The organism is Tritonibacter aquimaris (assembly GCF_009617595.1).
GTDB classification, from domain to species: domain Bacteria; phylum Pseudomonadota; class Alphaproteobacteria; order Rhodobacterales; family Rhodobacteraceae; genus Epibacterium; species Epibacterium aquimaris.
Genome location: NZ_WIXK01000006.1, coordinates 109,535 through 194,142, shown reverse-complemented (window position 1 = coordinate 194,142; position 84,608 = coordinate 109,535). Strand labels below are relative to the sequence as shown.

Genomic DNA, 84,608 nt, shown 5'->3' with positions numbered 1-84,608 from the left:
GCCGTCCGCTTTCACACGAACCTTAACGTTGTAATCAATCACGCGCTTTACAGGTACCAAGACCTTCATGGGCGTATCCTTTGGTTATGATCACCGACTGGGGATCGGGGTTTCGCCGCGATAGTCATAAAACCCGCGGCCCGTTTTGCGGCCGTGCCACCCTGCTTCGACATATTTCACCAACAGCGGACAGGGGCGGTATTTGGTGTCCGCCAGCCCATCGTGGAGCACCTGCATGATCGCCAGACAGGTATCCAGACCGATGAAATCCCCCAGCTCAAGCGGCCCCATGGGATGGTTGGCGCCCAGTTTCATCGCCTTGTCGATGCTGGCCACATCCCCCACCCCTTCATAAAGCGCATAAGCCGCTTCATTGATCATCGGAATGAGCACGCGGTTGACGATAAAGGCGGGGTAATCTTCAGAGGTGGCGGCCTCTTTGCCGATGCTGTCAATCAGAGAAAGCATCTGCTGGTAGGTTTCATCTGCGGTATTGATTCCACGGATAAGTTCCACCAGCTTCATCACCGGCACCGGGTTCATGAAATGCAGCCCAATGAAACGTTCGGGCCGATCGGTGGCCGCCGCCAGACGGGTGATGGAAATCGAAGAGGTATTGGTGGCCAGAATGGCATCTTCACCAAGATGCGGCAGCAGCGCGGCAAAGATCTGTTTTTTCAGCTCTTCGCGTTCGGTGGCGGCCTCGATCACCAGATCGCACTCTCCCAGCGCGGCCAATTCGGTGGTGGCGCTGATCCGCGAAAGTGTGGCGTCGCGGGCATCATCGGTGAGCTTGCCACGCTCCACCTGCCGCGAGAGGCCGCGATTGATGCGCGCCAGAGCCTGCTCCAGCGCGCTGTCGGAGATGTCGTTCAGCCATACGTCATAGCCACAGGCCGCAAAGACCTGGGCGATGCCGTTTCCCATCTGCCCTGCGCCAATGACGCCCACGGTTTTGATGGATGCTGTTGAGGCCTGGTCTGTCATGACATCTCCGTATTAAAAAGCTCAGCCTGCAAAGCTGTAGCTGGTTTTGAGGGCGGTGTAGAATTCCGCCGCATAACGGCCCTGTTCGCGTGAGCCATGCGAGGAGCCTTTGCGACCGCCAAAGGGCACGTGATAATCGACACCTGCGGTGGGCAGGTTGACCATGACCATGCCTGCCTCGCTTTGGCGTTTGAATTCGCGGGCATATTTCAGGCTGCTGGTGCAGATGCCGGAGGACAGGCCAAATTCGGTGTCATTGGCCACGGCCAGCGCCTCATCAAAGCCTGCGACTTTGATGATGGAGGCACAGGGGCCAAAGATTTCCTGACGGCTGCTTTGCATATCATTTGTTGCATTGAGGAAGGCGGCGGGAGCCTGGAAGTAGCCAACGCTTTCGTGGCTGAGACGTTCGCCGCCGATGACCTCTGCGCCCTCAGCACCTGCGAGTTTCACATACTCAAGGTTGTTGCTGAGCTGTTTTTCCGACACCACCGGACCGATTTGAGTGGCGCTGTCCAGCGGGTTGCCCACTTTGAGCGCGCCCATGTCGCGCAACAGCCGTTCCACAAATGCATCATGGATGCCCGCATCCACGATAATGCGGCTGGAAGCGGTGCAGCGCTGACCGGTGGAAAAGAACGCACCATTGAGAACGGTGGGCACCGCAATATCAAGATCGGCGTCATCCATCACCACCATGGGGTTTTTGCCACCCATTTCGAGCTGGATCTTTTTCATGCCGCGCGCGGCGGTCACGGCAAGATCACGCCCCACAGGCACAGAGCCGGTAAAGGAGATCGCGTCGACCTCGGGATGGGTGGAAATTGCATCCCCAACAACGGAGCCACGCCCCATAACAAGGTTGAACACACCCGCCGGGCAGCCTGCTGCGTGGATGATTTCCGCCAAAATATGCGCCGAAGCAGGCGTAAGATCTGCGGGTTTAAACACCACCGTGTTGCCATAGGCCAGCGCCGGGGCGATTTTCCAGGCGGGGATGGCAATCGGGAAATTCCACGGCGTGATCAGGCCAACCACACCAACAGGTTCGCGTTGCACCTCAACATCCACGTTGGGGCGCACGGATGCAACCGCATCACCGCCCACACGCAGGGCTTCACCGGCAAAAAAGCGAAAGACCTGCGCCGCGCGGGCGGTTTCGCCGATGGCTTCGGCCAGGGTTTTGCCCTCTTCGCGGGCCAAGAGGGTGCCGATTTCGTCTTTGCGGGCAAACAGCGCCTGCGCCACCGCTTCTAGCAGGTCCGCGCGCAATTGCGGCGACGCCGAAGACCACGCGGGCAGAGCAGCACGCGCGGCCTGTGCGGCGTCATTCACCTGTTCAACTGATGCACGGGCATAAACGCCAATACAGTCAGAGATATCGGCCGGGTTGAGGTTTTCCGCAGCTTCTGCGCCATCCAGCCATTGGCCGGCAATAAGGTTCTGTTTCATGAGCTCGCTCATCGGCATTTAAAGATCAAAAAGGGGGACGCCAACTGGGGATCATGTTGGCGTCCCGGATCGACCAGCGGGAAAATGGATGGTGCCCGCAGTGGTCGGAAGGTCATGGGCCTGTGGTCATCTTGGGCCAGGGATCCCCCCTGGCCTGCAACCACCCCAGGGCTGCGATTACTCGGCGGCCTGTGCCAGCGCGTTGATCGCACCTTCAATGGAGGCATCCAGGATATCCAGCGCCTCATCCACCTGTTCCATCGGTGTGGTCAGCGGCGGCAGCAGGCGCACAGCATTGGCGCGGGTGCCACAGGGCAGGATGATCAGACCCTTGGATTCGGCCTGCGCCACAATCGCCTGTGTCAGTGCAGGATCCGGCGCGTTGGTGGCACGATCTGTCACCAGCTCAAACGCGACCATGGCACCAAGGCCACGCACATCACCGATGGCTTCATTGCCGGGGCGCGCCGCGATATCATTCAGGCGCGCTTTGATGCGGTCACCGATTTCAGTGGCGCGTTTGCACAGGCCTTCCTCTTCGATCACGTCGAGCACTGCATTGGCCGCGGCAACTGCAAGCGGGTTACCTGCGTAGGTGCCGCCGATGCCGCCTGCAGGCGCTGCATCAACCACTTCGGCGCGGCCCGTCACAGCAGACAGCGGGAAGCCACCAGCAAGACCTTTGGCCATGGTCACCAGATCCGCCGCCACGCCTGAATGTTCAAAGGCAAACAATGTGCCGGTACGGGCCATGCCGGCCTGAACCTCGTCAGCGATCAACAAGATGCCGTGGGTGTCGCAGATCTTGCGCAGGGCTTGCAGGAACTCAGGCGGGGCCACGTTGAAACCACCTTCGCCCTGTACCGGCTCAAGAATAATGGCCGCGACGCGCTCGGGGTCGATTGAGGAGCGCAGCAGCAGTTCCAGCGCATCCAGGCTGTCTTGAACGCTGACACCGTGGAAGGCATTGGGGAACGGAGCGTGCACCACTTCGGGGGGCATTGCGCCAAAGGCTTTTTTGTACGGGTTCACCTTACCACACAGCGCCATGCCCATCAGGGTGCGGCCGTGGAAAGCGCCAGAGAAGGCAATCACACCGGAGCGGCCGGTATAGGCACGCGCCATTTTGACCGCGTTTTCAACCGCTTCGGCGCCGGTGGTCACCAGCATGGTTTTCTTGACGAAATCACCGGGGGTGAGCGCGTTCAGGCGTTCGGCCAGATCCACATAGCCTTCATAGGGGGCAACGTGGAAACAGGTGTGGGTGAAGGCTTCGCTTTGTGCGGCAACGGCGGCCATCACTTTGGGGTGGCGGTGGCCGGTGTTGTTCACCGCGATACCCGCAGCAAAGTCGATGAAGCGGTTGCCATCCACATCCCAGAGTTCGGCATTTTCGGCGCGCGCCGCATAGATTCCGCGGGTGGCCACCCCATTTGCAATGGCGGCTTCGCGGCGGGTTTTCAGGGTTTGAGTGAGGCTCATGTCAGATTCTCCTCCTAATCTTGCTCTAATTTGCCGTGCACCATTGCTCATTATTTTGAGTTTTTCTAGTAATAAATTGCGCAAGAGCATCAGATTCCTATACTCAAGGCAGCGAAACAAAGAGATTGACCATGGATACCGAAGAATTTGATGTAGGCGGACGTCTAAAAGCGCTCAGAACCCAATTCGGCATGTCTCAACGGCAACTTGCGGAGGCGGCTGGCGTGCCCAATGGGCAGATTTCGATGATCGAAACCAACCGCAGCAGCCCATCCGTGGCATCCTTGCGCAAGATACTTGGTGGATTCGGCATTACTATGTCGGAGTTTTTTGAACCCGAAATCGTACAGAATCAGCAGCCCTTCTTTACACCATCTGAAATGCGCGACCTGACATCTTTGCTGTATCAAGGCGACGAAGCAGCCCAGCAGAAGATCACCATCAAACAGGTGGGCGATGCCAAGGCGCATGGGCTACAGGTGCTGCATGAACGCTATGAAGCGGGCGCGGACACCGGCGCAACGATGCTGGAGCATGAAGCCAATGAAGGTGGCATTGTTATCGCGGGCGAGCTTGAGATCACCGTGGGCAATGAGGCGCGCATCCTCAAGGCGGGGGACGCCTATCTGTTTAACTCACGCGAGCCGCATCGTTTCCGCAATGTATCAGACCGCCCGGCCGAGGTAGTTTCGGCCTGCACCCCACCCTACCTGTAAATACTGCAGGCCCACCCTGCCCCTAAGAAGGAATAGCACATGTCATCCCCCCTTGAAGGTCTGAAGGTTGTTGAACTGGCCCGCATTCTGGCAGGCCCCTGGATCGGCCAATCACTGGCGGACCTTGGCGCCGAAGTGATCAAGGTCGAATCTGAAAAAGGCGACGACACCCGCACCTGGGGCCCTCCGTTTATTGAGCGCGATGACGACAGAAGTGCAGCCTATTACTACAGCGCAAACCGCGGCAAAGACGCGATTGTCGCTGACTTCCGCACCCCAGAAGGCCAGGAGAAAGTGCGCGCGCTGGTGGCGGATGCGGATATTCTGATTGAGAATTTCAAAGTTGGCGGGCTGAAAAAATACGGGCTGGACTATGACAGCCTGAAAGAGCTGAACCCGCGCCTGATCTATTGTTCTATCACCGGGTTTGGCCAGGATGGGCCATATGCGAAACGCGCAGGTTATGATTTCCTGATTCAGGGGATGTCGGGGCTGATGTCGATCACCGGTGAACCCGACCGCCAGCCGCAGAAGGTTGGTGTCGCTGTGACCGATGTGGTGACCGGGCTTTATGGCACCATTGGGGTGCTGGCGGCAGTTGAACAACGTCACCGCACCGGCAAAGGTCAGCATATTGATATGTCACTGCTGGATTGCGCCACCGCGATGCTGGCCAATCAGGCGATGAACTACCTGAGTTCGGGCAAAAGCCCGATGCGCAAAGGCAATGACCACCCCAATATTTCCCCCTATCAGGTGCTGCCAACTCAGAACGGCCATATCATTCTGGCGGTGGGCAATGACGGCCAGTTCCAGCGCCTGTGTGGTGTGATCAATCGCGAAGACCTGGCAACAGATGCGCGTTTTCTGACCAATGACACCCGCCTCACCAACCGTGAGCTGCTGACACTCGAGCTTGAACGCGCTTTTGCCAGCTGGAGCTCTGCCGCGCTTTTGGCTGCGCTGGAAGAGGCCACGGTGCCCGCCGGGCCGATCAACTCGATTGAGGAAGCTTTTGAAGATCCGCAGATCAAGGCGCGCGGCATGGTGATTGAGCCTGAAGGCGTCAAAGGTGTGCGGGGACCGTGGGTGTTTTCCGATGCAGAGCTTGCGCTGGAGAAATCCGCACCAAAGCTGCCAAAAGCCTAAACCATACTAGGCGCACACAAAAAAACCGCCGGGGCGACCCGGCGGTTTTTTAGTTTAAAACAGCAGCCCCGGCAGCCAGAGCGCGATCTGCGGGAAGGCCACCACCAGCCCCAGCCCCATGATCTGCAACAGCACAAAGGGGATCGCGGCCTTGTAGATGTCACCAATGGTGATTTCCGGCGGCGCCACTGAGCGCATGTAAAACAGATTATAGCCGAAGGGCGGCGTCAGATAGGCAGACTGCATCGACAGGATGAACAGCACCGCAAACCACGTGGTGTCATAGCCAAGATCGCGCACAATCGGCACAAACAGCGGCACGGTGATAAAGACAATGGCAAAATCATCCAGAAACATGCCGAGCACAAAATAGGTGGCCAGCATCGCAATGATCACAAACATCGGCGAGAGCTCAAAATCTTCGATCAGCTCACCCACGATCATGCCTGCACCAAGGCCCACATAGACTTTGGAGAAAAACACTGCCGCAATGGTGATCCACATCAGCATGCCCATCAGCTTGGCTGTGGTGGCCATCACATAACGCAGCATGTCCCAGTTCACCCGCCCATGCAGCGCAGCAATGATCAAAGACCCAAACGCCCCAATCGCCGAAGCCTCAGACGGTGATGTGACACCCCCAATGATGCAACCGAGCACCGAAGCAATCAGCACGCCCGGACCAATCAGATGGCGCAGGGACTTCAGCTTTTCGATACCACTAAAGCGCTCTTCTGCGGGTGCGGGCGGCCCCAGATCCGGGTTCAGACGGCAGCGCAGCAGCACATAGCCCATATAAATGCCCGCAAGCATCAGGCCCGGCATCAGACCCGCAGCAAAGAGTTTGCCCACAGAGTCGCGGCTGAGAAACGCATAGATGATCATCAAAACAGACGGCGGGATCAGAAAGCCAAGCGCGCCCCCTGCCATAATGGTGCCGGTAACAAGTTTTTTGTCATAGCCGCGTTTCAGCATCGCAGGCAGCGCGATGATGCCCAAAGACACCGTTGCCGCGCCCGACACCCCAGCCATAGCCGCAATCAGCGCACAGATGATGACGGTACCAACACCAAGCCCACCGGGCACGCCACCCATGAGTTTGTGTATCATTTCAAAGAGATCATCGGTGATCCCTGAGCGCTGCAACACCAAGCCCATAAAGATAAACATCGGCAGCGCCACCAGCAGGAAATTATCCATGGCGCTATAGGTGGAGCTGACCAGCAGATCGAGCCCCCCCGGCCCCCACAGCATATAACCGCTGCCCACACCGGTAATTGTCAACGCCCAGGCCAGCGGCGAACCCAGCGCCATCAAACCCAGCATCGACAGGAACATGATCGCGGTCACAGCCAACGGATCGAGTTCAATCATTTTTAGTCCTTCCCGGACGGCCCCCCGCCCTATTCCAGATCGCTCTGGATCACTCTGGGGCGCTATCCATCAGCGCCGGGTCGATCTCAGCATCCGGTTCACGCGGATCCTCATAATCCACGCCCAAGAGCGTCAGAACAGCACGCACAAGCTCTGCAATGCTTTGCAAAATCACCAATCCCACCGAAACGGGGATCACGGTTTTGATCGGGTAGATCACCGGTTGCCAGATGCTTTTGTTGGAATATTCGCGCACAGCCCAGCTTTCGGCAGCAAACTCCACCGCGAGCTTGAAGAAAACCGCCAGCACAATCAGCGTCAGCACATAGATAATGGTGTCGCAGAAGGCTTTGCCGCGCGGCCCCATCATGCCGTAGATCACCTCAGAGCGCACATGGCCCTGATGGCGCATCGTATACGCCCCAGCGAGCATACAAAACGCACCATAAAGCATGGTGCTGGTTTCATGCGCCCAGATGGTTGGTGAGTTCAGAAAATAGCGCGCGATGATTTCGAGCATCAGCACGGCAATCATCATGAGTGCCAGCCAAGAAATGGCCCGCCCGACAAACTCGGACAGACCATCCTGGATGACAAGATACCGTGTCACCAGGGTCATGATTACAGACGCCCGTGTGCCTTGGCGTTGGCAATCAGCGCATCAACCAGCGCTTTGTTGCGCTCGGAGCGTTCGGCTTCTTCAGCCCAGACCGCTTGTGATGCGCGGGTCAGAGCAATCGAATCCGCTTCTGGCAGAGTGGTGTATTCGAAGGTGCCTTCGGCCACGCCAGAGTTGCCCTCGGCCAGCCACTGGTGAATGTCATCGGCAAATTGCGCGATGGCTTCATCAAGGATCGCCTTATGCTCATCCGAGAGCTTTTCCCAAGATGCTGGGTTTGCAAGGAAGGTTTCGGTCCAGCCCGGCATCAGCATGTTGAGGAAGGTGTAGTTTTTGGCGGTTTCGTGCAGTTTCAGCTGTTCGTATTCAACCGGACCACCATAGATCGCACCATCAATCACACCGGTGGACATGCCGATGTAAAGCTCTTGCGCGGGCAGGTAAACGGTTGGGATATCAAAGGCAGACAGCACTTTGGCCACGTTGGAGGTTGCGCGGATCTTACGGGTTTTCAGATCCTCCAGGGAGTTCACCGGCTCGGACGTCAGAAGATCGTAGTTGTGACCATAGCCTTTGCCCAGAAACACAGTGCCCGCTTCGGCATAGGCTTCGCTCAGCAAATTGTGCACTTCTTCGCTTCCGAACAGCGCTTTTGCCTCATCAACGCTGGCCCATGCACCAGGCAGACCCGCCTCGATGTTGCCCACGTCAATTTTGCCGGACCAATAGCCACCCGCACCGTGCACGATATCTACAGTGCCTTTTGCCACAGCATCGGCAAATTGGTCAGACGCCACCAGTTCACCACCGCGGAAATACTGGATCCGCAGCGAGCCGCCGGATTTTTCCTTTACGGTATCGCGGAATTTCTTCGCGATCGGATCGATTTCGGTGCCGTAGAATGTGTGGAAACGCAGGCGAACGGTTTCTGCCGCTGCGGTGGATGCCACCCCAGCAAGGGCCGCAACAGAGGTCAGCGCAGCCAGGGCTGCGCGGCGCGTGAAGGTCATTTTCATAATATTCTCCTCCGAGGGGAAACCCCTCCCTATCAACTCGGCACAAGCGCAGGATCATTAAAATCACGAAACGCTACATGCCCAAATACGGATATAAACCAAAACGCAAATATTGCGCAATAAATTCCCTAACGTGACACACCACACTGCACTAAAATTGAACATCAGTTCATTTTAAACATTTAAAACAATATATTACACATCTCAAAAATCAGCAAAAATTTCGACCCACAGAAGAACAACGCACATTATATCATTAGTTTGCGCGCAAACATCTGATTCAACAAACATCAAGCAAGGGTTTTTAACCCGTGAGTCGGGTCGGAAAAATCGGCACCACCCCAGTGATGCCCGCAATCATCATCGACAGTATCGCGTAAAAAGGCCGGGGTTACGCCAGCCAGATTACCTGCTGCAGCTCCGCAAGGCGGGCAAGGCGCGTAAGCTCTGCTGCAAGTTTCTGCCTGCGCTTTGCGGTATCCAGACGCGCGCTTTCAAACCAGAGCTTACTGAGCGTGAGCGTACCAGCACGGCGATCCCCCTTGATCTCAGCCCGGCCAACAAAACGGCCCCCCTCCAGCAGCGGATAAATATAATAGCCCCATTTGCGTTTGGCGGCGGGCACAAACATTTCAACCGTATAGTCAAACCCAAACAAGCGGCTGAGCCGGCTGCGATCGCGGATCGCCGGATCAAACGGGTTGAGAATACGCAGACGGCTGGTGGGATCGCGCAGCGCGGCAATCCGTGCCTCAATATCCGGACAGGCAAAGGCGTTGCTCCAGCTGCCATCAGCCCCTTGTAGCTCCACCTCAACCAGAGGCGCGTTTTCACGCTCAAGCCAGGTTTTGACCTCAGGCGCGTCGCAGGCATCCCAGAACTTGCGGATCTCGCCAGCGGTGCCAAAGCCAAGACGGTCAAGCGCCGCTGTGCACAGCCCATTGATCTGCGCGTCATCGCTGAGCTGGGGCAGATCCTGCGGAAAAACCCGCTCTGCCAGGTCGTAAACTTTGGTAAAGCCAACACGGTGCGAGGTCGCCAAGACGCCAGAATACCAGAGATAATCCAGAACCATTTTATGAGGTGGCCGCTTCCACATGGTTTTGGCCCCCTCGACCTGGGTGTTGAAATCCTGCGTCGACAGCGGCCCCTCTTCGCGCACCCGTCGCGTGACCTGCGCAATGAGATCGGGATCAAGATGTTTGCCATACCAGCTGGAGCGCGCAACCCGTTGCTGCATGCGTTGAAACTGGCGCTGCCACAGCGGCAAAAACGCCATCGGCAGTACAGATGCATCATGGGTGAAATGTTCAAACACCTGCCGCGTGTTGCGCAGCAATGGATCTAGCTGGGGCTCGCGGTAGTTCTGATTGCGGCTCCACAGAATATGGTGATGGGCGCGTGACACCACCTGAATGGTGTCGAGCTGAACAAAACCCAGATGCTGGATCAGCTCCAACGTATCCAATGGACCGGTTGGGGTCTGCGCAAGCCCATGCGACGACAACCACAGGGCGCGCGCAGTGGGGTTGTCTATTTTCAGCTGAGCCATCGAACCACCTCCATATTCTCGTTTTGTTCCACACAAACCAGCAATACGGAAGGGGTTTATTGACCAAGAGCTGCAATCGGGCTGCAAGACAATCTGGGTGCACCCCATACCCGCCACAAAAAAGAGCGCTGCAAACAGCAGCGCCCCAACGGATCCGGAAATACAACGAGTGGCTTACGCCATGTCACGCTCTGCCAGAACGCGTTTGGCAATGCGGAAACATTCAACCCCCTGCGGCACACCGCAATAGATCGCAATGACATGAATCGCCGCGCGAATTTCATCTTTGGTGACGCCATTGTTGATGGCCCCATTCAGATGCAGTTCCCATTCGTGCATTTTGCCCAATGCACCAATCATGCTGAGATTCATCAGCGAGCGCGTTTTCACGTCAATCGCATCATCTCCCCAGCCAAAGCCCCAGCACCAGGCGGTCATCGCCTCTTGGAACGGGCGGGTAAAGTCATCTGCGGCCGCCAGATTGTTTTCGACGTATTCAGCACCAAGGGTGGCCTTGCGCTGCGCGAGGCCAGTTTCAAACAAGTCTTCCATGTTTCATCCAGTTTGGTTTGAGTTAGACCAGAGCTTCGATCAGGGCGATGTCAGCCGTGCAGGCCCCTTTGCGCCGCGCGCGGGCGGCGCGGTATTCATCGGAATCGTAACAGGCCCGCGCCTGCTCCATACTGTCAAATTCGATAATCACCCGGCGCTGCCAGTCTGTGCCCTCAAGCGACTGCGCCGCCCCACGCGCCAGAAACCGGGCGCCAAACTTGGCAAAGGCCTCAGGTGCAAGCTCTTGATAGCCCGTATAGGCATCTGGATCGGTGACAGTGACATTGGCAATCCAATAGGCTTTGGGCTGATCAGTCATTTTCGGCATCCTTTGAAAGCAGCTTGCTGGCAACTGCTGCCGTGTCTTCCAGGTGTTCTTCGACCGCATGACGCGCGGCGGCGGCATCACCTGAAACAATGGCCGCGCAGATGTGCTCCATATGAACGATGCCGGGGCGTTTGCGCTCTTGGGTGGAAAGGGTCATCATCCGCAACCGGCTGATCCGCCCATTGAGACGCTGCACGATTTCCCAGGCGATGTGATGTCCCGCCCCTTCAAAGATGACCGAATAGAAATCAGCGGTTGCTTTGAACAACTCCCCCGGTGCCTTTGTGCTGCCCACCTGCTTCAGGCGGTCAAAGGCCGTTTGCAACGCTTCAGCGCGCTCCGGCACGATCTTATCGGCGCAGGTTTCTGCCGCTGAGGTCTCAAGCATCCGGCGGATATCAAAGATCTGGCGCGCATCTTCCTGGCTGATCGTGGCCACGATGGGGCCGCGACCGGGCAGGATTTCAACCAGCCCTTCGGCTTCAAGATACCGCATCGTTTCACGGATTACCGTGCGGCTCACCCCGAGCTGGTCGCAAAGAGGTCTTTCCACAAGCCTTTGTCCAGGCTCAAAAAAACCCTCAATAATCGCCTCACGCAATCGCTCCTGAACCATGTCTCTAAGCGTTGCAGGAGGCTGTTCAATTTTCGCCATTGGTGTCGTGTCCATGACCAAATCGCTAGCAGTGTTGCGAGATCTTATCAAGGTGTGATTGACATAATGTATGATGGTATACCATGTTACAGCCAGAGAATCACAGAGGAGAGCCTCAATGCCCGCAGAAATCCGCAAAACGCTGCTTCACGTGGAAAACACCCTGATCGAAGGGGGCAAGGTCGCTGAGACCCCACTCAAAATGATCGCAGCGCTTGCCGTGATCAAAAACCCCTGGGCCGGGATGGGGTTTGTCGAAGACCTGAAACCCGCCATTCACGACTGCGCGCCGGGCCTGGGCAAGCTGTTGACGGATATGGTGCTTGAAGCTGCAGGCGGTGGCGACAAAGTCGAAGCTTACGGCAAAGGCGCTATTGTTGGTGTAAACGGTGAAGTCGAGCACGGCTCTGCGCTGATCCACACGCTGCGGTTCGGGAACTTCTACCGCGAGGCGGTGGGCGCAAAATCCTACCTGGCCTTCACCAACACCCGCGGCCCGGCAAACGCCTCATTGCAGGTGCCTTTGATGGATAAAAACGATGGCGGTCGTCGCAGCCACTATCTGACCATTCAGCTGCAGGTCGCGGACGCGCCCGGCCCTGACGAGATTGTAATTGCGCTTGGTGCCTCTATTGGTGGCCGCCCGCATCACCGTATTGGCGATCGTTATCAAGACCTTAAGGAATTGGGACATGACGTTGAAAACCCTGCAGCTGTCTAGTCCATTTGGCAAAACGACCTATCGTGAGGTCGGGCTTTCCCACAAAGGGAAAGCCGCGCCACTGGTCTTGATCCACGGTGTTGGCATGCAATCCGCATCCTGGCAGCCGCAGCTGGAGGCCTTTGGTGAGACCCACCATGTGATTGCGTTGGATATGCCGGGGCATGGCGGCAGCGATGTCATCCCCAGCGGCTCTGCGTTGAGCGTTTTTGTGGATTGGTTGCTGGCGACATTGGATGCGCTCAAACTGGATCGCGTCAATCTGGCTGGCCATTCCATGGGTGCGCTGATCTCTGGCGGGTTTGCAACGACCCACCCGGAACGATTGGAACGTGTGGCGCTTTTGAACGGTGTATTTTGCCGCGACGAAGCTGCCAGCGCCGCCGTAAAAGCGCGCGCTGAGAAAATCTCTGAAGGATCATTTGATCTCGAGACCCCTTTGACACGTTGGTTTGGCGACACGGACGTTGAACAAAACGCCCGTGCACAAGTGTCTGACTGGCTTTCAACCGTGCGGATCGAAGGCTATGCAACCGCCTACTCCGCCTTTGCCCACGGCGACGCCGTTTATGCAGATGGGTTTGCCCACATCCGCTGCCCGCTGCTTGCATTGACCGGTGATGGTGACCTCAACTCATCGGCTGAGATGTCGCAGGCCATGGCAGAGGCCGCCCCCCTCGGGCGTGCCGTTATCATCAAAAACCACCGTCATATGGTAAATCTAACGGCCCCAGACGCCGTGAATGCAGCGCTGGAGGAGTGGCTGCAAACCCCGCTTGAGGAGAAAAACGTCGCATGAGCCAATTTGACCCGCAAATGCTGAACAACCCGCGCGCACTGCGCAATGCGTTTGGCACCTTTATGACCGGCGTAACCGTTGTGACCAGCTATGACGACAGCGGCAACCCGCTGGGTTTCACCGCCAATTCATTCACATCGGTCTCAATCGATCCCCCGATGGTTCTGGTGTGCCTGGCCAATACCTCAAGCAACTATGACAGCTTTGCCAAGGCAGAAACCTTCGGGGTCAATATCCTTGCTGAGGATCAGATCGAGGTGTCCAACACATTTGCCCGCCCGATCAAAGACCGGTTTGCCGCTGTGGAGTGGCAAAATGGCCCGCATGGCTCCCCTATTTTGGAGGGGGTGTCGGCATGGTTTGACTGCGCGATGCACAAAACCGTCGATGCAGGCGACCATCTGATTTTGATCGGTGAGGTGAAAGCCTTTGACCACAATGTAACCCCCGGTCTCGGCTACGCCCGTGGTGCCTATGTTGCCCCCACTGCAGAGGCAAAAGCGCTGAGCGAGCGCACCGATCTGGTGGTGTCCGCACTTATTGAGCGCGACGGCAAGGTACTGCTTTTGGGCAATGATCAGGGCAAGCTGACCCTGCCCACAAGCGAAGATGTGTCAGATGGTGCAACCAATGCGTTGAAACAGCTGATTGCGGACACCGGGATTGAGGCTGAACCTGGCTTCATCTACTCGATCTACGAAGACAAGGCACGCAAACACCAGCATATTTCCTTCCTCTGCAAGGCAGAAGGCGGCACCCCGACCAAAGGTGTGTTTACGGAAATCACCACCAGCACTTTGGCTGACATGGCGGACCCGGCCATGTGCACCATGCTGGAGCGCTTTGCACAAGAAAGCCAATTTGGAAACTTTGGCGTTTACCTCGGAAATGAAGTCAGCGGCGAAGTGAAATCCGTTGCAAATGGGAGCAAGTAATATGAAGTTTTCGCTCTTTGCTCATATGGAGCGCATTGACCCGGATCAGGATCAAAAGCAGCTCTATGATGAATTCATCCAACTGTGCAAAATCGCAGATGATGGCGGTATGCATGCGGTGTGGACCGGTGAACACCATGGGATGAATTTCACCATTGCACCAAACCCGTTCCTGAATCTGGTGGATCTGGCGCGCCACACCAAAAACGTGCGCCTTGGCACCGGTACCGTGATTGCGCCGTTCTGGCATCCGATCCGCCTTGCAGGCGAAGCGGCGATGACCGACCTGATCACCGAAGGACGTCTGGACCTGGGGATTGCCCGCGGTGCCTATAGTTTTGAATATGAGCGCATGATGCCCGGCATGGATGCCTGGGAAGCCGGTCAGCGCATGCGTGAACTGGTGCCTGCAGTGAAAAAACTGTGGGAAGGCGATTATGCTCAGGAGGGTGAGTTCCACTCATTCGCCAAAACCACTTCTGCGCCGCAGCCAGTGCAAAAAGACGGCCCGCCAATCTGGGTGGCCGCGCGCGATCCCAACAGCCATGAATTTGCAGTTCAAAACGGCTGCAACGTTCAGGTGACACCGCTGTGGAATGGCGATGACGAAGTTGAAAGCCTGATGGGCAAATTCAACGATGCCTGCGCCAAATTCCCGGATATTGCACGCCCCAAGATCATGCTGCTGCGCCATACCTATGTGGCCGAAGATACAGCAGACGCCAAACAAGCGGCGGTCGAGCTGAACCGGTTCTTCAACTACTTTGGTGCCTGGTTCAAAAACGAGCGCGACATCAGCCAGGGCCTGATTGCGCCCTTGAGCGATGAGGACATTGCAAACCATCCGTTTTACACGCCGGAAAACATGGAGCGCAGCCTGGTCATTGGCACCGCAGATGTGGTGACCGAGCGGATCCGCAAGTCTGAAGCGCTGGGATATGATGAATATTCTTTCTGGATCGACAGCTCGATGAGCTTTGAGCGCAAGAAAGCATCGCTTGAGCGTTTCATCAAAGATGTAATGCCAGCGTTTCAATAAGGAGGCCAAGTAAAATGCAGCAGTTTCAACAGTATATCGATGGTGCCTTTTCGGATGGCACGTCTTGGTTTGACAGTCTTGATCCCGCCACGGGCGCGGTCTGGGCCCAGATGCCTGAGGCGGGCGAAGACGGCGTAAACCAGGCTGTTGACGCTGCTGAACGTGCCTTTTTCTCGCCGGAATGGGCGGGCATGACAGCAACGGCCAGAGGCAAGCTTTTGCTGCGTCTGGCCGATCTTATCGCCGAAAACGCGCCCCGCCTTGCTGAGCTGGAAACCCGCGACACCGGTAAGATCATCCGTGAAACCTCTGCCCAGATTGCCTATGTGGCAGAGTATTATCGCTATTATGCGGGGCTCGCCGACAAGATCGAAGGCGCACATCTGCCGGTGGACAAACCGGATATGGAGGTCTGGCTGCGCCGCGAACCGATCGGCGTGGTGGCGGCCGTTGTGCCGTGGAATTCGCAGCTGTTCCTGTCAGCGGTCAAAATCGGCCCCGCTTTGGCGGCTGGCTGCACCGTGGTTTTGAAAGCCTCAGAGGAAGGCCCAGCACCGATGCTGGAGTTTGCCCGGATTTTTGATCAGGCAGGCTTTCCCAAGGGTGTTTTGAACGTGATCACCGGTGGCCCGGTTGCAGGTGCCACCCTGACCAGCCATCCAAAAGTTGTGCATGTGGCCTTTACCGGTGGGCCGGAAACTGCGCGCCATATCGTGCGCAATTCGGCTGAAAACCTTGCCTCAACCTCGTTGGAGCTGGGCGGGAAATCCCCGTTTATCGTATTTGAAGACGCCGACATCGAAAGCGCGGTCAACGCGCAGATCTCCGGCATTTTTGCTGCCACCGGGCAAAGTTGCGTTTCGGGTTCTCGTCTGGTGGTGCAGGCGTCGATCAAAGATGCCTTTCTCAAACGCCTGAAAGAAAAAGCCGAAGCCATCGTGATTGGCGCGCCGGATGATATGGCCACAGAAGTTGGCCCGCTGTGTACTGAGCGCCAGCGCCAAACCGCCCAGCATCTGATCAAACGTTCGCTGCAACAGGGTGCAAAACTGATCACAGGGGGCGAGGCGCTTGAGCGGGAAGGCTTCTATTTCCCGCCCACGATCCTTGATTGTTCTGACGCACGGGATGCGGAGTGTTTGAGCAATGAATTCTTTGGCCCCGTACTGTCTGTCACCTCGTTTGATACAGAAGACGAAGCCATCGCCATCGCCAATGATACGGCCTTTGGCCTTGCATCCGGGCTGTTTACCCAAAACCTGACCCGCGCCCACCGCATGATCCGTGCAATCCGCGCTGGGATCGTCTGGGTGAACACCTACCGCGCCGTCAGCCCGATTGCGCCATTTGGCGGGCATGGGCTGTCCGGCCATGGCCGCGAAGGCGGGCTCCAGGCGGCACTGGATTACACCAAAATCAAAACGGTTTGGCTGCGCACAAGCGATGATCCGATCCCGGATCCGTTTGTGATGCGCTGAGCCGCATCCAATTCGGCATCACATGGGAAGTGATGCTTTGACCTGCGTTATGGGAGGAAACTAGATGACACACAAACCAAACCCGGAGGGCGGGGGCAACCTGGTCTCCGACAAAGGGCTCTTCAAAGGCCTGCACAACGGAATGAGCATTGCATCAAAAGCAATGGTTGCCGCCTTTGTGGTCTTTACCATTCTCAATGTTGAGTTTGCTGGCCAAATCTACGGCGGCATCCGTTCCTGGGTCGAAGGCGCGTTGAGCTGGTATTACATCAGCTCGGTTATCGTGATCTTTTTTGCCTGCGTCTATCTGATGTTCAGCCGCTTTGGATCGATCCGTCTTGGGGATGATGATACAAAGCCCGAATTTTCCAGCTTTGCCTGGTTTGCGATGCTGTTTTCGGCGTCTGTATCGATTGGCATCATGTTCTTTGGCGTGGCAGAGCCGCTGTTCTACTTCGACAATTCCGCAGGCTGGGGTTATCCGAACAACCCGTTTGCCGATATGGCCGGCCATGAAGAAATGGATCTGGCACGCGCCGTGGATGCGGTTCGGGTGACCAACTTCCATTGGGGCCTGCACGGTTGGGCGATTTACACGCTGACAGGCCTGGCCCTTGGCTATTTTGCCTTCCGCAAAAAGCTGCCACTCACGTTCCGCTCTGCTCTTTATCCGATCCTGGGGGAGCGCATCTATGGCCCGGCGGGTCACGCGGTTGATCTTTTGGCGGTTTTTGGCACCGTGTTTGGTATCGCAACCTCAATGGGATTGGGCGCGACCCAGATGGCACAGGGTATGAATGTGCTCTTTGGGGTGGATTCCGGCACCACAACACAGGTTATCCTGGTGGTGGGCATTTCAATCATTGCAACACTGTCGGCAGTGTCAGGCATTGGTCGCGGCATCAAGATCCTGTCGGAATGGAATATCGTTCTGACCATCGTGCTGATCCTGTTCTTCTTTATTGCAGGCCCGTCGCAGTGGCTCGCAGGCTTTTTGCTGAACTCTGTTGGGGATTACGCAACACAATTCCTGTCCATGGGCTTTTGGACCGCCTCTGACGCGGGTGATGTCAAATGGCAGGGCGGCTGGACCATCTTCTATTGGGGCTGGTGGCTGAGCTGGGCACCGTTTGTGGGCATGTTCATCGCCCGCATCTCCAAAGGTCGCACCATTCGTGAATTCATGTTCGGCGCGATGCTTGTACCCACCACTATGGCCTTCATCTGGATCTCGATCTTTGGCGGCAACGCCCTGTTCATCGAATTGAACGCCGAAGGTGGTGCAGGCACCGCTGGCCTGATCGACATGGTCAACAACTGGAACCTGGGCGGCACGCTTTTTGGCACCATTGAGCTGCTGACAGATGGCGGAACACTGACCTGGATCATTTCAGCGCTGACCACTTTCTTGCTGGCGACATGGTTCATCACCAGCTCTGACAGTGGCACCCTGGTTGTGACCACCATCTTGTCGATGGGCAATGCACACCCGCCTAAGAAACACCGCATTATCTGGGGTCTGGCCCAGGGTCTGGTGGCAGCTGTGCTGTTGCTTGCGGGCGGCCTATCCGCACTTCAGACCGCTGCGATTGCAGCTGCGCTGCCGATCTCGGTGCTGGTTGTACTGATGGCATGGGGGGTGATCAAATCCCTGATGGAAGATCCATCTGCGGTCTCAGACGGTGCTGACACTGCGCCAGATGGCACAGCATTGGGCGGCGATCTGCGCGCCTAAGCCCTTAGGAAATCAAGACACATCGGGCGGACTGGTTTCGCCCGATGTTACTATGTAGGAGCCACAAATGATAACTCTCAAGCGTTCTGATCTGCTGGTCGATGCGGCCTATATTAACGGGGAGTGGATCAAGACCCAAAACCGCTTCGATGTGTTCAACCCATCCACCGGTGATGTGTTGGCCTCTGTGGCGAATTGCGCTGTCTCTGATGCGGACACGGCAATTGAGGCCGCAGCTCATGCCCAAAAGGATTGGGCTGCGCGCACCGGCAAGGAACGTGCTGCAATTCTGCGCAAGTGGTTCGACCTGATGGTGGAACACGCCGATGATCTGGCTGCGATCCTGACCGCAGAAATGGGTAAACCGCTGGCGGAAGCCAAGGGTGAAATCCTCTATGGTGCCAGCTTTGTCGAATGGTTCGCAGAAGAAGCCAAACGGATCTACGGCGACACTATCCCCGGCCATCAGCGCGACAAACGCATCCTGGTGATGAAACAGCCTATCGGTGTTGTGGGCGCGATCACGCCGTGGAACTTTCCCAATGCCATGATCACCCGCAAGGCAGCCCCTGCCCTGGCGGCGGGCTGCACCATGGTGGTGAAACCCGCAACTGAGACCCCGCTGTCTGCACTGGCAATGGCCAAGCTCGGCGAAGAGGCTGGATTGCCTGCAGGCGTCTTTTCTGTGGTGCCGTCAAATGACAGCCCCGCGATGGGCAAAGCCTTCTGTGACCATCCAAAGATGCGCAAAATCAGCTTTACCGGCTCCACCCGCGTAGGCAAGATTCTGATGCAACAGGGCGCGGCGCAAGTCAAAAAACTGTCGCTGGAGCTGGGCGGCAATGCGCCGTTTATCGTCTGCAATGATGCTGACCTCGACAAGGCAGTCGAAGGTGCGATGATTTCCAAGTTCCGCAATGCTGGCCAGACCTGCGTCTGCACCAACCGGCTTTATGTGCAAGACGGGGTCTATGACGCCTTTGTTGACAAACTCACCGCTGCGGTATCGGCCTTGCAGGTTGGCGATGGTTTTGAAGCAGGCACAGCCATCGGCCCGCTGATCAGCGAAGGCGCCATGGAAAAGGTGCGTGAGCATATCGCGGATGCAACCGCCAAAGGCGGAACCATTGCCACCGGCGGCGACAGCCACGAATTGGGGCGCACATTCTTCCAACCGACCGTCATTGCCGGAGCAACAGCCGATATGGCCGTCGCGCGCGAAGAGACCTTTGGCCCGCTGGCGCCTGTGTTCCGCTTTTCGGATACCGATGAGGCAATTGCCGCCGCCAATGACACCGAGTTTGGCCTCGCTTCCTATGTGTATACCCAAGACCTCAGCCAGACCTGGAAATTCATGGAAGAGCTGGAATACGGCATGGTCGGGGTAAACACCGGTCTTATTTCCACCGAGGTTGCCCCCTTTGGCGGCATCAAGGAAAGCGGCACCGGGCGCGAAGGCTCCAAATACGGGATCGAGGATTACCTGGAGCTCAAATACTGCTGTATTGGCCTCTGATCCCAGCGATTTAAATATCGTGACGAACACTGTTTTGACCCTCTTCGCCGAGGGTCATTTCATTTGACACGCATCGCAATAACCTGCTGCCTTTGTGATGTATCTGCAGGTTTCGACTTTGATTTGAAAGCGTTGCAACCGTCGAACGCACATGACCCTCCCCCCTTCACGTTGGTGCAGAACCCGCGCCGTATAGAATGTGAACACGCGATCCAAAGCATAACCAAAGCTCACAGGGCTATGTTTCCGCGCGTAAACTATTTATGGTGATAAAATCGAAGCTCACAAATCCAGCGGAGGAGTGAAATCCGACAAAGGAGGCCCCATGTCAGGCAAAGAAACCTCAGGCACAAAAATCAAAAACATGGAAGAATTTGCCTCCGTGAGTGGTATTTCACGGCCGACGCTTTCAAAATTCTTTAACGATCCGGACAGTGTACGCGCTTCGACACGTAAACGGATCGAAGCCGCACTGGAGCAATACGACTATCAGCCCAATCTCTATGCGGTGAACCAAAATCGACGACTGACCAAGAACATCGGCGTTGTTGTCCCCTATCTGGCAGATCCGTTTTTTGCGAAAATTGCCCGCACGATTGAAGAGCATGTCATTGAAACCGGCTTTCGCCCGGTTTTGCTTGGATCGCATGGCAGCCCGGCCATGGAGATCGCCAATTTGGAAAACCTGCGCAGTATTAAACCTGCTGGCGTTCTTTTGGCACCGTTGGGGCGCGCATCCGATCATGCAAAAATCAAAGCCTTCTGCCAAGATGTGCCCACAGTTCTGTTTGATGCCAACATCGATGAGATCGGCGAAGCTTTTGTCGGCTCAAACAACGAGCAAAGCATTGGTCTGGTTGTGGATTACCTATGCCGAACAGGCGAAGCGCCCAGTTTTTTTGAGATGAAATCGCCAACCAACCCAAACGCATTCAAGCGCCGGCACGCCTATATCGCAGCTATGGAAAAGCTTGGACATCAGCCACAGCTTATCCAAGCAGAGGGCGAAGGTTGGGAATTTGAGGAAATCGGATTTCGCGCCGGCACGCGGGTCGTGCGGGATCGCAATCTGCCGTCAAACACCATTCTGTGCAGCAATGATCGCCTGGCCATTGGCCTGCTTTCTGCGGCATTTGAAGCAGGGCTGCGTGTGGGAATTGGTGATGGCTGTGATTTACGCATTGCGGGTCACGATGATCACCCGTTTTCGCGTTACACCTGCCCGACACTGACAACTGTTTCGCAAGATTATGAGGCTATTGCCAAGAAAAGTGCCGCCGTCCTGCTGGAGCGGATTGAAACCAAAGAGATCTCCGATTCGCGACGCGAAACGCTTTATGATGGGCGGCTGATCATGAGATCGTCAGCATAAAGGCCTGAGTTTCCTCCCTAAATTACAAAATTTACGCGCGTAAAGTTTAAATTGACGCAAGTTGCCATTAGGCGCTAGATTTGTATCAAGCATCTAATTTAGGGAGGATGAGGATGTTGAAGAAAGGCGCGCTTTGTACAGCCACCGCCATTTCACTTTTGGCTGCGGGTGGTGTTTCTGCCGAAACACTGACAATTGCGATCGTGAACAACGGTCATATGATCAACATGCAGAAGGTTGCAGAGGCTTATACTGCAAAAACCGGTGTTGAGCTGAAATGGGTCTCGCTGGAAGAAGGGGTCCTACGCGAACAAGTCACATCCGACACCGCAACCGGCGGCGGCCAGTATGACATTATCAATATCGGCATGCAGGAAGCACCGATCTGGGGTGCAGCTGGCTGGATTGAGCCACTGAATTTCTCGGCCGGATATGACGTTGATGACATTCTACCCGCCATGCGCAATGGCCTATCCCATGACGGCCAGCTTTATGCCGCGCCTTTCTATGGTGATTCGTCGATGGTCATGTATCGCAAGGATCTGACCGATGCGGCCGGTGTTTCTATCGCTGACAATGACAGCTGGACCAACGTAAAGGCCGCAGCGGCCGCGATCCATGATCCGGATAACGGCGTTTACGGTGCCTGCCTGCGCGGCAAACCGGGCTGGGGCGACAATATGGCCTTCATCACCACGGTGGTGAATTCATTTGGTGGCGCATGGTTTGACGCCGAAGGCCGCCCCCAATTGGACAGCGCAGAATGGAACGCCGCGATCAATTTCTACGTGGATCTTCTGGGTACCTATGGCCCTCCCGGATCTGAAGGCAATTCCTTCAATGAAATCCTTGCGCTCTACAACGAGGGCAAATGCGGGATGTGGATTGACGCAACCATCGCAGCATCCTTCCTCGAAGTGGACGGTGTCGCATATGCACAGTCTCCGAACGCCGGTAACCCGGTGGGCGCAAATTGGCTCTGGGCCTGGGCAATGGCCATCCCGGCAGGTTCGCCAAATGCTGAAGCAGCTGCCAGCTTTATCGAGTGGGCGACATCCAAGGACTATGTAAATGCTGTTGGCAATCACCCCGAATTTGGCTGGGGTTCAGTTCCAACCGGTCAACGCGCCTCGACCTATGCCATCCCTGAATTTCAGGCTGCAGCCGGATTTGCGGCCGCAGAATTGGCTGCAATCGACAGTGCCGCACCAGAGGCCACGGATCTGAAACCCTATGTGGGTGTGCAGTTCGCCGCGATCCCTGAATTCCCAGAGGTTGGCTCGGCAGTAGCGCAGGAAATGGCTGCGGCCCTGTCTGGCGCAAAATCTGTCGAAGAGGCGCTGGCTGCTTCGCAAAAAGCCGCAGATGCGATCATGAAAGAAGCAGGATACTACGACTAAAACACACAAGGGCCCGGTAGCTGGTTCAAACACGCCGGGCCCCACCCATGACGTACCACAGGGTTTGCTAGATCGCCTTGGTACCGCCTAACATCCAAGCAATTGCAACCCAAATACAAGATGCAAAACGATAAAACCGTTTTGCTGAGAGGATAGGACCATGTCTGAAAGAAAGCTTCCTCGGCTTCTTCAAACACCTGCGGTACTCCTACTGTTAGTGTGGATGCTCATTCCACTTGGGATGACCCTCTATTTTTCCTTTATTCGCTACGTGTTGAACAGCCTGCGCCGTCCTGAGTGGACCACACCAAGCCTGAGCAATTGGCGCGGTTTCGGGAATTATGAATTTGTTCTGAAATCAAAAGACTTCCTGTTTGCCATCCAAAACAGCCTGTTCATCGTTTGCAGTATCCTGATTTTGACCGTCATTCTGGGCGTGTTGATTGCGGTGCTGATCAATAAGACCTTTCCGGGCCAGGGCATTGTTCGGGTGCTGTTGATTTCCCCCTTCTTTGTGATGCCTGCCGTGAATGCCGTTCTTTGGATCAATATGATCCTGGATCCGGTATTGGGCCTGCAAGGCATTGCAGTTGGCGGCATCAACGAGCTGGTCGAAACCCTGCGCAACGCGCCTTTGGTTGGGTGGTTTTTCTCATTCTGGCCAGAGCTGGAGCCGATCTCCTTCCGAGCCACACAAACCTCTGCCTATGCTGTGATCATCATGGTGACCTGGCAATGGACCCCCTTTGCCGTGCTGATCTTCATGACATCGCTGCAATCCGAGGACCAACAGCAAAAAGAAGCAGCTGTGCTTGATGGTGCAAGCACGTGGTCGCAGTTTCGCTTTCTGACCCTGCCACATCTGGCGCGACCAATTGCGATTGTGGTCATGATCCAGGCCATCTTCCACCTGTCGCTTTATGCGGAAATCGAAATCGTCAGTCGCGGAAACGGCAACAAGAACCTGCCGTACCTGATCGGCGAATTTGCCAACAATAACATCGGGGCTGCTAGTGCCACAGGCATCTTTGCAGTCATCCTCGCCAACATCGTCGCCTTCTTCCTGCTGCGCATGATTGGCAAGACACTGATGGAATAAGGGAAAAGACCAATGGCAATTGTTGCAAAACCCTCAAGATTTTCGAAATACGGTCGGCCAACTTTGGCATGGATCGTTGGGCTACTGTTCTTCTTCCCGATCTTCTGGATGGTGCTGACCAGCTTTAAAACCGATGCCGATGCGGTGAAACCTGAACACCTTATCTGGTTCACCCCGACGCTTGAAAACTACCTGAACATGACCGAAAACTACGACTATTGGCGCTTTTCCAAAAACTCGGTCATCACCGCAGTTTTTGCGACCGCATTCACCCTGGTTGTTGGCATTCCTTGCGCATATGCGATGGCGTTCAACCCAAGCCGCGCAACCAAAGATGTGTTGATGTGGATGCTCTCGACCAAGATGCTCCCAGCAGCAGCGGTGCTGTATCCCATGACCTTCCTGACCAAATCGGCAGGCCTGTTTGATACGCATTTTCTGATCATCCTGGTGCTGAGCCTGATCAACCTTCCGATCGTTGTCTGGATGCTGTTCACCTATTTCAAGGAAATCCCCAAAGACATCATCGAAGCCGGTCAGATGGACGGGGTGAACACTTGGGGTGAGATCAAGGAAATTCTCATCCCGCTCGCCTGGGGTGGGATCGCCTCAACCGCTTTGCTTTGCTTCATCTTTTGCTGGAACGAAGCCTATTGGACCGTGCGCCTGACCACCACGGATGCGGCGACGCTCTCCAAACTCATCGAAGGCAACCGTGCGCCTGAAGGATTGTTTTTCGGACGCCTCTCCGCGGTCTCTGCAGCCGCCGTTGGACCCATCATCGTGCTTGGATGGTTCTGCCAGAAACAACTTGTCAAAGGCCTGACCTTCGGCGCTGTGAAATAAGGAACGACAATGGGACGTATTCAACTCAAAAACGTGACCAAAAGCTTTGGTGACGTTCAGGTCATCCCACCTTTGGATCTGACCATCGAAGACGGGGAATTCACCGTGTTTGTCGGCCCCTCTGGCTGCGGTAAATCCACTTTGCTGCGCATGATTGCCGGGCTGGAAGATCTGACCTCGGGAGAGGTGGAAATCGACGGCAAAGTAGCGACCGAAATGCCACCTGCCCAGCGCGGCTTGGCCATGGTGTTTCAATCTTATGCGCTTTACCCTCATATGACCGTGCGCAAAAACATTGGCTTTCCGCTGCGCATGGCAAAAATGGCCCAATCCGAGATCGACCAGCGCGTCGAAACGGCGGCCAGATCCCTGAACCTCATGGATTATCTGGATCGCAAACCTGCGGACCTGTCTGGCGGTCAACGTCAGCGCGTTGCCATTGGGCGCGCGATTGTGCGCGAACCGGCGGCCTTCTTGTTTGACGAGCCACTCTCCAACCTTGACGCCGCTTTGCGCGTTGGGATGCGCCTGGAAATTGGCGAGCTGCACGAACGCCTGCAAACCACCATGATCTACGTGACCCATGATCAGGTCGAGGCCATGACAATGGCCAATAAAATCGTGGTGCTGCGCGCTGGTGTGATCGAACAGGTCGGCACGCCACTGGAGTTGTATCACAAGCCACGCAACGAATTTGTAGCTGGCTTCATCGGCTCGCCAAAGATGAACTTTGTGACCGGACCAGAAGCCCAGAAACATGGCGCGTCGACCATTGGCATCCGTCCAGAACACACTGAGGTCAGCATGACGGATGGCACCTGGAAAGGCCGCGTTGGGGTTGCGGAACATCTGGGTTCAGACACTTTCATCCACGTACATGACACGGGTCTGGCAGACATGTTCACTGTGCGTGTCAGCGGTGACATCTCTGTCAAACATGGCGATACGATCTACCTGACGCCGCAGGCTGATCAGATCCACAAATTTGATGCCCAAGGTCTAAGAATGTGATGGCTTGCGCGAAGTTAAATCCCCCCGGAGTAGCGCTTGCAGATGTCAATCTGCCCCGGCTTCCAGCAGCGGTGGCCCGCCCTGTCTATGATCGCTCTGAACTGCGTGCAGGTATTGTGCATATTGGCCTTGGCAATTTCCACCGTGGCCATCAAGCTTGGTATATTCACCAGCTGATGCAACAGGGGCTGGCGCAGGATTGGGCCATCATTGGTGCCGGGGTTCGCCCGCAGGATCAGGCCATGCGCGATCGTTTGATTGCGCAGGATCACCTGACCACGCTGATTGAGCTATCCCCCGAAGGCAAATCCGCCGAAGTCATAGGTTCGATGATCGACTACCTGCCGATTGAAAGCGGCAACGCGGCATTGATACGCCAAATGGCCGAAGCCAATATTCGGATCGTATCGCTTACAATCACCGAAGGCGGCTACTTTATCTCGGCGACCGACGGTGGGTTGGATGTTGCACACCCGGATATTCAGCACGACATTCACCACCCTGAGACCCCGCGCACGGTTTTTGGAGCGATTGTGGCCGCTCTCAAACTGCGACACACCACGGGTGCGGGGCCTTTCACGGTGCTTAGCTGCGATAATCTGCGCGGCAATGGCACCATTGCGCAGCAGGCAATCCTGTCATTGGCGCAACATATCGACCCTGCGCTTGCAAAATGGATCGGGGATAGCTGCAGCTTCCCCAACTCCATGGTGGATTGCATCGTTCCAGCAACCGGTCCAAACGAAATTGAATTGGTGCAAAGTTTCGGCATCGACGATGCAGCCCCGGTAACACATGAGAACTATCGACAATGGGTGATCGAAGTGGATTTCTGCGCCGGGCGGCCCGCGCTTGAAGAGGTGGGGGTGATCTTAACACCTGAGGTCCACGCCTATGAGGCAATGAAAATTCGTATCCTCAATGCGGGCCATCAGGTTTTGGCCAATGTCGGAGAGCTGGCGTCGGTTGAAACCATCGCGGAATGCATGGCGCACCCGCTGATTTCGCAGTTTTTCCACAAGGTCGAACACGAAGAAATTGTGCCCTATGTGTCAGCGGTGCCGGGCATGGCACCAACTGCCTATGTTGAACTGATAGCACAACGGTTTTCAAACCCGGAAATTCGCGACACTACCCGCCGCGTCTCCTTTGACGGATCATCGCGCCATCCGGAATTTATCTTACCCATCATACGCGATGCTTTGGCGCGCGGTGGATCCATCGAAGGTTTGGCACTGGTCGAAGCGCTCTGGGCGCGCATGTGCGCAGGTGTGCGTGATGGCGGGGCCGTCATTCAAGAAAACGACCCGGATTGGCAGCGCCTCTCAAAGACCGCACGCGAAAGCGCCAAACGGCCTGCAGCCTGGCTGGAACAATCGCAGATCTACGACAGCCTTGCTCAAGACAAGGTGTTTGCCCCAGCGTTTTGCCGCTGGTTGCAGATGATATGGGCTGACGGCAGTATGTTCGCGCTGCAAACCTATCTGAAGCAGGTGCAACACTCGGAATGAGAGACAACAATATGATCCTATGCTGTGGTGAAGCCCTGATCGATATGATCCCAGAACCAACCCTGACCGGAGCCGAAGGTTTTGTGCCACATTGTGGTGGCGCGGTGCTGAATACGGCGGTTGCACTGGGTCGGCTGGGCGTGGCCAGCGGTTTGTTTACAGCCCTGTCTGAAGACATGTTCGGCCAGCAGCTGGCAGCGCATCTTCGCGCTTCAAATGTCGACCTGTCCTTTGTCGCACATTCAAGCCGCCCTTCCACATTGGCATTTGTGACGCTTGTGCGCGGTCAGGCCAACTACAGCTTCATGGATGAAAACTCAGCTGGTCGCATGTTGGACCTCAGCGACCTGCCAACGGTCCCAAATGATGTCAGCACGCTTTTCTTTGGTGGCATCAGCCTCGCCGTGGAGCCGGGAGCAGAAACATATGCCACCCTATTGGAGCGCGAACATCATGGGCGCGTGGTCATGTTGGACCCAAACATTCGCGAAAAATTCATTCCTGATCAAAACCGATACCGAGCACGTCTTAAGGGAATGCTGGCAAAAACCGATATCCTCAAGGTTTCTGACGAAGATCTGGATTGGATGCTTCCTGACGCCAGACCCTATTCAGAGAAAATCGCCCAGTTGATGGAGCAAGGTCCAGGCGTCGTTGTCATGACACGCGGCGCTGATGGGGTGATTGGGGTCCTGTCAGATGGTTCCGAAATTCATGTTGCCGCCGAAGTTGTAGAGGTCGCAGACACGGTTGGTGCAGGTGATACTTTCAATGCGGGTTTTTTAACTACACTCAATGAAAATGGCTATCTGGATGCACAGACCTTTTCAAAACTTGGCCCTGATGCGTTAAGACAAGCACTGGAATTTGCATCAAAGGTTGCTGCCATTACGGTCTCGCGCAAAGGCGCCAACCCACCCTGGGCACAAGACGTGATGAATTGATTTCCCCGGCGGCGCGCGCGTCAATATGGCAAACGTGTCGGTCCACCCGTGATCAATTGCCGTGCGTGCAACGCATTTGGCCTAAGGGCCGGGATAGCAACGCCACCATGCGTGTGGAGGATCAACAGGCGGGGAAACGTTAGTTTGTAACGCAGGTAGTGTATTTCGCGCGGAGTGGCGTTAGGGTGCTCGCTTTGGAACCCTTACGAGGATCGCACCTTGTCGAACACCGTTGCTTCAGAGCTTGTTCTTGCCATTGAGTCTCATGCCAATAGACTTGCGTTGTCTGACGCCCACCGGCAACTCAGCTATGCTCAGCTCGGCCAGTTTGTCATGGCACTGGATGCGCCCATGCGCGCGCATGAGGTTGTGGGAATCTTTGGCGCTCCGGGGCTTGCAATGGGTGCAAGCGCCATTGCTTGCGTAATTCACGGCCGCCCCTTTGTGCACCTTGATCCGGCGATGCCGCAAATGGTTCTGCATAACATTCTGTCAGAGCTACGGGTTGGCCTGGTGATCCTGTGTGAACCCGCGGAGCCTGGAAAACTGTCTGGCGAATGCGCCACCCTCGAGGCCGAGGCGTTTCTGGCGGAGGCCCTGAACAGCACGGACACCGCGCCACAGGAACTACGCGCCCCCCCTGTTGCCCCCACCGATCCAATTTATCTAGTGGCGACGTCTGGCACCACCGGTCGCCCCAAATGCATCCCGGTCACACAGGATGCCGCGTTTCTGTCGTATCAATGGCGCGACGCTTATACGCCCTACACGCCCGATACCCGTGTTGGCATTTACGTCTTTGCCATCTGGGAAATGTTCAGACCGCTGCGAAACGGTGCAAGCCTCTGGTTCCCGGATGCGGGCACATTGTTCGCACCAACCCGGCTGGCGCATTTCCTGTCCGAAAATCACATCGACGAGATGCTGTTTACCCCATCGTTCTATGACACCTTCCTGAACGCGCTAGACACTGAACGCGCCGCTGCGCTGCATTTGTCACGGGTGATCCTGAACGGCGAGGTGGTCAGCGATGACCTGATCAGCGCCTCCAAGGCAAAGCTCCCAAAGACGACGCTTCTGAACCTGTATAGTATCTGCGAAACCCACGACATCTGCATATCTGAACTGACCCAACCCGCAGGCGGCGCGCCTGCGCCTGTTGGTATTCCTATGTCTCATTTGCGCGCGGTAATTCTTGACGAAGCAGAACAGCCCTGCCCGCCCGGCACATCGGGCCAGCTGTTCTTTGAAGGGTCGCGCATGTTAGGGCCCGGCTATGTGAACCGCCCCGAAGAAACCCGCCTGCGCTTTCGTGAAATGGTCATCAATGGACGCAAGATGCGGCTTTATGATACCGGCGATCAGGCGCGGGAAACCGCTGATGGAACGCTTTATATCGAGGGGCGGATTGCGCATATGCTTAAGCTGCGCGGCTTCTCTATCCAGACCAACGAGCTGATTGAAACCATGCGTGACCGGATCGGCTTTTTCCAGGCTGCGCCTTGGGTCTCTGAGGTGAAAGGCCGCGGGCAATGTCTGATCTTTTACTTTGCAGCGGATTGTGATCAGGCCACGCGCAATGCAAAGACATGGGGGCTGGAACCCGGCATAAACCGCACCCCGGCAGCGCTGGCCGCGGAACTGCGCGAGCTGGTGCCACATTACTGCGTGCCCGCCTTCCTTGTGCAGATGGAGGCATTGCCGCTGCATCCGGTCTCAGGCAAGGCGGATGTGAATGCGCTGCCCAACATCGAGGATTCCACTACCACAGAGCCCCAGAATTCCAATGATCTGGTGCTCAGCGCGGCAGCGCGCGCTATGTCCTGTTCAGCCACGGATCTTGATCCGGCGCTCAGCTTTCATGATCTGGGCGGCGACTCACTCATGTGTGTGAACCTCATCCTTGAGCTGGAACGGATCTATAATCTGCCAGTGGATTTCGATCTGGCGATGAATGTGCCATTGCACCGTTTGGATCAGCTTTTGACCCAAGAAGCAGACGCCCCCGCCGTCGCAGAACCCTTTGAGCAGCCGGGGATTTTACTGACCGGTGCAACTGGTTTTCTGGGCGGGCATGTGCTGGCCCATGCAGCCCGCACCTTGCCTGAGGGTGAGGTTGTTTACTGCCTTGTGCGCAACAAGAACCGCGGCGCGCGCGATCGGCTGGATGCGGTTGCCAAGGCGCATGGAATTGCGCCCGAACGCTATGTCATCGTGAACGGTACGCTGGATGCGCCCCAGTTCTCGCTGGGCCAGGAGCAATATGGCGCACTGGCGCGGGTTGTCACGCGGGTGATCCATTGCGCGGCGATGGTGAACCTCGCCATTGGCCGACAAGAGATGCTTGACTGGTCGGCGCGGGGCATCACGACCGTGCTTGAATTCTGTGGTGACGCGTCGGCGGATCTGCGTTTTACATCCTCGACCTCGGTGTTTCCGGATCGCGGTGGCCCCTGGCCTGAGGGGCTTACCCCCGTTTGGGAGGGCTGCACCGGCTATGGCGCGGCCAAGATCGCCGCTGAGACGACGATCCGCAACTCTGGCATCCCCGCCGCCATCGTCCGGCTGCCCTCGCTTTATGATTTAGACGCGCCAAATCCGCGTGATCTGTACGAAGCAATCCTAAAGGCGTCAGTGCGCGCCGCATGTGTGCCACAAGGGCTGGCCTTTCCGATGATCGACGTGACAGCCGCCGCCGCCTATTTGCTGGGTGACATCACCACGCCCGTTGCGGCGATCTATAATCTGATCCCAGAACAGCGTGTCTCGCCTGCGCAGATGCCGTCTGTTGCGGTCAACGACTGGCTGGAAAAGGTGACGCTTGAACCGGGCATCGCGCGGATCATTGCTGAATTCCCTGAAACGTTGCGCGCAGATGCAACATTCGAGACCGCCGCCACCCGTGACGCTTGGCTGCGGGTCAGTGACGCGCGGTTTGAGACGCTCTGCGACGCTGACATGTTACTGGCGCGACGATCCCAAGCAGATCAGGGCAACACAGCATCTGCCGCGCCATTGGACATGGATAACCACCGCGCCGCGTCACTTGCCAAATAGGTAACGGATTCGACGCCCTCTTTGCGTCGGATCCACTGGCTGGGCGGGTTGGACATGCGAATTCAGCCCGCACCTTTGCGCGGTTGCCCTGTGTCGGCGATTTTAGCGTTGATGCACCTATCAGTACGTCCACGTCGCTCCCTGGGGTCATGTGCACGCAGGTGATACAGCCACAGCTGCAACCCACCCGGCCTAGCGGCACAAAGCGCCGCGCTATCCGCAATGCTGGTCTGCGCCGCGATTGAGGTAATGCGGCCAGTCCTTCGGCAGTCCACAGACTTCATATGCGCCACCACGACGGCGAACATCCACAAGGCGGCATTTAGATTGATGTCGATTTGCCCCTGCCAAACATCAACAACACCGTGGTGATCCACGATCATCTGTTGTTCTACGTGAAGATTTGCATTCAGGAGGAAATGGCTGGGATGGTAGGATTCGAACCTACGGTACACTGTACCAAAAACAGTTGCCTTACCACTTGGCTACATCCCAGCGTTTGTGAGGGGCGTTCTAAAGCCTGTGCGACTGGGGCGCAAGTGGTTTTTTACAAAAAAGCGCTCTTGAACGAAAATAATACAAAATCGGGAAATTCCGTTACCTTTCATTTAGTTACTCCCCTCCTACCAAAGAGATACGCCACCTCGAGAGGAGGTGGCGCACAGGTTAGTCATACACAAGCCGGGGATCTGGCTTAGAAGTCTTGCCACATTTTCCCCGAGCCACCCGCAGCCATTGCAACCGGCTGCTCAGCCGTATCAGGTATTGCCTCCTGCTCGGCCGCGCCCTGTTCCCAATCGCAATGTGCGCTGGGAGCCCCCTGCCCCGGTGCAGAAACGGGTGCCTGCGCCGCAGAAGAGGTCCGGAAATAGCTCACCAATTCCGCCAACTTACCCGCATCTGTATTCAGCAGATGCCCAGCCGCAGTGGCCTCTTCCACCATTGCCGCATTTTGCTGGGTCACCTGATCCAATTGGGTCATGCCCGTATTGATTTCAGCAAGCCCCGTGGATTGATCCGCTGCGCCTTCGGCGATGCCAGAAATCAGCGTGGAAATATGGCTGACCCGTTCAACAATCTGCTCCAGCGCTTCGCCTGCTTTGCCAACCAGATCAACACCGCGCTCCACCTGCTGTGAGCTGTCAGAGATCAGTTTCTTGATCTCCATCGCAGCATCTGACGACCGCTGCGCCAATGCGCGCACCTCTGATGCCACGACAGCAAAGCCACGACCAGCCTCCCCTGCACGCGCTGCTTCAACACCCGCATTCAGCGCCAGCAGATTGGTCTGAAACGCAATATCATCAATCACACTAATGATCTGCGCAATATGGTTAGAGCTCTCTTCAATCTCGGTCATGGCCGAGACAGCGTTGCGCACAACTTCACCGCTGACTTCGGCCTGCTCACGCGCTTCTGACATGGTGGCCTCAACGCTGCGCGCGCCATCCGCAGCCGAGCGCACGCTGGTGGTCAGCTCATCCAGAGCGGCGGCAGTCTCTTCCAGAGTGGCTGCCTGGCTTTCGGTACGATGCGACAGATCATCAGAGGCCTGGCTGATTTCGACCGCGCCGTTGCGGATGGAACCAGAGGCATCGATCACCTCGGAGATGGTTGTTTGCAGCGTATCCAGCGTCTTGTTGAAGTCACCGCGCAGCTGTTCATATTCGTTGGGGAACTGCTCCTTGATTTTGATATCAAGATCGCCGTTCGACATCTTTGCCAGATGGCTGCTGAGCACATCTACAACATGGCTCACCACCTTTTGCTGCTCTTGCTGTTCGTGCTCAAGCTCCTTCTGGCGCTGCAAACCAGAGCGGAAAACATTCAATGAGCGCGCCATATCGCCCAGCTCGCTTTTGTATTCCGTGTACAGGATCGGAGATTGAATATCCCCTTTGGTCATGGAGAGCATCCGCTCCTTCATGCTGGACAAAGGATTGGTAACACTGCGCGTCGCCCAATAGGCCACGGCAGACACCGCAATCAGGCCAATCAGGAAGATGATACCTTGCCGATTGCGCATTTCGACCAGAACAGCCTCCACATCATGCACATAGCTGCCAGTACCAACAATCCAGCCCCAGGGCTCATAGAATTGGACATAGCTCAGCTTTGGCTCAGGGATATCCGTGTCTGGCTTGTTGAACCAATAGGTGAGCGGCCCTTCACCCTGTTCTGATACGATCCGGTTCATTTCGATGAAAATTGGCAGACCATTCACATCTTTTACGTCGGATTTGTCGGTGCCAATCCACTGCGGGCGAAACGGGTGAACAATCATTTTGTTTTCCCGATCAAAGACAAAGAAATAGCCCGCGCCCTCAAAACGCAGCCCGGTCAGGATCTTTTGCGCTTCGCTGCGCGCCTGATCATCTGTCAGCTGCCCTTCATCCACCTGTCGCTGCAAATCAGCCAGCACACTTGTTGCGGTATCTGTCAGGCGTTTGAGTTCATTTTCACGCATGGAGAACGTTGTATCGCGAGCATTGCTGTTAAACAGAAGGCTCATGCTGATGGCCAAGAGCAGAGCCATCGCGACTCCAACGTAAATACGCAGAGACAGCTTGTGCAAGAATGCGGGCATTATATAGGCGTCCTATACTGGTCAGGTGATGTGGGAATTACCGATACCTAGACAGCTAGGAAGACATCCTTAAGGGAACCTTGCCCGCATGCAGAAGCTACACTGGGTCGCAAGTTCCGATAAGGGAACATTAATACACAAGTGAAATAGATTCGCCCTTCAAGCGTTATAATCAACTGTTTTTACTACATTAAAGTCAACGCAAAACGGCCCACCTTCGAATGAAGGCGGGCCGTTAAAACTAGATCAGATTTGAACTAACTTTGAAGTTAGCCAATGATCGCGTTCAGCGATGCGCTTGGGCGCATAACTTCTGCTTTCTTTTCGACCGATGGGCGATAGTAGCCACCGATATCAGCCGCCTTACCTTGCGCAGCGGCAAACTCTGCTAGAATCGCGTCTTCTTTACCAATCAACGCCTCAGCGATTGGCGCAAAATGTGCTGCCAGATCAGCGTCATCTGATTGCGCTGCCAGGGCTTCAGCCCAGTAGCGTGCGAACCAGTAGTGGCTGTCACGGTTGTCAGGCTGACCAACTTTACGCTCGGGCGATTTGTTGTTGTCGAGAATACCCTGTGTCGCAACTTCTGCTGCCGCACCCAGCACGCCAGCTTTGGCGTTGCCTTTGACGTCGGCGAGGAAGTTCAGGCTTTCACCCAGGGCGCAGAATTCACCCATGGAGTCCCAACGCAGGTGGTTTTCTTCGACCAGCTGCTGAACGTGTTTGGGGGCAGAGCCACCCGCACCGGTTTCAAACAAGCCACCGCCCTGCATCAGCTTCACGATGGACAGCATCTTGGCCGATGTGCCCAACTCCAGGATCGGGAACAGGTCGGTCAGATAATCACGCAGCACGTTGCCGGTGATGGCGATGCTGTCGTTACCTGCGGTGATGGTTTTGAGCGACTGCGCGGTTGCTTCGCGTGGGGCGAGGATCTGGAACAGATCCGCTTTACCTGCAGCTTCGAGCACCGGGGTCACATATTTGATCAACTCAGCATCGTGGGCGCGGTTTGCGTCCAGCCAGAAGATCGCTTCGGAGCCGGTCAGACGCTGACGATCAAGCGCCAGTTCAATCCAGTTCTCGATCGGTGCCTTTTTCACGGTGCAGGAGCGCCAGATGTCGCCTGCCTCTACTGCGTGGCTGTGCAGTGTTTCACCATTGGCAAGAACGATGCGGATTTCACCATCGGCGGGCGCTTCGAACGTGGTTGGGTGAGAGCCGTATTCCTCGGCCTTTTGGGCCATCAGACCAACGTTTGCAACAGAGCCCGCTTTGGTCACGTCCAGCGCACCATTGGCTTTGAAGAAGTTGATGCTCTCGTCATAGACAGATGCGTAGCAACGATCCGGGATCACACAGTTGGTGTCGCCTTTGTTGCCAGCCTCATCCCAGCCTTTACCGCCCGCGCGGATCACAGCAGGCATGGACGCGTCGATGATCACATCAGACGGTACGTGCAGGTTGGTGATGCCTTTGTCGCTGTCGACCATATACATGGACGGACGATCTGCGGCGATGGCTTCAATCGCGGCAACGATGTCAGCATTGTCTTTTACGCGCTCCAGCAGGTCACCCAGACCGGAGTTTGCATTTACGCCCAGCGCGTCCAGCTCAGCGCCGAACTTTTCGAACACGGGTGCAAGCCATGCTTTTACGGCGTAGCCAAAGATGATCGGGTCCGAGACCTTCATCATGGTGGCTTTCATGTGCAGCGAGAACATGGTGCCGTCGGCTTTGGTGTCCTCAATAGCTTCCACCAGGAAGGAAGACAGCGCTTTGACCGACATAAAGGTCGCATCTGCAACGGTGCCTTCTGCCAGCGGATAGGCGTCTTTCAGCACGGTCACGGCGCCATCTTTGGCGACAAACTCGATTTTTGCGTCGCCAGCCTGAGCGGCGGTGATGGTTGCGGATTTCTCATTGGCGTAGAAATCATTGCCGGACATGGAAGACACTTTGGTCTTGCTGTCAGACGCCCAAGTCCCCATCGAATGCGGGTTGTTTTGCGCGTAGTTTTTGACCGCTTTTGCAGAACGACGGTCAGAGTTACCTTCGCGCAGAACCGGGTTTACCGCAGAGCCTTTGATGGCGTCATAGCGTGCACGCACTTCTTTTTCGGCGTCGGTGGCTGGCTCTTCCGGGTAGTTCGGAATGTCATAACCCTGAGCCTGCAGTTCGGTGATCGCAGCAACCAGCTGCGGTACAGATGCAGAGATGTTTGGAAGCTTGATAACGTTTGCATCTGCGGTTTTCACCAGCTCACCCAGTGCGGCGAGGTCATCTTCCTGACGCTGTGCGTCGGTCAGATTCTCTGGAAAGGTCGCAATGATTCGGCCTGCAAGAGAGATATCTTTGGTACCAACGGACACACCCGCGGCGGACGCGAAGGTGCGGATGATCGGCAAGAAGGATGCCGAGGCCAATTCCGGCGCTTCGTCTACAATGGTATACAAAATATCAGGTTTTGAGCTGTCTGCCATGTTCCATAACCTTTCAGCGATAACGGAGGTGGTTGGACGGGGCGCAGGAAAACCCCGCGCTGTGGACGAAATCTACAGCCTGCAAAATAGCCATTTACACGACCTGAGCTGCTGCACATCTGGCCTCCATTTAAAACACACGGGCCTTACACGCAATTCTTAGCTGCATCTTTCTGCACGCCACAGTGTCACAGTTGCCAACAAACTGCGCAAATGACGCAGGTTTCTGCCGCACACAATCAACAGATCAAACATGTCAAAGCATCGCCTACCGTCACTTCGCCCCGGCATATCCGCCCATCGCAAGGTTCCATATGCCACGATCACAAGTTACCCATGGGTAACACTCTTCTGGTCTGATAGTTTTTCATCTAATACGAGTGTGGTGGTAAAATGACGGCTTAGACGTCATCCAAAGGGTGTGGAGTTACAAATGGCAGACAGCAGCGATCCAAAAGAGCTGGTGGCATCACCGCAGCGATTGCTGATTTATGCACCTGTCCCGCTTTATCGTTTTGATGGTGAGCTGTTTGTAGAGCGACAAGCGATCAATGGCTTGCGCCTCTGGGCCAGCCATTTCAGCGAAGTCATCTCGATGATGCCGGTTCAGGATGCACCACCTCCTGTAGGATGGTTGCCATTGCAGGAAAACCAGAGCGCGCTGGACCGTGTTCGCATTGAGCCCTTGCCAATGGCCTACCGCCCGGATCAATTCATGCGTGTGCTTTCATCCACCAAACGCAAGATCGCCGAACTGATCACCCAGGCAGACTATCTGAGTTTTGCCATTGGGGGCCTGTTTGGTGATTGGGGCGCGGTGTCGGCCTTTGAAGCGCAGCGACAGAAGCGGCGTTTTGCGGTCTGGACCGACCGGGTTGAATCCGAAGTCCTGCGTCAGGATCTAAAGGATCCAAATTGGCGCAACCGGTGGCGCGCCAGGCTGACCTATCGTCCGATGGCGATGCTGGAACGCAAGGTGGTGCGGATGTCCGCTCTTGGCCTGTTTCATGGCAAAGATACTTTTGACACATATAGCCCCCACTGCAGCAACCCACACCTTGTGCATGACATCCACATTCGCGCCGAAGATCATATCCCGGCTGAGCGGCTCACAAACAAGATCGAAACTGTAGGCGACGGGCCTTTGCAAATTGTCTACGCCGGGCGCGCAGACAGCATGAAGGGACCATTAGATTGGGTCGAAGTGCTTGAACGGCTGCATGTTCTTGGTGTTGATTTTCGCGCAACTTGGCTCGGCGCGGGCGAGGCCCTGGAGCAGATGCGGACGCGGGTTGCGCAGGCTGGTCTGTCAGACAAAGTGCTTTTGCCGGGTTTTGTCAGCGCACATGATCAGGTGCTGGAAACCCTGCGCGCGGCGCATGTCTTTATGTTTTGTCACAAAACCCCCGAAAGCCCGCGATGTTTGATTGAAACGCTCTGCAATGGCACCCCTATTGTGGGCTACGATGGCGCCTATGCGCAGGATCTGATTTCCGGGCACGGCGGCGGTGTTCTGGTGCCAATGAACGATATAGAGGCGCTGACCAATGCAATGGCATCCCTGGCCGCAGATCGCCCACGGATGGGCCAGCTGATCGCGCAGGCCCGCGCAGATGGTCTGCCGTTCACCGATGAGAACGTGTTTGAACACCGGTCTGAGTTGATCAAAGACCAGCTAGCGCCAGTTTTGTCGGATCCGAAGCGGGAACATGCGCGTTACGGGGAAACCCGCGCGACCTAAGGTGCAGCCTGTCCCGTGCTTGTTCGTTTCTAACGTATTGGGCCCGACGGCCCGTTGGCCTGTGCCGGCAAGCATATGCTTGCATTGCTGTTTCACGTGGCACGCACCATGAAGCGGAACACCAGATCGGCCTGAAACTCGGCCTGAAACAATCGCGAACTTTTAGATTAAGGGCGCCGTGTTTCCGCGACGCCCTTAATACATTCATAGTTTGAAGCAGATCAGCTCGCGGCTTCTGTTGCAGCCAGTTTGCGCAGAGCAACAAAGGTCACCACTGCCCCCGACAGAAGATAGATCGCCGCGGCCCACAGCCCCACACCAACTGTCAGCCCAAGCCCAATAAGCGGCGCAAAGGCTGCGCCCAGGATCCAGCTGAGATTGGTTGCCATTGCCGCACCTGAGTAGCGGTATTTTGGCGCAAAGCGACGTGGGACAATTGCGCTGGCCTGGCCATAGGTCAGCCCCAGAACCACAAAGCCAAACAGGATGTAGGCGGCGGGATTGGTGACCAATGATCCGATCATCAGGCACAACACCAGAATCAGCATGGTGCTGACGCCAAGCACATAGCGACGCCCAAACCGATCCGCGAGGATCCCGGTCGCGATCACCGCAAAGACAGCAAGCGTTCCACCAATGATCTGCAGCAGCAAAATGTCAGAGATTGCACGCTCTGTGAAAAGATTGGTGATGCCCAGTGGGAACACTGTCACCATGTGAAACAGGGCATAGCTTGCCAGCGGCAAAAAGGCTGACAGCAGAATCGGACGCCATTGGGTTTCCATCATTTCCCGCAGTGGCGCGGATGTCACCAGTTCTTCATCAACACCAAGATCCGCGTTCAACAGGCGCAGACGGGCAAAAAGCGACACAACGTTCACCGCAAGCACCGCAAAGAACGTAAAGCGCCAGCCAAAGGTGAAAAACTCCTCTTCGGTGAGAAAGCCCGTCAACACGTAAAACAGCGATGCAGCAACGACGAATCCTATCGGGCCACCAAGCTGAGGCACCATTGCATAAAAACCTTTGCGATTTTCAGGGGCGCTGTGCTGCAATTGCAACGTTAGACCGTCCCAGGCTCCTCCCAGGCCCAGACCCTGACAAATACGCAAAACTGCCAATAGAATAGGCGCCCACCAGCCGATTTTTTCAAAGCCGGGTAGCAATCCAATAGCCATGGTAGAGGCCCCAAGGATCAGCAATGCCAAGGTGATTTTGCCTGCCCGTCCGATCTTTCGCTGAATGACACGCCCCGACATCGAAGCCACGGGCCGGGCCAAAAAGGCGAGTGAAAAGATCAAAAACGAGAGTAGCGTACCCGTAACCGGTTCAAATGTAGGAAAAAAAAGCCTTGGAAACACCAAGGCCGATGCAATTGCATAGACAAAAAAGCCAAAGAAATCCGTCACCCTTGCCATCACCACGGTGATAACAACCTCATCAATCGTGGCCTCGTGCATATGCGAGTGCTGCGCTGCGTTCATGAAATACCTCCTCTATTCCATAATGTTATCATGCAACGCTAACATCGAAGCGGCAAGGAAAAGGCAATTCGCAGAGTCATCATTTGTCGCATTGCAAACAGTATGAACTTCGATCAAAAGAGCGCCGCTGTCCGCCCGAGACTGACGGACAAGCCTCCTCCTAGTCAAAAAAAGTCTCACATTGTGAGAAAGATCCAATGAAACGCGCACTTATTGCATCGACACTCTTGTCGACACTCCTCCTCTCTGGGTGCAATCTGGTTGTTATGAATCCTTCGGGTGATGTTGCTGTCCAACAGGCGAACCTGATTGTTTATTCCACAATCCTCATGTTGATCGTCATTGTACCAGTGATAGCTCTGACGGTGTTCTTTGCTTATCGCTATCGCGCCTCCAACAAAGAGGCGACCTATGAGCCCGATTGGCACCACTCCACCACCCTTGAAATTATTATTTGGTCGGTTCCGCTGGCCATTATCATCTGTCTTGCCGGTCTGACCTACGTCGCGACCCACAGACTGGACCCCTATAAGCCACTTGATCGCATCTCGGCCGACCAGCCGATCGACGAATCCGTTGAGCCGATGGTAATCCAAGTTGCTGCCATGGACTGGAAATGGCTGTTTATCTATCCAGAACTGGGCATCGCTTCTGTCAATGAAGTTGCTGCCATCGTGGACCGCCCGATTGAATTTCAGCTGACCTCCACCACAGTGATGAATTCGTTCTACGTGCCTGCGCTTGCTGGCCAGATCTATGCCATGTCCGGCATGCAAACTGAGCTGAACGCCGTCATCAACGAACCTGGCATCTACAAAGGCTTCTCTGCGAACTATTCGGGTGAGGGCTTCTCGCAGATGCGATTCAAGTTCCACGGCCTTAACGAAGCTGACTTTGACTCTTGGGTCGAAAAAGTCCGCGGCGATAGCAAGGTTCTGGACACTGCAACTTTGGAAGCACTGAACCAAAAGAGCATCTCGCATCCGGTCACCTATTACGGCAGCCTGGACAATTCCCTTTGGGAGCGCATCGTCAACACCTGCGTCAACGGCGAAGATCTGTGCCGTCATGACATGATGATGGTGGACGCTCTGGGTGGCGGCGGCCTTGAAGGTCTGTGGAACCGTGAAATGTTCCGCGGCATCTGCTCGGTCGACGATCCTGGCGCACTAATGGCTCTGATCCGCCCTGAACTGCGTATCAACAAGGATGATCTGGTCACAGCAATGACGCTGACCGCTCCTGTTCACGCAAACTGAAACGAATAACAGTTAGAGACCCTTATGGCTTCTTCGGCTCATCACGGCACCAGTGCCTCGGCACTCGATGTGCACCCCTTTTGGGGAAAGCTGTCCTGGGACGCGTTCCCATTTCACGAACCTATTGTTCTGGTCACCTTCATTGGCGTTATTCTTGGGGGAGCCGCGCTGGTAGGCGCGCTCACCTACTTCCGCCTTTGGGGTTATCTCTGGAAGAATTGGCTCACCTCCATTGACCACAAAAAGATCGGGATCATGTACATGATCCTTGGTCTTATTATGCTTTTGCGCGGCTTTGCCGACGCTCTTCTTATGCGAGGCCACCAAGCCATCGCAGCCTCCGGTGGTGAGGGCTATCTAAACGCCCACCACTATGATCAGATCTTTACCGCCCACGGTGTGATCATGATCTTCTTTGTGGCGATGCCATTTGTAACAGGCTTCATGAACTTCGTGATGCCGCTGCAGATCGGCGCGCGCGACGTGGCCTTCCCCTTCCTGAACAACTTCAGCCTCTGGCTGACCGTATCCGGCGCAATCCTGATCATGGTCTCGCTGTTTGTAGGTGAATTCTCTACCGCAGGCTGGCTGGCCTATGCTCCGTTCTCGGGACTGGAATACAGCCCATCCGTAGGTATGGACTATTACCTCTGGTCGTTGAACATTGCAGGTATCGGCACAACGCTCTCAGGCATCAACCTGGTTGTGACCATTGTCAAGATGCGCGCACCGGGCATGGACTACATGAAGATGCCGGTCTTCGTCTGGACGACACTCTGTACCAACATTCTGATTGTTGTGACCTTCCCGGTTCTGACTGCAACTCTGGGTCTGTTGACCGCTGACCGCTATCTGGGCACCCACTTCTTCACCAATGATCTGGGCGGTAGCCCGATGATGTATGTGAACCTGATCTGGATCTGGGGTCACCCTGAAGTGTATATTCTGGTGTTGCCGGTCTTTGGTATCTTCTCCGAGATCGTGCCGACTTTCACCGGGAAACGCCTGTTTGGCTATACCTCGATGGTTTACGCAACCTGCGTAATCATGGTTCTCAGCTACATCGTTTGGCTGCACCACTTCTTCACCATGGGGGCGGGTGCCAATGTGAACGCCTTCTTTGGTATCACCACGATGATCATCTCAATTCCAACTGGGGCCAAGATGTTCAACTGGCTGTTCACCATGTACAAAGGCCGCGTGCGCTTCGACGTGCCGATGTTGTGGGTTATGGGCTTTATGATCACCTTTGTGATCGGTGGCATGACCGGTGTTCTTCTGGCGGTTCCGCCTGCGGACTACGTGCTGCACAACTCGCTGTTCCTGATTGCGCACTTCCACAATGTGATCATTGGTGGTGTGGTCTTCGGCGTTTTTGCGGGTATCGTATATTGGTGGCCCAAGGCATTTGGTTTCAAACTGGAGCCGTTCTGGGGCAAAGTAAGCTTCTGGTGCTGGTTGATCGGTTTCTGGCTGGCCTTCACCCCGCTGTATATCCTCGGTTTGATGGGTATGACGCGTCGTGTCAGCCAGTTTGAAGATACCTTCTACTCCGTCTACTTCATTGTCGCCCTCTTTGGCGCCCTATTTGTAGCTGCTGGTATTGGTGCCTTTGTGATCCAAATCGTTGTATCTATCCTGCGCCGCGAGGAGCTTGCAGATACCACAGGTGATCCTTGGGGCGGTCGTACGCTGGAGTGGTCTACATCTTCTCCTCCACCGTTCTACAACTTTGCCTTCACACCGCGCGTGCATGAAATCGATACGTTCACCCATATGAAACGCGTTGGCTACACACGCCCGACATCCGGTTTTGTTCCTGTGCATATGCCGCATTACACAGCAACCGGTGTGGTTATTGCGGGCCTGCTGACCGTGCTTGGTTTCGCAATGATCTGGCACATCTGGTGGCTGGCAGCTGCAACCTTGGCGATGTCTGTGATCTATGGCATCGGGCACACCTTCAACTACAACCGCGACTACTATGTCTCGGCCGCTGAAGTTGAGGAAATCGAAAACCAGCATACTCAGCAGCTGGCAAAGGCAGCGGAATAATGACTGACACAAGCGTTAAAGACCCCGTTGAGTTCTACGTCATGGAAGATCCCCATCATCACGATGGGGACGACCATGAGGAACACCACCACGAAACCGGCACTATGCTTGGTTTCTGGATTTACCTGATGAGCGACTGCCTGATCTTTGGCATTCTCTTTGCAACCTACGCCGTATTGGGTGGAAACTACGCAGCTGGTCCTTCGCCATCTGATCTGTTCGAAATCGACAAGATCCTGATCGCAACCTTCATGCTGCTGTTTTCGTCCATCACCTACGGTTTTGCCGTGTTGCGTATGGAAAAGAACGACCTAAACGGCACCTTGCTGTGGCTGGTCATCACTGGCCTGTTCGGCGCGGTATTCCTGTATATGGAATATGAAGAATTTGCCCACCTGTGGCATCTGGGGGCAACCCCGATGGCAAGTGCATTCCTGTCATCTTTCTTCTTCCTGGTCGGCACCCACGGTCTGCACGTTCTTTGTGGCAGCATCTGGCTGGTGGTCCTGCTGATCCAGCTGAAACAACGTGGCCTGACCCATGAAAACAAACGCCGTGTAATGTGCCTGAGCATGTTCTGGCACTTCCTCGATCTGATCTGGATCGCGGTGTTCTCGCTGGTTTATCTGACAGGAGTAGTACTGTGAGCGCGCATCAAGAAGGCGGCCACGGGTCGTTTAAAACCTACGTCATCGGCTTTGTTCTATCCGTCGTTTTGACCATCATCCCCTTTTGGCTGGTGATGGGTGAACCGATTGAATCAAAAGCTTGGATCGTTGCCATCATCTTTATCTTTGGTGGTATTCAGATGATTGTTCACATCCATTACTTCCTGCATGTGAACATCAAAGCTGAAGAAGGTTGGCAGGCGATGTCCGCTGGTCTTACCATCTTGTTGCTGATGATTGTCCTGAGTGGCTCAATCTGGGTTATGTTCAACCTTCAAGAGAACATGATGCCAGCACATGAACAGATCGAACGGGTTCGCAACCTGCCATGACGCAAGACAGTCGCGATCGTCGCCCCGGTTGGGGCACTGCCCTGCTTGCAGTCATCTCTGTGGTGATGGTCGTGACTTTCGTTCTTCTGGGCAATTGGCAAGTACGCCGCCTGTTCTGGAAGCTCGATCTGATTGAAACTGTTGAAGCGCGCGCCTTTGGTGAGGCCCAGCCTCTGCCAGCGCGCTTTGACCCCGAACACCACTCGTATCTGCGGGTTGGGTTCACCGGGTCCCCGCTGGACCACCATATCATTGTAAAAGCGGTCACCGAACTTGGCCCGGGCTATTGGGTCATGCAGCCCTATCAGAGCGATGTCGGCCTGATCTGGGTCAACCGCGGCTTTGTACCAAATGACAAGAAAACACCCGAGGCCTGGGGTGATGCGCCGCAACACATCACCGGATTGCTGCGCGCAACAGAGCCCGAAGGCACCTTGCTGGAACGCAATGAACCAGACATCAACCGCTGGGTTTCACGCGACACGCGCCAAATGGCTGAAACACTCGGTCTTGGCGAAACAACGGCCTATTTTGTTGATGCAGACCATCTGGCCGAGGCTGGGCAATCGCCGCGTGGCGGGCTGACCATTATCAAATTCACCAACAACCACCTGTCATATGCGCTGACATGGTATGCAATGGCTGCGCTGTTTCTTGCTGCGCTGATCTGGGTTGCGCTGCGCTATCGCAAGCTACTGGATGATTAATCCACACCTGTGACAATCGCTCCGCTTTGGTTGTGCCTGCAGAATTGATACCCTCTGGTCGAATGCGTTTATTCAACCTCATGCTGATCGCCGCTTCATCGTGCTTTCTGGCGCGGTTCAGGCCCCAGATCCAAACACGCGTTTTGCACATGTAGGGAGGGACCCCATGTTACCATCCACCACAATCGACACTATCTATATCGGCAGTGTTCAGGCGCTTTGGCCCGGAAAGCCCGAATCTGCAATTGCAAAACAAGCTACATCCGCCCGCCTCACCCTATCGCACACCGGGTTTGTACGAGACCGTCAGGCGGATCTAAAAGTTCACGGCGGTGCCGACAAAGCGTTGCACCACTACCCGGCAGAACACTATAAAAACTGGCAAGAAGAGCTGGGCCGCCCCGATCTTGTGCCCGGTTCTTTTGGGGAAAACCTCTCAACCAAAGGGCTGGTAGAAAGCACCGTTTTTATCGGGGATATTTTCCGCCTTGGCGAGACGCTGGTACAGATCAGCCAAGGACGTCAGCCATGTTGGAAACTTAATGCACACACGGGCGAAGGCCGCATGGCCTATCATTTCCAACAAACAGGCCGCACCGGCTGGTATTACCGCGTCCTTGAAACCGGTGAAGTGCAGGTTGGTGACGAAATGCATCTGGTAGAACGCCCCTGCCCCGATTGGAGCGTCGCCAAGGTGACAAGCGCACGTCTTACACGCAAAGTCAGCACAGAAGACGCCACCGCGCTGGCGGGTCTCGAACAACTGGCCGAGGGTTGGCGCAAAGCCTTTGCAAAAATGGCTGGGGGGAAGTTGGACGAAGATACTTCTGCCCGGTTGGAAGGCAGCGCATCTTAGCGTCAATAAAAAGCGCTCCCCCCAGCTGGGAGGAGCGCAGATCGTTTAGCCCATACGCTCTGAGGCGAAGCTGCCGGGGCTTGCGGGGAAGACCACGGATTTATTGCCATTGAGGAACGCGCGGTGGTTCGCATGCGCGTGGATTGCGCGTGCCAGAACCTGGCTTTCCACATCGCGGCCCAGCGATACATAATCGGCTGATGACTGTGCGTGGGTGATGCGAACGATGTCTTGCTCAATAATTGGCCCTTCATCGAGATCCGCAGTCACATAGTGCGAGGTAGCACCGATCAGCTTCACGCCCTTCTGGAACGCCTGCTTATAGGGGTTTGCACCCTTAAACGACGGCAGGAAGGAGTGGTGAATGTTGATGATACGACCAGACATCTTGGTGCACATCTCATCCGAGAGAACCTGCATGTAACGTGCAAGAACCACCAGCTCTGCGCCGGTTTCTTCGATCACACGCATCTGCGCGGCTTCGGCTTCGGGCTTATTCTCTTTGGTGACCTTAATGTAGTGGAACGGGATATCTGCGTTCACCACGACTTTCTGATAGTCCATGTGGTTGGAGATCACACCAACGATCTCAACAGGCAGCGCACCAATGCGAGAGCGATAAAGCAGATCGTTCAAACAGTGACCAAAGCGGCTGACCATGATCAGCACTTTCATTTTTGAACCCTGCTCGTGGAAGCCAAATTTCATGTCAAATGGCTCTGCAACCGGTGCAAAGTCTTCGTTGAACTGTTCCAGGCTTTCGCTTTCCGGGGCTTCAAACGCCAGTCGCGCAAAGAAGCTACCGGTTTCCGCATCATCAAACTGTGCGGCATCGGTGATATTGCAACCATGTTCCATCAGGAAAGTGGAAACCGCAGCCACCAGGCCACGTTGCGACTTACATTGAACGGTTAGCACAAACTTGGACATTGTCTCATCTTTCCATTGGCCGACAGGGGGGAACCTTGTGCGGACGCAAAGGGCCTTATCCTGACGAATGCTCATCTAATCTGTGTTTTGATACCACGCGCGCGATGGATGTCTCGTATCGATAGCGTCAATTTGAGGCGTACAAACGTCACCCAGCCCCAGTTGGCGACCACTGATAGCAACAACTGTTGCCGAAGCAGGCCAAAGTTTCCTGGTCTGGAAATGATCACTTGATCCTGCCCGCCCCGAACAGAATCGCATCAAAGCCCCGGAGCGGTTGGACGGGGTTGGGCACCTTGGACATATAAGCGCCCTCAATCTGGCTATATCCAGATCCCCCCGCTTCGCGCAGGGATAGAGATAACAGACCCATTTCACAGGCCCGAGAGGTGACATGATGCAGGATATGTCGACACGCAACGATCTCAACCATGTGGTAGAGGCAGATAAAGCCCATATTTGGCACCACTTGCTGCAGCATAAGCCGCTTGAAACATCTGATCCCCGTATCATTGTCGAAGGCAAGGGCATGCGCGTGTGGGACCAGAACGGCAAAGAATTTCTCGACGCGGTGTCGGGCGGTGTCTGGACAGTGAACGTGGGCTATGGCCGCGAAAGCATTGCCAAAGCGGTCTACGATCAGATGATGAAGATCTGCTATTTTGCCAATTCAGCGGGCTCGGTGCCCGGTGCGCTTTATGCCGAAAAACTGATCAGCAAAATGCCGGGGATGAGCCGGGTTTATTACACAAACTCTGGCTCGGAGGCGAATGAGAAAGTCTTCAAGATGGTGCGCCAGATCGCCCATAAAAAATACGGCGGCAAGAAGACCAAGATCCTTTATCGCGATCGGGATTACCACGGCTCAACGCTTGCTGCACTGTCAGCAGGTGGTCAGGATGAGCGCAACGTCCAATATGGCCCCTTTGCCCCGGATTTCGTGCGCGTGCCCCATTGCATGGAATACCGCAAGCATGAGCTGGGTCTTGACCATCTTTCTGGTGCAGAATTTGGTCGCGCCGCGGCGGACCTTATTGAAGAGGTGATCCTGCGCGAAGGCCCGGACACAGTTGGCGCGCTTTGCCTTGAGCCGGTGACAGCGGGCGGTGGCGTGATTGAGCCCCCCGCAGGATACTGGCCGCGCGTGCAGGAGATCTGCGCAAAATACGATATTTTGCTGCACATTGACGAAGTTGTCTGTGGCATCGGTCGCACCGGCACCCACTGGTTTGGCTACCAGCATTACGACATCAAACCCGATTTTGTCACAATGGCCAAAGGCGTCGCCTCGGGTTACGCCGCCATTGCCTGCACCGTGACCTCTGAGCGGGTGTTTGAAATGTTCAAAGACAACGCAGATGATCCGCTGAATTATTTCCGCGATATCTCAACCTTTGGCGGCTGCACCGCTGGGCCCACTGCGGCGCTCGAAAACATGCGTATCATCGAGGATGAGAACCTTTTGGAAAACTGCGCTGAAATGGGTGAAAAGCTCAAATCGGCTTTGCAGGGGCTCGCCGAGAAACACCCGGTGATTGGTGATGTGCGTGGCAAAGGCCTGTTCCTTGGTGCCGAGCTGGTGTCAGATCGCACCGCAAAAACACCGGTGAGTGAAAAACAGGCGCAGCAGGTTGTGGCCGAAATGGCAGCGCAGGGCGTGCTGATCGGGGTCACCAACCGCTCCGTGCCCGGCAAGAACAATACACTGTGCCTCAGCCCCGCTTTGATCATCACCGAGGAAGAGATCGACATCATTATCTCTACCTTGGATGCGGCGCTGACCAAAGTGTTTAGCTGACGTATAATTGGTCTGGTAAAACATTCAAAAAGTGGCCCTTTTATTGGGGCCGCTTTTCTTTCATCTCGTGTTCTATCATCAAAAAAGAGAACACAAGATGTGGCTTACTCCTGTTGAACTCAAACACCCAACTGTCACGCTCACCCCGCTGAGTGAAGTGCATGCCCAAGATCTGGCAGACGCTGCTGCCGATGGGGCACTGCACCGGCTTTGGTATACAACCATCCCCCACCCTGAAGATGTTGCTGCGGAAATCACCCGACGGCTGGATCTTCAGCGCCAGGGCAGCATGGTGCCCTTTGCCGTGCTTGATGGAAACGGATCTGCGGTGGGGATGACCACCTATATGAATATTGACGCCTCTAACCAGCGGGTTGAGATCGGCTCAACCTGGTATCGCAAATCGGTGCAACGGTCCGGGCTTAACACCATCTGCAAGCTTTTGCTGTTGCAACACGCCTTTGAAGACCGCGATGCAATTGCCGTTGAATTTCGAACCCATTTCATGAACCGGCAGAGCCGTTGCGCCATTGAACGACTGGGTGCCAAACTTGATGGCGTATTGCGTGCCCATATGGTGATGGCCAATGGCACCCTGCGCGACACTGCGGTCTATTCCATCACCGCAGCAGAATGGCCTGCGGTGCGGGCCAATCTCATGCATATGAGTGCGCGCTAGAAGTGGATATGCAAGGCCGGGGTCACCCCCGGCCAAAACCCGTCTAAACCATCTGAAACAGCAGCCCGGCAAGGATCGCGCCAGAAATGCCCAAGCCGAGATAAGCCGCAAACACCTGTGGTTTCACCAGTGACCATACGGCCGCCATCGCCGGGATTGAGCTCACCGCGCCCGCGACCATAAAGGCCATCGCGCTGCCCGCGCTCATCCCCTGTGTCATCAACCCCGCCAGCATCGGCGGCGCAACATAGGAATTCAGATAGGCGGGCATCCCCACAAAGGCCGCAATCACCACCGGGATAACACCATCACCACCAACAACAGAAGCAATAGTTTCAGCCGAAACATAAGTGACCAGCAGCGCTTCGAGCACATAGGCAAAAGCCAGCCATTTCACCAGAAACAGACCGTTTTGAACTGCCTCACGCTTGAAGGTCTCAATACGCGGAGCATCTTTCCAGAAGGACCAAAGGGGCTTTTCTTCTGCTTTTGGAGCACCACAGCCACAGCAGCTACTACTTTGACGTTGTTTCAACGGTGTCGCAAAAAGCCCAAATCCGCGCAGCAGCTTGATGGCAAATCCTCCCATCAGGCCAAGGCTTACCGCTGCCACGGCTTTGCCCAATGCAAAGGGCCAACCCAAGGCCGCCGCAGTGATCAACAGCGTCGGCGGGTCAATCAAGGGTGACGACAGCCAAAAGGCCATGACCGCCGACAAGGGCGCGCCAAGTGCCAGAAGACCTGCAATAAATGGGATCACCTCGCAGGAACAAAACGGAGCCAGCCCGCCAAACATGGCCGCCAGAAAAATCATCCGCGTTTCACGCCCTTCAAAGGCGCGCGCCACCATTACCTCTGCCCCGGTGGCCTTGAGATAAGCCAGCAATAGCACCGCAAAGGCCACATAGGGCAAGGTTCCCAACAGCGCATTCAGGGCAAAAAGCGCCACCTCCGGAAACTGTGCTGCATCCAGAACTGCGACAGCAAATAGAAACGCCGCACCGATCACCCAAGGGGACAGAAGCTGTTTGAAAGATGGGCGAAAGCCACCGGTATTCTGTGTCAGATCACTCATGTCATCTCTCCACGTCTTGAACTGCGTCTTGTTCCGCGCAGCACTCGCTCAGCACAAAACCTGCCAGATTTTCCAAGGTCTCAAAGCAGGCACGATTGACCGTGCTGCGGCCCTGTTTTTCCTGCGTGACCAACCCGGCCCCGGCGAGAAATTTCATGTGATGCGCCAAAGTTGACGGCGCAATACCCGTGCGTTCCTGCAGCGCCCCGATGGTCATCCCATCCGCACCCACACGAATGAGCGCGCGCAGCACCTGCAGCCGCGCTTCAGATCCCATCGCTGCAAACCCCTGTGCAGCTTGTTCCCATTCCATAACCGCAACCTTCTTTGATTCGATATAACTAGTTTTATAGTTATAAATGCCAACGTCAAGCATTTCGCATCAGTCCAGATTGCCCCCATCGTAAGGCCAGACTAATCTGCCCGCATGGAAATCGCTGTTGATACGTTCTTTTTGAAACCGGACGCGCAGGGCACCTTGCAGGCGCAGATTCAGGAGATGGTTGCAGAAGGCATCCTCTCCGGTCGGTTTCGCATTGGCGAAAAGCTGCCCTCGTCGCGCAGACTGGCGGTGCATCTGGGGGTCAGCCGGATCACGGTAACGCTTGCCCTGACGGAACTTGTGGCCAGCGATTATCTCATTTCAAAAGGACGGTCGGGTTATTTCGTTTCTGAAACCGCACCGGTGCCGCCCAGCTATGTGCCGCCCCGACCTTCTCATGACACGATGGATTGGGAGAGCGCCATTGCCCGAAAATTCACCGGAGGCGACACACCCCACCGCCCCCAGAATTGGTATGAATACCGCTACCCGTTCATTTACGGCCAGGCCGATGGCGCATTGTTTGATCACACCAATTGGCGCCAATGCGCACTGCGCGCGCTTGGCCATCGTGAATTTTCCAAGCTGGCGAATGACCAGTTCGACCAAGATGACCCGATGCTGGTAGAATATATCGCGCGCCACTCCCTACCACGGCGTGGAATTTCCGCCCGCCCCGAAGAAATCCTGATCACCGTTGGCGCGCAAAATGCACTGTGGCTTGCGGCGCAGGTGCTGCTGTCGCCTGATCGGCGCGCAGCCTTTGAAGACCCGACCTATTACGCGCTGCGCGACCAGCTGGTGAACACGGGCTGCGCGCTGAGCCCTATTTGCATCGATAAAGATGGCCTGCCGCCAGACCTGATCCCCGCCAGCAGTGATGTGATCTTTGTCACCCCCAGCCATCAAAGCCCAACAACAATCAATATGCCCAAAGAACGCCGCAAGGCGCTGCTCGAGCGTGCCCGTGACATCAACGCGGTTATTGTGGAAGACGACTACGAATTTGAAATGTCTTTCCTAAAACCCCCTGCTCCCGCGCTGAAATCGCTCGATGACAGTGGGCGCGTGGTCTATGTGGGTTCATTCTCCAAATCGCTCTTTCCTGGCCTGCGTCTGGGGTATCTGGTTGGCCCAGAACCCTTTATTCGTCAGGCACGCGCGCTCAGGGCCAATGTTTTGCGCCACCCTCCCGGCCATGTTCAGCGCACTGTCGCCTATTTTCTCTCCTTGGGGCACTATGATGCGCAGATCCGGCGCATGGCAAAAGTGCTACATGCGCGCCGTATCGCGCTGGAAGACGGTATTGCGCAAAATGGGCTCAAGATTGCTGGCGGTGGGTTATATGGCGGCTCGGCGCTGTGGATGCAGGCCCCAGACGGCACCCATATGGGTGAGGTTGCTCAGGCCCTGCGCCAAGATAGCGTGTTGATTGAACCCGGCGCGCCTTTTTTCGCGCATCATAACAGGAGGCAGGAGTTTTACCGGCTTGGCTACTCTTCGCTAGAGGCCAATCTCATCGCGCCGGGGCTTGCCCACCTCGCACGCGCGATTGAGAAATTCTCGCCGCGGTGAGAAAAATACAAAAATAATTCCCAAAGCCTGTCACAAACGCGGGGTCTGTCTCGTCTTTCTTTTGGAGCAAAAGAAAGGATCTCCCCATGAGCCAACGTTTGGATCAATTTGCCGTCGCCCCGGACCTTTTGCAGCCTATGTTGCAGCAGGAAGAGCTGTTGAAAAGCAGCGGTCTGGAATACAGCCTGATTGAACTGGTAAAACTGCGCGCCTCGCAAATGAACGGCTGCGCTTTTTGCATTCACATGCACACCCATGACGCACGCGCCCATGGCGAAAGCGAGGACCGTATGCATCTGCTCAACGCCTGGCGCGAAGCGGATGTGTACACAGCCAAGGAACGTGCCGCGCTGGCCTGGACCGAAGCCTTGACCGAGGTCGCCCACACCCGTGCACCCGATGCGGATTACGCAAAAATTGCAGAGCATTTCTCACCTCGCGAACAAGTAGCGTTGACTCTGCTGATCAGCGCCATCAACAGTTGGAACCGGATCGCCATTGGCTTCCGCATGCCGCATCCCCCAGTTGAGGAGAGCAAGTAAGCTTGCCCCAGGATATCGACGCCAGTCTGGTAGACCCATATCTAAAAGCGCGGCCGCGTCTTTTTGCGGTCGCCTATCGTATGGTGGGCAGCGCCAGCGACGCCGAAGATATCCTGCAAGACTGTTTTCTGCGCTGGCAACAGGTCCAGCGCAGGGACGTGCGCGACGCAGCCGCGTTTTTGCAACGCGTTGTGGTGCGGCTGTGTCTGGATTTTCAAAAATCCGCTCGGGTACAACGCGAAACCTATCCCGGAGAATGGCTGCCAGAGCCTATTGTTTTGGACACACCGCCACTGGCGCAGGATGTTTCTTATGCGATGCTGCGCATGTTGGAGCGGCTCACCCCGCCCGAACGCGCGGCCTATCTGCTGCACGACATCTTTGAAAATGGTTACGGTGAGCTTGCCGAAACGCTGGAGCGATCAGAGGCAAGCTGCCGCCAATTGGTCGCCCGCGCCCGCCAGCATGTGCAGCACGACCGCACCCGTACCGCAAGCAATTCAGCAGCAGAAGAAGCCATCACGCTTGCTTTTTTTAAGGCTGCCAAAACCGGTGACACCAAAACCCTATCTGAACTACTGACCCGCGAGGCGCGGCTTTATTCTGATGGCGGGGGCAAAGCCGCAGCCGCGATCAACCCCATTTCCGGCGCTGAACGTATCTGTCGCCTGTTTGAAGGGCTTGCGCGCAAATCAAACCACACGCTGCCGGATAGATGGAAACTATGTCGTCTGAATGGTTTGCCTGCAGTGCTCAGCCAAGAACCCGATGGAATTTTGCAGGCGACGCTGCTTGTGTTTCAAGACGGCGTGGTGCACCGCCTTTATGTGGTGCGCAACCCAGATAAAACCGCGCATCTTTCTGATTTAATGCAATAAAAAAACCGGCACACCAAAAGGCATACCGGTTTCAATATAGCGGTTCTGAGACGATCAGATCAGGCCAGCATGACCCATAGCCGCATCAATCGCAGCTTTGGTGCTGTCTTCCAGACCGGTCAGCGGGGAACGGACCTCTTCGGTGCAGATCCCCAGTTTGGACAGCGCATATTTTGCCCCAACGAGGCCCGGCTCAATAAAGATGGCCTCATGCAGCGGCATCAGACGATCTTGGTATTCAAGCGCGGTTTTGTAATCACCGGCCAGGGTCGCAGCCTGGAACTGCGCACACAGCTTGGGTGCAACATTTGCGGTCACTGAGATACAGCCAACGCCACCATGAGCGTTAAAGCCAAGCGCGGTGGCATCTTCACCGGACAGCTGAACAAAATCAGCACCACAGGTTGCACGTTGCTGGCTGACACGGGCCAGATCACCGGTGGCGTCTTTGACCCCAACAATACGCGGAAGCTTTGCCAGCTCCCCCATGGTTTCGGGCGTCATGTCGACAACGGAACGACCGGGGATGTTATAAATGATGATCGGCACATCAGCGCAATCATGCAGCGCGGTGAAATGGGCAACCATGCCACGCTGGGTCGGCTTGTTATAATAAGGTGTCACAACCAATGCCGCATCGGCACCAATCTTTGCAACGAACTCAACAAACCGGATCGCTTCAACTGTATTGTTAGAACCCGCACCCGCAATAACCGGCACACGGCCAGCTGCGGCTTTTACCACTTCGGCAATCACAGTTTCGTGCTCTTCATGGCTGAGCGTCGGGCTTTCGCCGGTGGTGCCTACCGGAACCAGACCGGTGGATCCTTCGCCAATCTGCCATTCAACAAGGTGTTTGAGCGTGTCCAGATCCAGTTCACCGTTGCGAAACGGGGTGACGAGGGCTGGCATAGAGCCTTTGAACATGGTGCACGCTCCCTTACTTGCGAGTCTTGAATTTTTGAGCTTCGGCGATAAATCGCTTCCAACCCAAGTGAACACTGTGGACTGCCGAGGATTTGAATTGATACCTGCAGGCCACAAACTATCGTCACAGGCTCTAGCCCCGAGTCACTGGAAAATGCAAGTGAAGACACAGCTCCTGCGCCATATCGCGTTTATTTTTGCCATTCTCATTGCGCAAATAACCCCTGAGGCCGCCTCAGCCCGGGGGCTTGCAGCAGCGATGGAGGCTGCGCGTGCCGAGAATTGGCAGGCCGCCACCGCGGCTGCGGGGCGGCGCGATGCGCTTGCGCGCGACCTTGTCGAATGGCACCGCCTGCGTGCGGGCGGTGGCAGTGCAGCTGAAGTTATTGCCTTTCTCAATCGGCGCGGCGACTGGCCCGGCCTGGCCTTGCTGCGCAAACGAAGCGAAGCACAGATCGCACGTGCCGATCGGCGCACGGTTTTGCAATTTTTCAGCGCCCATGCGCCACAAACCGGGCGTGGAGCGTTGGCCTATGGGCAGGCGCTGATCGCTTCGGGGCAGAAAACAGCGGGCGAGGCTGTGATCGTTGAGGCCTGGAAAACCATGGCAATGGCCACGGCGGATCATGACGCATTTCTCGCACAACACGGCCGCCTTCTGCGTAACCACCACGCCGCCCGCACAGACCATCTGCTCTGGGATGGGCATCTGGTCAGCTCGGCGCGGATGTTGCCGCTTTTGTCTGCTGGCAATCGCGCCCTGGCCGAAGCCCGGATTGCGCTGCAGGATCAAAAACCGGGTGTTGATACCAAGATCGAAGCGGTGCCTGCAAATCTGCGCAAAAGCCCCGGCCTTGCCTATGATCGCTTTGCCTGGCGCGATGCAAAACGCAGGCAGGCTGACGCGATTGACCTGATGCTCAGCCAGAGCACCAGTGCCAAAGGGCTGGGCCAGCCGGACAAATGGTTGCGCCGCCGCCGCGACTTTGCCCGCCAGGAAATGCGCGACGGTAATTTTGAACGCGCCTACCAGCTGGCAGCCTTCCATTTCAGCACACCAAACGATGGCTATGGCTACGCCGACAGCGAATGGATCGCAGGCTACGTCGCGCTCAGGCACCTGAAAGACCCCGAGCTTGCAGTGTATCATTTCAACCGCTTTATCACTGCAGTGGAAACACCGATTTCCATCGGGCGCGGCGGTTACTGGCTTGGCCGCGCATATAGCACCTTGGGAGACGCAGAAAAGGCCCATGCAGCCTATTCAGCGGCAGCGCATTACCAGTCATCCTTTTATGGGCTGCTCGCAGCCGAGGCGATAGGTCGCCCATTTGATACATCCCTTGCCAGCCCCGCGTCAGCAGGTGACTGGCGCAATACGGCATTTATGAACGGTTCGGTTGCCCAGGCCGGGCTTGCACTCCTGCAAGCAGGTGAGCTGACACTGGCGGAGCGTTTTTTCACCCATCTTTCCGAAGATCTCGCAGCGGAACAGCTGCCGCTTTTGGGGCAAATGACTTTGGATCTAAAGGAGCCGCATCTGGCCGTGATGATCTCCAAACGAGTGGCGCGGCGTGGGATTGAGTTGAAAAACGCCTATTTCCCGCTGCATCCACTGGTGCAAAACAGACTGCCGATGGCACAGGAAATGACCTTGGCGATTTCGCGGCGCGAGAGCGAATTTGACCCCTCGGTTGTCAGCCATGCGGGCGCGCGTGGACTGATGCAATTGATGCCAGCAACCGCCAAACTGGTTGCGGGTGAGCTGGGGATTGAAGGCGATCACCGCACCGCCCGTTTGACGCAGGACTGGAAATACAACGCCCGCCTGGGCGCGCGCTACCTGTCAGGACTTGCAGAGACCTTTGATGGCAATGTGATCTTGATGGCCGCGGGCTATAACGCGGGTCCGCATCGGCCGCTGGCGTGGATGGAACGCTATGGCGATCCGCGCAGAAAACAGGTCGATGTGATCGACTGGATTGAGCACATCCCCTTTAACGAAACCCGCAACTACGTGATGCGTGTCACCGAAAGCCTGCCTGTCTATCGCGCGCGGCTCGGCAAATCAGCCCTGCCGATGCCATTTTCAAGCGAGCTTGCAGGATCAACTCTTAACGCGTTCACGCCATAGGGTGAACAGCCCCGCCCCCACAACGATAGCTGCGCCGATCGCCACATTGGCGCGGATCTCTTCGTGAAAGACAAAAAAGCCAATGAGCGACACCCAGGGCAGCTGCAGATAGGCAAAGGGCTGCACCGCGCTGGCCTCGGCGGCCTCGTAACATTTGATCAGGCACCAATGCGCCAAAGCTCCGATCACGGCCAAGGTCGCCATCCAGCCATAGTCTGGCAGGCTCATAAGCTCCCAATTCCACAGACCAATAGGCGTGATGCAGATCGCCCCCATCACACCAAGATAGAAAAACGAAGTATCCGCCGTATCATAGCGTGAGACATAGCGCGTCAGCAGGCCGTACACCGCAAACATCAGCGCACCAATCACTGCGACCAGAACCGCAGGTTGGAATACTCCGGCACCGGGCTGCAGGATCACCAACACGCCACAAAACCCAACGGCAATTGCCGCCCACCGCCGCCAGCCGACAGATTCGCTCAGTATCGGGCCTGACAGCGCCGCGATCAGCAGTGGATAGGCGACAAACACTGCGTGCGTTTCAACAAGGCCAAGTAGGGTGAATGACACGACCAACACGCAGATCTCAGCCGCCAGCAGAAATCCGCGAAACGCCTGAATATAGACCCGCTGGCTTTGCGCGACCCGTCGAATGCCACCGGATTTACGTGCCGCAAGCGCAAACACGAACAGCACGAGGAACCAATAGCGCAGCATCACCACCAGAAACACGTTGTATTCGCTGGCAAGATGGCGCGAGATCCCATCCTGAACCGCAAAGATAACCGTTGCGAGGGTCATCAACATGATGCCTAGGCGATTGTTTTGGCTCATGGTTCGCCCCGTGCCGCGCGTGTCATATGTCGTTTGTGGCCAAAGCCCGTGCAACGTTCGACCTGCAGGCCCGCCGCTTCGAGCCCGCGGCGCACAAACCCCGCCGCAGTATAAGTTGCCACTGTTCCGCCGGGCTTGGTGTGATCTGCCACCGCCTGCATCAGCGCCTCTTCCCACAGTTCCGGGTTTTTCGCGGGTGAAAACCCATCCAGAAACCATGCATCTGCCTGCCCGCGCCACTGGGGCAGTGTTTTGCGTGCATCACCCAAAACCAGATTTAGCCTCAGCGTGTCAAACTCAACCAGCGTCGCCCCGTTCCACTGCGAAAGCAGACGTGATGACCAGGGCTCCAGCTCAGGAAACGCAGCCAAAGCGCGCGCCATTTCTTGCTGCTCCATCGGAAAGGCTTCAAAACTGGTGAAGGTCAGCGGCGTTTTATGGCCTGCCTCTTCCCAGGCGCGCCAAGCCGCCAAAAGGTTCAGCCCGGTGCCAAAGCCAAGTTCCGCAATATGAAACCCCACCTCAAAACGCGCGGGCAGATCATTGCCTGCAAGAAACACATGTTCCGTTTCCGCCAGCCCGTTGTGGAGCGAAAAGTAAGGATCATCAAACATATCGGATACCGGAACGGCATCGTCCCGCCAGCTCACGCGAGCCTTCTGGTCTGTCATTGGGTTTTCCACTAATGCAATGGGAATGGAACGGCGCGACACTGGCGAAAGGAACGCAAAATGGCAATGGCTGATGTGACCATCCGCGGCGCAGGCATCTTTGGCCTCTCGATTGCCTGGGCCTGTGTCAAACAGGGCGCAAAGGTGCAGATCATTGATCCCAACGGTCCGGGCGCGGGTTCAAGCGGCGGCTTGGTGGGGGCGCTTGCGCCGCATGTTCCAGAAAACTGGAACCCGAAAAAAGCCTTCCAGCTCGAAAGCCTGTTGATGGCCGAAGGGTTCTGGGCCGAGGTTGAAGCCACGGGCGGCATGTCAGCAGGCTACGGGCGCACGGGCCGTCTGCAGCCTTTGAAAGACGCGCGTGCCTTGGAGCTCGCCCGCGCGCGTGAAGCCTCCGCCAAAGAGCTTTGGGGCGATCATGCAACCTGGCAAGTGGTCCCCGCTGAAACATTTGGCACCTGGGCCCCGCCCAGCGCCACAGGCTTTGTGGTGCACGACACCCTCAGCGCGCGGATGTTTCCCCGTCAGGCCGCAGCCGCATTGGTGGCAGCGCTGGCAGCACATGGGGTTTTAGTGCAGCCAGAAGGAACACATAGCGGAAAAATCCTGCACGCAACCGGCTATCAGGGGCTGGTTGAGCTTTCCGCACGTCTTGGAAAACCCGTCGGCAACGGCGTAAAGGGGCAATCGCTTCTGCTCGAGTTTGACATGCGCGACAAGCCGCAGCTTTTTGCCGACAGCCTGCACATTATCCCACACGCCAATGGCACAACCGCAATCGGTTCCACCAGTGAACGGGAGTTTGACGACCCCTCCTCGACCGATGCGCAACTCGATGAAATCCACGCCCGCGCTTGTGCCGCGGTGCCTGCGCTGGAAGGGGCCAAAATACTTGAACTGTGGGCAGGTGTGCGCCCACGCGCAAAATCCCGCGCCCCGATGCTTGGCCCTGTTCCGGGGCGCGAAGGGGAATTCATCGCCAATGGTGGCTTTAAAATTGGCTTTGGCATGGCCCCCAAAGTGGCTGATGTCATGACCGAACTGCTGCTCGAGGGCAAAGACCAGATCCCATTGGGATTTCGGGTGGAAGACAGCCTCTAGGCGCGCACCGCGTCAGCGGTGCCGGGCCCAAGGCTGTTCAGACAGCCCTTTGGGCTGGCTGCAGGCGCGGGAGCCCCTGCCCTAACGGGAAGCCACTTCAGCCTTCAACATGGCCATCAGCGCGGCAAGGCTTTCGCTGTAACGGTCACTTTTCAACTGACCACCGTCTTCAAACTCTTGAAAAGACGTGGCCAGATGAACCGCGGGTCCGGCAATCACACAGGGTTGAAACGGCTGCAAAAACCCACGCAATATGTGTTGCGCCAACTCCCCGCCTGCGCGCCCAGCTGCCGCAGAAAGCACGGCAACAGGTTTATCCTGCCACGGGTTGCCCTCGGTGCGGCTGACCCAATCCAATGCGTTTTTCAGAACACCTGAGGGCGCGCGGTTGTATTCTGGTGTGGAAATCACCACCGCATCCGCGGCCTGGATCTGATCCGCCAAGGTCTGAACAGCCGCGGGAACACCATCCGCCGCTTCCAGATCGCCATCATAAAGCGGCAGGTTCAGATCCGCTTCTTGCGCCTGCTGCGCATCAAAGTGGCGTGCAGCCTCACGCAGCAGCAATCTGTTGGTGGAGCCTTTGCGCAACGCACCTGAAATCAGCAAAAGGTTATACTGTGCCATCGTTAAATCCTCATCTCGCGGTTTTGTTGACACCAATGTAGCTGGAATGAATTTGCACAAAAGCCCTCAAAATGCGCAGCCGATGTGCATCAAAGAACAAAGAGGGTAAAATACAAAAAAGCCGCGCAGACACTGCACGGCTCATTTTTTGTGAGATGAAACGCCTTAGGCTGCGTTCGGGATCACCACGATTTCGACCCGACGGTTGGCCTGTTTACCTTCGGGGGTCAGGTTGCTCGCCACTGGCTGGTTTTCACCACGGCCCTGGGTGAAGATCCGGTTAAACGGCACGCCACCTGCCTGAATGAGATCTGCAACAGAATTGGCGCGACGTTCCGAGAGGCCCTGATTGTAGCCCGCGTCGCCATCGCTGTCGGTATGACCAATCACCTGAACGGAGCTGCTTGGATAACGTACCAGACTGTCCGCAACCTTCAAAAGATCTGCACGCACCGCCGAAGACACCTGCGCGCTATCGGTTGCAAAGGTCAGATCATTGGGCAGCGAGACAATCAGGCGATCGCCCGTGTTAACGATGGATATGTCGTTTGAAAGCGTCTGACGCAGTTCTGCTGCCTGTTGGTCAAGTTCATGACCAATCGTGCCACCCACCAATGCGCCAGCCGCACCCGCAAGTGCTGCGGTTTCGAACTTGTTATCATCGGCAGCCAGAGCACCAACAGTTGCCCCCACCAGGCCGCCAATGATGGCGCCTTTTTGGGTCTGGTTCGCTTGGCCGTTTTCATCCTGAAAACGCACGGGATCGGTACAGGCCGACAGTCCAACGGCCCCCAGAAGCGCAACTGCCACGGTCAATTTCGAGCGGTTCATGTAAATGTCCTTTGCTGCTCAAACGCCCCCGATACCGGGGGTCATATCGTCATTGTTTCCTCTCTTATATCAGAACAGCAGGGCGAAGGCTCAAGGCTGGGGCGCTAAACTTCGGCAAAATCTTGCCTGCAGCGTTACAGGTTCACCGTTTCAGCGCTGTCCTCACGCACAGCTTCATAGGCCAGCATCGCGCGTTTGACAGGCATTCCCCAGTGATACCCCCCCAAGGCGCCCGATTTGCGCAAGGCACGGTGGCAGGGAATAAGCCAGCTGATCGGATTTCGCCCCACGGCAGTGCCGACCGCGCGCACGGCCTTGGGGGCTCCTGCAGCTATGGCCAGCTCGGAATACGTTGTGACATGGCCCGATGGGATCTGAAGCAGTGCTTCCCACACTTTGATCTGTAACGGTGCACCAATCAGATAGAGCTGGGTTTCACCTTTCAGTGCAAAGGCCGCCTTCACCCAGTTGCGCAATTGATCCGGGTGCTCGATGAACTCTGCCTCGGGCCAACGTGCACGCATATCATCCATCGCAGCTGCGCGCCCGGTTTCAGCAGAAAACGCCATGCCACAAAGCCCACGAGCCGTGCCCATGGCAAGTGTTGGCCCAAAGGGGCTTTCAAACCAGCCCCAAAAGATCGTGAGCCCGGATCCTTTGCGCGCATATTCTCCGGGGCTCATCGCCTCCCAGCGCAAAAACAGATCGTGGAGCCGCCCGGTGCCAGTGAGGCCAACATTTTGCGCCGTATCCAGAGTGGTGAAACGGTGCTGCAGCAACGATTTCGCGTGGCTCAGTTGCAGATATTGCTGGTAGCGTTTGGGCGACACACCCACCCAGGCCGAAAACAGCCGTTGAAAATGGGCGGAGCTCATCCCCATCCGTTCAGCCAGCGCATCAAGGGTCAAACGCCCCTCGCTTGCATCGATTTCGTCTATGGCGCGACGGATCACACCATAGTGATAGTCTTGGTCTGAAACAGGCTCGGTCATCGTATCCACCACACTACTGTTCATTGCAGCTCCCTTTTGAAACCGATCTTACCCGCCCGGCAAGCGTGAATACGACCCGGATCCTGCGGGATTTATCAAAGAGCCCCCTCAAAGAGGCTCTGCCCCCACGCTTTGCCGTTGCCAGAACGCAGCCAAAAGGCCATTAAAGATCCCGATGGCGCAGCAACTCGATTATCATACGATACGTGAAATTTTCACCCGGTTTCAGGAGGCAGATCCCGAACCTAAAGGTGAACTTGATCATGTGAATGTCTACACCTTGGTGGTGGCCGTCGCATTGTCAGCGCAGGCGACCGATGCGGGTGTGAACCGCGCCACCAAAGAGCTGTTTAAGATCGCGGATACGCCGCAAAAGATGCTGGATCTTGGCGAAGAAAAGCTGATCGAGCACATCAAAACCATTGGCCTGTATCGCAACAAGGCCAAGAACGTGATGAAGCTCTCAAAGATCCTGGTCGAAGATTACGGCGGCGAGGTTCCAAATTCACGGGCCGCGCTGCAATCACTGCCCGGTGTTGGCCGCAAAACCGCAAATGTGGTGCTGAACATGTGGTGGCGCCAGCCCGCGCAGGCGGTGGACACGCATATTTTTCGTGTTGGCAACCGATCGGGCATTGCCCCCGGCAAAAACGTGGATGCGGTGGAACGCGCAATCGAAGATCACATCCCGGCCGATTTTCAGCTTCATGCACACCATTGGTTAATTCTACATGGGCGATACCACTGCAAAGCACGTAAACCCCAGTGTCCCACCTGTATCATCCGAGATCTCTGTGAATTTGAGGAAAAGACCCTATGAAGACTTATCAGCTTGTTGGCATCGGCAACGCCGTTGTGGACGTTATCAGCCAAAGCGATGACAGCTTCCTTGAGCATATGGGCATTGAAAAAGGCATCATGCAGCTCATTGAGCGTGATCGCGGTGAGGTGCTTTATGCGGCGATGAATGAGCGTGTGCAAACGCCCGGCGGCTCTGTTGCCAATACAATTGCGGGTGCTGGCGCGCTTGGCCTTGAGGCTGCGTTTATCGGCCGCGTGCATGATGATGCGCTGGGGCATTTCTATGCCAAAGCAATGCAAGATGATGGCGTGGATTTTGTGAACTCGCCAGTTGCCGGTGGCGAACTGCCGACCTCACGCTCCATGATCTTTGTCTCTCCCGACGGGGAGCGCTCCATGAACACCTATCTGGGGATTTCCTCAGAGGTGAGCTCAGACGATGTGCCAGCCGAGGTTGCTGGTAGCGCGCAGATCATGTTCCTTGAGGGTTATCTTTTCGATAAGGACAAGGGCAAAACCGCATTTATGGAAGCCGCACAAGATTGCCGCAAAGGCGGCGGCAAGCCGGGTATTTCGCTGTCTGATCCTTTCTGTGTTGAGCGTCACCGCGCCGATTTCCTGCGTCTGATCGAAAACGAGCTGGAGTTTGTGATCGGCAACGAAGACGAGGTGAAATCCCTGTTTGAGACCGACAATCTGGATGAGGCGCTTGAAAAGCTGTCGGCGATCTGTCCGTTGGTGGTCTGCACCCGCTCTGGCGATGGTGTCAGCGTTGTCACCCAGGACGGCCGCATCAACGTGCCCGTTGAAACCGTGGTGCCAGTGGATGCGACGGGTGCGGGTGATCAATTTGCTGCGGGCTTCCTGTTTGGTCTGGCAAAAGGGCTAGATGTGGAAACCTGTGCCAAGATCGGGTGCGCCTGCGCAACAGAAGTCATCAGCCATATCGGCCCGCGCCCACAGACCGACATGCGCGCGCTGCTGACCACCGCTGGCCTGCTGTAAGATCCTAAAGCCTCCCTCGGGAGGCTTTACTTTTTGCCGCTATGTTCGCGCTCAAACAGATCTTTGAGCGCGAGACACTCTCCACCGCTATGACAGCTTAGCACTGCCCGCTCAGCTTCTTCGGTCAACGGGTGCAGATCACCTGCACAGGCATCGATCTCTACACTCAGCTGTTCCCCGACCTGTTTGGCAAAAACGATCACATCCTGATCGCTGGTGGCGCCGGGGCACCACGGCCCCAGACATCGCAGCTGCAGCCTAAGTTTCACATTGGCCGGGATGGTAAAGCCAGCTGCGCCCAGCGCCTGCCCCTGCAGGCGGGCCGCAACCACAATCGAGCCGCCTCTTTGATCGTTGCGCAGTTTTTGCAAACGGCGATCCAGTGACACCTGATCAAAACGAAGCCGCCCTTTGATCACATTATATGAGCTGTCTGAATTCGCCGCCTTAAGATAGCTATCGGTAATACCCGACGGCAGGCAGCTGAGCGCCAGAACGGGCTGCATGCCCAACATTATCACCGCAATCGCGGCCATGCCTTTGACTGCCCAGCGTCGGATCATTTCAGATGAGCCTCAAATTCAGCGATCACCCGCACGTAAACCTCACGTTTGAATGGCACGATATTGTCGACCAGCTGATCCACTGGCAGCCACTGCCAGGCGGAAAACTCGGGATGCGCGGTCTCAATCTGCACCTGTTCGTCACGACCAACAAAACGCATCAGATACCATTTTTGTTCCTGACCACGGTATTTACCGCCCCAGAACTTAGGCACTACATCATGGGGCAGGTCATAAGGGAGCCAGCCGTCACTTTCGGCGATGATCTCTACCAGGTCCTGTGTGACGCCGGTTTCCTCTTCCAGTTCGCGCAGCGCGGCGACCTTGGCATCCTCGCCGTCATCAATGCCGCCCTGTGGCATCTGCCAGGCGTCTTTGTGGCGATCCATACGCTGGCCAACAAAAACGGCACCCTCGGCGTTGATCATCATCACCCCCACGTTCGGGCGATAGGGCAGTTTGGCGATTTCTTCTGGGCTCATTATGGATCTCTTTGGGCAGATGGAATGGGGGACAACTGCACTGCGCGCACCACATCGCCCCCTGCGTGATTATTGAAAACAATGCTTCGGTAACCATAGGCCAAATCAGCGCTGGATGCGACTGCGGTGCCCAAGTTATTGTTTCAAAATCTATGACATATACCGCTAAGTGATTGTTTCTTCGTTTCCAGTCTGAAAACGGTCGAGTCAAAACCCCTTTATTATCCCACCCCTGCCGCGAAGTTGCCGCAATCTGCGCGCAAAACTGAACCAGTAACGGGAACAGTGGAGGCAAGATTATGGACCGGCTCACCGAAATGGAAGCCTTTGCCAATGTGGTCGATCAAGGTGGTTTCACCGATGCCGCAAAAAAGATGGGCATCTCTAAATCAGCTGTTTCGAAACATGTCTCCAGCCTTGAGGCACGTCTTGGCGCGCGCCTGCTGAACCGCACCACCCGCCGGGTGTCACCAACCGAAATTGGCCTCGCCTATTATGATCGCGCCCGCCGTGTTCTTAATGACGCAGGCGAAGCGGATGCGCTGGTCACTTCAATGCAGTCAGCCCCCTCTGGCCTGCTGCGGATCTCAGTCGCCACCGACTTTGGCGTGAACCACCTGTCGCCCGTGTTGTCGGAATTCTTGCAGGACTTCCCAGACATCACCGTGAATATGGTGCTCAACAACCGTTACGTTGAACTGATTTCAGAAGGGTTTGATATGGCTGTGCGCATCGGTGAGCTGGAAGACAGCTCCCTGCGCGCCCGTAAACTGGCGGAAACCACCAAACGGATGATCGCCTCGCCCGAATATCTGGAAAAACACGGCCGCCCTACAAAGATCGACGATCTGAACAACCACAAGCTGCTGCATTATTCCAACCAATCCAGCGGCAGCGTCTGGCGCATCACCGCCCCATCGGGCGAAAAACGTCAGGTTCGCACCAGCGGCTGGCTTTCGGTCAATGACGGGCAATCACTGCTCACTGCCGCGATCTCGGGCCTCGGCATCGCCTATCTGCCCAGCTACCTTTATTCGCAAGCGATGGATGAGGGGCTGGTGGAAGATGTAATGCCAAACCTGCCGATGGAGACACAGGGGATTTATGCGGTCTACCCGCCCGGTAAATTCACCCAGCCCAAGGTACGCGCCTTCATCGATTTCCTGGCGCAAGCCTATGCGGATAAGGATCCCGCTATCTGGTAAACCTCACCCAGATGGCAGCAAAACAACCTCGACGCGGCGGTTGGTCTCACGACCAGCCGCTGTTTCATTTGTGGCCATAGGCGCAAGGAAACCCGCGCCCGCAGCGTCCATGCGCCGTGCAGGAATACCAAATTGATCCTTGAGCTGGGCCTCTACCGCGCGGGCGCGCGCAAGGGACAGATTGGTGTTAGCGGACAAGGAACCAACATTATCGGTGTGCCCAACCAGCAAAACCCGCTGATCCGGATGATCGAGCATATATTCCGCCAGCTGTTTAAGACTGTCATACCGGCCCGCATTCAAATCCGGCGCGCCGGAGCGAAATTGCAACCCCCACAGCACCACAGATCCCTTGGCCTGCAATTGCGCCGCAATATCACCGGACGGGGCCTCAACCGGGGCTGTAGCTGGAGCCTCTTGGCGCGGCTGCAATGCGGCAGATGCGCTATTGCCCGGTGGCAGCACTTCCACCACCTGCAAAAACGCGGCCCGGCCAGATCGGGAGGCCAGGATTGTCAGATACCGCCCCCCTGCCCCTTTGGCCGCCATAAACACATAATCGCCAATGTCCACAGCCATATCAGGGGCTGGCACCACATCGATAGCAAAACGAAAATCAAAACCGCCGCATTCGCGGTCATGACATTGAAACAACACCTCAAAATCGGGATCCTCCAACACTTGTGCCCGGAGAGGCTCCAATATCTGTAGCGGCGTTTGCGCGCCGCCTATGCGCCATGTGCGGCGCAGAACCCGGCCTTCGACCTGCTCCATCGGCACGCGGCCCTCAGCAAAAACACCTGTGGGCACGTCGTAGTGCGCCAGCGGCATATCACGCACCGCAAGCCGCTGTGCCCCGGTTGGCAATGCAAGCTCTAGCGCAGCAGCCGGAATTGCCGCGACCATTATCAGGGCTGCCCAGACATAGGTTCTCATCGTTCGTTCACTTTGTGCTGGTCTGGCCGCGCTATTGCGGCACATCTTCGTGCAATACGCGGTAGTGATAGGCACCAACCACATCAAGCCCAAGCTTCTGATAAAGCAGATTTGCGCCTTGATTTGCCTGCGTGACCAGCACCATCAATTGCTGTGCATTCTGTTTTTGCGCCCAGATTGCGGCCTGATGCATCATATAACGCGCCAAACCTTTGCGTCTGTGCTGTGCGTCCACTTCTAGCGCGTGAACCATCGCCACCTCTTCGGATACGGCCACGAAACCAACTCCGGCGGGCTGATCATCGATCCGGCCGAGCAATGCCGTTTTTGCAACATCTGCGCGCTGCATCACCGCCAGTCGGGCTGGCCCAATGCCAGCCTTGGCCCAGATGTCGCGTTGGATTGCCAAGGGCGGCCAGATTTCAAACGCGGTCACGGGCGGAACCTTTGTTGCCGCCAGTCTTTCAACCGAACCGGCGCGCAAAAACACCGGATCTTTCACCACAAAGCCTAAGCTTTCCAGCGCGGTATCAAGCTCGCTCTCTCCGTCGCGGACCATGAACAAGGGCTGCTGGCCCATTTCGCGCATGGTCGCTGCGGCCATTTGCAGATCGTTGGTGCAAAATGCGCCATCTACAGTTGCACAGGACACACGACTGCCCCCGCCCTGCCCTTCGCGCAAGGTGATATTGCCCAAGGTCGTCGCGGTGGCACAGGGCCAGGTTCGCTCGATTAACTCGTAATATTGAGGCTCAGTCTCACTCACAGTTCTAACCTGCTTGCCAGATCGCTCATTGCCGCCTCGATCTGGCGGCCATCCGTTGAGCGCACAACCACATTGGCGCCAAATGCACCGTTGTGCTGGAATGGATAGCAACCTATCGACACCTCTGGATGGGCTTTGGCCACAGCTGACAACCCGTCCGCAATCTCGCCCTCGCCGCGATTGATCCGCAAGGTCTGCGACAGAAGCGGCGCGCCGCCCGCAATGGTTGCCAGAACGCTGGCGACCATGGCCTGAAACACCGTTGGCACGCCCGCCATCACATGCACATTGCGCAAGGTAAAGCCCGGCGCAGATGAGACCGGGTTTTCAATCAGGCTGGCACCCTCAGGAATACGCGCCATCCGCAGGCGCGCGGCGTTCAGTTCCCGACCGTTCTGGCGGTAGTGCTCTTCCAGAATGGCGCGCGCGTCGTCCCGCACGTCGATCGGCGCATCAAAGGCCCGCGCGATGCAATCAGCCGTAATGTCATCATGGGTCGGGCCAATGCCGCCGCTGGTGAAAATGTGATCATAACCGCCCGACAATGCGGTAACAGCGGTCACAATCGCCTGCGCATCATCGCTGACCACCCGCACCTCTTTCAGGTCGATGCCATGGTTGGCCAGCTCACCGGCGAGATAGAACATGTTCGCATCGCGGGTGCGGCCGGACAGGATCTCATCACCAATGACCAGCATTGCAGCAGTGGGATTCGCCATTCTTATTCTCCTGTTATCTGGGCCAAAGATAGAGGCCTGCCGCGCCATGGCAAGCGCTGTTCACTTGACAGCCTCTTTGCAGACGATAGGGGTTTCACATGCAGTTCCCAACCCCTCTGATCCCCGCAACATTAATCAAACGCTACAAACGCTTTCTGGCGGATTGTCGTCTGGAAGATGGGCGCGAAGTCACCGCCCATTGTGCAAACCCCGGCTCCATGATGGGGCTGGCAGAACCGGGGATGAAAATTTGGCTAGAACCAAATGATGATCCCAAGAAAAAGCTGAAATATGGCTGGCGTCTGGTGGAGCATGAGGGCGGCCATTTCACCGGTGTTGACACCTCAGTGCCCAACAAAGCCCTGCGTGCAGCGCTTGAAGCCGGTGAAATCCCCGAACTGTCCACCTATTCGACAGTACGCCCCGAGGTGAAATACGGCGAAAACAGCCGGATCGATTTCCTGCTCAGCGCGCAGGGTCTGCCGGATTGTTATGTCGAAGTCAAAAGCGTCACCCTTTCGCGCCAGCCCGCTCTGGCTGAGTTTCCAGATAGTGTCACCAAACGCGGCACCAAACATCTGGGGGAGCTCTCTGCCATGGTTCGGGCCGGGCATCGCGCGGTGATGTTTTATCTGGTGCAGCGGACAGATTGCGCCCGATTTACGCTCGCGTCCGATATCGATCCTGACTATGCCCATGCCTTTGAACTGGCGCATGCAGCAGGGGTGGAACGGCTGATTTATGATACAGTGATCACCCCCTCTTCGATTGAGCTGGGCAAGCCGCTATCTGCGGTGGAATAACACGATTGTCGCCACTGGTCCTTTGACGACAAACCGCTTAGATATTGCGTAACAGGCAATGATTGGAGCCATTGATGAGATCAAAAGACGGCCGCACCACCAAAGACGGCATCCGCATCTATCAGGAAGCGGATTTTGCAGGCATGCATGCTGCCGGGAAACTGGCGGCGCAAATTCTTGATGACATTGCTCCGCATGTCTTCCCTGGGCAGACCACCGGCGAAATCGATCGTTTGATCACCGAAATGGTGGAAGCCTCTGACGCGACTTCGGCCACCATCGGCTACAAAGGTTACCAGCACGCCAGCTGTATCAGCGTGAACCATGTTGTCTGCCACGGCATCCCCGGCGACAAGAAACTGAAAGACGGCGACATCATGAATATCGATGTGACCGTTATTCTGGATGGCTGGTTTGGTGACACAAGCCGCATGTATGTCGCGGGCAAGCTGTCGCGCAAGGCAGAACGGCTCATCCAGATCACCCATGATGCCCTGATGCGGGGGATCGAGGTGGTGAAACCCGGCAATACCTTTGGTGATATTGGCCACGCCATTCAGGTGTTTGCCGAAAGCCAGCGGATGAGCGTTGTACGTGATTTCTGTGGCCATGGTCTGGGCCGCGTTTTCCACGCACCGCCGAATGTTTTGCACTATGGCCGCTCAGGCACCGGTCCGGTTCTCGAAGAGGGTATGTTTTTCACCATCGAGCCCATGATCAACTGGGGCCGTCCAGAGACCAAGGTTCTGGCTGATGAATGGACCGCCGTGACCCGCGACAAATCCCTGTCTGCGCAGTTTGAGCATTCCATCGGCGTCACCGCAGACGGGTTTGAAATCTTCACCCTGTCGCCCGGCGGCAAGTTCCACCCAACCTACGGTTAAAACAAAAATGCAGGGGTAATCCCCTGCATTCAATGTGGCGCTGTGGCAACCTTACAGGTCGCAGCGCTTTTTTGCTGCCAGATTGACCAGAACCTCATGGCGTTCATTGGCGGCTTCCAACGCTTGTTTTGCGTTCTGATAATTGCCGATAATGGCAGGCCAGAACAGGATGGCAGCGGCTACGTTTTTACCAGAAGCGGTTTTGCCTTTTTCCGCTTCGGCGCGGATCTCTTCAAGCTGCTGCATCTGAGTTGCGATCTGTTCGCAGGTAAGGCTGTTATCGCCAACGCTGGTCTTGGTCACAACTTCGGGCGATACACAGGCCGAAAGAGACAGTGCGGCCACAAACAACATGCCGGGAATTTTGATTGTCTTCCAAAAAAAATGGCCTCAAAAGGCCAATCGTCCAAATGCAATATTGCTCTGGCTGAATAAAACTTAGGTCACGTTCTGGATAGTAAGCGGTGAAATTTCGTAAAATCATCACGAAAGAGTTGCGATGAAATCACAGCCATTGGTGTATCCGCGCGCAAATGTGCGAATTATCTCAGGCCGATTAAGATTAACTCAGGCCGATCAAGCCAGGCACTTTGTTCATATCATTGAATATTTCAGCATTGTGGCGCGCAAGACGCGCGCCCGTGCCGTGCGGAACAAATCCTAGACAACGCATGCCCGCGCGCGCAGCAGCCAGCGCGCCATTTTCGCTATCTTCGATCACAAGGCAGTCGCGCGCTTGCACGTCAAAATGGCTGGCTGCGGCCAGAAACAGACCCGGCTCGGGCTTGGACACCCCCAATGAGTGCGCCGAAAACATCGCATGCGGATGAAACTCATCCCATAGCCCGTTTTGCCCCAGAGTGATTTTCATCTTCCCTTCGCTGCCGTTCGAGGCGACACAAAACGGGATCTTCTCCTGGCGCAACCGATCCAACAGAGCAGGGATCCCTGGCACCAGCTCCACGCCATTTTTAAGGCAGGCGTAGGTCTCGTCGTAGACTTCTTCGATCCAATTATCCGCAAGATCAGCCCCAAGCCCACGTGCCTTGGCCATCACACCAACCATTGTACCGCCCACAAACAAATCCATGCATTGCTGCAAAGTCAGCTCAAGCCCGTGACGTGCAAGATTGTCGGCAAGCACCTGATTGGACGCTGTCTCACTGTCGACCAAGACACCGTCGCAGTCAAAAATCACCAGCTTTGGGCGGGGATAGGTTGTGGGCATCTGTTTCTCTTCACATATGTTGTAAGCGGTTCAGACTTTCTAATCCGGCAATGTGTCATCTGTGTTGCCATACCAAAGCAGCGTTATATGGGTGTCGCCATATTTGCGTGCGCTTTCCAGCTCGAACCCTTCTGGTGGTTGCATTGCGGCATTTTCTTCCCAGACAATCAGTGCATTCGCAGCGATCCACCCCTTCTGCTGAAGGTTCAGCAACGCCTTTTCGCCCAGCCCCTTCCCATAGGGAGGATCCAGAAAGATCAAATCAAAAGGGGCATCCGGATTGTCGCCCAGTTTCAGCGCGTCACGCCGCGTGAGACGACAGCGATCTTCAGCGCGGCAAATACCGATGTTTTTCTTTATCAGCCCAGATGACACCCGCCCATCATCAACAAAGGTCACACTGTCCGCACCGCGCGACAGGGCCTCAAGCCCAAGCGCGCCGGTTCCGGCAAACAGATCCAGCACCCGTGCGCCCGGAATGGCACCGGTATGCATCAACACGCTAAACAGGCTCTCACGCACCCGATCCGTTGTGGGGCGCAGATGCGCGCCAGCATCACCTTTGCCCACCGCAGCCAAAGCGCGGCCGCGGAAATCACCTGCAATAATTCTCATGCTTTCAGCAATGCCTTCACATCAGACGCAGGATCCGCCACCAGGGATTTATCGGCGGTTTTTCCGCCATCAATCAGACGTTTCGCCACCATATAGGCACGTGGATCATTCATCGCATCCACCGCCAGCAGCTGATCGCCACCAAAATACCAAAACGACGCCTGCTGCCCCTCACCGCGGCGCACAACAACCTGGTCATAGCCGCTGTTCAAACCTGCAATCTGCAGTTTGACATCATATTGATCAGACCAGAACCAAGGCTGCGCCACATAGGTTTTTTCGGCACCCAGCATGTTTTGCGCCACGATTTCCGCCTGATCGATCGCGTTTGGCACGCTTTCCAGTCGGATACGCCCGCCTTTATGGGGAAACGACGCGCAATCCCCTGCAGCCCAGATCGATGGATCCGAACTGCGCCCCTGCGCATCTGTCTTGATCCCGTTGTCAATTCCAAGCCCTGCCACTTCTGCCAGATCACTTGCCGGGGCGATACCAACACCAACCACAACAAAATCAACATCCAGCTTGCTGCCATCGCTCAGCTCGGCACCGGTCACCTGCCCGTTTTCACCGATCAGACGGGTGAGACCAGTGTTTTCGCGGATCTCAACCCCGTGGGAGTGATGCAGCGCGCGGAAATAATCAGCGGTTTCTGCCGCCGCGACCCGTTGCAGGATACGTTCTGCCATTTCGACCAGAACAACCGACACGCCGCGTTTGGCGCAAACCGCGGCCGCCTCTAGCCCGATATATCCGCCCCCTACAATCAGCGCGCGCTTGCCCTGGCTGACCTCAGGCGCCATGCCATCCACATCTTTGAGATCACGCACCACATGCACACCGGCGAGATCCCCGCCGATCGCAGCAGGCAGGCGGCGAGGAGATGATCCGGTTGTCAGCGCCAACTGATCATACGTGATCACCTCGTCCCCAAGCGCGACAGTCTTTGCAACAGGATCGATACCCGTGACCACAGACCCAAGTTTCAACGTGATATTGTTTTCCGCGTAGAAACTCTCTGGGCGCAGATACAGCCGCTCTTTCTCCATCTCGCCCAGAAGATAGGCTTTGGACAGTGGCGGGCGCTGGTAGGGCAATGCCTCTTCCGCACCAATCAGCGTGATATCTCCATCAAAGCCATCTTTGCGCAGCTTCGCTACAAGCGCGGCACCAGCCTGTCCGGCCCCAATTACAACAATATGGCTCATTCCACGCTTGCCTCCTAGCTTTGTTGTGGTCACGGTCTTAGGGGAACCTATATTCCGAGTGCCCCCAAACGCAAATGCAAGAAGAGGAACACGTTATGATTTCTGTTGGTGACAAGCTGCCCGAGGCCACATTGACCCGCCTGGGTGCAGAAGGCCCAGAGCAGGTCCAGATCAGCGATTTGACCACAGGCCGCACCGTGGTGATCTTTGCGGTGCCTGGTGCCTATACCCCGACCTGCCATTCGGCGCATGTGCCAAGCTTTATCCGCACCAAAGATCAGTTTGCGGCCAAAGGTGTTGATGAAATCATCTGCGTCTCTGCCAATGACCCGTTTGTCATGCAGGCCTGGGGCGAAAGCACCGGTGCAGCGGCTGCTGGCATCAGCATGCTGGGTGACGCCGAAAGCACATTCACCGAAGCCCTTGGCATGCGGTTCGATGCGCCTCCGGCTGGCTTGCTTGGTCGCTCAAAACGGTATGCAATGCTGGTGACTGATGGCGAAGTGAAGCTTTTGCACCTCGAAGAAAGCCCCGGCCAATGCGAAGTTTCCGCCGGTGAATCGCTTTTGGGCGCAATGTCTTAACCCTCGGTCGGGCGCCGCTGTGCGCCCACCACACCAACCTGCGTGCCCGTCACGCCAGCATGTCCATCTTGCGCGCAAGCTTTGCATCCAGCGCGCTAATCCCATTCACATCATGGGTGGTCAAAATCACATCTACCTTATTGTAGACATTGCGCCACTCGGGGTGATGGTTCCATTTTTCGGCCCAGATGGCCACCGTGGTCATCCAGCCAAACGCCTCCACAAAAGAGGCAAATGTGAAGCGTTTGGAAATCGCATCACGCCCCTCAACCGGTGACCATCCCGCAGCAAACAAAGGCTCAAGCAGCGCGCCGCGGGCCGCTTCCGACAGTTTTTCACTCATTCCTGTTCCTCCACATGGGCCTTGCGGAAGGGACCATAGTCGGTGAGCACCTCAATCTCTTCTTCAACGGCCGCCCGTTCAGCGACCAAAAAGCGCTCCACCGCCTGTGAAAATCCCGGATCGCGCAGCCAATGCAGGCTGTGCGTCATGGTTGGCAGATAGCCGCGCGCCAGTTTGTGATCCCCTTGCGCGCCCGCCTCTACCCGTTTCATCCCTTCGGCAATGGCCAGATCCATCGCCTGATAATAGCACAATTCGAAATGCAAGCAGGGATGATGTTCGCTACAGCCCCAATAGCGGCCATATAGCGTCTCGCGCCCGATGAAATTCAGCGCGCCCGCCACATAGCGCCCATCGCGCTGAGCCAGCACCAGCGCCATGTCATCAGCCATGGTTTCATGGGCAAGATCAAAGAATGCGCGGCTCAGGTAAGGGGATCCCCATTTGCGCGCGCCTGTATCTTGATAAAACTGCCAGAACGCATCCCAATGTTCGGGCCTGAGATCTGCACCGCGGTAGCAGTGAATTTCACCGCCAAACCCCTGCGCCTGTTTGCGCTCTTTGCGAATGTTTTTGCGCTTGCGTGACGACAGCGACGCAAGGAAGGCATCAAAATCAGCGTAGCCGTCGTTCAGCCAATGATACTGCTGTCCGCTGCGGGCCAATAGCTGCATCTCTTCGCCAATGGCGCTCTCGACGTCAGTACAAAACGTAATGTGAACCGACGAAAGCTGATTGCCCTCGGCCAGCTGCACCGCACCTTGCAGCAAGGCTGAATGACCAATGCCTTCAAACCCCGGTTTCACCAGAAAACGTCTCCCGGTGGCGGGGGTAAAGGGCACGGCGATCTGTAGTTTGGGGTAATAGCGCCCGCCCGCATTTTCATAGGCGTGGGCCCAGTTGTGATCAAAGACATACTCACCCTGGCTGTGGCCTTTGGCATATAGCGGCGCACAGGCGATCAGGCTGCCATCTTGATAAGCGGTCAGGTAATGTGGCTCCCAGCCGGTGCCCGGCCCAACCGAGCCGCTTTGCTCGAGCGCGGATAGAAACCGATGGGTGGTGAACGGGTCCAGCGGGCGACCGCCATCCGCCACCTCGGGGCACGCACAGGCATCCCATTCATCAGCGGGGATCTGGCCCAGGCTGTTCAACACCTGAATTTCGATTGCTGAGCCATCCATTGGTCTGTCCTGCCTACGGTTTAAGAATGATCTGAACACAGTATCTGGTCCATCTCGGTGGCAGTTCAACCAGACTTCGCTGCGTTTGCATCAGACCCGGTCACATTCGCGACAGGTTTATACTTATGCAACGATTTTGAGCCGGGCGAACCCGGCTCAACCATGGTTATTTGATCTGGAACACGCCGTCGATTTCCACCGCAACGCCCAAAGGCAGCGACGGAGAAGACACAGCAGCGCGCGCATGACGGCCCGCTTCACCCAAGAGTGCTACCAGAATGTCGGATGCGCCGTTGACCACCTGCGGCTGCTCGGTGAATTCAGCGGTAGAATTCACAAATGCGCCCAGTTTGACCACGCGCACAAGACGGCTGAGATCACCACCACAGGCGGCTTTGAGCTGTGCCAGCAGCGAAAGTGCACAACGCTCAGCGGCTTTTTGGCCCGCTGCAACATCCAACTCGGCCCCCAGTTTGCCGGTGATCAGGCCGTTTTCATCAGCCGAGATCTGACCAGAGACATAAACCATATCCCCAGATACGACATAAGGCACATAGTTCGCAGCTGGTGCGGGTGCCTCGGGCAGAGTGAGGCCGCGCTCGGCCAGTTTATCTTCGATGCTCATCGGAGTGTTCCTCGTCTAAATAGTTTTGGCACGCTAAGCGCGTTCTGGCGCGGCGAAAAGAAAAATCGCCACGCTGAAACATATTCAGCTCTCGCGGAAGGCTTTTACAAAGTAATCTGCAAGCGGCTTGACGAGATAGGCCAAGGGGGAACGGTCTTCGGTGCGAATGTAACTTTCAACCGGCATCCCTGGAATCAGGGCTACATTCTCCGGCAATCGTGCCTGTTCACCTTCATCCAGGCGAATTTCGGCGCGGTAATAGGACGCGCGCGTGTTTTCGTCTTCAAACGCATCCGCTGACACCTGCACAACTGTCCCAAACAGCTCAGGCGTTTGGCGCTGATCCAATGCTGAGAACCGCAATGTCACCGTTTGTCCGACATAGATTTGATCCACATCGGTAAGCGCCACCTGCGCAGCAATCACCAGTGGGCGGTCCTGTGGCACCAGATACAGCACCGGTTCCGCCGGGCGAATGACCGAACGCGGCGTATGCACTTCCATACCATAGACAATACCGGACACCGGCGCGGTAATATCAAGCCGCGCCAGCCGCTCCAGCAGTGAGCGGCGGTTTTCAGCAAGCTCTACCTCTTGGAACCGCAGATCGCGCAGGCGGGTGATTGCCTCTTCGCGTTGCTGGGTGCCCAGTTTGAGCATTTCAATATCAAGCTCTGTGATGCGACCGCGCGCCTGCGCTTCAGATGCAACGAGTTCGCCCAAACGCCCCTCAAGATCCGCCTGCGTCCGCTGCAGGTTCAACACGGTGCCCGCCTGTGCAAGCCCACGATCCAACAGGGATTTCTGATTGACCAGCTCTTGCCCAATCAGATCAAGCTGCACCCGCATGGATTTTTGTTGCGCTTGCACGCCGATGATCTGCTCATCAATCTGGCCGCGTCGTTTTTCAAGCTGGTCGATTTCGCGCGCAACACTGTCTTTGCGCGCGCTGAACAGCCGTTGCTGACCGGCGATAAAGTCTTCGACGTCAGGTTTTTTGGTGACCACGTCCAAAAGCAGCGGATCAAATGTGATGTCCTCAGCCGTGTCGCGCTCTGCTTCGAGACGCCCACGACGTGCCATCACTTCAAACAGCTGGCCTTCAACAATCGCGAGCTGCGACCGCAGCTCAGCCGCGTCCAGACGGAGCAAGGTTGCCCCCTGCACCACTGTATCGCCTTCATCCACCAGGATTTCAGATACAATGCCGCCATCCAGATGCTGTACGATCTGTCGGTTGCGGTCCACTTCGATCCGCCCGGTTGCGATCACCGCACCAGAGATCGAAGACAGAACCGACCAGGAGCCAAAGCCACCAACCAGAATCAACAAAGTCAGAAAGCCGATGATCAGCGGACGACGGGCGGACCAATTCTGTTCAGTGCTCATGCGACACCCCCAGTTTTTGCCGGGCCTTGGGCTGATTGTTTGGCAGCGGCCTGGATGTTTTTGTGGTTGGCAACCATCTCACTCAGCACTTTGTCTTTAGGACCAAAGGCGGCCTGGGTGCCGCCTTCGATCACCAGCAACATATCACATTCCTGAATAGCCGCAGGCCGATGCGCCATGATCAGCACCGAACGTCCCTCGGATTTCAGCTGTTTGATCGCCTGGTTGAGCGCAACAGACCCCTCATTGTCGAGGTTTGAGTTCGGCTCGTCCAGAATCACAATTGCCGGATCGCCATACAGCGCACGGGCAAGGCCAACACGTTGCATCTGGCCGCCTGACAAACGTCCCCCACCCGGGGAAACAGGTGAATCATAGCCGCCCGGCAGTTTCAGGATCATATCATGGGCCGCTGCTTTTTTGGCCGAGGCAACAACCTGCTCAGGATCCGGGTTCTGCGACAGGCGCGCGATGTTTTGACCAACGGTGCCTTCAAACAACTGCACCCGTTGCGGCAGATAGCCAATATGCTGGCCCAAAACATCCGGATCAAACTGATCCAGTGATGCCCCGTCCAAGCGCACAGACCCGGCCGCAGGCCGCCATGCACCGGTCAGCGCACGTGCCAAGGTGGATTTACCTGAGCCCGATGGCCCGATCACCCCAATCGCCTGCCCCGGCTCAACCCGGAAACTCACATTGCGCAGCTGCGGTTTGTTATCGCCCGGCGCAACTACGGCCAATCCTTTGACCTCAAGCTTGGCTTTGGGTTTGGGCAGCGCAGTACGCTCACGCTCTTCTGGTACACCGCCCAAAAGCTCTGCGAGGTTGCTCCAGCCTTTTACCGCGCGCTGCACAACAGCCCATTGGCCCAGTGCCAGCTCAATCGGTGCCAAAGCGCGCCCCATCAGGATCGAGCCTGCGATCATTGCGCCACCGGTCACATCGCCCTGCAGCACAAGATAGGCCCCAAGACCCAGCATCGCCGATTGCAGGAACAGACGCAGGGTCTTGGTCAGCACCGTAAAGCCGCCGCTGGTATCGCTGGCTGCCACGGTGTCGCCCAATGCGCCGTCACGCGCCACTTTCCAACGGCTAAAGGCAGCGCCGCGCATCCCCATAGACTGGATCATTTCAGCCTCTTTGCGAATTTCTTCGGACAAGAGGCTGGCTTTGTGGGTTGAACCATTGGCCTGCATCTGCGGCTTTTTGGAGAAAACCTGATTGAGGATCGCAATACAGACAAGCACCGCACCACCCGCAAGCGCCAAAAGGCCAAGCCAGGGGTGGAACAGCGCGATCCCTGCCAGAAACAGCGGCGTCCATGGCAAATCGAACGCGGCCCCCAGTACGGGCGACGACATCAGGCGCTGAATTGCTTCAAGATCCTGTAGGCCGGTTTGTGCCACCGGATCGTTATCAACGGCGGATTTCCGCACCATTGCATCAAAAACACGCTTATCGAGCGTGGATTGGAAGCGCGCACCGATCCGTGCAAGCACCCGACCCCGAGCATAATCAAGCAGCCCCATCATCCCATATAGGAAAACCACAAGGATTGAGAGCGCCAGAAGCGTTGCTTCAGACCGGCTACCAAGAACCCGATCATAGACCTGCATCATATAGAGCGGCCCGGTAAGCATAAGCAAATTCACAAAAAAACTGAAGATCCCGACGAACCAATACAATTGTCGGCTTTGACGCCGCGCCGCGCGCAGCTCGTTATTTCCGTCTTGAATAGTATTTTTTTTCATGTTCGGACTGCTGAAACCTATTTTCGACCATATATGCGCCCTGAGCGCTGCTGGGTACAGGATTACTTTTGTTCTGTTCCAATTCCGTCACAAAATGATAAACAGCCTCATTGAGGCCTGGGAGACCAGGAAAATAACTGTATGTGAAGCAAATGGATTACATGCGTCCGGTATCTTCCGGGCAAAAGTGAGAAACCGGTAACATGAATATGAACACGCGCGCGATTATCCCAGCTTTGGCATTGGTGGCGGTCACTTTGCTTTCAGCATGTGCAAAGCCTTCCTCTGACCAGCTTGCAAACGGCAGCATTGCGGACCCAAATGAAGCGCGCAACCGCGCGGTCCATGAATTCAACCGCGGCGTTGACCGGTTTGCTTTCCGACCTGCTTCCAAAGGTTATGTCGCGGTTGTCCCCCCCGACATGGTGACAAGCTTTGGCCTGTTTGCCGAAAACCTGTCGATGCCGGGCCAGGCGGTCAACTCTGTGCTGCAGGGTGACTTCAAACAGGCAGGCACCGCGGTGTCGCGCTTTTTGATCAATACCGTTCTCGGCATTGGCGGGCTTGGTGATCCGGCCAGTGACTTTGGTGTTGCACGCGTTGACACTGATTTTGGCGAAACCCTGCATGTATGGGGCGTCGGCGAAGGCCGTTACGTAGAACTGCCGTTCTTTGGCCCGTCTAACGCACGTGACGCATCCGGGCTTGTGGTTGATTTCTTCACCAACCCGATTGGCTACGCCAAGAACAATCCCGCCGAAAACATCGAGGCCTACGCAGAAATCGTGCGTCGCCTTGGAGATCGTGGCACTTATTCGGATACGGTCGACTCGATTCTCTATGAGAGCGCCGACAGCTATGCGCAGGCCCGTTTGATTTACCTGCAAAACCGCCGGTTCAAACTGGGTCAAACCACAGAAAGCTCGGAAATCGATCCGTTTGAACTGGACACGGAAGGATTTTGATTATGCATCGTAGAAATTTCTTGTTCGCCCTTGGCGCGTCACTAAGCCTTGCCCCAGCAGCTGGCTGGGCACTGGACAATCAAAGCGCCAGCAAGCTGATCGACGCGCTGGTCGGTGACATCAACAAAGCCATCGCTTCTGGTAAGGGCGAAAAGGCAATGTTCCGCGAGTTTGAGCGGATCTTCTCAAAATACAGCGACACCTCTTATATCGCGGCTTACGCGATGGGTGTTGAAGGGCGTCGCGCAACTGGTGCGCAAAAGAAAGCCTTCTCCAACGCGTTCCAAGGCTACATTTCACGCAAATACGGTCGCCGCTTCCGCGAATTTATCGGTGGTCGCCTTGAGGTGACCGGCGTGCGCAAGGTGAAGAAATGGTATGAGGTCGACACCGTTGCCTACCTGAAAGGCCAGTCCCCGTTCAAAGTAACCTTCCAGGTGTCTGATCGCGGCGGCAAGGAGCGCTTCTTCAACATGTATATTGAAGGTGTGAACCTGCTTTTGACCGAACGCACCGAAGTGGGCGCGATCATCGACCGCAACAAAGGTGATATCAACAAGGCAATCGCCGAGCTGAAAACCCTCGGCTAAGCCCGCGACACCGGAATTTAAAAAGCCCCGCTGAAAACGGCGGGGCTTTTTTGTAGGTATGGCCGTTTAGTTGCCAAAGATCCCACGCAGCACGCCATCAATCGCAGAGCCAAGCCCCTGCCCCTGTTGTGGCTGCGGCTGTCGGGCCTGGGGCACAACAATTGGTGCAGGCTCCTGCATCGGCAGCGGTTTGGGCGGCAGACCTTCGTGCACCCGCAGCATGGTTTCGCGCCAGATTTCCGCCGGGAGCCCGCCACCGGTCACCCCGGTCAATGGCGTGTTGTCGTCATAGCCCATCCAAACGCCAGCTACATAATCAGCAGTAAAGCCGATGAACCACGCATCCCGCGCCGCCTGAGTGGTGCCGGATTTCCCAGCCGCCTGCCAGCCCGGCAATTGCGCGCGGGTGCCGGTGCCATTGGCGATCACCTTCTCCATCATCCAGGTCAGCTGCTGCGCCGCTGAGGTTCGGATCACCCGCTCACCAATTCCGCTTTCGTTTTCGATCAGGGGATCCGTGTCTTGCGCCAATTGCAATGACACCAGCCCATAGGGCGCCACAGAAGAACCGCCGTTCAAGATCCCCGCATAGGCGCCGGTCATCTCAAGCAGGCTGCTTTCAGAGGCGCCAAGCGCAAGCGCAGGCCCGTCGGCCAGATTGCTATGGATGCCAAAATCATCCGCAACCCGGCGCACCAGATCACGGCCAACGGATTCTGACACTTTCACCGCCGGAATATTAAGCGAGTCTTTCAACGCCTGCGTCAGCGTCACTTCGCCGTAGAAACGATGCGTATAGTTTTTCGGACACCATTGGCCCGAGCCCGGAATATTCAGGCAATATTCTGCATCAAGCACCACATCAAAGGGTGAATACCCCAGCTCCAGCGCCGTGGCATATACAAAGGGTTTGAACGCCGAACCAGTCTGTCGCTTGGCCTGGGTTGCACGATTAAACACACCCGACACCCGCGATTGACGTCCCCCCACCATTGCGCGCACTGCGCCATCCGCGCCCATGACCACAATGGCGGCCTGCGCTTTGGAGCCAGCGCGGACTTTGGTTTCAAAAATATGGGTCAGCGCGTCTTCGGCGGCTTTTTGCAGGCGCTGATCCAATGTGGTCTTGATCACCACATCCTCTGTTGTGTCATAGCCAAGGAAATCCGGCGTGGTCTCCATCACCCAATCGGCAAAATAGCCCCCAGCCCGCGCCTGTGCCGCTTTGGACAGCACCGCCGGGTTATCCTGACCATCACGCGCCTGCGCTGCGGTCAAATAGCCCTGCTCCTGCATCAGGCGCAGCACGGTTGCGGCGCGATTTTGCGACCGTTTCAGATTATTTGTCGGCGCAAGGGTTGTCGGCGCAGTCAAAAGACCGGCAAGCATCGCGCTTTCAGCCGGGTTCACCTGGCTCGCCGATTTGCCGAAATAACGCTGCGCTGCGGCCTCTGCGCCATATGCGCCGCCACCAAGATAGGCGCGGTTCATATAGATCGAGAGGATTTCATCCTTGCTGTATTTGACTTCCATCGCCAGGGCAAAGATCGCCTCTTTGGCTTTGCGCCCCAATGAGCCGCGGCGGCAATCCGCTTCATAGGCGGCTTCGCTTTTCCAATCTTTGGGGTCATATTCCACGCCAAGACACAACAGTTTTGCAGTCTGCTGGGTGATGGTAGAGCCACCGTGACCCGACAAAGGCCCACGTCCTTCGCGCATATTGATGCGCACAGCAGAGGCGACACCACGCGGGCTAAGACCAAAATGGCGATAAAACCGCTTATCCTCGGTGGCAACAAAAGCATGTTTCAGGTGCGGCGACACGGTCTGGGTGGTGACAACACCGCCAAATTGATCGCCACGCCAGGCAAAGACCTCATTGTTGCGATCCAGCAGCGTCACAGATCCCTGCGCGCGCCCATCCACCAATGCACGAAAATCAGGCAGGGTGAGATAGACATTGGCAACAGCCACCCCCAACAGAACCGCCGCTGCAAGACCAAGCTTCCAACACAGTCCCCAGATCAGGCCAAAGATCCGTCCAACCACCCACGCAAGCCAGCCCAAAGGTCCGCGGCGACGTGGCGCGCGGCTTTTCTTTGTCCGTTTTGATCCAAAGAGACTGCGCAACAAACCACGACGCCCAGACGTGCGACTGGGTTTCTTTGCGCGCTTTGGTGCAGGCTTTTTAGGCGCTGCACCGCTATATCGCCGATCAGCGACCAAAGGCTTACGCCCGGTTTTTCGTACCATGCCTATATCCTGCCCGGTTTGCCCGTTTTGGCAACTTTACCAAGCTCTGTCCATTTTGTTGAGGGGCGTATTGCAGGGTTTTTCCCTTCTCCAAGCGCTGTGTTTTTGAGCAATGCAAGGTTTTTGAGCTTCATTTTTCAGCGCACAGCTTCCAATCCGCCTAAAAAATAGGGCGCTTCATTTCATCGACTCGCCCCTCAAGGTTTTCTGCAAATGCAAACCAATGGGCGCAATGCCCGAAAGAGGGTGTTGAGATGAAAATGATCATAGCAGCCATCAAACCCTTCAAGCTGGAGGAGGTCCGCGAAGCGCTGACCCAGATCGGCGTTTCAGGACTGATGGTAACAGAAATCAAAGGCTTTGGCGCACAGGCCGGCCACACCGAAATCTACCGCGGTGCGGAATACGAAGTGAACTTCGTGCCCAAAATCAAACTGGAAATCGTGGTCCCCGAAAATCTGGCGGATCAGGTGGTGGACACCATCACCCAGACCGCACGCACCGGCAAAATCGGCGACGGCAAGATCTTCGTGCTGGATGTGGCACATGCGGTGCGGGTGCGCACCGGTGAAACCAACCACGACGCGCTTTAAGGCGCACCTAGGGAAGGAAATGAACATGAAAAAACTCACTCTCCCGCTGGCAGCAGCCGCCCTTGTGGCGATGCCTGCGCTGGCAACTGCGCAGGAGGCCGAAGCTGGTCTGACTGCCCCCCACACACAATATATCCTCACCTCGCTGCTGTTTCTCGTTGGTGGTTTCCTGGTGTTCTGGATGGCCGCAGGCTTTGCCATGCTCGAAGCAGGTCTGGTGCGCTCCAAAAACGTAACCATGCAGCTGACCAAAAACATCGCGCTGTTTTCGCTGGCTGCGATCATGTACTGGCTGGTTGGCTTTAACCTGATGTATCCGGGCGACGCCTGGACCATTCCGGGTTTCCTGGGCGCGTTTAGCCCGACCTCGCTTGAACCGGTTGGGCTTGAAGGTACTGCAACTGCGCTGGATTATGCCTCGGTTGGCTCTGACTTCTTCTTTCAGCTGATGTTCTGTGCAACCACCGCATCTATTGTATCCGGTACTCTGGCTGAGCGCGTCAAACTGTGGCCGTTCCTGATCTTTGTGGTTGTTCTGACCGGTATCATCTACCCGATCGAAGCCTCCTGGCAGTGGGGCGGCGGCTGGTTGTCTGAGATGGGCTTCTCTGACTTTGCTGGCTCCACTCTGGTGCACGCGGCGGGTGGCTTTGCAGCGCTGGCAGGTGCCATTGTTCTGGGCCCACGTATCGGCAAATACAAAGACGGCAAAACCATCCCGATGCCGGGTTCCAACCTTGCACTGGCGACACTGGGTACATTCATCCTGTGGCTTGGCTGGTTTGGCTTTAACGGCGGTTCGCAGCTGGCAATGGGCACCATTGGTGACATGGCCGACATCAGCCGCATCTTTGCCAACACAAATATGGCAGCCGCAGCTGGCGCAGTCGCCGCATTGGTGCTGACCCAGGTAATGTACAAAAAGCCGGATCTTACCATGATCCTGAACGGCGCGCTGGCAGGTCTGGTGTCGATCACCGCTGAACCGCTTGCCCCTTCCCTGTTCCAGTCGCTGATCATCGGTTCTGTGGGTGGTGGTATCGTGGTCTTTGCGGTTCCTTTCCTCGATAAGCTGAAAATTGACGACGTTGTCGGCGCGATCCCGGTTCACCTGATTGCTGGTTTCTGGGGCACCATCATCGTTGCCTGGACCAACAGCGACGCCAATGTTGTTACCCAGTTCATCGGCTTTGCGGCCATCGGCATCTTTGTATTCGTTGTCAGCCTGATCGGTTTCCTTGTGCTGAGATCCTTCATCGGCATCCGCGTTGACGAAGAAGACGAAGTACACGGCCTCGACATGGCGGAGCTGGGCATGGAAGCCTACCCGGAATTCCAAGCGAGCTAACAACACGCCCGTCAAATGAACCAGACCCATCACAAGGGTCTGGTCTTCAAAACAAAAAACCCCGCCACACTGACTGTGGCGGGGTTTTCTTTACTCAGGAAACAGAGACGTTAAACGCCTGCATCCACGATGGCTTTGGCCAGTACCGGCACGGTCTGTGTGTTCAGACCCGCAATGTTCATGCGGCTGTCGCCCACCATATAGATCCCATTGTCGACGCGCATCTTTTCAACCAGATCCGCGCTGGTGCCCAAAAGCGAGAACATGCCACGGTGCTGCGCAAGGAAGCCAAAGCGATCAGAGCCGGTAAGGTTCTGCAGCTCATCCGC

The 84,608-nt window shown here is 56.1% G+C and carries 80 protein-coding genes and 1 tRNA gene (1 of these 81 cut by a window edge); 41 read left to right on the top strand and 40 right to left on the bottom strand.

What is annotated here, in order from left to right; all coding sequences use genetic code 11:
• Positions 1-90: 90 nt before the first annotated feature.
• The 3 genes from GG681_RS13385 to gabT all read right to left on the bottom strand — a co-directional run bounded on the left by GG681_RS13385 (position 91) and on the right by gabT (position 3,921).
• Complete coding sequence (locus GG681_RS13385) at positions 91-987, bottom strand: 3-hydroxybutyryl-CoA dehydrogenase (protein ID WP_153548521.1); 897 nt, start codon at positions 985-987, stop codon at positions 91-93.
• A 21-nt stretch (positions 988-1,008) separates the two neighbouring features.
• Positions 1,009-2,439 (bottom strand): aldehyde dehydrogenase family protein, encoded by a 1,431-nt coding sequence (locus tag GG681_RS13380; RefSeq protein ID WP_235899945.1) that lies wholly within the window; start codon positions 2,437-2,439, stop codon positions 1,009-1,011.
• A 177-nt stretch (positions 2,440-2,616) separates the two neighbouring features.
• Entirely contained in the window at positions 2,617-3,921 is a 1,305-nt protein-coding gene (gene gabT / locus GG681_RS13375) for a 4-aminobutyrate--2-oxoglutarate transaminase (protein WP_153548520.1), read from the bottom strand.
• A 131-nt stretch (positions 3,922-4,052) separates the two neighbouring features.
• Between gabT and GG681_RS13370 the strand changes: the two genes are divergently transcribed.
• Both GG681_RS13370 and GG681_RS13365 read left to right on the top strand, forming a co-directional pair.
• A complete protein-coding gene (locus GG681_RS13370) occupies positions 4,053-4,637 on the top strand; it encodes a cupin domain-containing protein (protein ID WP_153548519.1) in 585 nt (194 codons plus the stop codon).
• A 39-nt stretch (positions 4,638-4,676) separates the two neighbouring features.
• Positions 4,677-5,786: a CaiB/BaiF CoA transferase family protein gene (locus GG681_RS13365; protein WP_153548518.1), complete on the top strand. Its 1,110-nt coding sequence runs from the start codon at positions 4,677-4,679 to the stop codon at positions 5,784-5,786.
• Positions 5,787-5,840: 54 nt separating this feature from the next.
• Here the strand turns inward: GG681_RS13365 and GG681_RS13360 are convergent, their stop codons facing one another.
• The 7 genes from GG681_RS13360 to GG681_RS13330 all read right to left on the bottom strand — a co-directional run bounded on the left by GG681_RS13360 (position 5,841) and on the right by GG681_RS13330 (position 11,843).
• Positions 5,841-7,160: a TRAP transporter large permease gene (locus GG681_RS13360; protein WP_153548517.1), complete on the bottom strand. Its 1,320-nt coding sequence runs from the start codon at positions 7,158-7,160 to the stop codon at positions 5,841-5,843.
• A gap of 49 nt (positions 7,161-7,209) precedes the next feature.
• Entirely contained in the window at positions 7,210-7,779 is a 570-nt protein-coding gene (locus tag GG681_RS13355; RefSeq protein WP_153548516.1) for a TRAP transporter small permease subunit, read from the bottom strand.
• 2 nt (positions 7,780-7,781) lie between these two features.
• Positions 7,782-8,795 carry a TRAP transporter substrate-binding protein DctP gene (dctP, locus tag GG681_RS13350; protein ID WP_153548515.1) on the bottom strand — a complete coding sequence of 338 codons (1,014 nt, stop codon included), beginning with the start codon at positions 8,793-8,795 and terminating at the stop codon, positions 7,782-7,784.
• A 391-nt stretch (positions 8,796-9,186) separates the two neighbouring features.
• Positions 9,187-10,347 carry a winged helix-turn-helix domain-containing protein gene (locus tag GG681_RS13345; RefSeq protein WP_153548514.1) on the bottom strand — a complete coding sequence of 387 codons (1,161 nt, stop codon included), beginning with the start codon at positions 10,345-10,347 and terminating at the stop codon, positions 9,187-9,189.
• 174 nt (positions 10,348-10,521) lie between these two features.
• The gene (locus GG681_RS13340) at positions 10,522-10,899 is read right to left on the bottom strand and encodes a carboxymuconolactone decarboxylase family protein (RefSeq protein WP_153548513.1); all 378 of its coding nucleotides are present in this window, start codon (positions 10,897-10,899) and stop codon (positions 10,522-10,524) included.
• A 22-nt stretch (positions 10,900-10,921) separates the two neighbouring features.
• Positions 10,922-11,218 carry a DUF1330 domain-containing protein gene (locus GG681_RS13335; protein WP_153548512.1) on the bottom strand — a complete coding sequence of 99 codons (297 nt, stop codon included), beginning with the start codon at positions 11,216-11,218 and terminating at the stop codon, positions 10,922-10,924.
• The gene (locus tag GG681_RS13330) at positions 11,211-11,843 is read right to left on the bottom strand and encodes a GntR family transcriptional regulator (protein WP_328593386.1); all 633 of its coding nucleotides are present in this window, start codon (positions 11,841-11,843) and stop codon (positions 11,211-11,213) included. Before GG681_RS13330 ends, GG681_RS13335 begins: the two co-directional genes overlap by 8 nt.
• 157 nt (positions 11,844-12,000) lie before the next feature.
• Between GG681_RS13330 and GG681_RS13325 the strand changes: the two genes are divergently transcribed.
• From GG681_RS13325 to GG681_RS13255, 15 genes are all read left to right on the top strand, one after another.
• Positions 12,001-12,603 (top strand): amino acid synthesis family protein, encoded by a 603-nt coding sequence (locus tag GG681_RS13325; RefSeq protein ID WP_153548510.1) that lies wholly within the window; start codon positions 12,001-12,003, stop codon positions 12,601-12,603.
• Positions 12,575-13,402: an alpha/beta fold hydrolase gene (locus GG681_RS13320; protein WP_153548509.1), complete on the top strand. Its 828-nt coding sequence runs from the start codon at positions 12,575-12,577 to the stop codon at positions 13,400-13,402. The genes GG681_RS13325 and GG681_RS13320 overlap by 29 nt, the downstream gene beginning before the upstream one ends.
• Positions 13,399-14,337, top strand: a complete 939-nt coding sequence (locus GG681_RS13315) for a flavin reductase (RefSeq protein WP_235899944.1) — start codon at positions 13,399-13,401, stop codon at positions 14,335-14,337. Before GG681_RS13320 ends, GG681_RS13315 begins: the two co-directional genes overlap by 4 nt.
• Before the next feature lies 1 nt (position 14,338).
• A complete protein-coding gene (locus tag GG681_RS13310; protein WP_153548508.1) occupies positions 14,339-15,376 on the top strand; it encodes an LLM class flavin-dependent oxidoreductase in 1,038 nt (345 codons plus the stop codon).
• Positions 15,377-15,390: 14 nt separating this feature from the next.
• Complete coding sequence (locus tag GG681_RS13305) at positions 15,391-16,854, top strand: aldehyde dehydrogenase (RefSeq protein ID WP_153548507.1); 1,464 nt, start codon at positions 15,391-15,393, stop codon at positions 16,852-16,854.
• 64 nt (positions 16,855-16,918) lie between these two features.
• Entirely contained in the window at positions 16,919-18,589 is a 1,671-nt protein-coding gene (locus tag GG681_RS13300) for a BCCT family transporter (RefSeq protein ID WP_153548506.1), read from the top strand.
• A 67-nt stretch (positions 18,590-18,656) separates the two neighbouring features.
• Entirely contained in the window at positions 18,657-20,105 is a 1,449-nt protein-coding gene (locus GG681_RS13295) for an NAD-dependent succinate-semialdehyde dehydrogenase (protein WP_153548505.1), read from the top strand.
• 325 nt (positions 20,106-20,430) lie between these two features.
• On the top strand, positions 20,431-21,477 hold the full coding sequence (locus tag GG681_RS13290; protein WP_235899942.1) for a LacI family DNA-binding transcriptional regulator: 1,047 nt from the start codon (positions 20,431-20,433) through the stop codon (positions 21,475-21,477).
• A 113-nt stretch (positions 21,478-21,590) separates the two neighbouring features.
• Entirely contained in the window at positions 21,591-22,877 is a 1,287-nt protein-coding gene (locus tag GG681_RS13285; protein ID WP_153548504.1) for an ABC transporter substrate-binding protein, read from the top strand.
• Positions 22,878-23,100: 223 nt separating this feature from the next.
• Complete coding sequence (locus tag GG681_RS13280; protein ID WP_408057670.1) at positions 23,101-23,976, top strand: carbohydrate ABC transporter permease; 876 nt, start codon at positions 23,101-23,103, stop codon at positions 23,974-23,976.
• Between the two features lie 12 nt (positions 23,977-23,988).
• Entirely contained in the window at positions 23,989-24,822 is an 834-nt protein-coding gene (locus GG681_RS13275; protein ID WP_153548502.1) for a carbohydrate ABC transporter permease, read from the top strand.
• A gap of 9 nt (positions 24,823-24,831) precedes the next feature.
• Positions 24,832-25,833: an ABC transporter ATP-binding protein gene (locus GG681_RS13270; RefSeq protein ID WP_153548501.1), complete on the top strand. Its 1,002-nt coding sequence runs from the start codon at positions 24,832-24,834 to the stop codon at positions 25,831-25,833.
• A complete protein-coding gene (locus GG681_RS13265) occupies positions 25,833-27,344 on the top strand; it encodes a mannitol dehydrogenase family protein (protein ID WP_153548500.1) in 1,512 nt (503 codons plus the stop codon). Before GG681_RS13270 ends, GG681_RS13265 begins: the two co-directional genes overlap by 1 nt.
• Before the next feature lie 11 nt (positions 27,345-27,355).
• Positions 27,356-28,288 (top strand): carbohydrate kinase family protein, encoded by a 933-nt coding sequence (locus GG681_RS13260; RefSeq protein WP_153548532.1) that lies wholly within the window; start codon positions 27,356-27,358, stop codon positions 28,286-28,288.
• 219 nt (positions 28,289-28,507) lie between these two features.
• A complete protein-coding gene (locus GG681_RS13255) occupies positions 28,508-31,345 on the top strand; it encodes an AMP-binding protein (protein WP_153548499.1) in 2,838 nt (945 codons plus the stop codon).
• A gap of 62 nt (positions 31,346-31,407) precedes the next feature.
• Here the strand turns inward: GG681_RS13255 and GG681_RS13250 are convergent, their stop codons facing one another.
• The 4 genes from GG681_RS13250 to GG681_RS13235 all read right to left on the bottom strand — a co-directional run bounded on the left by GG681_RS13250 (position 31,408) and on the right by GG681_RS13235 (position 36,415).
• Entirely contained in the window at positions 31,408-31,728 is a 321-nt protein-coding gene (locus tag GG681_RS13250) for a hypothetical protein (protein WP_153548498.1), read from the bottom strand.
• A gap of 37 nt (positions 31,729-31,765) precedes the next feature.
• A tRNA-Gln gene (locus tag GG681_RS13245) sits at positions 31,766-31,840 on the bottom strand.
• 199 nt (positions 31,841-32,039) lie between these two features.
• Positions 32,040-33,932: a methyl-accepting chemotaxis protein gene (locus tag GG681_RS13240; RefSeq protein ID WP_153548497.1), complete on the bottom strand. Its 1,893-nt coding sequence runs from the start codon at positions 33,930-33,932 to the stop codon at positions 32,040-32,042.
• 269 nt (positions 33,933-34,201) lie between these two features.
• Entirely contained in the window at positions 34,202-36,415 is a 2,214-nt protein-coding gene (locus tag GG681_RS13235; RefSeq protein ID WP_153548496.1) for an NADP-dependent isocitrate dehydrogenase, read from the bottom strand.
• A 433-nt stretch (positions 36,416-36,848) separates the two neighbouring features.
• Between GG681_RS13235 and GG681_RS13230 the strand changes: the two genes are divergently transcribed.
• On the top strand, positions 36,849-38,156 hold the full coding sequence (locus GG681_RS13230; RefSeq protein ID WP_153548495.1) for a glycosyltransferase: 1,308 nt from the start codon (positions 36,849-36,851) through the stop codon (positions 38,154-38,156).
• A gap of 221 nt (positions 38,157-38,377) precedes the next feature.
• On the opposite strand, the gene GG681_RS13225 is transcribed toward GG681_RS13230, so the two are convergent.
• Positions 38,378-39,640, bottom strand: coding sequence for an MFS transporter (locus GG681_RS13225; protein WP_153548494.1), 1,263 nt, complete (start codon positions 39,638-39,640; stop codon positions 38,378-38,380).
• Between the two features lie 197 nt (positions 39,641-39,837).
• Here GG681_RS13225 and cyoA point away from each other — a divergent pair, with 197 nt between their 5' ends.
• The 6 genes from cyoA (at position 39,838) to GG681_RS13195 (ending at position 45,517) form a co-directional block, all read left to right on the top strand.
• Positions 39,838-40,899, top strand: coding sequence for a ubiquinol oxidase subunit II (cyoA, locus tag GG681_RS13220; RefSeq protein ID WP_153548493.1), 1,062 nt, complete (start codon positions 39,838-39,840; stop codon positions 40,897-40,899).
• Positions 40,900-40,923: 24 nt separating this feature from the next.
• Positions 40,924-42,954, top strand: a complete 2,031-nt coding sequence (gene cyoB / locus GG681_RS13215; RefSeq protein ID WP_153548492.1) for a cytochrome o ubiquinol oxidase subunit I — start codon at positions 40,924-40,926, stop codon at positions 42,952-42,954.
• The gene (cyoC, locus tag GG681_RS13210) at positions 42,954-43,601 is read left to right on the top strand and encodes a cytochrome o ubiquinol oxidase subunit III (protein ID WP_153548491.1); all 648 of its coding nucleotides are present in this window, start codon (positions 42,954-42,956) and stop codon (positions 43,599-43,601) included. Before cyoB ends, cyoC begins: the two co-directional genes overlap by 1 nt.
• Complete coding sequence (gene cyoD, locus GG681_RS13205; RefSeq protein ID WP_328593383.1) at positions 43,598-43,954, top strand: cytochrome o ubiquinol oxidase subunit IV; 357 nt, start codon at positions 43,598-43,600, stop codon at positions 43,952-43,954. The genes cyoC and cyoD overlap by 4 nt, the downstream gene beginning before the upstream one ends.
• Positions 43,951-44,661: an SURF1 family protein gene (locus tag GG681_RS13200; RefSeq protein ID WP_153548490.1), complete on the top strand. Its 711-nt coding sequence runs from the start codon at positions 43,951-43,953 to the stop codon at positions 44,659-44,661. Before cyoD ends, GG681_RS13200 begins: the two co-directional genes overlap by 4 nt.
• A gap of 166 nt (positions 44,662-44,827) precedes the next feature.
• The gene (locus tag GG681_RS13195) at positions 44,828-45,517 is read left to right on the top strand and encodes an MOSC domain-containing protein (protein WP_153548489.1); all 690 of its coding nucleotides are present in this window, start codon (positions 44,828-44,830) and stop codon (positions 45,515-45,517) included.
• A 45-nt stretch (positions 45,518-45,562) separates the two neighbouring features.
• Here the strand turns inward: GG681_RS13195 and purU are convergent, their stop codons facing one another.
• Entirely contained in the window at positions 45,563-46,447 is an 885-nt protein-coding gene (gene purU / locus GG681_RS13190) for a formyltetrahydrofolate deformylase (protein ID WP_153548488.1), read from the bottom strand.
• A gap of 397 nt (positions 46,448-46,844) precedes the next feature.
• Between purU and GG681_RS13185 the strand changes: the two genes are divergently transcribed.
• Positions 46,845-48,245: an aminotransferase family protein gene (locus GG681_RS13185; RefSeq protein WP_328593384.1), complete on the top strand. Its 1,401-nt coding sequence runs from the start codon at positions 46,845-46,847 to the stop codon at positions 48,243-48,245.
• A 97-nt stretch (positions 48,246-48,342) separates the two neighbouring features.
• Positions 48,343-48,924 carry a GNAT family N-acetyltransferase gene (locus tag GG681_RS13180; RefSeq protein WP_153548486.1) on the top strand — a complete coding sequence of 194 codons (582 nt, stop codon included), beginning with the start codon at positions 48,343-48,345 and terminating at the stop codon, positions 48,922-48,924.
• A 43-nt stretch (positions 48,925-48,967) separates the two neighbouring features.
• On the opposite strand, the gene GG681_RS13175 is transcribed toward GG681_RS13180, so the two are convergent.
• Positions 48,968-49,999, bottom strand: a complete 1,032-nt coding sequence (locus GG681_RS13175; RefSeq protein ID WP_153548485.1) for a permease — start codon at positions 49,997-49,999, stop codon at positions 48,968-48,970.
• 1 nt (position 50,000) lies between these two features.
• Positions 50,001-50,312 carry an ArsR/SmtB family transcription factor gene (locus GG681_RS13170; RefSeq protein WP_153548484.1) on the bottom strand — a complete coding sequence of 104 codons (312 nt, stop codon included), beginning with the start codon at positions 50,310-50,312 and terminating at the stop codon, positions 50,001-50,003.
• A gap of 114 nt (positions 50,313-50,426) precedes the next feature.
• Here GG681_RS13170 and pdxR point away from each other — a divergent pair, with 114 nt between their 5' ends.
• The 3 genes from pdxR (at position 50,427) to sigJ (ending at position 53,316) form a co-directional block, all read left to right on the top strand.
• Entirely contained in the window at positions 50,427-51,896 is a 1,470-nt protein-coding gene (gene pdxR / locus GG681_RS13165; protein WP_153548483.1) for a MocR-like pyridoxine biosynthesis transcription factor PdxR, read from the top strand.
• 86 nt (positions 51,897-51,982) lie between these two features.
• Positions 51,983-52,438 (top strand): carboxymuconolactone decarboxylase family protein, encoded by a 456-nt coding sequence (locus tag GG681_RS13160; protein WP_153548482.1) that lies wholly within the window; start codon positions 51,983-51,985, stop codon positions 52,436-52,438.
• Between the two features lie 2 nt (positions 52,439-52,440).
• Positions 52,441-53,316 (top strand): RNA polymerase sigma factor SigJ, encoded by an 876-nt coding sequence (gene sigJ / locus GG681_RS13155; RefSeq protein ID WP_153548481.1) that lies wholly within the window; start codon positions 52,441-52,443, stop codon positions 53,314-53,316.
• A gap of 54 nt (positions 53,317-53,370) precedes the next feature.
• Here the strand turns inward: sigJ and dapA are convergent, their stop codons facing one another.
• The gene (dapA, locus tag GG681_RS13150) at positions 53,371-54,243 is read right to left on the bottom strand and encodes a 4-hydroxy-tetrahydrodipicolinate synthase (protein WP_153548480.1); all 873 of its coding nucleotides are present in this window, start codon (positions 54,241-54,243) and stop codon (positions 53,371-53,373) included.
• 175 nt (positions 54,244-54,418) lie between these two features.
• Here dapA and GG681_RS13145 point away from each other — a divergent pair, with 175 nt between their 5' ends.
• A complete protein-coding gene (locus GG681_RS13145) occupies positions 54,419-56,377 on the top strand; it encodes a lytic transglycosylase domain-containing protein (RefSeq protein ID WP_408057671.1) in 1,959 nt (652 codons plus the stop codon).
• Here GG681_RS13145 and GG681_RS13140 read toward each other — a convergent pair.
• Positions 56,351-57,214: a DMT family transporter gene (locus GG681_RS13140; protein WP_153548478.1), complete on the bottom strand. Its 864-nt coding sequence runs from the start codon at positions 57,212-57,214 to the stop codon at positions 56,351-56,353. The genes GG681_RS13145 and GG681_RS13140 overlap by 27 nt on opposite strands.
• Positions 57,211-57,885 (bottom strand): tRNA (5-methylaminomethyl-2-thiouridine)(34)-methyltransferase MnmD, encoded by a 675-nt coding sequence (gene mnmD / locus GG681_RS13135; protein ID WP_153548477.1) that lies wholly within the window; start codon positions 57,883-57,885, stop codon positions 57,211-57,213. The genes GG681_RS13140 and mnmD overlap by 4 nt, the downstream gene beginning before the upstream one ends.
• 60 nt (positions 57,886-57,945) lie before the next feature.
• On the opposite strand from mnmD, the gene GG681_RS13130 reads away from it, so the two are divergent.
• Positions 57,946-58,986, top strand: a complete 1,041-nt coding sequence (locus GG681_RS13130) for an NAD(P)/FAD-dependent oxidoreductase (RefSeq protein WP_153548476.1) — start codon at positions 57,946-57,948, stop codon at positions 58,984-58,986.
• Positions 58,987-59,067: 81 nt separating this feature from the next.
• Here the strand turns inward: GG681_RS13130 and GG681_RS13125 are convergent, their stop codons facing one another.
• The 3 genes from GG681_RS13125 to GG681_RS13115 all read right to left on the bottom strand — a co-directional run bounded on the left by GG681_RS13125 (position 59,068) and on the right by GG681_RS13115 (position 61,460).
• The gene (locus tag GG681_RS13125) at positions 59,068-59,613 is read right to left on the bottom strand and encodes an NADPH-dependent FMN reductase (RefSeq protein ID WP_153548475.1); all 546 of its coding nucleotides are present in this window, start codon (positions 59,611-59,613) and stop codon (positions 59,068-59,070) included.
• A 165-nt stretch (positions 59,614-59,778) separates the two neighbouring features.
• Positions 59,779-60,444 carry an OmpA family protein gene (locus GG681_RS13120; protein WP_153548474.1) on the bottom strand — a complete coding sequence of 222 codons (666 nt, stop codon included), beginning with the start codon at positions 60,442-60,444 and terminating at the stop codon, positions 59,779-59,781.
• Between the two features lie 134 nt (positions 60,445-60,578).
• Positions 60,579-61,460 (bottom strand): methylated-DNA--[protein]-cysteine S-methyltransferase, encoded by an 882-nt coding sequence (locus GG681_RS13115; RefSeq protein WP_153548473.1) that lies wholly within the window; start codon positions 61,458-61,460, stop codon positions 60,579-60,581.
• A gap of 151 nt (positions 61,461-61,611) precedes the next feature.
• Between GG681_RS13115 and nth the strand changes: the two genes are divergently transcribed.
• Complete coding sequence (gene nth, locus GG681_RS13110) at positions 61,612-62,256, top strand: endonuclease III (protein WP_153548472.1); 645 nt, start codon at positions 61,612-61,614, stop codon at positions 62,254-62,256.
• Entirely contained in the window at positions 62,253-63,242 is a 990-nt protein-coding gene (locus GG681_RS13105; protein ID WP_153548471.1) for an adenosine kinase, read from the top strand. The genes nth and GG681_RS13105 overlap by 4 nt, the downstream gene beginning before the upstream one ends.
• Before the next feature lie 26 nt (positions 63,243-63,268).
• Here the strand turns inward: GG681_RS13105 and GG681_RS13100 are convergent, their stop codons facing one another.
• On the bottom strand, positions 63,269-63,805 hold the full coding sequence (locus GG681_RS13100) for a hypothetical protein (RefSeq protein WP_153548470.1): 537 nt from the start codon (positions 63,803-63,805) through the stop codon (positions 63,269-63,271).
• Positions 63,802-64,287: an RNA pyrophosphohydrolase gene (locus GG681_RS13095; protein ID WP_153548469.1), complete on the bottom strand. Its 486-nt coding sequence runs from the start codon at positions 64,285-64,287 to the stop codon at positions 63,802-63,804. Before GG681_RS13095 ends, GG681_RS13100 begins: the two co-directional genes overlap by 4 nt.
• 299 nt (positions 64,288-64,586) lie before the next feature.
• On the opposite strand from GG681_RS13095, the gene GG681_RS13090 reads away from it, so the two are divergent.
• Positions 64,587-65,492 carry a LysR family transcriptional regulator gene (locus GG681_RS13090; RefSeq protein WP_153548468.1) on the top strand — a complete coding sequence of 302 codons (906 nt, stop codon included), beginning with the start codon at positions 64,587-64,589 and terminating at the stop codon, positions 65,490-65,492.
• A gap of 3 nt (positions 65,493-65,495) precedes the next feature.
• Here the strand turns inward: GG681_RS13090 and GG681_RS13085 are convergent, their stop codons facing one another.
• Genes GG681_RS13085 through GG681_RS13075 form a run of 3 tightly spaced genes read right to left on the bottom strand, consistent with a single transcriptional unit; the run spans position 65,496 to position 67,913 of the window.
• A complete protein-coding gene (locus GG681_RS13085; protein WP_194287178.1) occupies positions 65,496-66,428 on the bottom strand; it encodes an OmpA family protein in 933 nt (310 codons plus the stop codon).
• A 31-nt stretch (positions 66,429-66,459) separates the two neighbouring features.
• Positions 66,460-67,194, bottom strand: a complete 735-nt coding sequence (locus GG681_RS13080; RefSeq protein ID WP_328593382.1) for a GNAT family N-acetyltransferase — start codon at positions 67,192-67,194, stop codon at positions 66,460-66,462.
• Entirely contained in the window at positions 67,191-67,913 is a 723-nt protein-coding gene (locus GG681_RS13075) for a competence/damage-inducible protein A (protein ID WP_153548465.1), read from the bottom strand. Before GG681_RS13075 ends, GG681_RS13080 begins: the two co-directional genes overlap by 4 nt.
• Before the next feature lie 98 nt (positions 67,914-68,011).
• Here GG681_RS13075 and sfsA point away from each other — a divergent pair, with 98 nt between their 5' ends.
• Both sfsA and map read left to right on the top strand, forming a co-directional pair.
• A complete protein-coding gene (gene sfsA / locus GG681_RS13070) occupies positions 68,012-68,716 on the top strand; it encodes a DNA/RNA nuclease SfsA (protein ID WP_153548464.1) in 705 nt (234 codons plus the stop codon).
• A gap of 74 nt (positions 68,717-68,790) precedes the next feature.
• A complete protein-coding gene (gene map / locus GG681_RS13065; protein WP_153548463.1) occupies positions 68,791-69,600 on the top strand; it encodes a type I methionyl aminopeptidase in 810 nt (269 codons plus the stop codon).
• Positions 69,601-69,651: 51 nt separating this feature from the next.
• On the opposite strand, the gene GG681_RS13060 is transcribed toward map, so the two are convergent.
• The 4 genes from GG681_RS13060 to GG681_RS13045 all read right to left on the bottom strand — a co-directional run bounded on the left by GG681_RS13060 (position 69,652) and on the right by GG681_RS13045 (position 72,651).
• Positions 69,652-69,954 (bottom strand): hypothetical protein, encoded by a 303-nt coding sequence (locus tag GG681_RS13060; RefSeq protein ID WP_153548462.1) that lies wholly within the window; start codon positions 69,952-69,954, stop codon positions 69,652-69,654.
• A gap of 208 nt (positions 69,955-70,162) precedes the next feature.
• Positions 70,163-70,828: an HAD family hydrolase gene (locus GG681_RS13055; RefSeq protein ID WP_153548461.1), complete on the bottom strand. Its 666-nt coding sequence runs from the start codon at positions 70,826-70,828 to the stop codon at positions 70,163-70,165.
• Positions 70,829-70,867: 39 nt separating this feature from the next.
• Complete coding sequence (gene rsmD, locus GG681_RS13050) at positions 70,868-71,443, bottom strand: 16S rRNA (guanine(966)-N(2))-methyltransferase RsmD (protein ID WP_153548460.1); 576 nt, start codon at positions 71,441-71,443, stop codon at positions 70,868-70,870.
• Entirely contained in the window at positions 71,440-72,651 is a 1,212-nt protein-coding gene (locus tag GG681_RS13045; RefSeq protein WP_153548459.1) for an NAD(P)/FAD-dependent oxidoreductase, read from the bottom strand. The genes rsmD and GG681_RS13045 overlap by 4 nt, the downstream gene beginning before the upstream one ends.
• A 95-nt stretch (positions 72,652-72,746) precedes the next feature.
• Between GG681_RS13045 and GG681_RS13040 the strand changes: the two genes are divergently transcribed.
• The gene (locus GG681_RS13040; RefSeq protein WP_153548458.1) at positions 72,747-73,235 is read left to right on the top strand and encodes a peroxiredoxin; all 489 of its coding nucleotides are present in this window, start codon (positions 72,747-72,749) and stop codon (positions 73,233-73,235) included.
• A 49-nt stretch (positions 73,236-73,284) separates the two neighbouring features.
• Here GG681_RS13040 and GG681_RS13035 read toward each other — a convergent pair whose 3' ends face one another.
• The 5 genes from GG681_RS13035 to GG681_RS13015 all read right to left on the bottom strand — a co-directional run bounded on the left by GG681_RS13035 (position 73,285) and on the right by GG681_RS13015 (position 78,530).
• Positions 73,285-73,578 (bottom strand): 4a-hydroxytetrahydrobiopterin dehydratase, encoded by a 294-nt coding sequence (locus GG681_RS13035; protein ID WP_153548457.1) that lies wholly within the window; start codon positions 73,576-73,578, stop codon positions 73,285-73,287.
• Complete coding sequence (locus tag GG681_RS13030) at positions 73,575-74,762, bottom strand: GNAT family N-acetyltransferase (protein WP_153548456.1); 1,188 nt, start codon at positions 74,760-74,762, stop codon at positions 73,575-73,577. The genes GG681_RS13035 and GG681_RS13030 overlap by 4 nt, the downstream gene beginning before the upstream one ends.
• Positions 74,763-74,928: 166 nt before the next feature.
• Entirely contained in the window at positions 74,929-75,387 is a 459-nt protein-coding gene (locus tag GG681_RS13025) for a RidA family protein (protein WP_153548455.1), read from the bottom strand.
• 84 nt (positions 75,388-75,471) lie between these two features.
• Entirely contained in the window at positions 75,472-76,776 is a 1,305-nt protein-coding gene (locus tag GG681_RS13020; RefSeq protein WP_153548454.1) for an HlyD family type I secretion periplasmic adaptor subunit, read from the bottom strand.
• Entirely contained in the window at positions 76,773-78,530 is a 1,758-nt protein-coding gene (locus GG681_RS13015; RefSeq protein ID WP_153548453.1) for a type I secretion system permease/ATPase, read from the bottom strand. The genes GG681_RS13020 and GG681_RS13015 overlap by 4 nt, the downstream gene beginning before the upstream one ends.
• A gap of 203 nt (positions 78,531-78,733) precedes the next feature.
• Between GG681_RS13015 and GG681_RS13010 the strand changes: the two genes are divergently transcribed.
• Complete coding sequence (locus tag GG681_RS13010) at positions 78,734-79,495, top strand: MlaA family lipoprotein (RefSeq protein ID WP_408057669.1); 762 nt, start codon at positions 78,734-78,736, stop codon at positions 79,493-79,495.
• 2 nt (positions 79,496-79,497) lie between these two features.
• On the top strand, positions 79,498-80,085 hold the full coding sequence (locus GG681_RS13005; RefSeq protein ID WP_153548452.1) for an MlaC/ttg2D family ABC transporter substrate-binding protein: 588 nt from the start codon (positions 79,498-79,500) through the stop codon (positions 80,083-80,085).
• A gap of 66 nt (positions 80,086-80,151) precedes the next feature.
• On the opposite strand, the gene GG681_RS13000 is transcribed toward GG681_RS13005, so the two are convergent.
• Entirely contained in the window at positions 80,152-82,338 is a 2,187-nt protein-coding gene (locus tag GG681_RS13000) for a transglycosylase domain-containing protein (protein WP_153548451.1), read from the bottom strand.
• Between the two features lie 254 nt (positions 82,339-82,592).
• On the opposite strand from GG681_RS13000, the gene GG681_RS12995 reads away from it, so the two are divergent.
• Positions 82,593-82,931 carry a P-II family nitrogen regulator gene (locus GG681_RS12995; RefSeq protein WP_153548450.1) on the top strand — a complete coding sequence of 113 codons (339 nt, stop codon included), beginning with the start codon at positions 82,593-82,595 and terminating at the stop codon, positions 82,929-82,931.
• Between the two features lie 25 nt (positions 82,932-82,956).
• Entirely contained in the window at positions 82,957-84,279 is a 1,323-nt protein-coding gene (locus tag GG681_RS12990; RefSeq protein ID WP_153548449.1) for an ammonium transporter, read from the top strand.
• Positions 84,280-84,389: 110 nt separating this feature from the next.
• Here GG681_RS12990 and GG681_RS12985 read toward each other — a convergent pair whose 3' ends face one another.
• Positions 84,390-84,608, bottom strand: partial view of an amino acid aminotransferase gene (locus tag GG681_RS12985; RefSeq protein ID WP_153548448.1) — the end only. It continues 966 nt past the right edge of the window; only the last 219 of its 1,185 coding nucleotides appear in the window; the start codon falls outside the window, past its right edge; the stop codon is at positions 84,390-84,392.

Coding starts and splice junctions, on each gene's coding strand:
- GG681_RS13125 (WP_153548475.1), bottom strand. CDS start 59,613: ATGGCACAGTATAACCTTTTGCTGATTTCAGGTGCGTTGCGCAAAGGC.
- GG681_RS13020 (WP_153548454.1), bottom strand. CDS start 76,776: ATGAGCACTGAACAGAATTGGTCCGCCCGTCGTCCGCTGATCATCGGC.
- GG681_RS13185 (WP_328593384.1), top strand. CDS start 46,845: ATGCAGGATATGTCGACACGCAACGATCTCAACCATGTGGTAGAGGCA.
- gabT (WP_153548520.1), bottom strand. CDS start 3,921: ATGAGCCTCACTCAAACCCTGAAAACCCGCCGCGAAGCCGCCATTGCA.
- GG681_RS13370 (WP_153548519.1), top strand. CDS start 4,053: ATGGATACCGAAGAATTTGATGTAGGCGGACGTCTAAAAGCGCTCAGA.
- GG681_RS13105 (WP_153548471.1), top strand. CDS start 62,253: ATGAAGACTTATCAGCTTGTTGGCATCGGCAACGCCGTTGTGGACGTT.
- GG681_RS13200 (WP_153548490.1), top strand. CDS start 43,951: ATGACGCAAGACAGTCGCGATCGTCGCCCCGGTTGGGGCACTGCCCTG.
- GG681_RS13035 (WP_153548457.1), bottom strand. CDS start 73,578: ATGAGTGAAAAACTGTCGGAAGCGGCCCGCGGCGCGCTGCTTGAGCCT.
- GG681_RS13075 (WP_153548465.1), bottom strand. CDS start 67,913: ATGGCGAATCCCACTGCTGCAATGCTGGTCATTGGTGATGAGATCCTG.
- GG681_RS13360 (WP_153548517.1), bottom strand. CDS start 7,160: ATGATTGAACTCGATCCGTTGGCTGTGACCGCGATCATGTTCCTGTCG.
- cyoC (WP_153548491.1), top strand. CDS start 42,954: ATGACTGACACAAGCGTTAAAGACCCCGTTGAGTTCTACGTCATGGAA.
- GG681_RS13005 (WP_153548452.1), top strand. CDS start 79,498: ATGCATCGTAGAAATTTCTTGTTCGCCCTTGGCGCGTCACTAAGCCTT.
- GG681_RS13010 (WP_408057669.1), top strand. CDS start 78,734: ATGAATATGAACACGCGCGCGATTATCCCAGCTTTGGCATTGGTGGCG.
- GG681_RS13030 (WP_153548456.1), bottom strand. CDS start 74,762: ATGGATGGCTCAGCAATCGAAATTCAGGTGTTGAACAGCCTGGGCCAG.
- GG681_RS13040 (WP_153548458.1), top strand. CDS start 72,747: ATGATTTCTGTTGGTGACAAGCTGCCCGAGGCCACATTGACCCGCCTG.
- GG681_RS13090 (WP_153548468.1), top strand. CDS start 64,587: ATGGACCGGCTCACCGAAATGGAAGCCTTTGCCAATGTGGTCGATCAA.
- GG681_RS13265 (WP_153548500.1), top strand. CDS start 25,833: ATGGCTTGCGCGAAGTTAAATCCCCCCGGAGTAGCGCTTGCAGATGTC.
- GG681_RS13320 (WP_153548509.1), top strand. CDS start 12,575: ATGACGTTGAAAACCCTGCAGCTGTCTAGTCCATTTGGCAAAACGACC.
- GG681_RS13025 (WP_153548455.1), bottom strand. CDS start 75,387: ATGAGCATCGAAGATAAACTGGCCGAGCGCGGCCTCACTCTGCCCGAG.
- GG681_RS13295 (WP_153548505.1), top strand. CDS start 18,657: ATGATAACTCTCAAGCGTTCTGATCTGCTGGTCGATGCGGCCTATATT.
- GG681_RS13250 (WP_153548498.1), bottom strand. CDS start 31,728: ATGATCGTGGATCACCACGGTGTTGTTGATGTTTGGCAGGGGCAAATC.
- GG681_RS13015 (WP_153548453.1), bottom strand. CDS start 78,530: ATGAAAAAAAATACTATTCAAGACGGAAATAACGAGCTGCGCGCGGCG.
- GG681_RS13085 (WP_194287178.1), bottom strand. CDS start 66,428: ATGAGAACCTATGTCTGGGCAGCCCTGATAATGGTCGCGGCAATTCCG.
- dapA (WP_153548480.1), bottom strand. CDS start 54,243: ATGTTCAAAGGCTCTATGCCAGCCCTCGTCACCCCGTTTCGCAACGGT.
- GG681_RS13095 (WP_153548469.1), bottom strand. CDS start 64,287: ATGAGCCCAGAAGAAATCGCCAAACTGCCCTATCGCCCGAACGTGGGG.
- GG681_RS13060 (WP_153548462.1), bottom strand. CDS start 69,954: ATGTTGTTTGTGGCCGCACTGTCTCTTTCGGCCTGTGTATCGCCCGAA.
- GG681_RS13305 (WP_153548507.1), top strand. CDS start 15,391: ATGCAGCAGTTTCAACAGTATATCGATGGTGCCTTTTCGGATGGCACG.
- GG681_RS13235 (WP_153548496.1), bottom strand. CDS start 36,415: ATGGCAGACAGCTCAAAACCTGATATTTTGTATACCATTGTAGACGAA.
- GG681_RS13355 (WP_153548516.1), bottom strand. CDS start 7,779: ATGACCCTGGTGACACGGTATCTTGTCATCCAGGATGGTCTGTCCGAG.
- cyoB (WP_153548492.1), top strand. CDS start 40,924: ATGGCTTCTTCGGCTCATCACGGCACCAGTGCCTCGGCACTCGATGTG.
- GG681_RS13120 (WP_153548474.1), bottom strand. CDS start 60,444: ATGAACCGCTCGAAATTGACCGTGGCAGTTGCGCTTCTGGGGGCCGTT.
- sfsA (WP_153548464.1), top strand. CDS start 68,012: ATGCAGTTCCCAACCCCTCTGATCCCCGCAACATTAATCAAACGCTAC.
- GG681_RS13315 (WP_235899944.1), top strand. CDS start 13,399: ATGAGCCAATTTGACCCGCAAATGCTGAACAACCCGCGCGCACTGCGC.
- GG681_RS12990 (WP_153548449.1), top strand. CDS start 82,957: ATGAAAAAACTCACTCTCCCGCTGGCAGCAGCCGCCCTTGTGGCGATG.
- cyoA (WP_153548493.1), top strand. CDS start 39,838: ATGAAACGCGCACTTATTGCATCGACACTCTTGTCGACACTCCTCCTC.
- GG681_RS13380 (WP_235899945.1), bottom strand. CDS start 2,439: ATGAAACAGAACCTTATTGCCGGCCAATGGCTGGATGGCGCAGAAGCT.
- GG681_RS13130 (WP_153548476.1), top strand. CDS start 57,946: ATGGCAATGGCTGATGTGACCATCCGCGGCGCAGGCATCTTTGGCCTC.
- GG681_RS12995 (WP_153548450.1), top strand. CDS start 82,593: ATGAAAATGATCATAGCAGCCATCAAACCCTTCAAGCTGGAGGAGGTC.
- GG681_RS13170 (WP_153548484.1), bottom strand. CDS start 50,312: ATGGAATGGGAACAAGCTGCACAGGGGTTTGCAGCGATGGGATCTGAA.
- pdxR (WP_153548483.1), top strand. CDS start 50,427: ATGGAAATCGCTGTTGATACGTTCTTTTTGAAACCGGACGCGCAGGGC.
- GG681_RS13340 (WP_153548513.1), bottom strand. CDS start 10,899: ATGGAAGACTTGTTTGAAACTGGCCTCGCGCAGCGCAAGGCCACCCTT.
- GG681_RS13290 (WP_235899942.1), top strand. CDS start 20,431: ATGTCAGGCAAAGAAACCTCAGGCACAAAAATCAAAAACATGGAAGAA.
- GG681_RS13000 (WP_153548451.1), bottom strand. CDS start 82,338: ATGGTACGAAAAACCGGGCGTAAGCCTTTGGTCGCTGATCGGCGATAT.
- GG681_RS13055 (WP_153548461.1), bottom strand. CDS start 70,828: ATGCCCACAACCTATCCCCGCCCAAAGCTGGTGATTTTTGACTGCGAC.
- GG681_RS13180 (WP_153548486.1), top strand. CDS start 48,343: ATGTGGCTTACTCCTGTTGAACTCAAACACCCAACTGTCACGCTCACC.
- GG681_RS13365 (WP_153548518.1), top strand. CDS start 4,677: ATGTCATCCCCCCTTGAAGGTCTGAAGGTTGTTGAACTGGCCCGCATT.
- mnmD (WP_153548477.1), bottom strand. CDS start 57,885: ATGACAGACCAGAAGGCTCGCGTGAGCTGGCGGGACGATGCCGTTCCG.
- GG681_RS13115 (WP_153548473.1), bottom strand. CDS start 61,460: ATGAACAGTAGTGTGGTGGATACGATGACCGAGCCTGTTTCAGACCAA.
- GG681_RS13100 (WP_153548470.1), bottom strand. CDS start 63,805: ATGATCCGACGCTGGGCAGTCAAAGGCATGGCCGCGATTGCGGTGATA.
- purU (WP_153548488.1), bottom strand. CDS start 46,447: ATGTCCAAGTTTGTGCTAACCGTTCAATGTAAGTCGCAACGTGGCCTG.
- GG681_RS13300 (WP_153548506.1), top strand. CDS start 16,919: ATGACACACAAACCAAACCCGGAGGGCGGGGGCAACCTGGTCTCCGAC.
- GG681_RS13325 (WP_153548510.1), top strand. CDS start 12,001: ATGCCCGCAGAAATCCGCAAAACGCTGCTTCACGTGGAAAACACCCTG.
- GG681_RS13285 (WP_153548504.1), top strand. CDS start 21,591: ATGTTGAAGAAAGGCGCGCTTTGTACAGCCACCGCCATTTCACTTTTG.
- GG681_RS13345 (WP_153548514.1), bottom strand. CDS start 10,347: ATGGCTCAGCTGAAAATAGACAACCCCACTGCGCGCGCCCTGTGGTTG.
- GG681_RS13045 (WP_153548459.1), bottom strand. CDS start 72,651: ATGAGCCATATTGTTGTAATTGGGGCCGGACAGGCTGGTGCCGCGCTT.
- GG681_RS13275 (WP_153548502.1), top strand. CDS start 23,989: ATGGCAATTGTTGCAAAACCCTCAAGATTTTCGAAATACGGTCGGCCA.
- GG681_RS13175 (WP_153548485.1), bottom strand. CDS start 49,999: ATGAGTGATCTGACACAGAATACCGGTGGCTTTCGCCCATCTTTCAAA.
- GG681_RS13270 (WP_153548501.1), top strand. CDS start 24,832: ATGGGACGTATTCAACTCAAAAACGTGACCAAAAGCTTTGGTGACGTT.
- rsmD (WP_153548460.1), bottom strand. CDS start 71,443: ATGAGAATTATTGCAGGTGATTTCCGCGGCCGCGCTTTGGCTGCGGTG.
- GG681_RS13240 (WP_153548497.1), bottom strand. CDS start 33,932: ATGCCCGCATTCTTGCACAAGCTGTCTCTGCGTATTTACGTTGGAGTC.
- GG681_RS13260 (WP_153548532.1), top strand. CDS start 27,356: ATGATCCTATGCTGTGGTGAAGCCCTGATCGATATGATCCCAGAACCA.
- GG681_RS13225 (WP_153548494.1), bottom strand. CDS start 39,640: ATGAACGCAGCGCAGCACTCGCATATGCACGAGGCCACGATTGATGAG.
- GG681_RS13310 (WP_153548508.1), top strand. CDS start 14,339: ATGAAGTTTTCGCTCTTTGCTCATATGGAGCGCATTGACCCGGATCAG.
- GG681_RS13280 (WP_408057670.1), top strand. CDS start 23,101: ATGCTCATTCCACTTGGGATGACCCTCTATTTTTCCTTTATTCGCTAC.
- dctP (WP_153548515.1), bottom strand. CDS start 8,795: ATGAAAATGACCTTCACGCGCCGCGCAGCCCTGGCTGCGCTGACCTCT.
- GG681_RS13140 (WP_153548478.1), bottom strand. CDS start 57,214: ATGAGCCAAAACAATCGCCTAGGCATCATGTTGATGACCCTCGCAACG.
- GG681_RS13230 (WP_153548495.1), top strand. CDS start 36,849: ATGGCAGACAGCAGCGATCCAAAAGAGCTGGTGGCATCACCGCAGCGA.
- nth (WP_153548472.1), top strand. CDS start 61,612: ATGGCGCAGCAACTCGATTATCATACGATACGTGAAATTTTCACCCGG.
- GG681_RS13160 (WP_153548482.1), top strand. CDS start 51,983: ATGAGCCAACGTTTGGATCAATTTGCCGTCGCCCCGGACCTTTTGCAG.
- GG681_RS13330 (WP_328593386.1), bottom strand. CDS start 11,843: ATGGTTCAGGAGCGATTGCGTGAGGCGATTATTGAGGGTTTTTTTGAG.
- GG681_RS13195 (WP_153548489.1), top strand. CDS start 44,828: ATGTTACCATCCACCACAATCGACACTATCTATATCGGCAGTGTTCAG.
- map (WP_153548463.1), top strand. CDS start 68,791: ATGAGATCAAAAGACGGCCGCACCACCAAAGACGGCATCCGCATCTAT.
- GG681_RS13385 (WP_153548521.1), bottom strand. CDS start 987: ATGACAGACCAGGCCTCAACAGCATCCATCAAAACCGTGGGCGTCATT.
- GG681_RS13335 (WP_153548512.1), bottom strand. CDS start 11,218: ATGACTGATCAGCCCAAAGCCTATTGGATTGCCAATGTCACTGTCACC.